Origin of the sequence: Bradyrhizobium genosp. L, from assembly GCF_015624485.1 — a bacterium.
Classification (GTDB): Bacteria; Pseudomonadota; Alphaproteobacteria; order Rhizobiales; family Xanthobacteraceae; genus Bradyrhizobium.
Genome location: NZ_CP061378.1, coordinates 2,385,975 through 2,501,317 on the forward strand (window position 1 = coordinate 2,385,975; position 115,343 = coordinate 2,501,317).

The following is a 115,343-nucleotide window of genomic DNA, read 5'->3' on the forward strand; positions in this document are numbered from 1 at the left end:
GTCGGTGAGCGCTTGCCCGCCGGGGCCCTTCGCCCGCAGCAGCTGCGAGATCAGATCGTCGCCCGGCTCTCGCTTGCGCTGCTCGAGATGGGCCATGAAGTAGCCGGTCATCTCGCGCACGCCGCTCATCAACTCGTTGTCGTCTTTGATGCCGAGCTCGAGGATCTGGTGGATCCATTTGATGAAGAGGTCGCCGTCCTTCTCGGGGATGCCGAGCATGTGCGCGATGGCGCGCACCGGAATGTTCTTGGTGTAGCGGGCCGCGGCGTCGCAGCCGCCGTCATCGATGAACTCGTCGATCAGCTCGTTGCAGATCGCGCGCACCCGCGGCTCGAGCCGCTTCATCGCGTCCGGCGTGAACGGCGGCAGCAAGACCTGCTTGGCTGGTTTGTGCTCCGGTGGATCGGAGGTGATCGGCGGCGCGCGCGCGGTGATGTCGGGGCGGACGTCGCGCACGATGACGCGGCGCGAGGAGAAATGCTCGGTGTCGTAGGCGATCTCCTTCACCGCCTGATAGGTGGTCGGCAGGTAGCAGCCGAGGAAGCGCTCGGTCCGCACCATGGGAGAGGTCGCGCGCAGCGTCTCCCAGATCGGAAACGGATCTTCGGTCCAGACCGGATCGGTGTGGTCGAAATCATTGACCCAGTCGGTGACCGGGGGATGCTCGGGCAGATAGCTTGCGGACGGGGAATCGGACATCGGCTCGTTTCCTTCTCGTTCGATCAGACGCGGCTCAATGGAGGCCGTAGCCGCCATCGTCGGCCGGGGTTATTCCTCGGTGACTTCGATCGCGATTTCCGGGCAATTGGTCTGCGCAAGCCAGGCCTTGTCCTCGAGCCCGGCGGGCACCGAGCCGTCGCCGGCTTCATGGGCGTTGCCGTATTCGTCGAGCTCGAACAGTTCAGGGGCGAGCGATTTGCAGCGGGCGTGACCCTGGCATTTGTCCTGGTCGACGCGGATTCTGAGCTTGGACATGCACGCGCTCTCCCTCGGGCTGTCGCGCGCAACAGGCGCGCAGGTTCCTCATTTGCTCTTCATGCAAGTTCTAGCTTGCTTTGCAGCCCGCCGCTTGGCGGCGACTGCGAAGTTATATCATATTACATTATCGCAGGGCCGGTACGTCAAGCGAAAATTCGGTGATGGGACACTCGGCAAGCGATCCGCGACGCGCAGCGACACATGATCGTGCCGGCGCCTGATCATCCACGCGCTGCACATGGCGGAGGCGCGCATGCCTCGCAGTTGAGCGAGGCCGCTCGTGCGATCACAAATCGCTGCGCGAAACCGCCGCACCCGGGAGCGTCAGCAACGGAATCGTGGAGCAGCAGAAATCGGGGCTTTTCGGCCTTTGGTCTACGCTTTGCACGTTACGCTGGAGGATCGAAACAGCTGAATGCCTCGCGATCTCGGGAGAGCACTTTCAGCGTCGCCGATATCACGAGGGGATAGCATATGATCAACCGCAGAGACTTGATGCTAGGGGGGCTTGCCGGTGCCGGAGCGTTCGGCTTCGGCCGGGTGAATCCCGATTTTCTGATGAGCTCGGCTTTTGCCGCCGACGGCAAGGCGCTGCGCTTTCTCGGCGCCGAAGCGCTGACCGGGAATTGGGATCCGACGACTCACACCAATCTCGGCCAGCTCATCGTCGAGGGTTTCGTCTTCGGCTATCTGACCCGGGCGCCGATGCGGCCGGAGAAGCCGGATGAGCTGATCTTCGAGCTCGCTGAATCGATGAAGCCGATCGACACCTACACGATGGAAGTGAAGCTGCGGAAGGGCATCAAGTTTCACGACGGCACGCCGTTCACGGCGGCCGACGTCAAGGCGACTTATGAATATGGCTGTCAGCCGGATCGGCCGGCGCAGTGGTATCCGGGCCTCGTGTCGGTCGATGTCGTCGACGACCACACCTGTCACATCAACACCAAGGCGCAAGGCTATCCGGCGACGCTGTACTACTATCTCTCCTCTTTCTTGCCGATCATGGCCGCCAAGGACGTCGCCAACAAGGCCCAGCTGTCGGCGCGGATGAACGGCACCGGTCCGTACAAATATGTCGAGCAGAAGGGTGACACCACCGTTCTCGCGGCCAATGCCGATTTCTACCTTGGCGCGCCGAAGATCCCCGGCGTCGAATATCACTTCGTCGGTGACACCACGACGCGGACGCTCTCACTCCTGAACGGCGAGGCCGATATCATCGAGCGGCTGGAGCAGGAGCAGGTCGAGACCATCGCCAAGGATGCGCGCTTCAACATCCACAAGGCGATCTCGGTGGAGAACAAATATCTCTTCTTCCGCTGCTCCAAGAAGCCGTTCGACGATCCGCGCGTCCGGCTGGCGGCCTGCCACTCCATCGACCGCAAGCAGGTGCTCGAGGTGCTCGGCGTCTCCGGCACCTACTCGAAAGCTCACATCTCGCCGGTGAAGTTCGGCTACACCGAGGTCGCCGATTATCCGGAGTTCGATCCGGACAAGGCGCAGAAGCTGCTCGCGGAAGCCGGCTATCCCAAGGGGCAGGGCCTGCCCGAGCTGACCTATTACACGTCGGTCGGCTTCTATCCCAAGACCAAGGAATACGCCGAACTGATCACCGGCATGCTTCAGGAGCAGGGCTTCAAGGTCAATCTCCAGACCCTCGAAGTCGCAGCCTGGGGTAACCTGCTCTATGACAAGCCGGGCGGCGGCGAGGGCAACATGATCGACTGCGGCTGGTGCACCGGCTCGCCCGAGCCGGATCTGGTGATACGCACCCACTTCCATTCGTCGTCGAAGCGGATCACCGGCATCGTCGACAAGGACATCGATGCGGTGCTCGACAAGGAGCGCAACGCGACGTCGATCGAGGAGCGCAAGAAGATCCTGCAGACCGAGACGCTGCCGACCATCGCCAGGAAGGCGCCGGCGCTGGCGCTGTTCACGTCGGTCTTCATCCATGCCTACAGCAAGAAACTGGATGGCCTCTACATCTATCCGAACGGCATGCAGGACATGAGCAAGGCCACTCTGGCATGATGATTGCTCCGGCAGGCCGGACGACCCGGCCTGCCGGACTCCTTGACCAAATGCAGGCCGGACGACCCGGCCTGCCGGACTCCCTGACCAAATGCAGGCCCGACAACCTGGCCTGCCGGAACTCCCTGACCCAATGCAAGGATAGCTCTTCTCGATGTTGATCCTGGAATTCCTGGTCAAGCGGATCGCACAGGGCATCCTGATCGTCTTCATCACGTCACTGATCATCTTCACGCTGTTGCGTGTGGTGCCCGGCGATCCGGTGCGCCTGATCGTCGGCGGCATGGCGCCAGCCGACGTGGTCGAGAAGGTGGCGACCAAGATGGGGCTGCGCGACCCCATCATCGTGCAGTACGGCCGCTACATGCGCGGGCTGGCGCAGGGGGATCTCGGGCAGTCCTATCTGCGGCCGCGCAGCGGCATGATCGCGACCGGGGGTCAATACATCGACCCGACCAAATCGGACATGGCGCCGGTGGTCGACCTCATTCTCGAACGCCTGCCGTTCACGCTGCAGCTCGGCGGCATGGCGCTGCTGTTCGCGTTGTTGATCTCGTTTCCCATTGGCCTTGCGGGCGGGCTGCATCAGCATCGCTGGCAGAATGCGGTGGCGTTCGGCGTGCAGTCGTTGTTCGTGTCGATCCCGAACTTCTGGCTCGCGATCGTGTTGATCCTGTTCCTGTCGGTCAAGCTGAAGCTGCTGCCGGCGCTCGGCTACCAGGGATTCTCCTACGTGATCCTGCCGGCGATCGTGCTCGCGGTCGAGATCGCGCCGTTCATCATCCGCACGCTGACGACATCGCTCGGCGAGGTGATGCAATCTTCCTTCATCGATGAGGCGCGGGTCCGCGGCCTGTCGCGCCGCCGCATCGTCTATTCACATGCGCTGCGCAACGCGGCGGTGCCGCTGGTCAATTTGCTCGGCATCCAGCTCTCGACGCTGATCGGCGGCGTGCTGGTGATCGAATACATCTTCGACTATCCCGGTCTCGGCAATCTGACCGTCGTCTCCGTCGTCGGGCGTGATTTTCCGGTCATCCAGGGCATCGCCATCACCACCAGCGCCGTCTTTGTATTCATCAACATCATCGTGGACCTGGTCGCCTATCTGATCGATCCGCGGGTGGAGATCTGACCATGACGGCCACCACCATCGTCGCTGCGGAGCCCGAAAGCCGGCCGGCGCGCATCCGGTCCGTCAACCGGCGGATCATGGCCGCGGCATGGCGGATGCCGAGCTTCAAGATCGGCCTCTGCATCTTCGTCCTGCTGCTGCTCGCCTCGGCGATCTATCCCGAGGTCTCGTCGATCAGCGCCACCAAGATGGTGGTGAAGGACAAGTTTCTGCCGCCGGCCTTCCTCGGCGACAAGTGGACCTGGGATCATCCGCTGGGCACCGACCAGCTCGGGCGCGACATGCTGATGCGCAGCCTGATCGGCCTGCGCTATTCGCTGCTGATCGGCGTCGTCACCGTGCTGCTCATCTTCATCATCGGCTGCGGGCTCGGCCTGTTCGCAGGCTTCAAGGGCAAGTGGTGGGATACCATCATCATGCGGATCACCGACGCCCAGCTCTCGATTCCGATGATCATCCTGGCGATCACGATTCTCGGCGTGTCGCGGCCGACGGTGCCGACGATCATCATCGTGTTGGCGCTCTCCGGCTGGCCGCTCTACGCGCGGGTGGCGCGAAGTGCCGCTGTCGCCGAGCGCGGCAAGGAATATGTCCGTGGCTTGCGCGTGCTGGGGGCAGGGGATTGGCGTATCCTGCTGCTGTTCGCAGCGCCGAACATCCTGCCGCCGATCGCCTTTGTCGCGGTGCTCGACGTCGCGCGCATGATGATCTTCGAGGCCATCCTCGGCTTTCTCGGGCTTGGCATCCAGCCGCCGACGCCGAGCTTCGGCAGCATCATCGCCGATTCCCGCAAATATTTGCTCAATGCATGGTGGATCGGGACCTTCCCCGGCATCTTCCTCGCCGTCGCGCTGACTTCGATCAACCTGATGGGGTCGGCATTGGAGAAGGCGCGCAACCGGATCTATGGAGGTCTCTGACATGGATGCCTCGCTCATTCTCGAGGTCGAAGATCTGACGGTCGGCGCCACGGCGCCGGGCGCAACCCCGATTCTGGACCGCATCAACTTCCGCCTCAGCACATCCGAGATCTTCGGCATCTACGGCGAGAGCGGCGCCGGCAAGACGGTGCTCAGCCGCGCGCTGGCGAACTGGCTGCCGGAGAGCCTGCAATATCATGCTGGACGGGTCGCCTTTGCCGGCAACGACATTCTCGGCGCCGGCGCGCGGGAGGTCCGTATCGGCCGCGACATCGCCTATATCGGCTCCAAGCCGCAGAGCTCGCTCGATCCGACCATGCCGGTCGGGACCCAGATCGCCGAGAAGCTGCACAGCGTCAGGCCGGAATGGAATGGGCGGGAGTGCCGGGAGCGGGTCATCCAGCTCCTCAGCGAGGTGCGGATCCCGTCGCCGAAGGAGCGCTACTGGGATTATCCCGCAAAATTCTCCGGCGGCATGATGCAGCGTGCGATGATCGTGGATGCGATCTGCGCCGAGCCCGCGGTCCTCATCGCCGACAACGTGACCCAGCCGCTGGATGTCACGATCGCGGCACAGATCGTGGCGCTGCTCCACGATCTCTGCACGCGTCACAAGATGGCGACGATCTATTTGTCGTCGTCGCTGTCGACGCTCGGCCAGTTCGGCGACCGGACGGCGGTGCTGCACCAGGGCCGGTTCATCGAACAGCAGCCGTTCGCCGAACTATTGGCATCCCCGCAGACCGACTATACGCGCAAGGCGATTGCGAGCGTGCCGCGGATGTGGACCACGACCGAGGGTCCGCTTGCCCGCCGCCAGGCCGAGGGCGAAGTGCCGCTGATGCAGGTGCAGAACGTCCATCGCACCTATCGCGCCCGCAAGCGCGGCACCTTCAACACCTACAGCAACGTGCAGGCCGTGCGAGGAGTGACGCTCGACATCATGCCGCGCGAGAATTTCGGGATCGTCGGCGAATCCGGCTGCGGCAAGTCGACCTTGACCCGGCTGCTGGCCTGGCTGGAGGCTCCCGACGATGGCGGTATCCTTCTCAACGGCACGTCGCTCGGAACGTTGTCGTCGCGGGAGTTGATCCGCAAGCGCAACGAGTTCCAGCTGCTGTTGCAGGATCCCTACAATGCCTTGCCGCCGCGCACCACGGTCGGCCGCATGATCGAGGAGAGTCTCCTGATCCGCGGCAAGATTCCGCGGACCGAGCTACGCCGCCGGGTCGTTGCCGCGATGGCCGAGGTCGGCCTTGCCGCCGAGCTTTATGATCAATTGCCGAACGCGCTTTCGACCGGCGAGCGGCAGCGCATCTCGATCGCGCGGGCGCTGATCCTCGACCCCAAACTCCTGATCCTCGACGAGACTTTGACGGCGCTGGATCAGCGCGAGCAGGGCCGGTTGATCGAGTTGTTCTCGAAGCTGCAGGCGAAGAACGACCTCACTTACGTCTTCATCTCCCACGATCTGGCGATGGTGCGTAAGGTGTGCACCCGGATTGCCGTGATGTATCTCGGCGAGATGGTCGAGATCGCCGATAACCGCGAGCTGTTCTTCGACCCGCAGCACCCCTACACCAAGGCCTTGCTGTCGGCAGCTCCGACGCTGGAGGACAAGCCGTTCGATCCGTCCGATTTCCTGCTGGAGGGCGAGCCGCCAAGTCCGATCGACATCCCTGCCGGATGCAGCTTTGCGTCGCGCTGTCCGAAGGCGTTCGGGCGCTGCTCGATCGAGACGCCGAAGCTGGTCGAGCATCTGCCCGGCCGCTTCGCCGCCTGTCATCTGCTCGACGGCGACCAGGCCAAGGCGGCAGCCTGACGGTCAGGGACGCGGCTTGAACGGCCAGTCCATCGTAACCTGGCGCAGATCCTCCAACGCCTTCGTCACCTGCAGGACGCCGAGATCGTCGAAGCGGTGACCGATGACCTGCACGCCGATCGGCAGATGGTGCGAACCGAACGCCATGCAGACCGTCGACGCAGGCTGGCAGGTCTGGTTGAACATGGCGGTGAACAGGGTGTGCGCGAGCGGCGTCTCCCGCGAGACGCCGGGTTCTTCGGCCGGGAAATTCACCACCGGCAGCGTCGGCGCAATGACATAGTCCCAGCCGACGAAAGCCGCCAGCAGCTCGGATTTCATCTTCGCGATCCGGCCCATCGCCCGATACAGGTCGGCACCCGAGTGCTTGGCTCCGTCGAGGCACCAGGCGCGGACGTAAGGATTGATGTCGTGTGCGGTGTCGTCGTGTCGGGGCAGCGAGGTGTATTCGAGATGGCCACGGACCTGCAAAAACAGGTCGATCGCCGCGTAGGCGTCATAGTCGAGCGGCGAGACGAACGGCTCGACAATGGCGCCCGCGCCCGCAAGCAGCCGTCCGGCTGCCGCGACTGCGTCGCGCACATCAGGTTCAGGCTTCATGCCAAAACCCATGTCGGTGAGGACACCGATTCTTAAGCCTTTCACGTCGCGCCCGAGCCGCTCATGATAGTGCGTGCCGTCGGCGGGCAGGCTCCAGGTGTCGCGCTCGTCCTGGCGCGTCAGTACCGTCAGCAGGCGTGCGATGTCGTCGACGCTTCGGCCCATCGGGCCGGCCATGCGCATGGTATCGGCCGGCAGATGCGGTACCCGTCCGTGGGTCGGCTTCAGGCTGGCCAGGCCGCAATGCGAGGCCGGGAGGCGGACCGAGCCTGCGATATCGGTTCCGACAGAGACATAGCCCGCACCGGCCGCGACCGATGCGCCCGCGCCGGCGGATGAGCCGCCGGTATTCCAGGCGAGCCCCCAGGGATTGCGCGTGACGCCGTGCAGCGAGCTGAGGCCCGAGGCCATCAGGCCGCAATCCGGCATCGTGGTCTTGGCGAAGATCACCGCGCCGGCTTCGCGCAGCGCGATCGCCGGCGGCGAATCGTAGGTCGACGGCGGCAGCGCGCGATTGGCGCCGATGCCGTGAAAATAGGGCCAGCCGATCATCGCGACGCTGTCCTTGACCGTCATCGGGACGCCGTCAAGCGGACCCAGCGCAGTGCCGGCCTTCCAGCGCCCTTCGGATCGTCGTGCGCTCGCGACGGCGGCGTCGGCGCGAAAGCTGAACAGCGCATTGATCGCGGGATTGACCTCCTCGGCATGATCAAGCACCGCCTGGAGGACCTCGACCGGCGACAGCGCGCGCGATGCGTATGCATCGGTCAACTCGGCAAGGCTCATCGCGATCAGTTCAGTGGTCGACATTCTCTGCCTCGATGGATGGTGTCTCGAACTCCATGTCGGGATAGCGAAAATGACCTTCAGTGGGGTAGAGCCGCCGCTTCAAGGGCATGATTTGGTGGAGCGCGAGGCATCCCTTTTGCATGTGTCTTGATCAAATTTGGTGGGCACCAATTACCTGCCACATGACAATCCCGAGAGATCACGCGTCACCATGGGTCAATCTGGAGCCGAACTCGCCACGATCCGGACATGCATCGCCGGACTTCCCGGATGGGAGGCCGCCGAAATCGTCATCGAGCCTGCGATCCCGATCCTGGCATCGCCGAGCTGGCGCGGTGTCGACGGCGCTCCCTGGCGCGCCACCAGGAAAGGCGGCGGCAGCATCTTCATCAAATGCATGGACCGCGATGCCGCGCTCTATATCGACGTGGCCTGTGCCTTCGAGGCAGCCCGGCGCGCGTCCGATCTCGGCATCGGCCCGAAGGTGCTGATTGCCGATCCGATCGCCGGCCTGCTGGTGATGGAAGACCTGAACCAGGGATGGCGGGTTGGAACGCTGGAGCGGATGCTGGAGCCCAAAATCGTCGACGCGGTGATGGCGGCGCGACGCCTGTTCCAATCCGGTCCGCCGCTGCCGCGTCGCAAGGGAGTGTTCGACGAGATCGAGCATTTCCATGCAGGTGCGGTGTCTGCAAGCGCCCAGTTGCCGTCGGACATCGAATGGCTGGTCAAGGAACTGCGCTTCGCCGCCGCGGCCTTCCGCGAGCTCGATATCGCGCCGGTGCCGATCCATGGCGACGGCAATGTCTCCAACATCCTGATCAGCGACGCCGGCGAGGTCCGCCTGATCGACTGGGATCGCGCGACCACGGCCGATCCGCTCGAAGACCTCGGCAGCTTCCTGGTCGAGGCCTTTGCGCAGGAGCCGGAGGCGCGCGACGCTTTCATCCGCAGCACCGGCAAATTCGAGGAGACGGCCTTCAACCGGGCGCGCATCTACGGCGTGGCGGATGATTTGCGCTGGGGATTGATCGGCGCGCTGCTCGCGGCCAAGTCGGCGCGCAACACGCTCGAGTTCTACAAATTCGCGAGCTGGCGCTTCGTGCGCTGCCGCATGGCGGTCCGGGAGCCGCGCTTTGGCGAAATGCTTCGGAGGATCGGATGACAGTCCGCAGAGCGGTCGGCGAAGCGACCACGATCCACGAACGCAATGCCGAAGGCGCGATCGGGCGCGTGCCGCAGTGGCGCGGCCGGGCGGCGGCCTACACACCGCTGGTGGGCGGCCTGATGAACCAGAACTGGCTGGTCGAGATCGACGGCGACGCGCGTCGCTACTTCGTCAAGGTGCCCGGCGAGGGCTCCGAGATGTTCATCGATCGTGTGACGGCGAATGAAGCGGCGCGCAATGCCCATGCCATCGGCGTTGCGCCCGAGGTCGTCTTCTTCGACCCGGCGGATGGGCTCGAGGTCAGCGAGTTTCTGGAGGGCTATCGCGCCTGCACCAACGCCGATTTCGGCGACGGCACCATCCAGTCCGACGTTCTCGACCTGTATCGCCGCCTGCATGCCGGGCCGAAGCTGGCTCAAACCAAGACGATCTTCGACATGATCGAAGAGCATGTCGGGCAGGGCAGGCAATTGGGCTCGCATTTCCCCGCAGACATGCCCTGGCTGTTGCACCGCTATGGTCAGGCCAAGGCGGCGTTCATAGCGTCGGGTCTCGACCTGGTGCCGTGCTTCAACGATCCGATGCCGGGCAATTTCCTGATTTCCGCGGAGGCGGGCGCTCCGAGGCCGATGAAGCTGATCGACTACGAGTTCGCCTCCAACAACGAGCGCAGCTATGAGCTTGGTGTGCTGTTTGCCGAGATGTTCTTCGACGAGCATTTGACGGAAGCTCTGATCGAGCAATATCTCGGCGAGGTGCGTCCGCAGATGATCGCGCGCGTCATCCTCAACCGCGCGCTCGCCGACATGAAATGGGCCTCATGGGCGGTGGTCAACCGCAAGCTCAAGGATTGGGACTTCGACTATCAGAAGTACGGCGTCTGGAAATACATGCGGGCCCGCGACGTGATGTTTGACCCGCGCTGGGACAGCTGGCTGCGGCTCGTCTAATCCTGTTGCTTGAGGACAGCGAGGGCCTGCCTGAGCAGGCTCTCATTGGCGGCAGCAACGACGCGCCCATCGGAGCTCGGCGTCAGCGGCTGCCCTTCCCAGTCGCGAATGATGCCACCGGCGCCTTCGATCACGGGAATCAGCGCCATGAAATCGAACGATTTGAGCGACGTCTCGACGACGAGATCGCAGTGGCCGGACGCCAGCAGGCCGTATTGGTAGCAGTCGCCACCAAATCGCCGGAACATCGCCTTCCGGCTGAGCGCGTCGTATCGAGCCCAGTCCTGTGGCGTAAAGAAGTCGGGAGAGGATGTGTAGATCTGGGCGTCTTCCAGCTTTGCGGTACGGCTTACGCGGACAGGCCTGCCGTTGAAGGTGGTGCCTCGCGGCGTGCCATACCACCGTTCGGCCAGCGCCGGCATGTCGATCATCCCTGCGACAACCGTCTCCTCCCTTTCGTCTGCAAGCGCGACAAGCGTTCCGAACAGCGGCATTCCCGAGATGAAGCTCTTCGTTCCGTCGATTGGATCGAGATACCAGGTGTAGCGGTCGCCGACGGTCGGCTCGGCTTCCTCGCCGAGGATCCCGTGTTTGGGGAAGCGTGCGCCGATCAATCGCCGCAATTCCACTTCGATCGCGCGATCGGCGATCGTGACCGGCGTCAAGTCCTCCTTGCGCTCGAAACCGCCACTGGAGCGGAAATGCGTCAGCGCGATCCGGCCGGCCGTGTCGGCGAGGCCATCAAAGAACCCGGCGAGCTCGCTCGCGGATGGGGTGTCCTGCATGTCGTCCAATGATCGCTCCAAGGGAAAGCGCTCCGACGCGCCCTGATGCGCGACACCTGGCCTTGGCGGAAAGGGGGGCTCTACGCCGTTTCGTGAAGCCGCTGCTGGTCGACTTCCCAATAGGAGGAGCCGAAGGCCGCGCGTGGGGAGGATGCCACCCGCGCAGCGCGCGGCGGCGCCGCGGCCGGTGGGTGACGAACGTCGCGCGGTGCCACCTTGAAATGGCGACTGAAGCAGCGCGAGAAATGCGACACGTTCTTGAAGCCGACTTCGTAGGCGACCTCGGAGACGGTGCGATGGCCTTTCGGATCGGCAACCAGGATTTCGTAGGCGCGTTGCAGCCGCTTGGTCTGGACGAACTGGCTGACCGTGGTCTCGTTGTCGTTGAACAGGCTGTAGAGGTAACTTAGCGAAATCCGGCTGCTTGCAGCGATCTTCTTCGGTGACAGCGATTGATCGCCGAGACGGCTCTCGATGAAATCGACGATACGGCGGCGCAGGTGATAGCGCGCATTGCGCACGTCGGTCGCGGCACCCCGGTCTTCCGACCCGATCGTCAGCGCAATGAAGCTGACGACCTCGGTGGCGAGCGCCTGGGGGTTCGGCGGCGGCGATTCGATGAACAGCTCGGCCACGCTCTGGATCATTCCGGCGAGCAGACGGGTCATTTTCTCGTTCGGCTTGAAACGCCGGCTGATGTGGTCCTCGATCGAGACCAGCCGCCCGCGCAATTCGGCGGCCGGGACCCGCAATATCAGCGAGCGGCCGGTCCTCTCCGAAGTCAACTCGTAGAAGGCGCGTTCGCTGAGCAGGACATATTCGCCCGGCCGGGCGATGCCGGTGCGGCCGTCCTGGCTGAACGCGACGCAGCCGGTCAGCGGAAATATCAGCATGTAGGATGCATCGTCCGTGCCCGCAGCGTGCTCCCCGTTGCGCGCAAAAACCCGGCCTGGTCCGATGACTTCAAGCTCCAGCCGTCCGATCCGGGTTCGCTGATCGGCTCCGGGACCCTCGTCCTCATGATGATCGAGGCCGGCGGGTTCCTTGCTGAAAGCGAGAGATGTCAGGCGCGCCATGGCTTTGCCTTCCTCAGGTTGCGGCAACGATCAGCTCCGTTCCGGCTTCACGGAGAGCAGTTGCCAGGGCCCCTTCCGGTTGTCGGTCGGTAACCAGACGGTCGATATCGGTCCACTGCGCGAACACCGTGAGCGCGCGCTGATCGAACTTGCTATGGTCGGCGACAAGGATCGCTTCCGCCGCGCGTTTCACCATGGCGCCGTAGATGGCGCCGGCCTCGTCGTCGGCATCGTTGGCGCCGCGGGCACTGAGGCCGGTCGCGCCCACGATGGCGCGATTGGCTTCATAGCTGTTGATGCTGGCGATCGTCTGGGTGCCGAACACATAGCCTTCGGTCGGGTGATAGCGGCCGGGGCAGCACAGCACCCGGATCGACGAATTCACCGCCAGCGCCGCCGCGATCGCGTAATCGTGGGTGATGACCGTGATATCGTGCGCACGGGCCGCAAGCCGCCGCGCGACATGGAAGGTGGTCGCACCGGCCGCAAGCATCAGGACCTCATTCGGCAGCACAAGGTCGGCGATCACGGCTGCGATCGCCTCGCGTTCGGCGATCATGATCGCCTTGCGGTCGGTGAGGGCGGGCTCCAGCGCGAACGGGCGGGACGCGCCGCCATAGGTGCGGTTGATGAGCTTCTGTTCCTGCAGCTCCATGAGATCGCGGCGGATGGTCTCGCCGGAGACGCCAAGCACCGCCGCAAGCTCGGAGGCGCGCAGCGTCGGGGCGGCCGTGAGTTGCGAGATGATGTGCTGGTGCCGTTCGAGCTTCGAGAGGCGGTCGCCATCTGCCTTGCGCGGCCGCCTGTCGGCCGCAAGGGCGTTGCTGGTCTGTAAGCGCTCGCTTGCCATTCGGCTATGTCTCACCGGCTCCTCGCGCATCGTTCCTCAAGAAGAGTTGTGAGTCCACACTAATTATGTGGCACATCCCCCATTTCTTGTGCGTGCGATTGCCTGCTGAAGCAGCGCCGATTTATTAAGCAACTGAAATCGCTGTAATATTATCGTGGAAGGCGTCGCATGCCTGACGCTCCGATGTCTCTTGCCTGCAATCTGCTTTTTGATTGTGGGGACTCGCACATCATTCCAAGCTGGCCACAGGAGCCGCAGCGGCACCATCGCTGCAGTGACTGCATTGGCTTGCCGGTGCGGGCCAGGAGAGACGAGCGGTGGGGAGCGAGAAAGACATTCTGGCGCTGAACGCCTTCGATCGGAGCTCGGTGTCGTCGGTGGACGCGGAGCTCGGCGAGGCGGTGCGGCGACGTCTGCGCTCCTTTGGCAGCGCCTCGGTGCTGTTCTATCGCGAGCCGATCCGAATGGAGCGGGCTGAAGGCGTCTACATGTTCGACGTCGAGGGCCGGCGCTATCTTGATCTTTATAACAACGTCCCGTCGGTCGGGCATTCGCATCCGCATGTCGTCGAGGCGATCCGTCGCCAGGCCTGCGCGCTCAATACCCATACGCGCTATCTCAATGACGTCGTCGATTCCTATGCGGAGCGGCTGCTGGCGACATTTCCGCCTGAGGTCGAGCATCTGGTATTGACCTGCACCGGCAGCGAGGCCAACGACCTCGCGCTGCGGATCGCCAAGACGGCGACCGGCCAAAGTGGCTTCGTTGTCACGGAAACGGCCTATCACGGCAACACCGCCGCCGTGACCGACGTGTCGCCCTCCGCGCGCCCTGGCCAGCCATTGCCGCCGCATGTCCGTGCGGTCGCCGCGCCGGACCGGCTGCGCAGTCCCGACCGCGATCCTGGCGAGCGCTTCGCCGACGATGTGGCCGCGGCGATCGCCGATCTGGAGCAAAGCGGCGCAGGCTTCGCCGCGCTGCTGGTCGACACGATCTTTTCGAGCGACGGCGTCTATGCCGATCCGGCCGGCTTCCTCGGGCCGACGGTCAAGCTGGTCCATGAACGCCACGGTTTGTTCATTGCCGACGAGGTGCAGCCCGGCTTCGGGCGAACCGGAGCCGCGATGTGGGGCTTCGCGCGCCACGGCGTCGTCCCCGATATCGTGACCATGGGCAAGCCGATGGGCAACGGCTTTCCGATGGGCGGCGTCGCCATGCGTGCGCCGCTGCTCGACATGTTCACGGAGGACGTGAAGTATTTCAACACGTTCGGCGGCAATCCGGTGGCTGCGGCCGCCGGCCATGCCGTGCTCGACGTGATCGAGGACGAGGGCTTGATCGAGAATGCGCGTGAGGTCGGTCGTTACCTGACGGACGGATTGCGCGAGCTTGGGCATCGTCACATGGAAATCGGTGAGGTTCGCGGTGCCGGCCTGTTCATCGGGCTCGAGCTCGTCCACGATCGCGACGGCAAGGAGCCCGCGCCGAAGTTTGCGAGCTACCTGATCAACCGGCTGCGTCAACGCGGTTTCCTGATCGGTGCCGCCGGGCCGTTTGGCAGCACGCTCAAGATTCGTCCGCCCTTGTGTTTCGGCAAGGAGCACGCGAACATGTTTCTCGCCGCCTGCGAGGAGGAGCTGCGCGATATTCTCGCGCCGTACTGACGCATGGCTCCATCCACGACGCTTGTGAACACCGAGATTTGCAATCCATGAACGCCAGAAGCGTAAGAACCGCTGCCGACGCCAAAGCGCTGGTCGAGCAGCGCGGTCTGTCCCACGTCAAGCTCGGCGTCGTCGATCTCGACGGCGTCATCCGGGGAAAATATCTCGCGCGTGACAAATTCTTCGGTGCGCTGGAGAACGGGTTCGCCTTTTGCGACATCATCTTCGGCTGGGATTCCAACGACCAGATGTACGACGCCAGCACATTCACCGGCTGGCACACGGCCTTTCCCGACGCGACCGCCCGGGTCGATCCAGCGACCTGCCGCGATCTGCCGATGGAAGACGACATGCTGTTCTTCCTCGGTGAGTTCGAGGGCGAGGCGGCCAAACTGTGTCCGCGCCGGCTGCTTGGCCGTGTCATCGAACGGTCACAAAGCATGGGGTTTTCGCCGTCGGTCGCGGCGGAATTCGAGTTCTTCGCGTTCGACGAAACCCCGCACAGCGTGCGCGAAAAGGGTTTTCGCGGCATGAAGAATCTCACGCCGGGCTGGTTCGGCTATTCCATGCTGCGCGCCTCGGTGGAGTCGGATTTCCATCGCTCGCTGCTGAAGCTTTGCGACGACATGGACATGCCGATCGAGGGCCTGCACACCGAGACCGGGCCCGGCGTCCTGGAAGCGGCGATCCAGTATTGCGATGCGCTCGGCGCCGCCGACCGCGCCGTGCTGTTCAAGACCTTCTCCAAGGTCTGGGCCGAGCGCCAGGGCAAGATGCTCACCTTCATGGCCAAATGGTCGAACGCCTATCCCGGACAATCTGGGCATCTGCATCTGTCGTTGCGCGACCGCGACGGCAAGCCGGTGTTTCACGAAGCCGGGCGTCCCGGCAACATGTCCGACATCATGCGATGGTTCGTCGGCGGCCAGCAGGCGCTGCTGCCGGAACTGCTCGCCATGGTCGCCTCAACCGTGAACAGCTATTCGCGCCTAGTGCCGGGCTTCTGGGCGCCGACCGATGCCACCTGGGGCATCGAAAACCGCACCTGCGCGCTCCGGGTGATTCCGGGCAAGCCGTCGAGCCAGCGCGTCGAGTACCGGGTCGCAGCCGCGGACATCAATCCGTATCTCGCGATCTCGGCCGCGCTCGGATCCGGCCTTTGGGGCATCGAGCACAAGATCGAGCCGAGCGCGCCGATCACGGGCAATGCCTATGAAGGCAAGCATCCGCCCGAGCGGGCATTTCCCCGCACGCTGTCCGAGGCTGCTGCGCGGTTGACCGCTTCGCAAGCGGCGCGCAGCCTGTTCGGGGACGTCTTCGTCGATCACTACGCCATGACCCGGGAGTGGGAAGAGCGCGAGTTCCGCAAGACGATCACCGACTGGGAGCTCGCGCGCTACTTCGAGATCATCTGAAACGGCTCTTTCTCCTCCCACCATGAGTGACGTCACGTGAACGACATCGTCTGTATTTCGCCGGTCGACGGCAGCGAGCTTGCCCGTCGGCCTATCGCCACCGCCACGGAGATCGCGGCCGCGCTTGCCGAGGCGCGGCACGCGCAACAGCAATGGTCGCGGGTTCCGCTCGCCGAGCGCAAGGCCAAGATGCTGGCCTTCCTCGACGTGATGCGCGCGCAGAACGATGCGGTCGTTCCGGAGCTTGCGATGCAGATGGGGCGGCCCGTGCGCTATGGCGGCGAGTTTCGCAGCCTGGAGGAGCGCGTCCGCGGGCTGGTCGAGCTCAGCGACGAGGCGCTGGCGCCGATCGTGCCGGCGCCGCGGACCGGCTTCCGGCGCATGATCAAGCGCGTGCCCGCCGGCATCGTGCTGGTGATCGCGCCGTGGAACTATCCCTATCTCACCGCGATCAACGCCGTCGTTCCGGCGCTGCTGGCCGGCAATGCCGTGATCCTGAAGCACGCGGCGCAGACCCTGCTCGTCGGTGAACGCTTCCAAGCGGCGATGGACCAGGTCGGCCTGCCGAAGGGCTTGTTCAGGACATTGACGCTCGATCATGCCGCAACCGAGGCGCTGCTCTCGTCGCGCTCGGTCGACCATGTCAACTTCACGGGCTCGGTCGCCGGCGGACGCGCCGTCGAACGCGCGGCAGCCGGCACGTTCATCACGCTCGGGCTGGAGCTCGGCGGCAAGGACCCCGCCTATGTGCGGCCGGACGCCGACTTCGACTACGCGGTCGAGCAGCTCGTGGATGGCGCCTTCTTCAATTCCGGCCAATGCTGCTGCGGCATCGAGCGCATCTACGTGCATGAGCAGATCTACGATCGTTTCGTCGACGCGTTTGCCGACTTCACCTCGCGCTACCAACTGGGCAATCCGCTGTCGCCGGACACCACGCTCGGCCCGATGGCCGCGACGCGCTTTGCCGACACGGTCCGCAGCCATGTCGCGGAAGCTGTGGCCAAGAGCGCGCGGCCGCTGATCGACCCAAAACGATTTCCCGCCGACAGAACCGGATCGGCGTATCTGATGCCGCAGGTCCTGGTTGACGTCGATCATTCCATGCGGGTGATGATGGAAGAAAGCTTTGGGCCCGTGGTCGGCCTGATGAAGGTCGCCTCCGATCAGGAGGCCGTCGCGTTGATGAACGACAGCCCCTATGGGCTCACCGCCTCGGTCTGGACCGAGGATGCCGCAGCTGCCGAACGTATCGGCGACGGCGTCGCGACCGGCACCGTATTCATGAACCGCTGCGACTATGTCGATCCTTCGCTTGCCTGGACCGGTGTCAAGGACACCGGGCGTGGCGCGAGCATGTCGCGCCTCGGATTCGAGGCGATGACCCGACCAAAATCCTTCCACCTTCGCATCGAGCATTGAGAGCACGACATGGACGTTCAGATCACCGGCAGCTGGAACTTTCCAACCCGCATCATCGCCGGTCCCGGCCGCATCGCCGAGCTCGCCGCCGCCTGCAAGACCTACGGCCTCACCAAGCCGTTGCTGGTGACAGACCACGGTCTGGCAAAGACCGATCTCATTGCCGGCATCGTCGAGCGGGTTCGCACGGCGGGAATTCCGGTCGGCGTCTTCTCCGACGTCAAGACCAATCCGACCGAGGCCAACCTGCTGGCAGGTGTGCAAGCGTTCAAGTCCGGCGGCCATGACGGCGTGATCGCGGTCGGCGGAGGCTCGGCGCTCGACGTCGGCAAATGCGTGGCGTTCATGGCGCCGCAATCGCGGCCGGTGTGGGATTTCGAGGATGTCGGCGACTGGTGGACGCGCGCCAACACCGACGGCATCGCACCGATCGTCGCGGTTCCGACCACGGCCGGCACGGGATCGGAGGTCGGCCGCGCCGGCGTGATCACGCGCGAGGATACCCATGAGAAGAAGATCATCTTCCATCCGCTGATGATGCCGAAAATCGCGATCGAGGATCCCGAGCTCGCGGTCGGCCTTCCGCCATTCCTGACGATGGCGACCGGGATGGACGCGCTGTCGCATTGTTTCGAGGCCTATTGCGTCAAGGCGTTTCATCCGCTCGCCGACGGCATTGCGCTCGAGGGGATCAAGATCGTCGACAGCTATCTGCCGCGGGCGGTCGAGAACGGCCGTGATCTCGAAGCGCGCGCCTACATGTTCGCGGCAGCCTCGATGGGCGCGACCGCTTTCCAGAAGGGATTGGGTGCGATCCATTCGGTATCCCACCCGGTCGGCGCGCGATACGACACCCATCACGGGCTGACCAACGGTGTCGTGTTTCCCTATGTGCTGGTCTGCAACAGGAGCGCGATCGCCGACAAGATTCCGCACATCGCGCGCGCGCTGAACCTGCCGAAGCACGACTTCGATGCCGTGCTGTCCTGGATACTCGCGTTGCGCAAGAAGCTCGGCGTGCCGCACACGCTGGCGGAGCTCGGCGTCAAGGAAACCGACGTCAAGACGATCGCGGCGGACGCCGTGAAGGATCCGACCGCGGGCGCCAATCCGCGGCAGCTGACCGAAGCGGAATTCGAGACGCTGACGCTTGCGGCCATTCGCGGCGATCTCGGAACCTGATGGTGTTGCAGCTACGGGAGCGGCCATGAGCGCGTTGTCCGAGTTGATCGCGCGCTTCGCGGCCATCGGCGCGACGGATGACGGGGGGGTCTGCCGCCTTGCCGCGACCTCGACCGACAAGGCCGCGCGGGATCTTTTCCAGCAGGAAATCCGCCAGCGCGGCCTCGATGTCCGGATCGACGCCGTTGGCAACATGTTTGGCGTCGCCAACCTCGCGTCCGCCTCGGATGAGATCGTGATTGCGGGCTCGCACCTGGATTCCCAACCCACGGGCGGTCGTTACGACGGCGTCTACGGCGTGCTGGCGGGGCTGCTTGCGGTCGAGGCGGTCAGGCAGCGCTGTCTCGCCGAACCCGGCGCCGCGCGCCGAAACCTGGCGGTCGCGAACTGGACCAACGAGGAAGGCGCCCGATTCCAGCCAAGCCTGACCGGCAGCTCGGTCTTCGCGGGCGCTCTGGGTCTCGATGAGGCTCTTGCCTGTCGGGACGGTGACGGAATCTCCCTGGGCGATGCTTTGGCCACGATCGGCTATCGCGGCACCACGCCGCTCGCGTATCGCCCGGTGCGCTATGTCGAGCTGCATGTGGAGCAGGGCGATCGCCTGGAACAGGCGGCGGCCGACATCGCGGCGGTCGCGGGAGCCTGGATGACGCGAAAGATATCGGTCGTGTTCGAGGGCGATTATTCGCACACCGGCCCGATGCCGATGGCGCTCCGCCGCGACGCGTTGCGCGCCGCAGCGCGCGCGATCGAGGCACTCTACGAGGAAGTGGCGCGTGAGGGCGCTGGCGCGCATGCGTCGGCCGCGCGCATCAGCGTCTATCCGAACTCGCCGAATGTGGTCGCGGGGCGAGCCCAGGTGTGGTTCGAGATCCGGCACGAGGATGAGGCCGTGGTGCTTGCGATCAGCGACCGTTTTCTCGAGCGGATCACGCGCGACGCCCGCGAGCTCGGAGTGGACGTCAAGATCGCGGCCGACGAGAGAAGGGTAGGGGTCTCGCTTGACCCGGCTGGCGTCGAGCTTGCGCGCGCCGTTGCCGGCGAGCTCGGCTTCAAGGCGATGACACTCAAGACCATCACGGGGCACGATGCCCTGGCGATCCAGAAGCGGATTCCGGCCTCGCTGATCTTTGTGCCCAGCGTAGGCGGGCTCAGCCACAACCCCCATGAATTCACATCGGAAAGAGACCTTGAGAACGGCTATGCCGTCCTCACCGAGATGCTCTGGCGCATGGTCATCGCGAAGGCCTGACGTCAGCCGGTGGCGCGGGGCAGGCTGCCCCTGGCGGTGATCTCGGCCGAGAGTTCCTCGATCGTCTTGCGCTGTTCCATGGCGGCGCGCCGGATCAGTGCGAAGGCGGCCGGCTCGGCCAGCGCATGCGAGTGCATGACCTGTAGGACGGCGGCGAGCACGATACGGCGCGACCGGAGACGGTGTTCGAGCTTGAGCACCTGTTGCTTGAGTTCACTGGTGCGCTCGCTGCGTTCGAACGCCATCACCAGCGCAGCATAGATGCCGGCCGAGCGCAGTGGCTTGACCAGGAACGATGCCGGATCGAGCTCGAGCACCAGCTTCAGGCGACTTGGCGTCTCCGTGCCGATCAAGGCGATGATCGGACCCCGCCCGGGGAAAGCGCGCTGGGCGGGCAACGCCAACGGCAGGAATTCATCATCGATCAGCGTCACGTCCGGGCAGCAATCGATGGCGGCACCGGGCTCCCAGGCGACGATGTCGATCCCGAGGCGCTCGAACTGACGGCGGACGATCGAGGCATCACGCTCATCCTTGATGGCAACCAGCGCCTTGCGTCCGCGCAGCGAGAATGACGACGGCTTGCTCATTTCACCACCCGCAAATGCGGCGCCTGCGGCAACGTTCCGTCCCGCGCGCTCTCCCGCGCGGAGCTGACGGCGACGTCGAGCTGCGTCAGATAGGGATCTGGCTTAACTGGAGAGTCGGCTTCCCAGAAGATGTCAAACTGTCCTTCCGCATTGGAAACGGCGAGCCGCGGCGTCAGGACGCAGTGGTTGTTGGTGGCATCGATCCACACAGGCCCTTGCGGGGAATCGTAGCGCAGGCCGTGCGCGGCACGCCGCACCTCGGCAATGTTCGACGTGCCGGCCCGCTGCATGGCATGCGCCAGCAGATAGACCGCGACATAAGTGGACTGGCCGTCGACGCAGGGGCTGCTTGCCTCGCCGTACCGCGCCTTCCAGCGCGCGACGAACGCCTGGTTCTCGGGCAGGCGAATGCTCTCGAAATAGGCCGACGACGTGATGCAGCCGGCCGATGCCGGTCCGACCACCTTGAGCTCGGGCTCGCACAGGCTGCAGCTCAGCATCGGGATATTGAGGCCGGCGGCCGTGGTCGCGGCGTGGAACGAGCGGATGAAGTCGTAACTCGAGCTGCCGACCAGCGTGTTGAACACCGCCGGCGGCTTGCGGCGGACGATCTCGTCGACGATGTGGTCGACCGAGCTTTCCCCGAGCTCCAGCAAGCGTTCGGCGAGGATGCTGCCGTGCGCCGCCGTCACCAGCTCGCGCATGACGCGATTGGTCTCCCAGGTCCAGACATAGTTCGAGCCGACGCAGAAGAAATGCCGCGTGATGTTATCGAGCGCGTAGCGCACCAGCGGCAGCACATTGTGGTTGGGCGATGCGCCGACATAAATGACATTGTCGGAGCATTCGAAGCCTTCGTAGCGCGCGGGATGCCAGAGCAGGCGATCGGTGCGCTCGACGATCGGCAGCACCTGCTTGCGCGACGCCGAAGTATAGCAGCCGACGATGTGTTCCACCCCGACGTTGCGAATGAGATCGTCGCAGGCGGCGTGATATTCGGCAACGACGCCGCGGGGGTCGCGGACATGGGGTGTAATCGAGAAATCGAAATCGCTGTGGTTGTTGATCTCGTCGACCGCCATCAACGCGCTCTTGAGCAGCTCGCGGCCCATGGCCTGATAAGGGCCGGACTGTGAGCAGACGATGCCAACGGGGATGGACGGCTTTGTCATCGAGGACTTTCGGAGGCGCGGCGCAGCGAGGAAACCATCATCGCAGATATCGATGCAAGAGGTCGTGCTGAATTGCTGCGCATGCACAACGAGAAATTTGTGCACCCTGCCTCGTTGACAATGCGCTGCACTCGTCTCTAGAATTTTGTTCTCGAGGGTTTCCTGTCGAACCTTGCGCGTGTCGATTTGGCCGATGACGTCCAGCTCGCCGCAACTAGCCTGCTCCGTTCGATTTCGAGCCCTATGCGATAGTTCATAGCTGCGGCATTCGAGCCATTCGTCACCTCGTTTCGGAGGGGCGGGTGGCTTTTTTCTTTTTGCCGCCAAACAAAGCTGGCGACACCGCCGTGTTGTCAGGCCGGAGGCGCGTGCGCGGCGATGGGCTGATCCCGCGCTCGCGTCACGTCAAGCGCGGGGACGAAACACGATGCCGACGACGGATATTCACTATCTCGGGCTGATCGAGATCGGACAGCAAATCAAGGCCAAGAAGCTGTCGCCGGTCGAGGTGACCAAGGCAATGCTCGCACGCGTCGAGCAGCTCGACGGCAAGCTCAAGAGCTACGCCAGCGTGATGGCGGAGGCCGCACTCGCTGACGCGGCGGCTGCGGAGAAGGAGATCGCATCCGGCAAGGCCAAGGGGCCGCTGCACGGCGTGCCGATCGCAATCAAGGATTTGTGCTGGGTCAAGGGTGCACCGGCCGCCCACGGCATGACCATCCATCGCGACTTCCGTCCGAGCGAGGACGCCACGGTCGTTGCGCGGTTGAAGGATGCCGGTGCTGTCATCCTCGGCAAGCTGCAGCAGACCGAAGGCGCCTACGCCGACCATCACCCGAAGATTGACCCGCCGAAAAATCCTTGGAACGCCGATCTGTGGTCCGGTGCGTCATCGAGCGGTTCCGGTGTCGCCACTGCGGCGGGCCTCTGCTTCGGTTCGCTTGGAACCGACACCGGCGGTTCGATCCGTTTTCCGTCTGCGGCCAATGGCATCACCGGGCTGAAGCCGACCTGGGGGCGGGTCAGCCGTTATGGTGCGTTCGAACTGGCGGCCACGCTGGACCACATCGGACCGATGGCGCGCAGCGCGGCCGACTGCGGCGCGATGCTCGCCGTGATCGCGGGCCAGGACCCGAAGGATACGACATCGGTGCCGCTGCCGGTCCCGGACTATCTCGCCGGCATGACCGGCAATCTGCGCGGCGTGACCATCGGTGTCGACCGGCGCTGGACCAGCGAAGGCACCGACGAGGCCGCCGGCAAGGTGCTCAGCGAGGGCCTGCGGGTCGCTGCCGATCTCGGTGCGAAGATCAAGGACATCACCTTCCCGGATCCGAAGGCCGTCATCGAGGACTGGTTCCCGCTGTGCGGCATCGAGGTGGCTGTTGCGCATGAGGAGACCTATCCCGCGCGCAAGGACGAATACGGTCCGGCGCTCGCCGGCCTGCTCGACCTCGGCCGCGCGCAATCCGGCATGGACTATCAGAAGATCGTGCTGCGGCGCGAGGCGTTCCGCGGCGCGGTGCGGCTGTTGTTCGAGCAGGTCGATCTCCTCGCGGTTCCGGCGCAAGCGTTTGCCGCACCGACGCTCGCCAAGATGGCGGCGCTCGGCGAAGATGCTTCGCTGATCGCAGGCCTGCTGCGCTTCACCTGTCCGTTCGACATGACCGGCAGCCCGACCGTGACGCTGCCCGGTGGCTTCGCGCCGAATGGCGGTCCTGTCGCCTTCCAGTTTGTCGGCCGTCACTTCGACGAAGCGAGCCTGGTCCGCGCCGGCGATGCCTTCCAGCGCGTCACCGACTGGCACAAGCGTCACCCCGCGATCTGAGTTTCAGGAGACCTTCGTATGTCCGAGGATTGGTTGAGCAGTTCCATCATGGCAAAGCGGGCGGTCGCCAAGGGCGCGACCGGTGCGACCCACAGTCTGACGATCGAGCAGCAGGGTGGCTTCCACTACGTCTACGGACCATACGCGAAGCCGACACTGTCGATCGACCCCGGCGACGTCATTGTCGTCGAAACCGAAGACGCGTTCGGCGGCGTGCTCACGAGCGAGAAAGACAGCCCCACGGCAAAACTGAACTTCCCGTTCCTGAACCCGCAATGCGGGCCGATTGCGGTGGCAGGGGCCAGGAAGGGCGATTGCCTCGCCGTTCATATCCGCGACGTCGAGACGCGCGGCGCGCAGCCGGCCGGCACGACCTGCATCATTCCGGAGTTCGGCGGCCTGGTCGGCACGGCATCGACGGCGTTGCTCAATCCGCCGCTGCCGGAGCGCGTCAAGAAGCTGCATGTCGATCGCAACGGCGTACGCTGGAGCGACAAGATCACGCTGCCCTACGAGCCGTTCATCGGCACGATCGGCGTGTCGCCCGAGATCGAGGCGATCTCCTCGCTGCAGCCCGATTACCACGGCGGCAACATGGATCTGCCCGACGTCGCGCCCGGCTCCGTCATCTATTTCCCGGTACACGCCGAAGGCGGGCTGCTCTATGTCGGCGACTGCCACGCCACCCAGGGCGACGGCGAGCTCTCCGGCGTGGCGATGGAGCAGCGCGCCACGGTAACGCTGCAGATCGATCTGATCAAGAATTGGAGCTTTGCCTGGCCGCGGCTCGAGACCCGCGACTTCATCATGACGATTGGCAGCGCGCGCCCGCTCGAAGACGCCGCCCGCATCGCCTATCGCGAACTGGTGCGCTGGATGAGCGCCGATTACGGCTTCGACGAGATCGACGCCTACATGCTGCTCAGCCAGGCCGGCCGCATGCGGCTCGGCAACATGGTCGACCCCAAATACACGATGGGGGCGTCGATCCTGAAGAACTACCTCAAGGCGTGAATATCGATCGGCTTCCATTCAGGACAGGGGACGTCAAATGTATTCGAGATGTAAGCTCGGAAGGGTCTTGCTCGGCGCTGTGCTCGCAGCGGCGGCATTGAGTGTTGCACATGCGGCCGAGCCGCCACTGAAGGTCGGACTGCTGGAGGATGTCTCCGGTGACCTTGCCTTCATGGGCATGCCGAAGCTGCACGGCTCGCAGCTCGCGGTCGAGGAGATCAACAAGAGCGGCGGCATCCTCGGTCGGCAGATCGAGCTGATCCATCTCGATCCGCAGGGCGATAACGCCCGCTATCAGGAGTTCGGCCGCAGGCTGCTCAACCGCGACAAGGTCGACGTCCTGATCGGCGGCATCACCTCAGCCTCGCGCGAGGCGCTGCGCCCGATCGTCGATCGCACCACCACGCCGTATATTTATACGAACCAGTATGAAGGCGGCGTCTGCGACGCCAGCATGATCAGCATGGGCGCGGTGCCGGAACAGCAGTTCTCGACACTGATCCCGTGGATGGTCGAGAAGTTCGGCAAGAAAGTCTACGTGATCGCCGCCGACTACAATTTCGGCCAGATCTCGGCCGAGTGGAACCGGAAGATCATGAAGGATCTCGGCGGCGAGGTCGTCGGCGAGGAGTTCATCCCGCTCGGCGTCTCGCAGTTCGCGCAGACCATCCAGAACATCCAGAAGGCGAAGCCGGATTGGCTGCTGACGATCAACGTCGGCGCGGCGCAGGACTCGTTCTTCGAGCAGGCCGCCGCGGCCAACCTCAACCTGCCGATGGGCTCCTCGATCAAGATCATGCTCGGCTTCGAGCACAAGCGCTTCAAGCCGCCGGCGCTCAACAACATGCACGCGACCGCGAACTGGTTCGAGGAGATCGACACCCCCGAAGCCAACGACTTCAAGAAGCGCTGGCACGCCAAATTCCCGGACGAGCTCTACATCAACGACATGGGCTACAACGCCTACAACGCGCTCTACATGTACAAGACGCTGGTCGAGAAGGCGAAGTCGACCAAGCTCGAAGATCTGCGCAAGGTGATCGCGACCGGCGATGCCTGCATCGACGCGCCCGAGGGCAAGGTCTGCATCGACCCGAAGAGCCAGCATACCTCGCACCGCATGCGCCTGATCTCGGTCGGACCCAAGCACGAGGTGACGGTGGAGAAGGACTACGGGACGATCCAACCCTATTGGCTCGGCCAGATCGGCTGCGACCTCACCAAGAAGAACGACAAGGATCAGTACACGCCGAGTCATCTTCCCAGCAAATCATGACGGATGCGGGCACGAATCTTGCTCTTGTTTAGCGTCGTGTTTAGCGTCGTGACTTCGAACCACACCGGCGCCGCAGCGATGCGGCGCCGCGATCACGGAGACGGGAATGTCGGCTGAGCTCTTCTCGCTGTTCTACCAGTTCGCCGACGTCTTCGCGTTCCTGATCCTCTCGGCGGCGGGCCTTGCCATCGTGTTCGGCATGATGGGCGTCATCAACATGGCGCATGGTGAGTTCATCATGTGCGGCGCCTATGTGACCGTGGGACTGGTGAACCTCGGCGTACCGCTCGCGATCGCCCAGATCATGGCCGCGCTGACGGCGGGCATCATCGGCGTCGTCGTCGAATTCCTGATCGTGCGTCGCTTCTACAAGCGTCCGCTCGACTCGCTGCTCGCCACCTGGGGCCTCAGCCTGATCGTGACCCAATCGATGCTCTTGATCGTCGGCTCCGCGGTGCGCGGCATCGGCACCCCCGAGGGAAGCTTTGCGATCGGCGAATATACCTTCTCGACCTACCGGCTGGTGCTGTTCGGCTCTGCCGTGGCGGTGCTCGCCGGCCTCTACATCATCTTCATGAAGACGCGCTTTGGCGTGATCGCGCGCGCAACCATGCAGAATGCGCAGATGGCGAAGGCGCTCGGCGCGCGAACCGGGCGGATCTATTCCATCAGCTTCGGCATCGGCACGGCGCTGGCGGGGCTCTGCGGCGCGCTCTATGCGCCCACCATGACGTTGATCCCGACCATGGGCGCGACTTTCGTGGTCGAAAGCTTTGTCACGGTCGTGATCGGCGGCGCCAATGTGCTGCTCGGAACCGCGCCTGCCGCGGTGGTCCTGGCTGTGATCAGGATGGCGCTGAATGCGAGTTATGGGCAGATCATCGGACAGATCGGGATGCTGTTTGCCGTCATCCTGATCATCCGGGTGCTGCCCGAGGGACTATCCAGCGTGCTGGTTCGTCGTGGGCGCTAGACGGGAATTCTCCGATGTTGAGGCTGCTTGAAGGTCCACAGACGCTCGGACGAGGCAAGGTCTTCTGGTCCTGCTTTCTTGCCGTGCTGGCGGGCGCGCTGATCTATCCGGCGTTTGCAGATTCCTACGATGTCGGAAACTTCGCCTACTTCCTGATCTGGATCTTCATGGCGCTCGGGCTTTGCCTGATGTGGGGCTATGGCGGCATGCTGTCGTTCGGCCAGACCTTCTTCTTCGGCGTCGCCGGCTATGGCTACGGCGTGCTCGCCATCAACATGGGCGGCGGAACGGCGACGATCGCAGCTCTCGTGCTCTCGGTGGCCGTCGCGATGGTGGCGGCCGGGATCCTTGGCTACTTCATGATCTGGGGCGGCATCAGCGGCATCTTCTTCGGCATCGTGACCTTGTCGGCGACCTTGGTGCTGGCCTTCTTCCTCGGGCAGACGGCGGGCCCGGAATGGCATATCGGTCCCGCCCGGCTGAACGGCTTCAACGGCATGAAGGGCATGGACCCGCTGACCGTCGGCGACTTCGATATCGAAGGGTCTGCGCTCTATTACGTCATGATCGCGCTGATCGTGATCGTCTACCTCGCGTTGCGGATGCTGGTGAACTCGAGCGTCGGCAACGTGATCGTGGCGACGCGCGAAAATCCGCAGCGCGCCGAGATGCTCGGCTACGATGTCCGCAAGTACCAGCTTCTGACCTTCGTGATCGGCAGCGGTCTCGCGGGCCTCAGCGGCGCACTCTACACATCGTGGGGGCAGTTCATCACCCCATCCAGCATCGGCCTGCCCGCCGCCGCCATGCCGATCGTGTGGGTCGCGTTCTCCGGACGCAGCGACCTGACGGCGACCCTGGTCGGATCGTTCCTGCTGCTGTTCGGCTTCCAGACCATCACGGTCTACAGCCAACAGGCGGCACTGGTGCTGATGGGCGCGCTGCTGCTCGCAACCGTGATGCTGGCGCCGCAGGGATTCGTGCTCGGCATCGGCAAGCTGGTCGTCGATGGGTGGAACAGGCGACGGCGACGTGAGGTGCCGGCGCTGGCCGACACTCACCGCCTGCAATCGGATGAGACCTGATCATGGCCTTGGTCGAAGTAAAGGGCGTATCCAAGCGCTTCGGCGGTTTGACCGCCGTGTCCGACGTCGACCTCTCCGTCAATGCCGGAGAGCTGCATTGCCTGATCGGTCCGAACGGCGCCGGCAAGAGCACGCTGTTCAAGCTGATCGTCGGGCTCTACCCGCCGACCAAGGGCACCATCTCGTTCGATTCCGCCGATATCACCAACGAGCGTCCGTATGCGCGGGTGCAGCGGGGCATGAGCATCAAGATGCAGGCGCCGAGCGTCTTCAAGGAGCTGCCGGTGCGGCAGAACATCCAGATCGCGCTCCAGGAACGTCTGTCAGGCGCCGAATGCGCCGCCGAGGAGGAGCGGCTGCTGACGCTGCTCGATCTGGCTGATGATCGCGGCAAGCTCGCCGGGGCGTTGTCGCACGGCCAGCAGCAATGGCTCGAGATCGGCATGGCGCTGGCGCTGCGGCCGCAGCTCCTCCTGCTGGACGAGCCGACCGCCGGGATGTCGCCGGAGGAAACCCACAAGACCGGCGAGCTGATCAAGTCGTTCAATGCCGAGGGCATGACGGTTCTCGTTGTCGAGCACGACATGGCGTTCGTGCGCCAGGTCGCGCAGCGCATCACCGTGCTGCATCTCGGCAAGATATTCGCGCGCGGCAGTCTCGACGCCATCCTGCAGGACGAGAAGGTCGCCGAAATCTATTTGGGTAAGACCCATGCCCACTGATCGCATTCTGGAAGTGTCCGGACTCTGGGCGGGCTACGGCGCGACCCCGATCCTGCAGGGCATCAGCATGCAGGTCGCGCGCGGCGAGATCGTCGGCGTGATCGGCCGCAACGGCGTCGGCAAATCGACGCTGATGCGATGCATCATCGGCCTGCTGCAGACCTGGCGCGGCACGATCACCTTCATGGAGCGCGACGTGACGCAGCTCGAGGCCGATGCACGGGCGCGTGCCGGCTTCGGCTACATCCCGCAGGGCCGCGACGTGTTTCCGCAGATGACCGTGGAGGAGAACCTGCAGGTCGGCGAGCTGATCGGCGGCCCCGATGGAAAGAAGTTGCGGGAGCTCGTCTATACCTACTTCCCGCGCCTGAAGGAGCGCCGGCGTCAGGCCGCCGGCACCATGTCGGGCGGCGAGCAGCAGCAGCTCGCGATCGGACGCGCGCTGATCGGCAATCCGAGCCTGATGATCCTGGATGAGCCATCCGAGGGCATCCAACCCTCGATCGTGCAGCACATCTGCGAAGCGCTGAAATCGTTCCGCGACGAGCTCGGCACCACCATCATCTTCGTCGAGCAGAATCTCGACACCATCCTTGCCGTCGCCCAGCGCTGCTACATCATGGAGAAGGGCAAGATCACGCGGTCGCTGGCCGGCGAGGAGGTCAACGAAGACAATGTCCGCGCCCAGCTGTTGCTTTGATCGGCTGCGCCGAGGAGAAGCGCGATTTACAATTGATAATAGTGGAGGGAGCGAACCATGGATCTGGGACTCAAGGGAGCAAAAGTTCTCGTCACCGGCAGCACCAAGGGGATCGGCAGGGCGATCGCCGACACCTTCGCGGCCGAAGGCGCTGATGTCGGCATCTGCGCCCGTAATCAGGCCGACGTCGACAGCGCGGTCGCGGCACTCAAGGCCACGGGCGTTGCGGCATTCGGCGGCGCGGTGGATGTCTCCAACGGCCCGGCGCTCAAGGCCTGGGTCGGCGACATGGCCGCGAAGCTCGGCGGCATCGACGTGGTGGTCGCCAATGTCAGCGCGCTGTCGATCGGGCAGGACGAGGAGAGCTGGGAGAAGGAATTCTCCACCGACATGATGGGCACGGTGCGGCTGGTCAATGCGGCGATGCCCTATCTGGAGAAGAGCAAGGCGGCCGCGATCGTCACCATCTCCAGCGTGTCGGGACGCGAAGTCGACTTCGCGAGCGGGCCTTACGGGACCTTCAAGGCCGCGATCATCCACTACACGCAAGGGCTGGCTTACCAGCTCGCCGGCCAGGGCATCCGCGCCAACTCGGTATCGCCGGGCAACACCTATTTCGAAGGCGGCGTCTGGAACATGATCAAGGACGGCAACCCCGAGCTCTACAAGACGGCGCTGGCGCTCAACCCGACCGGCCGCATGGGCACGCCGCAGGAGATGGCGAACGCCGCCGTGTTCCTCGCGAGCAAGGCGGCGAGCTTCATCACCGGGACGAACCTCGTCGTGGACGGCGCCTTGACCCGCGGCGTCCAGTTTTAGGCACGCGAAGCCATCGCAGATCGTAGACCGCTGCGTGCAGCAGCGGCGGTCTAGGCAGGGTATTTCCGATCAAGACAGGACGCCGTCAGATGTCAGCAGAACCGTTGCACTACAAACCGATCACCGAAATCTCCGAGCTCATTCACCGCGGCGAGCTGAAGTCATCTGAGGTCACCGAGGCGATGCTGGCGCGGATCGCGAAGCTCGACGGTGAGTTTCACGGCTACGCACTCGTGCTCGCCGAACGCGCGATGGCGCAGGCCAAGAGCCATGACGGCGAAATCGCGAAGGGCATCTCGCGCGGCCCGCTGCACGGCGTGCCGATCGGGCTGAAGGACCTCTGCTACACGACGTTTGCGCCGACCGCGGGCGGCACGACGATTCATGCCAAATTCGTGCCGTCGTTCAACGCGACGATCGTCGACCGGCTCGAGCGCGCTGGCGCAGTCGCGCTCGGCAAGCTCAAGATGACCGAAGGCGCCTATACCAGCCATCATCCGGCCGACCAGGCCCCGCTGAATCCGTGGAATACCAACTATTGGGTCGGCTCTTCGTCGAGCGGCTCGGGCGTGGCGACGTCGGCCGGGCTTTGTTACGGCTCGATCGGCAGCGACACCGGCGGCTCGATCAGGTTTCCGTCGGCGACCTGCGGCCTGACCGGGATCAAGCCGACCTGGGGCCGTGTCAGCCGATACGGCGTCTTCCCGCTGGCGGATTCGCTCGACCATGTCGGGCCGATGTGCCGCAGCGCCGCCGATGCCGCCGCGATGCTCGGCGTCATCGCCGGCGCCGACATCAACGACCCGACCACCTTGCAGGCTCCGGTGCCGAACTATCTGGCGGGGATCGGGGACGGCATCCGCGGCTTGAGGATCGGGGTCGATCGTAAATACACCCAGGACGGGATCGATCCGCAAATGGTGTCGGCCCTGGTGGAGGCTGAGCGGGTGCTTGCGGATCTCGGCGCCGAGATCCGCGAGATCAAATTCCCGTCGTATGAGAAGCTCGTCAGCATGTGGATTCCGATGTGCTCGATCGAGACGGCGGAGGCGCATCTAGCGACCTATCCGTCACGGAAGGCGGAATACGGTCCCGACCTTGCGCAATTGATCGAGCAGGGCAGGTCGATGAGCGGCGTCGAGATTGCCGCGATCCATCATGAGCGGCTGAAATTCAGCGGCAGCCTGGCTGTGATGTTCGCAGATATCGACCTGCTGCTGATCCCAACCATGCCGGTGCCGATCCCGACGCTCACCAGGATGAGCGAATATGGCGCCGACCCGACCGTGTTGCTGAACATCCTGCGCTTTACCGCGGTGTTCGACTTCTCGGGCAGCCCGACCATCACGCTGCCGATGGGCATGGCATCGGATCAGATGCCGCTCAGCATGCAGCTGGTCGGCCCGCATCTGTCCGAAGACGTCCTATCCCGCGCCGGTTATGCGTTCCAGTCGGTGACGGATTGGCACACGCGGCGGCCGCCCATCGCATGAAACGCGCGACCTGAATGGCGCCGCAAAGTCACCAGCGAAAGGCTGGCATCAGGAAGTCCGGGATAGCGTCGGCCTGTTCGCATAGCTGCAACAGCTGCGGCTCGGGCAAGTCTCGATGAATGCCGGTCCGCACCAGAAGGGTCGATAGTCCCATCTGCCTGGCGCCGGCCACATCGTGCTCCGGGCTGTCGCCAATCATGATGGCGCGGGCATCAGGATCCAATGCGGCGGTCGCGATCGCCTGCGCGAAGATCAGCAAATGCGGCTTGCCGACATACTCGACCGCTCCGCCGAGATCTTCGTAGAGACGTGCGATCGCGCCGGGGGCGGGCACGAGCTCACCGTCGCGCATCATCGTGATGTCGGGGTTGACGCAGATCGCCGGCACGCCCGCGCGGGCGGCGCTTGCCAGTTCGCGGTGGTAGGCTTGCAGCGGGATCCGGGGCGCGTCTGATCCGGCAAACACCAGAAAGGCGGCGTCCTGCGGATGGGCGACCAGTTCGAAGTCGTCGGACGAAAAGGCGTATCGTTCGTCGGCACGGCCGATCACGCAGGCCGCCGCACCGGTCATGAAGGGTGGCCCCAGCACGCCGCTCTTGACGCATTGCAGGGCCACCTCGCCGGAACTGACCACGGCATCGATACATGAGCCGGCAAAGCCCAGTGCGCGGAGCCGGTCCAGATTCGCAGCCGAACTCTTTCCCGAATTCGTCAGGACGACGACTTTCCGCCCGTAGGCCGCAATCCTGTTCAGCCCATCGATCGTGCCCAGACAGGCCGCGACGCCGTCATGCAGCACCCCGTATTGATCCACCAGGAAGAGATCGAATCGTTCAACGATCTCCCGCATTCCGGTGATGCGCTTGACGTCCGCAAGCGGCGTCAGCGCTGGCTTTGCCGTTGGGATGCCGACCGGCGCGCGGCCAAACATGTCATGTCTCCATCTATGCCATCGCTTCTCGCTTCTCGACCGGCGGATCTTGCACGCCGTAACTGCCGAACGCGGCTGCGGTCTCACCGATCTCGGCCTCGTTCAACAGCACCGGTCCGCCGATCGCCAGCGAGAGATAGTACTGCCGGGCGATCGTCTCGAGCTCGACCGCGAGCCACATCGCCTTGTCCAGCGAAGCTCCCGTGGCGATCATCCCGTGATTGGCGAGCAGGCAGGCGGTGCGCCCCTCGAGCGCGTTGAGTGCATGTTCGGACAGCTCCTTGGTGCCGAACCTGGCGTAGCCGGCGACGCGGACGTTCATGCCGCCGAAGGCCGCCATCATGTAGTGGCAGGCCGGGATTTCCTTTCGCGCAATCGCCAGCACGGTCGCATAGGTCGAATGGGTATGGACGATGCCGCCGACGTCGGGGCGCGCTTTCATGATGTCGAGATGAAAGCGCCACTCGGTGGAAGGCTTGAGCGGCCCTCTCCATGATCCATAGTCGCCGTCGATAGGCATTGCCGCGATCATGTCTGGCGTGAGCGTTTCGTAGGGCGTAGCGGATGGCGAAATCAGCATGGTGTTGCCATGGCGCGCCGAGATGTTTCCGGACGTGCCCTGGTTCAGCCCGCTGGCATTCATCCAGCGGCATTTCGCGATGATTGATTCGCGCAGCTGAAGTTCGGTATCGGTCATGATCTGCTCCTGGCGGTCGGCGCGCGGCGCGCTCAATATTTCTGTCGGGTCGGCGTGATGCAGATCTCCTGCACCAGCGCCTTTTGCGGAAGGTTGTAGGCGTCGAGGATGAGGTCGGCGACATGCTCGGCCCCGATGCCGCCGCCGATCGCGGCCTTGTTTGCCTTGTAGTTGGCGAGCGTCGCCGGATCTTTCACGCCATCCAGCACCTCGGTTTCGATGATGCCGGGCGAGATAACGATGACGCGCACGTCGTAGGCGGACAAATATTCGCGCAAGCTCTCGGAGACGCCGTGGACGAAGAATTTGGTACCGCAATAGACCGTGTGGTCGGGATATACCTTGCGTCCCGCGATCGAGCTCATCATCACCAGCGTGCCGTGACGGCGCTCCATCATGCCGGCCATCACGGCGTGCACGCTGTTCATGACGCCGTTGACGTTGATGGCGATCATCTCGTCCCAGTCGGCGGGGTCCTGCTTGCCGATGTCGCCGAGCCGGGCGATACCGGCATTGGCGAACATCAGGTCGACCGGGCCGAATTTCGCTTCGGCCTCGTGCACCGCGGCGGCCAGCGCGGCGCGATCGCGCACGTCGACCTGGCGGCAGATCGAATTGGGCAGCCGCATGGCCTCGAGCCGATCGATGCGGCGGGCCATCAGCAGCACGGGGTGGCCGGCCGCGGAAAAGGCGCGGGCGGTGGCTTCTCCGATGCCGGAGCTCGCTCCGGTCACGGCGACAAGCGGCTTGGCGGTCATGTCTCGGCCTCCCGTCAGAGTTCACCTTTTGCGAACGCGTCCAGCGTTCCGTCGTCTGCAGCAATGTCGAGGAATGAGAAGCGGTTGCGCATCTCGCGGCAATGCACGATCGCCTCGCGATAGAAATCGATGGGCACGCCGAGCTCGGCGGCAGTCGTGGCGCCGCCGGCAGCCGACAGCAGCCGCTTCATCTCGTCGACCGGAATCGTGAAGGCGGCAAGTTCACGCCGAAGTTCCGGCCAGCTGTCATCAAGCTTGCGGTTGAAGGCGACGGCGCCATCACGGTCGAAGGCCTTTTGCTGCAACTCGGCAAGGCATTGCAAGGCGACTTCCTCGCCGAAGCGGCGCTTCATGCCGGCGACGTCGATGTTGGTCGCGCGAATTGAGCTTGGCCGGTCGGCGGCGAGCATCTGCTGCTGCAGCCGCGCCATGCTCAACGATGCGATGCCGACCTGCTGGCCGTGCAGGCTGCCCGGATGGCGCGCGCCGGCGAAGCAATCGATGTAATGCGAGATCTGGTGCTCGCCCATCGAACCATGATGTGAAATTCCGGTGAAGGAAATGCCGAGGCCGCACAGCGTCAGCACGCGATAGAGATACCCCATCGCCTCGATGTCGCCCTTGGGCAGATTGCCGGCGCGTTTGTTGAGCTCGATCTCGTCGGCGGCCTGGATCGTGTAGGGCTCCTGGTAGTAGGCCGTGCCCAACAGCCGGTGCGACATCCACCAGTCGGTCTGTGCGACCGAGCGAGCCAGGCAATCGGCGAAGCCGGATGCGGCGAGAAAGGGCGGCGCTGCGGCCGATACTTTCAGGTCCACGAAAAAGCCGGCAGGCGTGTGCGAGGGCAGCGAGACCTTCAAGCCGCTGTCGAGCGTCAGCGAGGCCGTCGAAGACGTGTAGCCGTTCATCGAGGCGGCGGTGGCGAACACGCAATAGCGCCGGCCGTCCAAACCGGTGACGTATTTGCAGAGATCGTTGACCGTGCCGGAGCCGACCGCAACGACACCATCGAAACCGCGCAGCTTCTCGGTGAGGCTGCGAACCTCGGCCATGTCGGCATGCGGTCGTTCGAGCACGATGGTCTCGACGGGACCGAGTTCGCGCAAGGCGCTGGCGATACGCGCGCCCATCGCCTCATAGGTTGCCTGATCGCCGACCACCGCAAGCCGATGCCCGAGCTTCAAGGATGCGACCAGCTCGGCCTCGCGACCTTCGAGGCTGTCTTCGATCACGATGGAGTCGTAAGGCACTTTTACCGCTGCGCCGGTGAGCGGATTGATCCAGCGGCCGGCCACCAGATCGTCGATCAGCGCGGTCCAGTTGTGCTTCGGCATCTGCATATCCGCGCCGCAACATCGGCGACGCAGCCCTGATCGTGACATTTGACAAAAGCGAATGGCAATTAACCGGGCTGATTGACAATTGTCAACACTGTGTGCATTTTGTGATCCGACGCGGAGACTGGATCGCCGATGACCAGAACGTTGCAACGCCAGGTGACACCGCCGCGCATCAAGCGCAGGGCGCTGGCGATTCCGGCGGAATTCGACAGTGATCCTGTCGTATGGGCGGCGTGGCTGTATTACGAAGAGGGTATGACGCAGGAAGAGGTCGCCGATCAACTCGGCGTCTCGCGCGCGTCGGTGGTGAACTTCCTGCAGGAAGCCCGCGACCGCAACATCGTCACCATCGCGGTTTCGTCGCGGCATTTGCAGACTATCGGCCTTGCGCGCGAACTCGCCGACGCCTACGGGCTCACCAACTGCCTTGTGGTTCCCGACGACGGCGGCCGCCTGCCGGTGCACGAGCGGATCGGCAGGGCGGGCGCGCGGCTCCTGATCGAGCGGCTGCAGCCCGATGACGTGCTCGGTGTGTCGTGGGGGCGCACCGTGCAGGCGTTGTCGACGGCGCTGCCCGAGATGAAGCTTCCCGGGGTGACCGTCTGCCAGATCACCGGTTGTTCGATCGGGACCACGGAGTTTTCGCCAGAACTGTGCACGTCCAATATCGCCAATCGGCTTGGCGCGCGTTGCGTCAACCTGCATGCGCCCGGCATCGTCTCGACTGCCCAGATCAAGCGCCTGTTCATGCAGGAGCCGGCACTGGTCGAGACCTTCAAGATCATCCAGTCGAGCAACAAGGTGCTGTTCGGCGTCGGCAGTGTCGACGATGCCGGCACCGCGATGCGCAGCGGCTACATGTCGCCCGAGTACATCGGGCCGTATCTGGCGCGCGGCGCGGTCGGCGTGGTCAGCGGACGCTTCATCGATCGCGACGGCAAGCCGCTGCTCGGCGCTCTCGACAACCAGATGATCGGGCTGACCCTGGACGAAATCGCCAAGGTGCCGGAACGCATCTGCATTGCCGGCGGCGCCGACAAGACCGACGCCATCTATGCCGCGCTGAACAACAACTACGCGACGATTTTGGTGACGGACGTTGCAACGGCGAGAGCGCTGGTGCCGCGTGCGTCCCGCTCTCACCGAACCGGAGCATCACGCCGGCCCTGAAAACTGCAATGCGACCGGGCCGAAGAGCCCGGCGCCGAGAACAAGCGATGCGCGAGGAAACGTCTATGGTGCCGAACCATGCGCCAAGTCTGGCTGTCGACGTGCCGGTATCGGACACGCCGCGCCGCCGGGTCTGGCCGCGATTTCTGACGTCGGAACACCCGTTCCCATGGCTGGCGCCGATCACGGCGCTGCTGCTGGCGTTCGGCGTCTATCCTTTGCTGTATGCGTTGTGGCTATCGCTGTTCAAGCGCAATCCGATCACCCGCCTCAACGTGTTCAACCCCACCTGGAATTGGGGGAAGCTGTTCGCCGATGACCGGGTGTGGGGTGCGATCGGCCACACCTATTTGTACACGACCACGGCGCTCTTGATCGAACTCTGCCTCGGGCTCGCGATCGCATTGCTGCTCGACAGCGACCGCAAGGGCTACGGATTGTTGCGCGCACTGATGACGCTGCCGCTGGTGGTGCCGCCCGCGGTGACCGGCATGATGTTCCTGTTGATGCTGGACGGTTCGTTCGGCGTGCTGAGCCAGGGCCTGGTCTCGCTCGGCCTGTGGCCGCCGCAGCATCCGATTCTCGCGTCCAGCGGTTCGGCGCTGGCCGGCGTTCTGCTGGCCGACATCTGGCAGTGGACGCCGTTCATGGTGTTGATCATGCTCGCCGGCCTGCGCGCCTTGCCGAAGGAGCCGTTCGAGGCCGCCGCGATCGACGGCGCGACACCGTGGCAGGCTTTCTTCCGCCTGACCTTGCCGATGCTGTCCCGGATCATCGCGCTCGCGGTGCTGATCCGCGGCGTCGACCTGTTCCGCATCTACGACTACGTCAAGGTGATGACCGATAGTGGCCCGGGTACCGCGACCGAGACGCTGACCTCCTATGCCGGCACCATCTACTTCAAGAACGCCGATTTCCCCTACGCCTCCACCATCTCGCTGTTCACGCTGCTTCTGGTGATCGTCACCTCGACGATCTTCATCAAGCTGTTCAAGGTACGGTTCTGATGCAGGAAACCTTCTGGCAGAAGCGATTGCGCGACGTCGCTGCGGTGCTCGTGGTCGGCATCTTCATGTTCCCGCTGTTCTGGTGGGCGCTGACCTCGTTCAAGCCCACCTCGGCGATCTTCGACAAGGACGGGATCGTCTGGTTCAACTTCAAGCCGACGCTGGTGAACTATCAGGTGACCATGCTCGGGAAATCCCGGGCGGAGCTCGCGATCGAATCCGGCAATACGTTCGGGGTGGGCGGCGCCAGCTCCTATGACAGCCGCCAGACCATCATCGACTCCCTGATCGTCGCGGTCGGCGCAACGGCGCTGACCCTGCTGCTCGCGGTGCTGGCATCCTACGCGCTGTCACGGATGCGCTTTCACGGGCGGCAGGCCTATTTGAACTGGATATTGTCGCAGCGCTTCATGCCGCCGATCGCCATCATCGTGCCGGTCGTCTTCATGTTCCACTACATGTCGCTGCTCGACACCAGGCTCGGCCTCGTCATCGTCGACACGCTGATCAACCTGCCGATCGCCGTGCTGCTGATGAAATCGTTCTACGACGACGTGCCGGCCGACGTCGACGAGGCCGCCATGATCGACGGCGCGACGCGGTTGCAGATCTTCTGGCGCGTCGTGCTGCCGATGGTGAAAGGCGGCGTCGCGGCCACGGCGGTGCTTTGTTTCATCTTCTCGTGGACCGAATTCCTGCTGTCGCTGTTCCTGACCAATTCGATACGGACGCTGCCGGTCAAGATCACGACCTTCGTCACCTCGACGGGTTCGGAATGGGGCTTCATCGCGGCACTTGGCACCACGGCCGTGATCCCGAGCTTCATCTTCATCCTGCTCGTCCAGAAGCAGCTTGTCCGTGGCCTGACCCTGGGGTCCCTCAAGGAGTAGGCGCGCGGACCGGGACTACAAAGTCAAACAAAACGTTGGGAGGAGTGTCTATGAGCTTCAAGAAATTCGACCAGCAAACATTTATCGTCGACAGCGCGAACGCCTACACCAACAAGCAGATATCCAAGCGCGAATTCTTGCGCCGGATGGGCTTGGCGGGCGTCGGCTTCTCGGCCTTCGGCGCCGGCATGCTCGGCAATCCGCGGGGCCTGCGCACGGGCAACATGCTCGGCACTCCGGCCTATGCCGACGGCCTGCCGGACAACCAGGCCAAATGGCTGAAGGATGTCGGCAGCAAGTTCAAGGGCGCCAAGATCCGCTACTCGACCGAGTCGACGCCGCCGTCGGTGATCCTCAATCAGATCAAGAAGGAGTTTACCGATCCGACCGGCATCGAGGTCGAGGTCGAGATCGTGCCGCTGGAGCAGGTGCTCGCCAAGGCGACGCAGGATGTGCAGGGCCAGCTTGGCTCCTACGACCTGTATTATCTCGACCAATCCTGGCTCTCGATGTTCCAGCCCGACTGCATCGATCCGGTCGCCTACTACAAGGACAAGCCCGAGCTGGCGATGCCGGATTTCGATTGGGACGACTTCTCCAAGCCGCTGGTCAAGAACGTCGCCCAGGTCGAAGGCAAATGGATGGGCATTCCCTTCGACATCCCGATCTTCACCATGATGTACCGCAAGGACATTCTCGAGAAGCACAAGATCGCGGTGCCGACCACCTACGAGGATTTCCTCGCCGCCGCCAAGCAGATCACCGAGGCCGAGAAGAGCAATGGTGTCTTCGGCACCGGTTTGCAGGCCAAGTCGGGCCACTACTCGCTGGAATGCGACTGGAGCCAGGCGGTGTGGGGCCACGGCGGCTCGATCTTCAACAAGAACAAGAAGTTCTCGGGCAATGACGAGCAGGGCATCGCCGGCCTGAAATGGTACCAGGATTTGCTAAAGGTTTCGCCACCGAACTCGACGGCATCGACCTGGGACGGCCAGTTCGAGATGATGCATTCCGGTCAGATCGCGATGGCGCAGAGCTGGGATGAGTTCTTCCCGGGCCTCGATGCCGACGATTCCAAGGTCAAGGGTCTGTGGGAGCCTGCTCGTCCGTTGACGGCCAAGGTGCTGCGCTCGCCGTCGGATGCGGGCTTCAACGAGCAACCCAATCTCGGCCATCAGGGCGGCTCCTGCATCTCGCTGTCGAAATACTCCAAGAACAAGGAGGCCGCGTGGATCTTCATGCAGTGGGGCTGCTGCAAGGAGATCATGACACGCTGCACGCTGCTCGGCGGCTTCGCGCCGATGCGCAACTCTTCCTTCGCCGATCCGCGCGTCAAGGCCAAGGCCAAGGTCGGCCCCGGCACCACGCGGCATCTCGAAACGGTGAAGTGGGTGATCGACAACGCGATGGCAACCGAGCCGCACATGGCGCTGTGGGCGGGTCTCTCGACCAACGAGATCCCGACCGAGCTCGGCAAGCTGCTCACCGGCCAGGCCTATGACGGCGATCCCAAGAAGTGCATGGACGCGCTGGCGAAGGACATCGACGCCAAGGTGAAGGACGCCGGCCTGTTGTAAGGTTTGGCACGACAAGAGCTCACGAAGGCGGCCTTGCCGCCTTCGTTTCTCGTGGAATGAGATGGCATGTCCAGAGATCTGGTGATCGGCATCGACAGTTCGACCTCGGCGACCAAGGCGATCGCCTGGGATCGCAACGGCCACGCCGTCGCGGAAGGGCGCAAAGCGATCGACCTTGCCAACCCGCAGCCGGGATATTTCGAGCAGAACCCGGATGAGTGGTGGGATTCGACCGCGTTCGCGTTGCGCGGCATCACCGATCAGGTCGGCGCCGAGCGCATCGCGGCGGTGGCGATCTCCAACCAGCGCGAGACCTTCAGCGCGTTTACCGAGGATGGAAAAGCGATCCGGCCCGGCATGACATGGCTCGACGAGCGGGCACGGCCGCAGGTCGTCCGCTTCGGCAAGTCGTTCGGCGCCAACCGCGTTCACGCGATTTCCGGCAAGCCGCTCGACGTGCTGCCATGCCTGTACCGCATCATCTGGATGGCGGAGCAGGAGCCGGAGATCTTTGCGCGCGCGGCGCGGTTCGCCGAGGTTCACGGCTATCTGACGCATTGCCTCACCGGCCAATGGCGCACCTCGACGGCGTCGGCCGATCCGACCGGGCTGCTCGACATGACAAGCAACACCTGGTCGACGGAGATTCTCGACGCGGTCGGCATCACCACCGAACGGCTTCCGCAGCTCGCGCGGCCCGGCGCACGGATGGGCGAGGTCACGCATACGGCGGCCGCCTTCACCGGCCTGTCGGCCGGAACGCCGGTGATTGCCGGCGGCGGCGACGGCCAGTGCGCCAGCACCGGCGCGGGCGTCACCTCTCCCGGCAGCGCCTACATCAATCTCGGAACGGCGGTGGTCTCGGGGAGCTACGGGCTCAACTATGCCTATGACCGCGCCTTCCGTACCGAGAAGGCGGTGTGCGACGACGGCTACATCTACGAGCAAGTGGTCCGGACCGGCACGTTCCTGGTCGACTGGATGATGCGCGAGATGTTCGCCGCCGATCCGCTCACGCAGCGGAGCATCTTCAAAGCACTGGAAGCGGAGGCTGCGAGCTGTCCGATCGGGGCGGGCGGCGTCGTCGTGCTGCCGTACTGGCTCGGCTGCATGACGCCCTATTGGGATCCCTATGCGCGCGGCGTCATCGCGGGATTGTCCGGCTCGACCCGGCGCGGTGCGATCTATCGCGCGTTGCTCGAGGGCATCGCGCTCGAGGTTGCCGCGCAAGCCGAGAAGATCGAGGCGGCGACCGGCGGTGGTATCAGTCAATTCTCCGCCATCGGCGGCGGTTCGGACAGCGATCTCTGGCTGCAGATCTTGGCCGACGCATCGGGCCGTCCGGTGCTCCGCTCGACGGCACGCGAGGCATCCTCGCTGGGTGCTGCGATCGCCGCCGCCAAGGGCGCCGGTTGGTACGGCACGATCGCCGAGGCAACCGCGGCGATGACGAAGCCGTCGGCAAGAACATTCCAGCCCGAGCCGAAGAGCGTGGCGCGCTACGCCGAGTTGCGCGGCATCCACGCCGACCTCTGGCCCAAGCTGCTCGACTGGAACGCGCGCCTGGCGGCGTTCTCCGAGGGCGCGCCGTCATGAAGCCGATTGCAAGCTTTCCGGCCGAGACCGCGTGCCGCATCGTCTGTGTCCTGACCGACATCGACGACACGCTGACCACCGACGGCCAGCTGCCCGCAGCCTCCTACTCCGCGCTGGAACGGCTTCGCGGCGCGGGGCTCGCGGTCGTTCCGGTCACCGGGCGTCCGGCGGGCTGGTGCGACATGATCGCGCGCTTCTGGCCGGTCGACGGCGTGATCGGCGAGAATGGCGCATTCTATTTCCGGCACGATCCGGTCGCCCGCAAGATGGTGCGCAAGTTCATCGCGAGCGAGGCCGAGCGCGCCGTCAATCGGCAGAAATTGCTGGCGCTCGGCCAGCTGATCCTGGCCGAGGTGCCGGGTGCCGCGATCTCGGCCGATCAGCTCTATCGCGAGGCGGATCTGGCGATCGACTTCTGCGAGGACGTGGCGCCGCTGCCGCGCTCGGCCGTCGACAAGATCGTCTGCCTGTTCGAAAGTGCGGGCGGTATCGCCAAGGTGTCCTCGATCCACGTCAACGGCTGGTTCGGCCGCTACGACAAGCTGGTCATGACCCGGATCTTTCTGCACGAGAGGCTCGGCCTCGACCTCGATGAGGCGAGGGACCGCATCGTGTTCTGCGGCGACAGCCCGAACGATGCGCCGATGTTCGGCTTCTTTCCCTACGCTTGCGGTGTCGCGAACGTGCGGGATTTCGAAGGGGCGATGGCGGCCACGCCGGCCTTCATCGCCAGCAAGCGCGGCGCTGAAGGCTTCGTCGAGATTGCCGAGCGCATATTGGCGGCGAGGGCGGGCGCGTAGCGGGAAGGTCAAATCATGGCATCGGTCACCATCAACAATGTGCGCAAATCCTATGGCGGGTTCGAGGTGCTGCACGGCATCGACCTCTCGATCGCCAATGGCGAGTTCGTCGTGCTGCTCGGCCCGTCCGGCTGCGGCAAGTCGACCTTGCTGCGGATGGTCGCGGGGCTCGAGCCGATCACCTCGGGGCAGATTAGCATCGGCAATGCCGTGGTCAACGAGCTGCATCCGAAGGATCGCAACATCGCGATGGTGTTCCAGAACTACGCGCTCTACGCCCATCTGAGCGTGTTCGACAACATGGCGTTCTCGATGCAGCTCAAGAAGCGTCCGAAGGAGGAGATCAGGCGCAAGGTGGAATGGGCAGCCTCGATCCTCAATCTGACGCCCTACCTCGATCGCCAGCCGCGACAGCTCTCCGGCGGCCAGCGCCAGCGCGTCGCGATGGGCCGCGCCATCGTGCGCGATCCCTCGGTGTTCCTGTTCGACGAGCCGCTGTCGAATCTCGATGCCAAGCTGCGCGTGCAGATGCGGACCGAGATCAAGGAACTCCACCACAAGCTTGCGACCACCACCATCTATGTCACCCACGACCAGATCGAAGCCATGACGATGGCCGACACCATCGTGGTGCTGCGCGACGGCAACATCGAGCAGATCGGTGGACCGCTGGAAATCTACGACCGCCCTGCAAACCTGTTCGTCGCCGAGTTCATCGGATCGCCGTCGATGAATTTCCTCACCGGCGAGGTCGCCACGGAGGCCGGGCGCCCGGTCGTGCACGCCAATGGCGTCGCGCTGCCCTTGCCGGCGGATGCAAACGTGACCGTGGGACAGACCGTGAAATATGGTATCCGGCCGGAGCATCTGCGGCCCGGCGTCGGCAGCGAGGGAATTCCCGCAAAGGTCTCCGTCGTCGAGCCGACGGGTCCCGAGATCCACATCTATTGCGATCTCGGCGGGCAGGAGGTCTGCGCCATCACGCAGGATCGCCTCGAACTGTCGCCGGACGATCCGATCAGGCTGGTACCGGCACTCGACCGGGTTCGCCTGTTCGAGCCGGCGACGGGCAAGGTCATCAATGGTCCCGACGAAAAGCCGCGCACCCTGAAGCGGGCCTAGCGCGTTCTCGCGCGAAGTGACGACCATCCGCGGATCAGAAGACGGAGGAAGATATGGTGGATTACGTCATCGTCGGCGCCGGCTCGGCGGGGTGCGTGCTGGCGAACCGGCTGTCAGACGCACCTGAGAATGACGTCGTTCTGCTCGAGGCCGGTGGCAAGGACACCAATCCCTTCATCCACATGCCGGCGGGCTATCTCGCCTTGATGAAATCCGGCAGCGTCGACTGGCATTATCACACCGAGCCGCAGCCGCATCTGGACAACCGCGTGCTGTTCTGGCCGCGTGGCAAGGTGCTGGGCGGATCGAGCGCCATCAACGGCATGGTCTATATCCGCGGCCACGCCTCGGACTACGACATGTGGGCGCAGCTCGGCAATCGCGGCTGGTCGTTTGCCGACTGCCTGCCGTACTTCATCCGCTCCGAAGGTCGCGCGGCCGGTGCCGACGATTATCATGGCGCCGATGGCCCGCTGCTGACGACGCGGCTGGCGGAGATCACGCATCCGCTGACCAAGGCCTGGTTTGCCGCGGGCAAGCAGGCCGGATACCGCGCCAACGATGATTTCAACGGCGCCGAGCAGGAAGGCTTTGGCCCGGTGGACAGCACGATCGCAGACGCCAGGCGCGCCAGCGCGGCGCGCTGCTATCTGCATCCGGCGCTGACGCGGCCTAATCTCACGGTGATCACCAAGGCGCTCGCCTCACGTATCCTGGTCGAGGGCGGCCGCGCCGTCGGCGTCGAATATATCAGGAACGGGCAGGTTCACACCTTGCGGGCCGAGCGCGAGGTCATCCTGGCGGGTGGCGCGATCAATTCGCCGCAGCTGCTCCAGCTCTCGGGCATCGGCGACGGCGATCATCTGCGATCGCTCGGCATCAAGACCGTGCACGAGCTCAAGGGCGTCGGACAAAATCTGCAGGATCACCTTGCCTGCGGCGTCAAGCAACGCTGCACCCAGCCGATCTCGTTCCTCAAGCACACCAAGCTGTTGGGTTCGACGCGGGCGCTGATCCAGTATGTGCTGACGAAGACGGGGCCCGCGACGTCACACGGTCTCGAAGCCATGGCGTTCCTGAAATCGCAACCCGATCTTGTCGCGCCGGACCTTCAATACTTCTTCGTGCTCCTGATCTACGGCGATCACGGCCGGCAGATCGTCAATGAGCACGGCTTCATGGCCTATTTCAACATCGCGCGTCCCGAGAGCCGCGGCACCATCATGATCAAATCGGCCGATCCGCTGCAGCATCCCGCGATCCAGCCGAACTACCTCGAAGCGCCGGAAGACGTCCGCAACATGCGCGACGGCATCAGGATCGGCCGCGAGATCATCGCCCAGCAGGCGTTCGATCCCTATCGCGGAACAGAATACGCACCGGGCTCACGCGCGACATCGAATGCCGACATCGACCGCTATGTCCGCGAGACCTGCGAGACCATCTATCACCCGGTCGGCACCTGCAAGATGGGCTCGGACCCGCTCGCTGTCGTCGACGATCAACTCCGCGTCCACGGCGTCGACGGTTTGCGGGTGATCGACGCATCGATCATGCCGCGGCTGGTGTCGGGAAATACCAACGCGCCGACGATCATGATTGCGGAGAAGGGAGCCGACTTCATCCTCGGCCGGCAACCGCTCGCGGCAGCGACGAGACCTGCGCGGGCCGGCATGCAGGAGGCAAGCCTCTAGAGCATGATCGGGAAAAGTGTGAAGCGTTGCATTGAAGCGACGAAGCAAAGGGGCGTATTCCCAAAAACATCGAAAACAACCCCATGCAAAGGAGGGCCGGCGCCGGCACTCGGAAAATCGACTTGACACGTCGGGCAACTCAGGGGTATTTTTTCATTATTCCGAAATGCGTGTGTCGCTTGCGCTGATGCGGCGGAGTTCGGCTTGCGGCGCCGAGTTACGCAGCAGGCTTAGCGGCTCGCGGTCAGTTGCTGGCGGTAACGCTCCGCATCCCAATTGAGCAGGGCGTGCTCATTCTGCGCCGTCAGATAGTGAATTTCCGCATTCTGAGGCAAACGGCACGTCACCAGCGCAAGACAGCTCAGCATCGCCTCGGCGCCGGCGCTGGCATCCTTGCGGATGATGCTGCCCTTGCCGGGAATGAGAATTGCGACGGGTGACAACGGCCCATTCGCCTCCTCGAGACGCTTGCCATTTTCCAGGGTCGGCATCGCCGGCCCGAGGAAGACGACATGATCGGGATAGAGCGAGCCGCCGGTCGCGACAGCAAGGTTGTGGCGGTCGGTTGCAATGCCGTGGCAGCGTGGGTCGCTCGGCAGGCGATAGTCAGTGCCTGCGCAGATCGCGCGCAGCGCCGCATCGTCAGCAGGCGGCGTGTCGCGCGTCTCGAGCGCAAGCCGCGTTTCGACGTCTGCGACCAGCGCTTCGGCCGCTGCGCAATTGGCCGCGCCGACCACGAGGCCGTGGTTGCCGAGGATCAGGACGTCGACGTTGTCTTCGGCGATCGCCGCGCTCACCGCCTGCGCCAGCGGCAATCCCGGATGACAATAGTCGAGGTAGCGCCAGGCGAGCCCGTCGAGACGACGGGCGAGTTCGTCGGCTGCATCGGTCCGCACCGCCCAGGCGATGGTGTTGACCGAATGAACGTGCAGCACCACCGGGTGCGGCATCAGCGCATGCAGCGAGGTTTCGATCGAGCCGCGCAGCGTGGTCGTGGCCCCCGGCGCCAGCGGCACGCGCTCGTCGCCCTGCGCCAGCGCGATCCGCGCCGCGGACAACGAGACGGGGACGAAAATGTCCTTGTCCTTTGCGTCGGCAAGCCAGGTACCGGACGCCTTGACCCAGAGCACGTCGCCGTCCTTCACCGAGGAATTGCCGCCGGCGCCTTGCACCAGCAGGATGTTCTTGCCGACGCGCGCCGACATGTCGCGGAGGTCATCGAGGTGGGCAGGCTGTTGCATCATGGGGTTCTCACCAGGCCAGGCGATTCATGGTCCAATGCGGCGCTAAGGCGTCGTCCGGCGAATTCGGATCTTGATCGCGGTGCACGCCGGCGCGCAACAGCAGCGCGAGCATGCCGGCCGCGCGAGCGCCGGCCACGTCATGATCGAGGGAATCGCCGATCATCAGAACGCGCGCGGGGGAGGGATGGCCCAGCCGCTCCAGCGCGGCCGCGAAGATCGGCGCATGCGGTTTGCCGACATACGAAACGCGCCCGCCCAGCGTCGCATAGAAGCGCGCCAATGCGCCCGGCGCCGGGATCAATCCTTCGGCGCCGAACATGGTGAGATCGGGATTGGCGCACAGCATCGGCAGGCCGCGCGTCGCAGCACCGGTCAAGCGTGGTCGCCAGCGTTCGGGCGCGGCGGCGGCATCGTCCAGCCCGGCGAGCAGAATGAAGTCGGCATCGTCCACATCTGCCACGACGGCGAGATCGAGCCCGTCCACGATCGTGCGGTCGCCGCCGCGGGCGATTAGGAAGCATCGGCGGCCGAGTTCGGCGAATGGCGCCTGCATGCGTGCCTTGAGACCGCTCCAGGCGACTTCGCCCGAGGTCAGGATACCGTCATAAGCGTCCTGTGGCAGGCCGAGCGCGGCGAGCCGTTGCGCATTGCTGCGCGCGCGCTTGCCGGAATTCGAGAGCACCAGCACGCGCTTGCCGGCCTGGCGCAGCCGCGCGAGGCATTCGCGCGCCGCCGGAAAGATCGATTGTCCCTCATGCAGCGTCCCCCATTGATCGAGCAGCACGTGATCGAAGCGGTCGATGATCTGGTGAAGGCCCGCGATGTCGGTCGCGCCGTCCGTCATGACGGACCGCCTCGCGCGGCAAGCAGGGCCGCGCCATAGCTTGCCTCGGTTTGCTCGGCGATCATCACGGGGACACCGAGCGTGCGCTGTCTGATCCGGGTCCACGCATCGTTCTTCGCGCCGCCCCCGATGCTGATGACCCGGCGCAGCGCCGGCGCGCCGAGCGCGGCGAGCTCGCGATAGGCGAGCGCCTCGACCGAGGCGATGCCCTCCAGCAGCGCCTGGAAGAAGCGATGATCCTCCGGCGGCCGCGGCGTGACCCGTGGCGGCATCGCAGGATCGGCAATCGGAAATCGCTCGCCCGGCTTGGCGAGGGGGTAGTAGTCGAGACCGGTCGGCGCCTCCGGCTGGAGCCGTGGCGTCAGGTTTTCCATCTCGGCGGCGGTGAAATGCGCCAGCAGCGCGCCGCCGCCCGAGTTGGAGGCACCGCCCGCCAGCCAGCTGTCGCCGAGCCGGTGCGAATAAACGCCCTGGCTGGCGGCAAATATCGGTTTCGTCGCGAGCAGCTTGACCACCAGCGTGGTGCCGAGCGAGGTGACGGCGTCGCCCGGCGTATCGGCGCGGGTGGCGATGAAGGCGGCGACGCCGTCGGTGGTGCCCGCCGCAATCTGCGCTGACAAAGGCAGGCCGAGCGTGCTCGCAACTTTTGGATCGATGTCCGCAAACGGCGTTCCCGGCACCAGCACCTTCGGCAGCAATTTGCTGGGCACGTCGAGCCGATCGAGCCAGGTCGGCCATGTGCGTGTGACCGGATCATAGCCGAGCTTCAACGTGTTGTTCTCGTCGCTGATGCCGTGCTGCCCGGCCAGCCGGCCGGCGATCCAGTCCGCCTGATGAACGGCGAAGTGGGCATCACGGCCTTCGCCGCGGCTCAAGAGATGCAGGAGCTTCGCGAGTGCACTGCTTGCGCCATGCGCACCGCTCTCGGCAGGCGCCACCGCGGCGATGCGGGCCGCCTCGGTCACCGCGCGCGCGTCGTTGTACATGAGACCTGTGCTGCACGGCCGGCCGTCGGCATCGATCAGGAGCAGGGTGCCCGAGGTGCCGTCGACCGAAATGCGTTCGACGCTCGCGAGATCGATCTTGCCGCCGAGCTTGCCGATCGCCGCGACGGTCGCGTGCCACCACAGCTCGGGATCCTGATCGACCGCATTGCCGTCCTGACGCGGCGGCGCCAGCGCAACCGAGTCCATTCCATGGATATGTCCGCGCGCATCGACGGCGCAGGCGCGAACGCCGCCCGTTCCAACGTCAATGCCGAGAAACAAACCTGCCATTCGACTTCACCACGATCGACGCTTCGTAACACAGCGCGGCGCGCTCTTGCCGCAGAGCGTTATCGCACCGCAGCACGTTTAGGGGATTGACGTCCCGATCCCTGTCTGCAATTTTTTGCAGCCTCTGAAGAATTTTGCAAGCGGGACTTTTCACGGCGTGACCCCACCTCCCGACAGGCTGCCGATGGTCGACGGCGAAGCGTCGCTCGCGACGCGCGCGGCGTGGCTGTATTTCGCCGCCGGGCTGACCCAGTCCGAGGTGGCTGATAGGCTCAATATCCAGAGCACCAAGGCGCATCGGCTGATCGCGCGCGCGAGCCGCGAGGGCATGATCCGCGTCTTCGTCGAGGGGCCGGTCGCCGAATGCGTGGCGCTGGAAAACGCCCTGGCCGAGCGCTTCGGTCTCGGCTTCTGCCGCGTCGCGCCGGATCTCGGCGAGGGCGATTGGCCGCTGAAGGCGCTGGCGCTCGAGGGCGCGAGCTTCCTGCGCCAGATCCTCGAACGTGGGGAGCACAAGGTCATCGGCGTCGGTCATGGCCGTACGCTTGCGGCCGTGGTCGAGCATTTGCCGCAGACGGCGGCCCGCGAAATGCAGTTCGTCTCGCTGCTCGGCGGCCTGACCCGCAAATTCGCCGCCAACCCGTTCGATGTCATCCATCGGCTGGCGGAGCGGACAGGGGCAGAGGCGTATCTTCTGCCGGTGCCGGTGTTTGCCAATTCGGTCGCGGACCGCGCCGTGCTGATGCAGCAATACGGCATTGCCGACGTGTTTGCGCTCGCCCGCCGGGCATCTCTGCTGTTCGTCGGCATTGGCCAGATCCATGCCGACGGCTTCCTGGTCTCGAGCGGCATGATCAAGCCCGACGAGGTCGTGGAACTGAAACGCGCGGGCGCCTGCGCCGATTTGCTCGGACACTTCTTCGACGCCGACGGTCAGGTGCTGGATGTCGACCTGTCCGCGCGCGCCACCTCGATGTCGCCGGCGGATCTCAGGACCCATCGCATCGTCGCGATCGGCGGTGGCCTCGCCAAGGTGGCCGCGTTGCGCGCGGTGCTGCGCAGCGGTCTGCTGCACGGCCTCATCATCGACGAGGCGACCGCTCAGGCACTCGTGACCGACAAGCCGGAGACAACATCCGGCAAGACCAAGAACAAAGGTCGTAAGGGAAAGTAAAACGCGCAAAATGGGAGGTTACAATGCACGATCGAGAGAAGAATCTGTTCGACGCTTACGCCGCCAAACGCATCAGCCGGCGTGATCTGCTGGATGGCGCCGCCAAGCTCGGCATCGCCGGCGTCGCCGCCAACGCGGCATTCGCATCGTCGGTCTCGCGGGCAATGGCCGCGGACTTCAACTGGAAGGCATTCAGCGGCAAGTCGGTCAAGCTGCTGCTGAACAAGCATCCCTATGTCGATGCGATGATCGGCGACCTCGAGGCGTTCAAGACGCTCACCGGCATGAACGTCACCTATGATATCTTCCCGGAAGACGTCTATTTCGACAAGGTGACCGCGGCGCTGTCCTCGAAATCGGACCAGTACGACGCCTTCATGACCGGCGCCTACATGACCTGGACCTACGGCCCGGCCGGATGGATCGAGGATCTCAACACCTACATCAAGGACCCCGCCAAAACCAATCCGGCCTTCGCCTGGGACGACGTGCTGCCCGGCCTGCGCGCATCGACCGCGTGGGACGGCGTCGCCGGCTCCGAGCTCGGTTCGGGCAAGGCCAAGCAGTGGTGCATTCCGTGGGGTTATGAGCTCAACAACATCACCTATAACCGCAACATCTTCGACAAGGTCGGCGTCAAGCCACCGAAGAATCTCGACGAGTTGCTCGAAGTCTCGGCCAAGATCACCAAGGATGCCGGCGGCCCCTACGGCATCGGCGTGCGCGGCTCGCGCTCCTGGGCGACCATCCATCCCGGCTTCCTGTCGGCCTATTCGAACTTCGGCCAGAAGGATTTCGTGATGGAGGGCGGCAAGCTGAAGGCCGCCATGAACACCAAGGCGTCGAAGGATTTCCACGAGAAGTGGGTCAAGATGATCCAGGGCTCGGGCCCGAAGAACTGGTCGACCTACACCTGGTATCAGGTCGGCACCGACGTCGGCGCCGGCGCCTCCGGCATGATCTACGATGCCGATATCCTCGGCTACTTCATGAATGGCGGCGACAACAAGGAGAAGGGCCATCTCGGCTATGCGCCGTTCGCCGCCAACCCGGCCGCCAAGGCGCCGACCCCGAACGTCTGGATCTGGTCGCTTGCGATGTCGACCTTCTCCAAGCAGAAGGATGCGGCGTGGCTGTTCATGCAGTGGGCGGCCTCGACTGAGCATGGCCTGTTCGGCGCCCGCAAGATGGACTTCGTCAATCCGGTGCGCGCTTCGGTGTGGAAGGACAGCGAGTTCCGCGACCGCATCGCGAAGTCGTATCCCGGTTATCTCGAGCAGCACGACATCTCGTCGCCCGGGGCCAAGATCTACTTCACGGCGCAACCGCTGTTCTTCGACCTGACCACCGAATGGGCCGCCTCGTTGCAGAAGATGGTGGCCAAGGAAGTCACCGTCGACGAAGGCCTCGACAAGCTCGCCGACAGCATCAACCGCCAGCTCAAGCAGGCGGGCCTCGGCTAACCCCTTGCGTGGTGCCCTGATTCCTCCGCACCACGCCAACTCGCCGGTTCGGACCGCGCATCGTTCCGAACCGGCGATGTTGCAGCGAATATGTGACGCCCTATCATCATGAGCATGGTCCAGTTGTCCCAGACGAACGCGCTTCCACGCCGCACGCCGCGACCGCGCGGACGCATGCTGCCTTATTTGCTGAGCCTGCCGGCGCTCCTGGTCTGCGTCGCCATCCTGGTGCCGTTCGTAACCGCCGCGGTCTATTCGCTGCAGCGCTATCGGCTGAATCTGCCCTATCTGCGCGGCTTCATCTGGGCCGACAATTACATCGACTTCCTCTCCGACCCCGCGTTCTGGAACACGCTGAAGATATCGCTGCTCTATACCGCGCTGACCGTGGTGCTGGAGCTGCTGCTCGGCCTCGGCATAGCGCTGTTGTTGCGGCGTCCGACCCGTTTCCACAACGCCGTGTCGATCATGCTGCTGCTGCCGCTGATGACGGCGCCGGCGATCGCCGCTCTGATGTGGAAGCTGATGACCAATCCGGGCTTCGGCATCCTGTCCTATCTGGTCAGCCTGATCGGCATCCATGATTTCAAATGGGCCTCCGACCCCTCGACCGCGCTGTTCACGGTGGTCTTGGTCGACGTCTGGGTCTACACGCCATTCATCATGATCCTGCTGCTGGCCGGGCTGCGTTCGCTGCCGCGCCAGCCGTTCGAGGCTGCCGCGCTCGACGGTGTGCCGGCAAGCTTCGTGTTCTTCCGCATCACGCTGCCGATGCTGGCGCCCTACATCATCACGGCGTCGCTGTTCCGCCTGCTCGATTCGATCCAGCAGTTCGATATCATCTATGCGATGACCCAGGGTGGGCCCGGCGACCGGCTGATGGTGTTCCAGGTCCAGGCCTATCTCGAATTCTTCCAGTACACCAATGTCGGCCGTTCGGCCGCGCTGCTGATGATCCTGTGGCTGATCACCAACATCCTGTCGAACATCTTCATCAAGAACTGGCTGCGGCTGCGTGCGCGCGCCCATGGTCACGCGTAAGGGAAGGGAGGCTGCGATGGATCATTCCAGTCTGGCAGGCCGCATCTTCCGCGGCGTGGCGCTGGCGCTCGTGCTGGTGTTCTTCATGTTCCCGATCGTCTGGATTTTCCTGATGTCGTTCCAGAGCAACGAGCAGATCCTGCGGATTCCGCCACACATCCTGTTCGAGCCGACGCTGACCAACTACCAGGCGCTGATCTCCGGACAGCTGCGCACCACGGCCGGCAACCTCGAGATCTCCTTCATGCGCAATCTGATGAACAGTTTTGTTCTCTCGAGCGCTGCGGTGATCCTGGCGCTGCTGCTCGGCGTGCCGGCGGCCTACGCATTCGCCCGTTTCAAGTTCCGACTCGGTGAAACCATCGCCTTCACGCTGTTGTCGTTCCGCTTCGCGCCGCCGCTGCTCGTGCTGCTGCCGCTGTCGCTGTACTATCAGCAGCTCGGACTCAGCGACACCTACTTCGGCATCGTCTGGGTCTATCAGCTGATCGCGTTGCCGCTGATCCTGTGGATCGTGCGCGGCTATTTCGAGGACATCAGTCCCGACATCGAGCACGCCTATCGCCTGGCGGGACATAGCTGGCGCGAGACGTTTGCGCGCATCGCGGTGCCCTTGGCGGGGCCCGGCATCGCCGCTGCGGGATTGTTGTCCTTCATCTTCTGCTGGAACAATTTCGTCTTCGCGCTGATCCTGGCGTCGGCCGATAAGCAGCCGGTGACGGTCGGTGCGCTGGCCTTCGTCACGGCATCGGGCATCCAGTACGGCCAGATCGCCGCCGCGATCGTGCTGTCGGTCACGCCGACGCTGTTGCTGGCACTTTACGCGCAACGTTATCTGGTCGAGGGCCTGTCGCTCGGTGCGGTGAAGGGCTGAAGCATGGCGCGTCTCGAGATCAACCAACTCGGCAAGTCGTTCGGTCCGGTCCGCTGCGCGGATGCGCTGTCCTTTGCCGTCGACCCCGGCGAGATCGTGGCGGTGTTCGGGCCATCGGGCAGCGGCAAGACCATGCTGCTGCGGATGATCGCCGGCATGTACGAGCCCGACGAGGGCGACATCCTGGTCGGCGGCCGCTCGATCGTCGGCGCACCGCCGGAGCGTCGCGGGGTCGGCATGGCCTTTCAGAATTTTGCGCTGTTTCCGCACATGACCGCGCGGAATAATATCGCCAGCGGCTTCCGCGCCAAGGCTGGCGACGCTGACGTTGCGGCGCGCGTCACCTCGATCAGCAAGCTTCTGAAGATCGAGCACGTGCTGGGTCACATGCCCCGCGAATTGTCGAACGGGCAGAAGCAGCGCACCGCGCTGGCGCGCGCGCTGATCGGCAATCCCGAGGTGCTGCTGCTGGACGATCCGCTGCGCAACGTCGATGCAAAGCTGCGCTACGAGATGCGGCTGGAGCTGCCGAGCCTGTTGCGGCGCAGTTCGGCCGCGGTGCTCTACGTCACCCAGGACTATCGCGAGGCGATGGCGATCGCGGACCGGATCGCGGTCCTGGTCGGCGGCCGGCTGGTCCAGCTCGCGCGCCCAGAGGAGATCTATGCCAGGCCGGCATCGGTCGCCGTGGCACGGCTGTTCGGCGACCCCAGCATCAACCTCGCTGAGGTCGAACCGCAGGCCGGGCAGGGCGGTCTCGCCGCCGAAGTGGCCGGGACGCGGGTCCGGCTTGATGCGATCAATCCGTCGGCCGCGCATGGTCCATGCTGGCTCGGCGTGCGCCCCGACGATCTCCAGATCAGCCGCAACGCCGGCGACGACGCGATTCCGGCCCGCGTCGTGGCGATCACGCCGATGCACGAACGCGCCGTGCTGTTGCTGCGGTTTGCGGACGGCTCAGAATGGCTGGCGGCGCTGCCGCCGGATGCACCGGCGGCGAACGCCGATGACGACGTGTTCGTCCGGTTCGCGCCGCAGGCGGCGCTGCTGTTCGATCGCGCAACCGGGCTTCGCGTCGGCCAGCCCGATCGACGGCAGGCGGCATGAGGCAGGTGGAATGACCATGGGCATGCTCGAGATCACGAATGTCGACAAGGTCTACCAAAGCCGCGGCAAGCCGCCGGTGCACGCGGTGCGTGCGCTCGACATGGAGGTCGGACAGGGCGAGATCGTCGCGCTGCTCGGATCCTCGGGCTGCGGCAAGACCTCGACCTTGCGTATGATCGCGGGCTTCGAGAGCGTCACCTCCGGCGCGATCGTGTTGAGCCAGCGGCGCATCCATGAGCTGCCGCCGGCGCGACGCAAGGTGGCGATGGCCTTCGAGGGCTATTCGCTCTACCCGCCGCTCACGGTACGTGAAAACATCGCCTTTGCGCTCAAAGCGCAACAACTGTCGCACAGCGAGGTCACGCGCCGCGTCGATGCGATCGCGCGGCTGGTGGAGATCGAGGGCACGCTGGACAAATATCCACGCTCGATCTCGGGCGGCCAGCAGCAGCGGGTGTCGCTGGCCCGCGCGCTGGTGCGCGACGCCGATCTCTATCTGCTCGACGAACCGATGGGGCAGCTCGAGCCGCAACTGCGCGCGGTGCTGCGCGGCCGGATCAAGGGCCTGTTGGCCGAGCGCGGCATGACGGCGATCTTCGTCACCCATGACCAGACCGAGGCCAGCGCGCTGGCCGATCGCATCGCAGTGATGGAGGACGGCGTGCTGCAGCAGTTCGCCAGCGAAAAGGAGCTGAAGAACAAGCCTGCGAATTTGTTCGTCGCGAGCTTCATCGGCGAGCCGCCGATGAACCTGCTCGAGACGGAGGTCGCAGCCGCGGACGGCGGCTTCCGCCTGTCGGCGGGCCCTGACATCGCCTTCGATATCCCTGGCGCTACCCTCGATCAAGCCGCGCGGCAGACGATGCAGCAAAGTAAGCGCGTCCGTGTCGGCATCCGGCCGCAAAAGGTCGCGGTCGGGACCGGTAATGTGCAGGTGCGCGTGATGTCCAACCAATGGCTGGGCGACCAGGCGCATGTCGCCGGTGAATGCGCCGGCAATCTCCTGATCGCGGTGACGTCGAGCCGGGTCGCAGCAAGGCCGGGTGACATCATTCCGTTCGCGCTGGAGCCGCGGCATCTCCACATCTTCGCGGCCGACGGGACCTGCATTCGCCACGCGGAGACGGTCTGATCATGGCGATCCCGCAGAGCCGCGACGTGATCATCGGCATCGACGCCGGAACGTCCATGATCAAGACGGTGGCGTTCACGCGTGACGGAAGGCAGCTCGCGGAGTTCTCGCTGCCCAATAGCTACAGCACGGCGCCGGGCGGGCGGGTCGAGCAGGACATGGCGCGGACTTGGACCGATACCGTCGCCGCGCTGCGCGGGCTCGTCGCCGCGGTGCCGGATTTCACCGCGCGGGTCGCGGCGGTCGCCGTCACCGGACAGGGCGACGGCACCTGGTTGATCGACGACGATGGCCATCCGATCGCGCCGGCGCTGCTCTGGCTGGATTCCCGCGCCGGCAGCCTGGTCGAGGCGATCCGCTCCGGTGATCGCAACGCGGCGCTCTATCAGCGGACCGGATCGGGTCTCAACGCATGCCAGCAGGGCCCGCAACTGGCCTGGCTACAGGCCCACGCACCGCAGACCTTGTCGCGGGCCGCCACCGCCTTTCACTGCAAGGACTGGCTCTATTTCCTGCTCACCGGGCAGCGCGCGACCGATCCGTCCGAGGCGAGCTTCACCTGCGGCAATTTCCGCAAGCGCGGTTTCGACACCGAGACGGCGGAGCTGATCGGCATCTCCGATTGCACCGCCTTGTTTCCTGACGTCGTCGACGGCGTGACGACGACGCATCCGCTGAGCACTGCTGCGGCGCTGGAGACCGGGCTGCCGCAGGGCGTACCGGTCTCGCTCGGCTATGTCGACGTGATCTGCAACGCGCTGGGCGCGGGGCTCTACGATCCGGCGCCCGATGTCGGCTGTACCATTATCGGCTCGACCGGCATGCACATGCGGCTGGCGTCCAGCGCGGAAGCAGTCGTCCTGAATCCCGAGGCCACCGGCTACACCATGCCTTTCCCGGTGCCGGGCCATTATGCGCAGATGCAGTCAAACATGGCCGCGACGCTCAACATCGACTGGTTGATCGATCTCGCGCGCGATCTGCTGGCTGCCGAAGGCGTGACGCGCTCGCGTGCCGACCTGATCCTTAGGCTCGACGAGCGCGTGCTCGCGGCGCGGCCGGGCGAGCTCTTGTTTCATCCCTTCATCTCGGATGCAGGCGAGCGGGGTCCTTTCGTCTCGCATGAGGCTTGCGCGCAATTCCTCGGCTTGCGTTCCCGCCATGGCTATTGGGACCTGATGCGCGCGGTGATGGAGGGCCTCGCCTTCGCCGCGCGTGATTGCTATGCCGCGATGGGCGCGCTGCCTCGCGACCTGCGGATCACCGGCGGCGCCGCGCGAAGCCGCGCGCTCGGCTCGATCCTTGGCGCCGCGCTCGAATGCAATGTGCAGATCTGCAGCCGTGGCGAAGCAGGAGCAGCGGGCGCCGCGATGATCGCGGCGGTGGCAACCGGGATCTATCCGGACATGGCGGCGTGCGCGGAGCACTGGGTCACGCCGTGCCTCAACGCCCCGCAGGGCTTTGATGCGAACCTGGCCGCGCACTATTCAAGGATGTTCCCGGCCTATCTCGACGCCAGGCTCGCGGCGCGCCCGGTCTGGAAGCAGCTTGCGGCGCTGCGCACGGGAGGCGGCCATGTCTGAGACCATCGCCATCATCGGCGATCGCTTCATGCTGCCGTCGGTGTTTGCCGAACGGATCAATGCGGCCTGCGGCAATGCGGTCGAGATCCGGATGCTGGAGCAGCCATGGCCGGACGAGCCGATGGAGCACGGCTATGCCGGCTCCAAGCTCGACGGCTTGAAGGAGTTCATGGGCGATCCGAACGAGATCATCGCCTTCATCGGCGATGCGCCGATGCTGGTGACCCATCTGGCACCGATGTCGCGATCGATGCTGGAGCAGCTGCCGAACCTCAAATTCGTCGCGGTGTCGCGCGGTGGCCCGGTCAATATCGACATGCAGGCGGCGCGCGACCACAAGGTGCTCGTCGTCAATACACCGGGCCGCAATGCGAGCGCGGTGGCCGAGTTCACCATCGGCGCCATCCTCGCCGAGACGCGGCTGATCCGCAGCGGACACGAGGCCATGCGCCGTGGCGAATGGCGCGGCGACCTCTATCGGGCGGACCGCACCGGCCGCGAGCTCGGCGAAATGACCGTCGGCATCGTCGGCTATGGCGCGATCGGCAGCCGCGTGGTGAAGCTCCTGAAGGCGTTCGGCTGCAAGATCCTGGTCGCCGATCCCTATGTCCAGCTCACCGCGCAGGACCGCAATGACGGCGTCGAGCATGTCGCGTTGGCCGACCTGCTGGCGCGCGCCGACGTCATCACCCTGCATGCGCGGGTGACGGCCGAAACCACCGGCCTGATCGACCGTGCCGCGCTCGCGCGGATGAAGCCGGATGCGACCTTCATCAATACCGCGCGTGGCCCGCTGGTCGACTATGACGCGCTCTACGACGCGTTGTCCGCGGGACGGCTCGGCGGCGCGATGCTCGACACCTTCGCGGTCGAGCCGGTGCCGCCGGATTGGCCGTTGCTGCAACTGCCCAATGTCACTCTGACGCCGCACATTGCCGGCGCCTCCGTGCGCACCGTGACCTTTGCCGCCGAACAAGCGGCCGAGGAGGTTCGCCGGTATCTCGCCGGCGAGCCGCCGCTCAATCCGTGCTGACGACGAAAGGTGATTTCGACATGACCCGCGAGGAACGACAATTGCGCGAAGCAATCATCGCCAAATGCCGATGGATGAATGCGTCGGGCCTCAATCAGGGGACGTCGGGCAATATTTCCGCCCGCTACAAGGACAGGATGCTGATCACGCCGTCGGCCACGCCTTACGACGCGATGAAGCCGGAGATGATCGCATCGATGCCGCTCGAGGGCGAGTATGGCGCCTGGGAAGGACCGTTGCAGCCGTCGACCGAATGGCGCTTCCACCTCGACATCATGCGCGGCCGGCCCGACGTCGGCGGCGTCGTCCACACCCATTCGACCTATGCCACCGTGCTCGCGATCGCGCACAAATCCATACCGGCGTGCCACTACATGATGGCGGCGTTCGGCGGCCACGACATCCGTTGCGCCGGCTATGCGCGCTACGGCACGCCCGAACTGTCCGAGCATGCGCTCAAGGCGCTCGAGGGCCGCAACGGCTGCCTGCTCGCCAATCACGGCATGATCGCCGTCGGCGCCAATCTCGACAAGGCGATGTGGCTTGCGGTCGAGCTCGAGACCATCGCGCGGCAGTATTATCTTTCGCTCGCGCTCGGATCGCCGCAGATCCTCAGCGAGGCGCAGATCGCCGAGACGGCGCAGGGCTTCTCGACCTATGGTCTGCAGGCGCCGAAGCCCAAGTCCGCCAAGGCGCGTGCAGCAGGAAAGGCGGCGGCGCGTCGGCGGGTCGAGAAGAAGCGCAGCAAGACGCGATGACTGCGGCCGCACCGGGCCCGGGCAGGGACCACGGGCTCGTCGACATCGCCATCATCGGCGGCGGCATCAATGGCGCCGGCATTGCCCGCGATGCGGCCGGGCGCGGCCTCAAGGTGCTGCTGTGCGAGAAGGACGACTTCGCCGAGGGGACCTCGTCGCGCTCCGGCAAGCTCGTGCATGGCGGACTGCGCTACCTCGAGCACTACGAGTTTCGCCTGGTGCGCGAGGCCCTGATCGAGCGCGAGGTGCTGCTGGCGTCGGCGCCGCACATCATCTGGCCGATGCGCTTCGTGCTGCCGCACTCGCCCGAGCAACGGCCGGCTTGGCTGATACGGACCGGGCTGTTCCTCTACGATCATCTTGGCGGCCGCAAGCAGCTGCCGCCGAGCCGCGGGCTCGATCTGTCGCAGGCACCGGAAGGCGCGCCGTTGCGTGACGAGTTCCGTCGTGGCTTCGAATATTCGGACTGCTGGGTCGACGATGCGCGGCTCGTGATCCTCAATTTGATCGACGCCGCCGGCAACGGCGCTATCGTCCTGCCGCGGACCCGTGCGGTCAGCGCCCGCCGCGAGCAGGGCATCTGGCGCCTGGAGATGCAGGGCGAGGATGGTGACCATCAGGTCGTGCGTGCGCGCGCGCTGGTCAATGCCGCCGGCCCCTGGGTCCGCGATGTCATGCAGGGCGTCGCGGGCGTGAACGCGACCCACAATGTGCGGCTGGTCAAGGGCAGCCATGTCGTGGTGCCGAAATTCTGGAGCGGTCCGCAGGCCTATCTGCTCCAGAACGCGGACCGTCGCGTGATTTTCGTCAATCCGTATGAGGGCGACCTGGCGCTGATCGGCACCACGGATATCCCCTATGACGACCGCGCCGAGGATGTCGCGATCGACGGCGGCGAGATCGCCTACCTGCTCGACGTGCTGCAGCGTTATTTCCGCGCGGCGCCGCGCGAGGACGCGATCGTGCACGCGTTTTCCGGGGTGCGGCCACTCTACGACGATCAGTCGGACAATCCCTCCGCGGTGACCCGAGATTATGTCTTCGAGCTTGATGGCACCGCGGAACAGCCGCCTTTGCTGGCGGTGTTCGGCGGCAAGATCACGACCTACCGCCGGCTCGCCGAGCACGCGCTCGGCCGGTTGGAGCCCTGGTTTCCGAAGCTGTTCCCGGCGTGGACGGCGGGCAGGCATCTGCCCGGCGGCGACATCGGCGACACCTTCGATGGCTTCGCGACCGACCTCGCGCGCGCCTATCCCGATCTGCCCCGACAGCTGATCCAGCACTACGCGCGGCTCTATGGCACGCGGGCCCGCGGCTTGCTTGAATCGGCCCGCAGCGTGTCTGATCTCGGCCGTCACTTCGGCGGCAACTTCTATGAGCGCGAGGCCGTCTATCTCCGGGAGACGGAGTGGGCAGCGAGACCCGCCGATTATCTCGAGCGGCGGACCAAGCACGGCTTGCGGCTGACGCGCGCGGAACGCGACGCCTTTACGGCGTGGCTCTGAACGACGCCATTTCAAGTTTTTCCAGGTGAACCGTGCAAAGGAACGAGAGGCCGCCGCCATCTTTTGGTGGACGGGCTGGCCGGTTTCGCAGTTAATGGCCAGCGCGCCTTGCGCATTCGATCTGGAAGGGTGGTGTAAGTGTCTGATTTTGTTAATATTGTACTTGTAGTCTTGATCTGACACGCCAACCTTCATCAGCACGATGGGACAAATCGTTCGCAAGCCGTTCAAGACCTACCACCATGGCGATCTGCGCGATGCGCTGATCGAGGCCGCCTTGCGCGAGGTCGAGCTCGGCGGGCCGGAGGCGATCAGCATCAAGGCGCTGGCCAAGCAGCTCGGTGTCTCGCAGCCGGCGCCGTACCGGCATTTCGCCGACCGCGACGCGCTGCTGGAAGCCGTGACTGCGGAAGCCTTCCGCCAGTTCAACGTCATCATGCGGGAGGCGATCGAGCAGCCGGGCAAGGCATCGAAGCTGTCGCGCTTCGCACAGGCCGCGCTCGCCTTCGGGCTGCAGCGCCACGGCATCTATCGGCTGATGTTCGCATCGCGCACCATGGCCTGCGCGCCCAAGGGCAGTGAACTACACACCGCGGCGATGGAAACGCTGGCGCTGTTGATCGAGGCCTTTGAGGCCCCCGCCGTCGGGCTGTTGCGCGAGCGCCAGGCGCTGAAGATCTGGGCCAGCCTGCACGGCATCGTGATGCTGGCCGAGCAGGGGCTGCTGACCGGCGAGGTCGGCCAGATCAGCCGCGAAGAACTGCTGGACGAGATCGTCGAGCAGACCAAGCTCGCGCTATCCGTCGCGCTGAACGCGGCGGAGGAGAAGGCGTAGCCGTTCTACTTCGGCGAACGCGGATCGATGGGCGTCGTGCCGCGCAGGCCCAGAATATCCTCCAGCGCCTTCGCGCCGGCGAGCAGCTGCGCCTCGGCGCGCGGCTTTGCCACCATCTGCAGGCCGATCGGCAGACCTGACGCGGTGAAGCCGCAGGGCAGCGACAGCGCCGGACAGCAGGCCAGCGTGATCGCGTAGACGATGCCGAGCCATTCGACGTAGTTGTCGAACTTTTTGCCGTCGCATTCGGCGACGTAGCGGTTCTCGATCGGGAACGGCGGCACGATGGTCGCGGGCGCCAGCAGCAGGTCGTATTTGTCGAAGAATTCGAGCGTCCGCGCGGTCATCGCCACGCGCTGCGCCTCGGCGCGCTCCAGCTTCTCGACCGTGAGCTTCAGCCCTTCCTCGATATTCCAGATCACTTCCGGCTTGAGCAGGTCGCGCTTGGTGCGCAGCAGTTCGGCCTTGCTGATCGCGAAATCGAATGCGCGCAACACGTGGAAGCATTCGTGGGCCTCGCGCAGATCGGGATGGGCTTCCTCGACGATCGCACCTAGCTCGGCAAAGCGCTCCGCCGCCTTGCGGGTGACGGCCTTGACCTCGGGGTCGACAGGCGTGATGCCGAGATCGGGCGAATAGGCGATGCGCTTCGGTTTGTTGCCGGAGCGCGCAGCGGACAGGAACGATGTCGGCAGCACCGGCAGCGACAGCGGATCGGCGGCATGCTCGCCGCTCATCGCATCCAGCAGCAGCGCGAGATCCTCGACGTTGCGCGCCATCGGCCCCTGCACGCCGAGCGTACGGTTGACGCCGAATTTCGGCGTGTGCGCGACGCGGCCGATCGACGGCCGCAAGCCGACGATGCCGCAGAAGCTCGCCGGGTTGCGCAGGCTGCCGCCCATGTCGGAGCCGTGCGCGAGCCACGCCGTGCCGCTGGCCAGCGCCGCCGCGGCGCCGCCGGAGGAGCCGGCGGCCGAGCGCGAAGTGTCCCACGGATTGAGGGTTCGGCCGAACACCTCGTTGAACGTGTTGGCACCGGCGCCGAATTCCGGCGTATTCGACTTGGCGTAGATCACTGCGCCATTGCCTTCGAGATGCTCGACCAGGATGTCCGACTTCGCCGGGATATTGTCCTTGAAGATCGGCGAGCCTTGTGTCGTCAGCACGCCGGCGACGGCGGTGAGGTCCTTGATCGGCACCGGAAGGCCGGCGAGCAGGCCGCGTTCGACGGCGGGCTTCTGCATCAGGGTTTTGGCGTGCGCGCGGGCGCGGTCGAAGCAGAGCGTCGGCAGCGCGTTCACCTTGCCGTCCACCTCCGCAATGCGCGCTTCCAGGACATCGAGCAGGTCGAGCGGCGTGACGTCACCGGATTTCAGTTTGTCGACGACGGCGCAGGCCGTTTCCTTCACCAAACCCTGATCTGCCATGCGCCTGTCTCCGTTCGTTCTGCGACTTCAGTTCTTGTTGCTGTAGAGCATTTTGCCGGAAGTTGGAAACCACCAAGATCGCGAGCGGTCTGCTCGTTCCACGTCATCCTGAGGTGCGAGCGGAGCGAGCCTCGAAGGACGACGTGGCCCGCGACCCATCCATCGAGACGCCGCTTCGCGGCTCCTCAGCATGCCGTCAGAGCAAGTGGCGAATCCGAACTCCTAACCCCACCCCGACGTCAGCCCGCCATCCACCGTGTAGATCACGCCCGACGTATACCCCGCGCGGTCGGACGCCAGAAACGCCATCAGGTCGCCGATCTCGCGTGCATGCGCGGGGCGGCCGAGCGGCAAACCTTTCTGGAATTCCTTGTAGCGGTTCTCGTCGCCGAACTGGTTCTTGGCGCGGGTCTTCAGCAGGGTGACGTGGCGGTCGGTGCCGACCGGGCCGGGATTGATGCCGACGACGCGGATGTTGTCGGCAAGGCTCTTGCCGCCGAGTGCGCGGGTAAAGGCCATCAGCGCGGCGTTGCCGGCGCTGCCGCAGATGTAGTTGGCGTCGAACTTCTCGCCGGCCGCGCCGATGTCGTTAACGATGACGCCCCCGCCGCGCGCCTTCATCTGAGCGTAGATCTGCCGCGTCAAATTGATGTAGCCGAACACCTTCAGCTCCCAGGCGTGGCGCCAGATCGCCTCGTCGATCTTGTCGATTGAGCCGCCCGGGATATCGCCAGCGTTGTTGACGAGGATGTCGATGTCGGCGGCCTCCTTGGCGAGGCGCGCCAGATCGTCCGGCTTGCGCAGATCGACGACGCTAATCGCGGCATCGATCTGGTGCGCCGAGCGCAACCGTTCGGCGAGCGCCTTCAGCTGCTCGCCGTTGCGGGCGGCCAGCAGCAGATGGGCGCCTTCCTCGGCAAAGGCTTCGGCGGCGGCCGCGCCAATGCCCTTGGAGGCGCCGGTGATCAGGACACGCTTGCCGCGCAGATGCAGATCCATGGGATGTCTCGCTTGCTATGAGGAACGGATATCGGCGAATTTGGTGGGGCAGGGTCGCGCCGCGGTCAACACTGCACTGCAGCGTTGCACTCGCTTGAAGTTTGGTCCATTGCAGGGCGATCAGGATAGGCGGCTTGGCCAGCCGGGCAAATCACAAGGGTGTTCTCGATGAGCAGGAAGCAGTATCGGATCGCGGTCATTCCGGGCGACGGCATCGGCAAGGAAGTGATGCCCGAGGGTCTGCGCGTCATCGAGGCGGCGGCGAAGAAGCACGGCGTCGACGTCAAGTTCGATCATTTCGATTTCGCCTCCTACGACTATTACGAGAAGCACGGCGAGATGATGCCGGCGGACTGGAAGGACAAGATCGGCAAGCATGACGCGATCTATTTCGGCGCGGTCGGCTGGCCGGCAAAAATTCCTGACCACGTCTCGCTGTGGGGTTCGCTGATCAAATTCCGCCGCGAGTTCGACCAATACGTCAATCTGCGCCCGGTACGGCTGATGCCCGGCGTGCCGTCGCCGCTGGCGGGCCGCAAGCCCGGCGACATCGATTTCTGGGTGGTGCGCGAGAACACCGAAGGTGAATACTCGTCGGTCGGCGGCCGCATGTTCCCTGACACCGACCGCGAATTCGTCACACAGCAGACCGTGATGACCCGCATCGGCGTCGATCGCATCCTGAAGTTCGCCTTCGAGCTGGCGCAGTCGCGGCCGAAGAAGCATCTGACCTCGGCGACCAAGTCGAACGGCATCTCCATCACCATGCCCTATTGGGACGAGCGCGTGGAGGCGATGGCCAAGAACTTTCCGAAGGTGAAGTGGGACAAGTACCACATCGACATCCTCACCGCGAACTTCGTGCTGCACCCCGATTGGTTCGACGTCGTCGTCGGCTCCAACCTGTTCGGCGACATCCTGTCCGACCTCGGGCCGGCCTGCACAGGCACGATCGGCATCGCGCCGTCGGGCAACATCAATCCGGAAGGCAATTTCCCATCCGTGTTCGAACCGGTGCACGGCTCGGCGCCCGATATCGCAGGGCAGGGCATCGCCAATCCGATCGGCATGATCTGGTCGGGCGCGATGATGTTGGAGCATCTCGGCGAGAAGCAGGCCGCGGATGCCATTGTCGGCGCGATCGAGCGCACCCTCGGCGAACGCACGCTGCGCACGCGGGATCTTGGCGGCAATGCCGACACCACGGCCTGCGGCAAGGCGGTCGCGGAGATGGTGGATTAAGTCAGAGGGCGTAGGGTGGGTTAGCGAAGCGTAACCCACCGATTTTTGACCGCAGAAAGATGGTGGGTTACGCCTTCGGCTAACCCACCCTACGATTTCTATTCCTTCACGATCCTTCGGCAATGCTCCCACGCCGCGTGGATCAAATTCTCGCTTGCTTCCGGCGTGCGGAATGCCGAATGGGCCGACAGCGTCACGTTCGGGATCTTGGTCAGTGGATGATCCTTCGGCAGCGGCTCGGTGTTGAAGACGTCGAGGCCGGCATGACGGATGTGACCTGACTTGAGCGCGTCGATCATCGCCTCCTCGTCGACAATTGCGGCCCGCGCGGTGTTGACCAGGATCACGCCCGGTTTCATCTTCGCGATCTTCTCGCGCGTGACCAGCCCGCGGGTCTCGTCGTTCAAAAGCAGATGGATCGAGACCACGTCGCTCTTGCCCAGCACCGTGTCGAGATCGACGAACTCGACGCCGGGATAGGCTTTTGGCGACCGGTTCCAGGCGATCACCGTCATGCCGCTGCCGAGTGCGATGCGGGCGACTTCGGCGGCGATGCCGCCGAAGCCGACCAGGCCGAGCGTCTTGCCGGTCAGCTGCGTGCCGTCCTCGCGCAGCCAGTTGCCGGCGCGCATCTCGCGGTCCATCTGCGCGATCACGCGCGCCGACGACCACATCAGTGCGATCGCGGATTCCGCCACCGCGGTGTCGCCATAGCCCTTGATCAGGTGCACGGAGATGCCGAGCTCGGCGAGCTCTTCCGGGTTCATGTAGCTGCGCGCGCCGGTGCCGAGGAACACGACATGCTTCAGGCCAGAGCATTGTTTCGCGACCTCGGTCGGCAGTGCGGTGTGGTCGACGATCGCGATTTCGGCGCCGTCGAGGATCGCAGGGTATTGCTCAGGCGTGATGTCGGGATCGCGATTGATACGCACCTTGGGATCGCCCGGTCTCTCCAGCCGCTCGATGACGACGGCGAGCGATTCATTGGCGTCGACGAATACTCCGCGCACGGCAGGCCTCCGGTGTTGGGATGATTACGACGCGACGCCGGCGAGCGCGAGCACGGTGTGCAGCAGCACGTTGGCGCCGGCCGCGCAGTCGGCCTGCGTCGCATCTTCCAGCTCGTTGTGGCTGATGCCGTCCTTGCAGGGCACGAACACCATCGCCGCCGGCATCACCGTGTTGAGGTTGCAGGCGTCGTGGCCGGCGCCGGAAGTGATGCGGCGATGCGAGTAGCCGAGCTGGGTGGCGGCCTTCTCGACCGCGTCGACCAGCTTGGGATCGAAATGCGTCGGTGCCTTGCGCCAGACCAGATCGAGCTGCACCGCGACCTTGCGGCGCGCTGCGATCTCGGCGGTCGCCGCGCGCAGGTCGCTATCCAGCGCGTCCATGATCGAGGCGTCCGCGCTGCGGCAATCCACAGTGAAGGCGATCTCGCCGGGGATGACGTTGCGCGAGGGGTTGGCGATCACGGCTTCGCCGATGGTGCCGACCGCCTTGGGGCCGTGCTTTTTGGCGATGCTCTCCATCGCCAGCACGATCTCGGACAGCGTCGCCAGCGCGTCGCGGCGCAGCGGCATCGGGGTCGAGCCGGCATGGCTCTCGAAACCGGTGATCTTGCCGTCGTACCACAGCACACCCTGGCCGGAATCGACGACGCCGATGGTCTTGCCCTCGGCCTCCAGAATCGGCCCCTGCTCGATATGCAGCTCGACGAAGCCGGAGAATTTCTGCCGGCCGACCGGCGCATCGCCGCGATAGCCGATGCCGTCGAGCGCCTGCGCCACCGTGACGCCCTCGGCGTCCTTGCGCGACAAAATGTCGTCGGTGGTGAAGTCGCCGACATAGGCCGCAGACGCCATCATCGCCGGCGCGAACCGCGAGCCTTCCTCGTTGGTCCAGTTGCAGATGCAGATCGGCAGCTCGGTCTCGATACCGGCGCCGTTCAGCGTGCGGACCAATTCGAGCGCGGCGAGCGTGCCGAGGATGCCGTCATATTTGCCGCCGGTCGGCTGGGTGTCGAGATGCGAGCCGACCCCGATCGGCGCCTTCGACATATCCCTGCCTTTCCTCAACCCGAACATCGAGCCGAGCGCGTCGACATGCACCTCGAGGCCGGCTTCCTCGCAAGCCTTGCGGAACCAGTCGCGCACCTGCTTGTCCTCGGCGCTCAGCGTCAGCCGCCGCACGCCACCTTTCGGCGTCGCGCCGAACTGCGCGGTTTCGTGGATGGCGCCCCAGAGGCGGGCGGAATCGATCTGCAGGTTGGTGACGGCTCGGCTCATTGCGGCGCTTCCCTTTACGCGACCGTTTTTTCATGACGCGCCACTCTCGCGCCGTCAACTGCCACGCTTGCCTGCGCGATCTGCTCGGCGAGATCAGCGACGCGCTCGATCGCGACCGCGTCGGGGGAGGCGAGCCAGCTTGCGGTGAAGGTCAGCGGCGGCAGCTTGAGGTCGGTGTCGAGCTGTTGCAGCCGGCCGTCGGCGAGCTCGTTCTCGACGATCGCCGACGGGATCACTGCAATGCCGAGACCTTCATTGGCCATGTGGATCACAGTCGCAAGCGAGGTCGAGGCATGCAGCCGGATTGGCGGCAGATCGGGCGCGTTGAACAATGCTCGCACGGTTTCATAGGGCTGGGTCTTGCGTGGAAAGGTGATGATCGGAAACCGCGCCAGATCCTGACGTGCCACCGGCCCCTTGCCGAGGCCGAGCGCCGGGCTGGCGAGAAAGCCGATCGGATAGTCGCACAACACGCGGTTATGCACGCCGGAGGCCGAGACCGGGCCGAGCACGAAGGCGAGTTCGATCTCCTGCGCGAGCAGCCGCGGCGTGAGATTGGGCGTGATGTCGACCTCGATCTCCAGTGACAGGTTCGGGTAGAGCTCGTTGACGCTCTTCACCAGCCGCGGCAGCCAGGTGTGCACGATAGTCTCGGCGACGCCGAGCCTAAGCGCGCCGCGCATCGCCGAGCGGTCGCCGATCTCGGCCATCATCTCCGAACGAAGCCCGATCAGCTTCTCGGCATAGACCATCATCTGCCGCCCGCTCGGCGTCGGGGAGGCGACGCGGTGATCCCTGTTCAACAGCTTGACACCCATCTCGCGCTCGAGCTGGGCGATGCGCTGCGAGATCGCCGGCTGGGTGGTGTTGAGCCGCGCGGCGGCGCCACGGAAGCTGCCGAGCTTGACGACCCAGAGGAAGGTTTCGATCGAGCGGAAGTCCGTCATCGGAAGTATCTTTCGATCGATAAATCTGATTTATCGATTTTGATTAGAAAGGACGATTAGACATTATATCACGCTTGGTGTTGGCTTGTCCTTGTCGAGATTATGGGCAGGAGGGGCCTATGACTGTTTTTGCGGCAGCGCAGCGAACCCAAGGGGAAGCTCGAGGCGAACCGGTGCTTGAGAGCGCCGAAGCGCGACGCGCCTATCGCAGCGGGACGGTTTCCGCCCCGACCACCGCCGGCGTCGCCAACGGCTTCGTCCAGGGCAATCTCGCGATCCTTCCCGAAAAACTCGCCGGCGCCTTCCACCGCTTCTGCCAGCTCAATCCAAAGCCGTGCCCAATCATCGGCATGTCCGATGTCGGCGATCCCAGGATCCCGGCACTCGGCCTCGACCTCGATATCCGCACCGACGTGCCGCGCTACCGGGTCTGGCGCGACGGCGAGGTGGCGGATGAGCCGACCGACATCATGAAATACTGGCGCGACGATTTCGTCGCCTTCGTGCTTGGCTGCTCATACTCCTTTGAAGAAGCGCTGCTCGACGACGGGCTGCCGATCCGTCACATCGAACGCAACCTGCGTGTGCCAATGTACCGCACCAATATCGCGTGCAGCGCGTCCGGACCGTTTGCCGGGCCGATGGTGGTGTCGATGCGTCCGTTCAAGCCGGCGGAAGCGATCCGCGCCGTGCAGATCACCTCGCGCTTTCCCTCGGTGCATGGCGCGCCGGTGCATCTCGGCCATCCGCATTTGATCGGCATCAAGGACGTCGCCAAGCCCGATTACGGCGATGCCGTGCCGGTTGGCGACGACGAGATCCCGGTGTTCTGGGCCTGCGGGGTGACGCCGCAATCGGTGATTGCAAGCGCAAAGCTGCCGTTCGCGATCACGCATTCGCCCGGCCTGATGCTGGTGACCGACCTCAGGAACAGGCAGCTCGCTGTGCTCTGAATAGGCAATTCGTGCAATTCATTCGGGCTTTACTGCGCGCTACAAGCGTTTCATCGATAAAAACAGACTGACCAAGGGGAATTTCGCATGACGATCTCTCGCCGCAACGTGTTGCTCGGCGCTACCGGTGCCACCGCCGCCGCTGCGCTCGGCCCGATGGCCGCACGCGCGCAGACCAGTGAAGTCGCCATCGGCGTGATCTATCCGTTGTCCGGCTCCAGCGCCGCGATCGGCGTCGACGCGCAGCACGCGTTCAACACCGCAGCCGAGATCATCAACAAGGACTACAATTTCGCCTTGCCGCTCGCCAAGGGCGAAGGCCTGACCGGTCTCGGCGGTGCCAAGGTCAAGCTGGTGTTCGCCGATCACCAGGCCGATCCGCAGAAGGGCCGTGCCGAAACGGAGCGGCTGATCACCCAGGAGAAGGTCTGTGCCGTCGTCGGCACCTATCAGAGCGCAGTCGCCGTCACCGTCAGCCAGACCTGCGAGCGCTACCAGATCCCCTTCATCTCGGCCGACAATTCCTCGCCGAGCCTGCATCGCCGCGGACTGAAATACTACTTCCGCGCCTCGCCGCATGACGAGATGTTCTCCGCCGCGATGTTCGACTTCTTCGATGCGATGAAGAAGAAGGGTCAAAAGATCGAGACGCTGTCGCTGTTCCACGAAGACACCATCTTCGGCACCGATTCGGCGAATGCCCAGACCAAGCTCGCCGGCGAGCGCGGCTACAAGATCGTCGCCGACATCAAGTATCGCGCCAACTCGCCGTCGCTGACCGCCGAGGTGCAGCAGCTCAAGGCCGCCAATGCCGACGTGCTGATGCCGTCGAGCTACACCACCGACGCGATCCTCTTGGTCAAGACCATGGCGGAGCTCGGCTACAAGCCGAAGAACATCATGGCGCAGGATGCCGGCTTCTCGGAGAAGGCGGTGTATGACGCGGTCGGCGACAAGCTCGAAGGCGTGATCTCGCGCGGCAGCTTCTCGCTCGACCTCGCGCAGAAGCGGCCGATGGTCGGGCTGATCAACGAGATGTACCGCGCCAAGTCCGGCAAGGACTTCAACGACTACACCTCGCGCCAGTTCATGGGCCTAATCGTGATGGCCGATGCCATCAACCGCGCCAAGTCGACCGACGGCGACAAGATCCGCGAAGCGCTGGTCGCGACCGACATGCCCGGCGACGTCACCATCATGCCGTGGCGCCGCATCAAGTTCGACGAGATGGGCCAGAACAACTTCGCCGATCCGGTGCTGCTGCAATATGTCGCGAAGAACTTCGTCACCATCTTCCCGGAACAGGCCGCCGTCTCCGAGGCGATCTGGCCGATGAACAGCTGATCCGTCGGACGCAACAGGGGGCAGACGGCGGTGACAGCCGAGACCATTATCCAGAGTCTGGCGAGCGGCCTGCTGATGGGGCTGCTCTACGGGCTGATCGCCGCCGGCCTCGCATTGATCTTCGGATTGATGGACGTCGTGAATTTCGCCCATGGCGAGTTCCTGATGATCGCGATGTACGTGACGTTCTTCCTGTTCACGTTCTTCGCGATCGATCCCTTGCTCGCGGCGCCGCTGGTCGCCGCGGCATTGTTCGTGTTCGGCGCGGTGATCTATCTGTTAGTGGTCCGCTTCGCGATGCGCGCCAAGGCCAATGCCGGCATGGTGCAGATCTTCTCGACCTTCGGGCTTGCGATCGTGATGCGGGGCCTGGCGCAGTTCTTCTTCACGCCCGATTACCGCAGCATTCCGCAGTCCTTGCTCGGCGGCAAGACCGTGTCGATCGGCGGCATCTTTCTGCCGGAGCCGCAACTGATCGGCGCGATGCTGTCGATCGTGGCTTTCGTCGCGCTCTACTTCTTCATCAACCGCACCGATTTCGGCCGCGCGCTCGAGGCGACGCGCGAGGATGCCGGCGCGGTGGCGCTGGTCGGCATCGACAAGAACCGGGTGTTCGCGCTCGGCTGGGGCCTCGGTGCCGCGCTGGTCGGCCTCGCCGGCGCCATCATGGCGATCTTCTTCTACATCTATCCCGATGTCGGTGCGTCCTTTGCGCTGATTGCCTATGTCACCGTGGCGCTCGGCGGCTTCGGCAGCGTGTTCGGCGCCTTTGCCGGCGGCATCCTGGTCGGCCTGGTCGAAGCCTCGACCGCGCTTCTGCTGCCGCCGTCGCTGAAATCGGTCGGCATCTATGCCGTCTATCTCCTGGTCGTCTTCATCCGCCCGCGCGGCCTGTTCGGATCGATGTGATGGACACCCACTTCGCCCAACGCCGCAGGCGTGACCTGATCATGGCTGGCTGCCTCGCGGTCGTCGCCGCGCTGGTGCCGCTGTTCGTCAAGGACGTCTACGTCCAGAACATCATGGTGCTGACCCTGATGTATGCCGCGCTGTCGCAGAGCTGGAACATCCTGTCAGGCTATTGCGGGCAGATCTCGCTCGGGCATGCGCTGTATTTCGGCCTCGGCGCCTATGCCACCGCGTTGCTGTTCACCAAATTCGGTGTGCTGCCCTGGTTTGGCATGCTGGCCGGCGGGGCGATCTCCGCAGTCATCGCGATGGCGCTCGGCTATCCCTGCTTCCGGCTGCGCGGGCACTACTTCGTGATCGCGACCATCGTGATCGCCGAGATCGCGCTCTTGCTGTTCCAGAACTGGGATTGGGCCGGCGCAGCTCTCGGCATCGACATCCCCGTGCGCGGCGACAGCTGGCTGAAATTCCAGTTCGCCCGCTCGAAACTGCCTTACTTCTATTTCGCGCTGGCGCTCGCCTGCATCGCCTGGCTCGTCACCTGGTGGCTGGAAGACTCCAAATGGGGCTATTGGTGGCGTGCGGTGAAGGACAATCCGGATGCCGCCGAAAGCCTCGGCGTCGTCGTGTTCAATTCCAAGATGGGCGCCGCGGCGGTCTCCGCGTTCCTGGTCGCGGTCGGCGGCAGCTTCTACGCCCAGTTCGTCTCCTATATAGACCCCGAAAGCGTGATGGGTTTCCAGTTCTCCCTGCTGATGGCGCTCCCTGCGGTGTTAGGCGGCATCGGCACGCTGTGGGGGCCGGTTCTGGGTGCGGTAATCCTGATCCCGCTCACCGAGCTGACGCGCTCCTTCGTCGGCGGCTCCGGGCGCGGCGTCGATCTGATCGTCTATGGCGCGCTGATCGTGCTGATCTCGCTGGCGCTGCCGCGCGGGCTGGTCAGTGTGTTCTCTCTGCGCAAGGGGGCCACACGATGACGGCGCTGTTGGAGACCCGCGGCGTCTGGCAGCGCTTCGGCGGCCTCGTCGCCAACAGCGACGTCTCGATCTCGGTCGGGCGCGGCGAGATCGTCGGCCTGATCGGGCCGAACGGCGCCGGCAAGTCGACCCTGTTCAACCTGATCGCGGGCGTGCTGCCGCCGACCCAAGGCTCGATCATCTTCGACGGCGAGGACGTCACCAAACTGCCGGCGGCAGAACGCTGCCAGCGCGGCGTCGGGCGCACCTTCCAGGTCGTCAAGAGCTTTGAGACCATGACCGTGATCGACAACGTCATCGTCGGCGCGCTGATCCGCAACACGGCGATGCGCATCGCGCGCAAGAAGGCCTATGAGGTGCTGGAATTCTGCGGCCTGGCCGCGCGGGCAGACGTGCTTGCCAGCGATCTCGTGCCATCGGAGAAGCGGCGGCTCGAAGTGGCCCGCGCGCTCGCCACCGAACCGAAGCTGCTGTTGCTCGACGAAGTGCTCACCGGTCTGACCCCGGTCGAGGCGCAGACCGGTGTCGAGCTGGTGCGCAAGGTGCGCGCCACCGGGGTCACCGTGCTGATGGTCGAGCATGTCATGGAAATCGTGATGCCGCTGGTCGACCGCGCCATCGTGCTCAATCTCGGCAAGGTGCTGGTCGAGGGCAAGCCGACCGAAGTGGTTCGCAATCCAGAGGTCATTTCTGCCTATCTCGGGGATCGTCATGCTGTCGGTGCGTGAAGTCACCACCGCCTATCAGGGCCTGGTTGCGATCTCCTCGGTGTCGATCGACGTCACCAAGGGCGAGATCGTCTGCGTCGCCGGCGCCAACGGCGCGGGCAAGTCGACGCTCTTGAAATCGATCGCCGGCGCCGAGCGTCCGCGCGCAGGGACCGTCACCTTCGATGGCAAGCGCATCGACGGCCAGCCGCAGCACGTCATCACGTCAGGCGGCATCGCTTTCGTGCCGGAGAACCGCCGGCTGTTTCCGCGCCTTTCGGTGCGCGACAATCTCCGCCTCGGCAGCTACCTCTACCGCAGCCAGGCCGACCGCGATGCGCCGCTCGATCTCGTCTTTCAGCTGTTCCCGCGGCTCTCGGAGCGGCTCGACCAGCGCGCCGAAACTTTGTCCGGTGGCGAGCAGCAGATGCTGGCGATCGGCCGCGCGCTGATGACGCGGCCGCGGCTGTTGATGCTCGACGAGCCGTCGCAGGGCATCATGCCGAAGCTGGTGGATGAAATCTTCCAGGCCGTCAAACGCATCCGCGACGCCGGCATGACGGTCCTGATCGTCGAGCAGCGCATGGCCGAGTGCCTGGAGATCGCCGACCGCGCCTACATCCTGCAAACCGGCCGCGTACTGATGCAGGGCACGGCGGCCGAGATCAGCGGCAATCCCGACGTGCGCAAGGCGTATCTCGGGCTTTGATCCGGTTATCGCCACGTACACGGGCGTCATCCTGAGGTGCCCGCCTCTTCGGCGGGCCTCGAAGGATGGCCACTGGCGGGCTGGTAGCCCATCCTTCGAGGCTCGCTCCGCTCGCACCTCAGGATGACGCCGGTGTTTGTGGCAGCTGAAGCACGGTAGGGCGGATTAGCCGAAGGCGTAATCCGCCGTGGTGCTGGTTGCACAAAGCGGCGGATTGCGCTCCGCTAATCCGCCCTACGAATTTAATGCCCATGCTCCGGCAGCGTCAGCCCGAACACCTTTGTCAAATCCTTGACCTGATCCGGTGACAGATACCGCGGGTTCAGCCCGCGCAGCAGCAGATAGAGCTTTGCCGTCTCTTCCAGCTCTTCCGTCGCGAACACCGCGGCTTCCAGCGTATCTCCCGACACCACCGGGCCGTGATTGGCGAGCAGCACGGACGAATATTGCCCCGCCAGCCCCCTGATCGCATCCGCCACATCAGGATCGCCGGGACGATAATACGGCACCAATGCGGTCTGGCCGCATTTCATCACGTAATAGGCCGTCAGCGGCGGCAGTGCGGCGCGCGGGTCGATTTCGGACAGCATCGAGAGCGCGACCGAATGGGTGGAGTGCAGGTGCACCACCGCACGCGCGGCAGACCGCGTCTGGTACAGCGCGGTGTGCAGCGGCACTTCCTTGGTCGGAGCGTCGCCGGAGACCAAGCGGCCGTTCGCGTCGAGCCGCGACATTTTCGCCGGATCGAGGAAGCCGAGCGAAGCATTGGTCGGCGTCACCAGCCAGCCGCCGTCGTCGAGCCGGACGCTGACATTGCCGGATGATCCCGGCGTCAGCCCGCGCTCGAACAGCGAGCGGCCGAAGCGGCAGATGTCCTCACGAAGCTTTGTTTCGCTCATGGCGCGCAAGCCTCCCGTCTTTTCGCCTTGTCTCATGCTTTGGCAGCGTGGCCAAGCCGTGATAGGCAAAGCAGCAAAGCTAGAGAACACCGAGGGATCGCCGCATGTCCAGTTCCGTAAAACCGCGCATCGCCGTCATTGGCCTCGGCTCGATGGGATACGGCATGGCGACCTCGCTGAACCGCGCCGGCTTCGCGGTCACCGGCTGCGACGTGTCGGCGGACGCAGTCGCGCGTTTCGTGAAGGACGGCGGCAAGGGCGCCGGAGCGCCGGCCCAGGCGGCGAAGGATGCCGACATCGTCGTCAGCGTCGTCGTCAACGCGGCGCAAACCGAGACCATCCTGTTTGGCAAGGACGGCGTCGCCGAGACGCTTGCCAAAGACGCGGTATTCATCTCCTCCGCGACGATGGACCCCGACATCGCACGGCGCCTCGCAAAGCAGCTCGAGGCGACTGGTCGGCATTACCTCGATGCCCCGATCTCCGGCGGCGCGCAGCGCGCCGCGCAGGGCGAGCTCACCATCCTCGCCTCCGGCAGCGCGGCGGCGTTCGCCAAGGCGCGGCCGGCGCTGGATGCGATGGCGGCAAAGCTCTACGAGCTCGGCGATGCCGCAGGGCAGGGCGCCGCGTTCAAGATGATCAACCAGCTGCTCGCCGGCGTGCACATCGCAGCCGCCTCGGAGGCGATCGCCTTTGCCGCGAAACAGGGCCTCGATATCCGCAAGGTCTATGAGGTGATCACCGCCTCCGCCGGCAATTCCTGGATGTTCGAGAACCGCATGCCGCACGTGCTCGACGGCGACTACGCGCCGCGCAGCGCGGTCGAGATCTTCGTGAAAGACCTCGGCATCATCCAGGACATGGCGCGCAATGCGCGTTTCCCGGTGCCGGTCTCGGCCGCCGCGTTGCAGATGTTCCTGATGACATCGGCCGCCGGCATGGGCCGCGACGACGACGCCTCGGTGGCGCGGATGTATGCGCAGGTCACCGGCACCAAACTCCCCGGCGAGAAATAAGAGGACTTTTGCAATGCCCCGTTTTGCCGCCAACCTCACCATGATGTTCAACGAGGTCCCGTTCCTCGACCGCTTCGAGGCGGCGGCGAAGGCCGGCTTCACCGCGGTCGAATTCCTGTTTCCCTATGAGCATCCGGCGGAAGAGGTCGGCAAACGACTGAAGGCGGCCGGCCTGACGCAGGCGCTGTTCAACCTGCCGCCAGGCGACTGGAGCGCCGGCGAGAAGGGCTTTGCCGCGCTGCCGGATCGCTTCAGCGACCTGCAAGTGAGCCTGAAGACCGCGCTGCCCTATGCGCATGCGACCGGCGTCAAGCGGCTGCATTTGATGGCGGGTATCGCCGATCGCAGCGACGCCAAGGCGGTCGCGGCGTTCCGCAAGTCGGTCGCCTATGCCGCGGAGTTCTTCGCCCCGCACGGCGTCGACGTCGTGATCGAGCCGATCAATCCGCGCAACGTGCCCGGCTACTTCCTCAACGACTTCATCTTCGCGCGCGACCTGATCAACGAGCTGAAGATTGCGAATCTGAAGCTGCAGTTCGACATCTACCACTGCCAGATCATCCATGGCGACGTCACCATGCGGCTGCGCGAGATGATGCCGTTCATCGGCCACATCCAGATCGCCTCGATCCCCTCGCGCAACGAGCCCGACGGCGAAGAGCTGAACTATCCGTTCCTGTTCGATGAGCTGGACCGGCTCGGCTATGGCGGCTTCGTCGGCTGCGAATACAATCCGCGCGGCAAGACCACCGACGGTCTCGCCTGGTTCAGGCCCTACGCCGGAGCAAAGCCATGACTCTCGCCAGGGAACTGTCTCTTGGCTGCATCGCCGACGACTATACCGGCGCCTCCGACCTCGCCAACACGCTGACCCGCGCGGGCCTGCGCACCGTGCAGACCATCGGCGTGCCGGCCTCCGATCTCACGCTGCCCGAGGTCGACGCGGTCGTCGTCTCGCTGAAGAGCCGCTCGATCGAGGCCGGGCTTGCCGTGACGCGCTCGCGCGCCGCGGAGACCTGGCTGCGCGGACGCGGCGCGGCGCATGTCCTGTTCAAGATCTGCTCGACTTTCGATTCCACGGATGCCGGCAACATCGGCCCGGTCATGGACGCGCTGCGCGCCGATTCCGGCGACAGCGTCGTGCTGGTGACGCCGGCCTTTCCGGAGACCGGCCGCACCGTCTACCAGGGCAATCTGTTCGTCGGCGCGGTGCCGTTGAACGAGAGCCCGCTGAAGGACCACCCGCTCAACCCGATGCGCGATTCCAACCTGGTGCGTGTGCTCGCGCGGCAGAGCAGGACCAAGGTCGGGCTGGTCGATCTGGCGACACTCGCCCGCGGCGCCGACGCGGTCCGGGCCAAGCTCGCCGATCTCGCCGCCAAGGGCATTGGTGCCGCGATCATCGATGCCGTGTTCGACCGCGACCTCGAAACCATCGGGCAGGTGGCACTGGACCATCGGCTGTCGGTCGGCGCCTCCGGCATCGGGCTTGGCCTGGCGCGAGGTCTGATCGCTTCAGGCAGGGTGAAGCCAGCCGCGGCGAATGCAACGCCGGAGATGGCGGTCGGCGGCCCCGCCGCCTGCCTCGCCGGCAGCTGTTCGCAGGCGACGTTGCAGCAGATCGCCGGCGCCGAAAAACGGATGCCGGTGCTGCATCTCGATCCCGAGCGGATCGTCACGACCAAGGATGAGGCGCAGCGTGCGCTCTCCTGGGCAAAGGGACGGCTCGGCGAGGGCCCGATCCTGATCGCCAGCAGCGCGACACCCGAGCATGTCGCAGCTCTGCAATCCCGGCATGGCCGCGATGCAGTCGGACATGCCATCGAGCAGGCGATGGCCGACCTCGCCGAGGGACTGGTCGGCGCGGGCGTGCGCAGACTGGTGATTGCCGGTGGTGAAACTTCAGGCGCCGTGGTCGATCGCTTGCGGATTCCCGGCTTCCTGGTCGGCGCTGAAATCGCTGCGGGGGTTCCGGTTTTGCGCGCGGTCGGCGCGGCAAGCGGCGAGATGCTGCTTGCCCTGAAATCAGGCAATTTCGGCGGACCGGAATTCTTCTCGGATGCGCTTGCCCTGATGCGCTGACACACGCCGTCGCGGCTTATGTCACGGCGGTAACGGCGTCTCCGTAGTTCAACGGGGAACCAAATTAACCGTAACGAAGGTGGGACGCTGGCTTTGATGCCTGCGGCGTCCCGCCGCGCCAGCAGCCGATTTTCCGCACCTTTCGGGTCTCGCGAGCCCGACATCAATAGGCATCACGATGTTCGCCAAATTCTCGATCCGCGCCAAGATCATCGCCGTGGTTGCGTTCCTGCTCGTCGCGATGATGGCGATGGGTCTGCTCGCGGTGCAGAGCATGCGGGCGATCAACGCCAACACCGTCGACATCACGACGAGCTGGCTGCCCAGCGTCCGCGTGCTCGGCGATCTTCGCGCCGGCGTCATCACCTACCGCAACGTGATCCGCGAGCACATGCTCGCCGAGACGCTCGAGGAGAAGCTGGCGCAGGAGAAGACCCTTGCGACGGTGATCGACGCCAACACCAAATTCCGCGCGACCTATGAGGCGATGATCACCTCTCCGGAAGAGCGGGCGCTCTACAAGCAGTGGACCGACACCTGGGACCGCTACCGGAAGGGCACCGAAGAGGTGATGGCGTTGTCGCGCAAGGAAGCCGGCAAGTTTCCGCACGACGCTCACGAGCTGAATACCAAGACCGTGAACAAGATCGGCCTCGAGGCCGATGAGATCATGCGCAAGGATATCGATCTCAACAACACCGGCGCGGACAAGGCCGCGAAGGACGCAGCCGACAATTTCTCCTCGGCATTCATGCTGCTCTGCCTGATGATCGGCGCGGCCGTCGTCATTGGCGTCGGCGTCAGCTTCATGATGATCCGCGACGTCTCGGCCGGCATCGCCTCGATCATCGCGCCGATGCAGGCGCTGGGCCGCGGCGACCTCACCGCCACCGTGCCGCACCAGGGCGAGAAGACCGAGATCGGCGCAATGGCCGACACGCTTCAGGTGTTCAAGGAAGCCCTGATCGCCAAGAAGGCCGCTGACGAGGCTGCCGCCGTGGACGCCGAAGCCAAGATCGAGCGCGGCCGCCGGGTTGATGGCATCACCCGCAATTTCGAGCAGATGATCGGCGAGATCGTACAGACCGTGTCGTCGGCCTCGACCCAGCTCGAAGCCTCCGCCGGCACGCTGTCCTCGACCGCCAAGCGCTCGCAGGAATTGACCACCACGGTCGCCGCAGCCTCCGAGGAGGCCTCCGCCAATGTGCAGTCGGTGGCGTCGGCGACCGAGGAACTGTCGTCCTCGGTGACCGAAATCAGCCGCCAGGTGCAGGAATCGGCGCGGATGGCCGGAGACGCCGTCGGCCAGGCGCGCACCACCAACGATCGCGTCAGCGAGCTGTCGAAGGCCGCATCCCGCATCGGCGACGTCGTCGAGCTGATCAACACCATTGCCGGCCAGACCAACCTGCTGGCGCTGAACGCCACCATCGAAGCCGCGCGCGCCGGCGAGGCCGGCCGCGGCTTTGCGGTGGTCGCCTCCGAGGTGAAGGCGCTCGCCGAGCAGACCGCGAAGGCGACCGGCGAGATCGGCCAGCAGATTGCAGGCATCCAGGCCGCAACGCAGGAATCGGTCGGCGCGATCAAGGAGATCTCCTCGACCATCGAACGCCTGTCGGAGATTTCGTCGACCATCGCGGCCGCAGTCGAGGAGCAGGGCGCGGCGACCCAGGAAATCTCGCGCAACGTGCAGCAGGCCGCCCATGGCACCCAGCAGGTTTCGGCCAACATCAGCGACGTGCAGCACGGCGCGACCGAAACCGGCTCGGCCTCGAGCCAGGTGCTGTCTGCGGCGCAGTCGCTCTCCGGCGACAGCAACCGCCTCAAGCTCGAGGTCGGCAAATTCCTCGACGCCGTGCGCGCGGCCTGACATAGATTGCAAGATGACACGTTGGAGAATGCCCGGCCGTTGCAGGCCGGGCATTTTTCTTGGTGTGTTGCCGGTGTCGCATGCTCCGTCATTCAACGGAAGGCGCGGTTAACCAACCGTAGTTCCACGCGCGATAATTTGCCACGGCGCGACGAGGCCCATCGCAGAAGAGGTGGTCGCAACAAAACACTCCCGCATCCCGAGCGCGCGGCGAGCCGGCCGCGAATATCAGCTATGTGCAGCGCTGCGCCGTCGAGACCGGATCGGCCTCATCGCAGGTGCTCGGCGCGGCGCAGTCACTTTCGGGTGACAGCAACCGCCTCAAGCTCGAGGTCGGCCGGTTCCTGAGCAACGTGCGGGCGGCCTGACGCGCGGGAAAAGCAGCCATCCGGCGGTTCGCGCTGCTGGCTCCAGCCGCGCGCGTTTTGCGAGCTATGCCAAGGAAGTGAAGGGCTCCGTGCCTGCGTGGGTTGGCCTTTCACCCTCTATCGGGTAGATCGGCCGTTGGAAACGCCGATTCCATTGCCTTGGGCGGGCTTATTTCGGGAATGCCACTTTTATGATCGCACTGGTCCGTATCGCGCTGAGCCGGCCATATACTTTCGTCGTGCTCGCGCTGCTGCTCCTGATCATCGGACCGCTGGCGGCGCTGCGCACGCCGACCGACATCTTTCCGGATATCCGCATCCCCGTGATCGGCGTGGTCTGGCAGTACACCGGCCTGCCGCCGGACCAGATGAGCGGGCGTATCACCACACCGTTCCAGCGCGCGCTGACCACGACCGTCAACGACATCGAGCACATCGTCGCCAATTCCTATAATGGCGTCGGCATCATCAAGATCTTCTTCCAGCCCAACGTCGATATCCGCACCGCCAACGCCCAGGTCACCGCGATCTCGCAGACTCTGCTGAAGCAGATGCCGCCGGGTGCGACACCGCCGCTGATCCTGAACTACAGCGCCTCGACCGTGCCGATCATCCAGGTCGCGCTGTCGGGCGACGGCCTGACCGAGCAGAATCTCGCCGATATCGGCATCAACCAGCTGCGGACGCCGCTGGTCACCGTGCCCGGCGCCGCGATCCCGTACCCGTTCGGCGGCAAGCAGCGCCAGGTTCAGATCGACCTCAACTCGACGTCACTGCAGGCGCGCGGCCTGTCCGGCCAGGACGTCGCCAATGCACTCGCCGCCCAGAACCTGATCACGCCGGTCGGCACCCAGAAGATCGGCGGCTTCGAATACACCGTCAATCTCAACAACTCGCCGCTCAAGCTCGAGGAGCTCGGCGACCTCCCGATCAAGCAGGTCAACGGCGCCATGGTCTATGTGCGCGACGTCGCCACGGTGCGCGACGGCAACCCGCCGCAGACCAACATCGTGCACGTCGACGGCAACCGTTCGGTGCTGATGATGGTGCTGAAGGCGGGCGCGACCTCGACGCTCGATATCATCTCCGGCATCAAGCAGAAGGTGATCGACGTCAAGGACCAGATGCCGGATGCGCTGAAGATCGGCTTCATCGGCGACCAGTCGGTGTTCGTCCGCGGCGCGATCACCGGCGTCGCCTTCGAAGGCGTGATCGCGGCGCTGCTCACCAGCGTGATGATCTTGCTATTCCTCGGCAGCTGGCGTTCGACCGTCATCATCGCGGTGTCGATCCCGCTGTCGGTGCTGGGCGCCATCATCATGCTGTCGGCGATCGGCGAGACGCTGAACATCATGACGCTCGGTGGGCTGGCGCTCGCCGTCGGCATCCTGGTCGACGATGCCACGGTGACGATCGAGAACATCAACTACCACCTCGAGCAGGGCAAGCCGGTCGAGCAGTCGATCCTCGACGGTGCCAACCAGATCGTGACGCCGGCCTTCGTCTCGCTGCTCTGCATCTGCATCGTGTTCGTGCCGATGTTCTTCCTGACCGGCGTGGCGCGCTTCCTGTTCGTGCCGATGGCGGAAGCGGTGATGTTCGCGATGATCTGGTCGTTCATCCTGTCGCGCACGCTGGTGCCGACCATGGCGAACTATCTGCTGCACGCCCACGTCCACCACGAGGGCGGACCGCCGAAATCGCGCAACCCCTTGGTCTGGTTCCAGCGCGGCTTCGAGGCGCGGTTCGAGCGCATCCGCAGCGGCTATCGCGGCCTGCTCGAGATGGCGCTCGGCCACCGCAAGGTGTTCGTGAGCCTGTTCCTGATGGTCGTCGCCGCCTCGTTCGTGCTGGTGCCGTACCTCGGGCGCAACTTCTTCCCCTCCGTCGATGCCGGCAACATCCTGATGCACGTCCGCACCCAGGTCGGCACCCGCGTCGAGGAGAGCGCCAACCAGCTCGCCGATATCCAAAAGGCGATCCGCAAGCTGGTCCCCGGCGAGATCGAGACCATGACCGACAACATCGGCATGCCGATCTCCGGCATCAACATGACCTACAACAACACCGGCGTGATCGGCCCGCAGGACGGCGACATCCAGATCCGCCTCAAGGAAGGCCACAAGCCGACCGCGCAGCATGTGCGCACGCTGCGCGAGCAGCTGCCGCGGCTGTTCCCGGGTACCAGTTTCGCCTTCCTGCCCGCCGACATCGTCAGCCAGATCCTCAATTTCGGCGCGCCGGCGCCGATCGACCTGCAGATCCGCGGCGCCAATCTCGAAGCCAACTTCGCTTACGCCAACAAGCTGCTGGCGAAGATCAAGCGCATTCCCGGCATCGCCGATGCGCGCATCCAGCAGTCGCCGAACAACCCGACCTTCAACATCGATGTCGACCGCACCCGCGCGCAATATGTCGGCCTGACCGAGCGCGACGTCACCAATGCGCTGGTGGTCAACCTCGCCGGCTCCTCGCAGGTCGCGCCGACCTACTACCTCAATCCCGACAACGGCGTGTCGTATTCGATCGTGATGCAGACGCCGCAATACCAGATCGACTCCTTGAGCGCGTTGCAGACCCTGCCGATCACCGCGACCGGCAACACCCAGGCGCCGATCCTCGGCGGCATCGCCGACATCAAGCGCGCGACCTCGAGCGCGGTGGTCTCGCAATACGACATCCAGTCGCTGGTGCAGATCTACGCGACGACTCAAGGCCGCGATCTCGGCGGGGTGGCGACCGACGTGCGCCAGCTGATCGCCGATACCGCCAAGGAGGTGCCGAAGGGCTCGTCCGTGGTGCTGCTCGGCCAGGTGCAGACCATGAACGCGGCCTTCACCGGCCTGTTGTTCGGCCTGCTCGGCGCGATCGTGCTGATCTATTTCCTGATCGTGGTGAACTTCCAGTCCTGGTCGGACCCGTTCGTGATCATCACGGCGCTGCCGGCGGCGCTTGCCGGCATCGTCTGGATGCTGTTCACGACCCAGACCACGCTGTCGGTTCCTGCGCTGACCGGCGCCATCATGTGCATGGGCGTCGCGACCGCCAACAGCGTGCTCGTGATCAGCTTTGCCCGCGAGCGCTACGAGGAGCTCGGCGACCCCGTCGCGGCTGCTCTGGAAGCCGGTTTCGTCCGGTTCCGCCCAGTGCTGATGACCGCGCTTGCCATGATCATCGGCATGGCGCCGATGGCGCTGGGGCTGGGCGAGGGCGGCGAGCAGAACGCCCCGCTCGGCCGTGCCGTGATCGGCGGCCTGATCTTTGCAACCTTCGCGACGCTGATGTTTGTTCCCGTGGTATTCAGTATGGTACACAAGAAACAAGGCGCCAAAGTCGCCGCCGCCGCCTCATCGGAGATGCCGCATGCCGCCCACTGAACAACGCCCCCCGGTTTCGCACCGGAAATTGGGCATCTTCGGCGTGGTGGCGCTGATTGGCGCAGGGCTGATCGTCGGCACCGGAATTCGCGCCCGTGAGGAGCAGGACACGCGGCTGAAGGAATGGACCGACGACCAGGCCGTTCCAAGCGTCGCGGTCTCGCTGCCCAACGCCAAGGCGCTGAGTCCCACGCTCGACCTGCCGGGCCGGCTCGAGGCCTATACCCGCGCGCCGATCTTCGCCCGGGTGTCCGGCTACCTGAAGAGCTGGAACGCCGACATCGGCGCCCGGGTCAAGGCCGGCCAGGTGATCGCCGAGATCGAGGCGCCCGACCTCGACCAGCAATTGCTGCAGGCGCGCGCCGATCTCGCCAGCGCCCAGGCCAGCGCCAAGCTGTCGGAAGCCACGCTGGCCCGGCGCAAGACGCTGGTGGCCTCGAACTTCGTCTCCGCCCAGGAGATCGACGAGCGCACCGCCGACCTCTCCAACAAGAACGGCGCTGTGAAGGCCGATCAGGCCAATGTCGAGCGGCTGGAAGCGCTCGCCGGCTACAAGAAGATCACGGTGCCGTTCGACGGCGTGGTCACCTCGCGCGACACCGACGTCGGCGCGCTGATCAATGCCGGCGGCACGACGGGCCCCGCGATGTTCACGATCTCGGACGTCCGCAAGCTGCGCGTCTATGTCAACGTGCCGCAGAACTACGTTCCTGCGATCAAGATCGGCGCCAAGGCCGCGCTCACGATGCCGGAATATCCGAACCGCACCTTCCAAGCCACGGTGGAGGCCTCCTCGCAGGCGGTCGACGTCGCTTCCGGCACGACGCGGATGCAGCTCGGGCTCGACAATTCCTCCGGTGAATTGATGCCGGGCGGCTACGCCAGCGTGAAGCTCAATCTGCAGCGCGATTCCATGCCGCTCAGCATTCCTGCCAGCGCGCTGATCTTCAACAGCAACGGCCTGCGGGTTGCCACCGTGACGCCCGAGGACAAGGTGCTGTTCAAGACGGTCACGATCGGCCGCGACCTCGGCAAGGAGATCGAGCTTGCCTCCGGCCTCGCCCCCGACGACCGCATCATCACCGCCCCGCCGGACGGTCTCGCCGACGGCGACCAAGTCCGCGTCACAGGCGCCGGCGCCAAAGGCAAGCCGACCGCCTCCGAAAAGCAGGACGTGAAGGGGTAGGAGCAGAAGCTCCTTACTTCGCCATGCCCGGGCTTGACCCGGGCATCCACGTTCTTCAACCAGTCCGATGCGTAGGGTGGGCAAACGCGCGTTAGCTAGCGCCGTGCCCACCATTTCATGCACTGCTCGTGATGGTGGGCACGCTTCGCTTGCCCACCCTACGATTCTTTACCCCACCCGCCATTCCAGCATGCCGTCGACGGCGGTGACGATGTCGCCGGTCGTCCCGACCGGCGTCCGCTCCATGTTCTGCAAATGCTCGAGCGTCCCCGTGTCGCTCGCCGGCACGCGGCCGAGCGTGCGGCGGCCGTCCTCGGTGCGCAGCATGGTGACGCCGTGCTCGACTTCGCCATTGCCGCGATAGATCACGGTGAAAGCCTCGACCTTGCCCTTGCCGCGCGCGTCCGTCGTGAACTCGGGCACTGTGCCGCGATGGCGATCGGCCTCCGCCTGCACTGAGGTCGCCTGCTTCAACTCTGCCTGCGGTGCCACGCGCGACAGCACCAGGCCGTGATGCTTGGTGACGAACCCGCCCTGGCCATAGAGCAGGCCGAGCGTGCCGCCGCTTCTCAATTTGCGCACCATCGCGCAGGCCGCATGTGTCATGTAGGTGTTGAGCGGCGCGCCGAAGAAGGTGAGGCCGCCGGTGACGGTCGGCTGCACGTCGGCGCCCAGGCCCAGCGTCCGCCGTGCCATCTTCGGCACGCAGGGGAAGCAGCTGTAGAGCTCGATCGCGTCGAATTTCCTGCCGTCGCCCTCGACGAGGTCCATGACCGCCTTCAGCACCGCGGTCTGCGCGTGGCTCTCGACGAACTGGTCGCGGATCAAATAGTCGCGCGGCTCTTCCGCCGACGCGCCGCCGAGCGGATAGATCAGTCTGTCTTCCGGCACGCCGGCGGCGCGCGCCTTGGCCAGGCTGGTGAGGATCAGTGCGCCGCCCATGTTCACGGTCGGGTTCGCCACCATCAGTTTGGTGTAGGGCCAGGCGATCATCCGATTGTCCGGCGTCGCCGTCGTGATCTCCTCGCCGGTGAAAGACTTCTTCAGCCACGAGTTCGGATTGCCGGCCGCAACCCGCGCATAGGTCGCCCACAAGTCGCCTGACTCCTTGAGCGCTTCGCGCGGCGCCTGGCCCCATGCCGCCGACGTCGCGGATTCATACAGCGGATAGACCGTGATCGGCCTGAACACGCCGAGCGTCACCGCCATCGGCTTCTGGTATGCGGCGCCGCGTTTCGGCTCCTCGACGTCATGCGTGAACGGCGTCCACGGCAGCTCGACGCCGGCGCGCTGCGCCTTGGTCGCGGTCGACTGGGCCTCGGCGCCGCACACCGCGGCGACGCTGCATTCGCCGCGCGCGATGCGTTGCGCCGCCTCGTGCAGATAGCGGATCGGGCTCTCGCCGCCGACCGGGCCGTAGTAGAGGTGTGCTGGCGCAATGCCGAGCCGCTGCGCCAGTTGCTTCTCGGGATCGCGGTAGCGCCAGCTCAGGAAGTTGACGACGTCGAGCGACTGCACCTCGGAGAGCAGCCTTGCGCCGCTATCGGCCTCGGCGCGCTGCAGCGCTTGCTCGAGCAGCGTGAGCGGTTCGAGTCCTGCCGCGATGTCTTTCGGACGATCGACGATTTCGCCGACGCCGACGATGACGGGAATGCGGTCTTCGGGGATGCTGTTCGACATTCTTGTTCTTATGCCCTGAGATTAGACTCGATGTTCGTTCTATGCGTCATTGCGAGCGAAGCGAAGCAATCCATTCCACCGCGTACGCGGAGCGGTGGATTGCTTCGTCGCTGCGCTCCTCGCAATGACGGGGAGGGACTGTTACTCCGCCACCAGCGCATTCATGTGCTCGACGGCTTCGGCAAAATCCTCCTTGAACTCCTGCACCACGGCGCCGGCCGATTTCACGCTGTCGATCAGGCCGACGCCCTGGCCGACGAAATAGCTGACGAGGTCGCGCGCCTTGACGTTGCCGGCGGCTGCCGAGCGGTCGATGGCGTTGAAGGCGTCGCGGCTGATGATGCTCTGCAGCGGCATCGGCAGCGCGCCGGGGCTGTCGGGCGCGCGCTCCCATGCATCGGTCCAGACCGAGCGGAGCTGTCGCGCCGGCTTTCCGGTGCGGCCCTTCGAGCGCACCGCGTCGCGCGAGGAGGCCGCGATCATCTTCTCGCGGAAGATCTCCGAAGTCTCAGACTCGACCGTGGCAAGCCACACCGATCCGGTCCAGGCCCCGGCCGCGCCCATTGCCATGCAGGCCGCCATCTGCCTGCCCGTCATGATGCCGCCGGCCGCCAGCACCGGCACATCGCGGATCGGTTTGATCGCCTTGATCACCTCGGGCACCAGCACCATGGTCGAGACCTCGCCGCAATGGCCGCCGGCCTCGGTGCCCTGCACCACGAGGATATCGACGCCAGCCGCGACCTGGCGCAGCGCGTGCTCCTTGGCGCCGACGAGAGCTGCAACCGGCACGCCATGGGCGCGGCCGCGCTCGATCATCGTCTTCGGCGGGACGCCGAGCGCATTCGCAATCAGCTTGATCGGATGACGGAAGGAGACGTCGAGCAGCTGCAGCGCAGTCTCGCCGTCGAACGGCTGCGGCGCGTTGTCGGCGACGTTGCTGGTCGCGAGCTCGATGTCGTGCTTCTTGAGCAGATTGCGGGTGAAGTCGCGGTGCTCCGGCGAGATGCGCGCCTCCAGGCTCTTCCAGGTGACGTTCTTCTCGCCCGCGGTCGAGATGTTTTCCGGGATCAGCACGTCGATGCCATAGGGCTTGCCGTCGACATGGGCGTCGATCCACTTCAGCTCCTGCTCGAGCGTATCAGGGGAATGCGCGGTGGCGCCGAGCACGCCGAAGCCGCCGGCGCGGCTGACCGCCGCCACCACGTCGCGGCAATGGCTGAAGGCGAGCAGGGGGAATTCGATCCCCAGCATGTCGCAGATCGGTGATTTCATCGATGGTCTCTCCCGACGGCCGCTTCTCGTGCTTCTCGGCGTGCCGCAACGCTAGCATGCGCCGCCGCCAAGCCAAGCGGGTTTCGGCCGGGCCGATCTTGCGTGCAGGCGCTGTGCCAGGGACGCATTCCGCTCCATAGAAAAAGCAGGCTTCGCAGGGTGGGCAAAGCGCAGCGTGCCCACCATGTAGTGCACGTATCTTATCGGACCGAGCAAGATCGCAACCAGGAGCCAACTGTGACCGACACCCCCGCCTACGAGCCGCCAAAAGTCTGGACCTGGAACAAGGACAGCGGCGGACGCTTCGCCAGCATCAACCGGCCGATCGCCGGCCCCACCCATGACAAGGAATTGCCGGTCGGCCGCCATCCGCTGCAACTCTATTCGCTGGCGACGCCGAATGGCGTCAAGGTCACCGTGATGCTGGAGGAGCTTTTGGCAGCGGGCCACACCGGCGCCGAATACGACGCCTGGCTGATCAAGATCGACGGCAATCAGTTCGGCAGCGGCTTCGTCGGCGTCAATCCGAACTCGAAAATCCCGGCGCTGATGGACCGCAGCACGGCGGAGCCGATTCGGGTGTTCGAATCCGGCTCGATCCTGGTTTATCTCGCGGAAAAGTTCGGCGCGTTCCTGCCGACCGACGTCAAGACCCGTGCGGAAACCTTCTCCTGGCTGTTCTGGCAGATGGGCGCCGCGCCCTATCTCGGCGGCGGCTTCGGGCACTTCTACGCCTATGCGCCGACCAAGATCGAATACGCCATCGACCGCTTCGCGATGGAGGTGAAGCGTCAACTCGACGTGCTCGACCGCCGGCTCGCCGACAACGAATATCTCGCCGGCAACGTCTACACCATCGCCGACATGGCGGTGTGGCCGTGGTACGGCAGCCTCGCCAAGGGCCTGCTCTACGGCGCCTCCGGCGAATTCCTCTCGGTGCAAGATTACAAGAACGTGCAGCGCTGGACCGACGCGATCGCCGCGCGGCCCGCGGTGAAGCGCGGCCGCATGGTCAACCGCACCTGGGGCGAGCCGTCGAGCCAGCTCCACGAGCGGCACGACGCCGGCGATTTCGACACGCAGACACAGGACAAGATCGGCGAGGGCGCGGCGACGTCGTAAAGTTCGTTGCGAGGCCGTCTCGCTTCACCTCGCCCCGCCTGCGGGGAGAGGTCGAAATTCGGGCGCAGCCTGCATTTCGGGTGAGGGGAGTCTCCGCGAATACGTCTGCTCGCGTCTACGTGGTGAGAGCCCCTCTCCTCGCAAGAGCGGGGCGAGGGAGCTGAGAGATCACGCCAGCAGATCGTCATACTCCGGGTTCTTCTTCATGAAGCCCTGGATGAACTCGCATGTGACGACGAGCTTGCGGCCCTGCGTGCGCACCGCATCGAGCGTGGCGCGTGCGATCTTCGAGCCGATGCCGCGGCCGCCGAGCTCCGGCGGCACTTCGGTGTGGACCAGCGTGATCGTATCAGGCGTCTTGCGATAGACGACGAAGGCGGTCGCGCCGTCGACCTGAAGCTCGAACCGGGTTTGCGCCTCGTTGTCGCGGAAAGTGTCGCTCATTCTGCCGTCCTCGATTATGTCTTGGCGCCTTCCGCCGGCGGAAACACCACGCGGTCGTCGGTGCGGCAGTAGCGGTCGGCGAACATGCGGCCGATCGGGTGATAGCGCTCCATGTGCACGCGCATCGCATCGTGATCCCACAATTCGTCTCTGACGTGGAAGTGGATGCCTTCGCCCATGATGAGCTGGCGGTCGCCGTTGACGTCGATCAGCTTCCAGGTCTTGCATTCCATCGCCCATGGCGCGTCGGTAAGCCTGGGCACCGCGATCTTGCGCGAGGGCGCAAGCTTCAATCCGAGGTAATCCGGCTCGCCGATCTCCGGCGGAAAGTCGCCGCTGGTCTCATGCATTGCGCGCGCCAGCGGCTCGTCCGTCAGATGGACCACGAACTCGCCGGTACGCCGGATGTTGACCAGCGTGTCCTTCTCCTTGCCGCCGGGTCGGCGATTGACCGCGAACATGCAGAGCGGCGGATCCTCGCAGAACACGTTGAAGAACGAGAACGGTGCCGCATTGACCACGCCATTGTCGTCCACGCTCGTCACCCAGGCGATCGGCCGCGGCAGCACGAACGAGGTCAGCACCTTGTAGCGTTCGCGCTGGGTGAGATCTTCGGGGGCGTATTCCATGAGACGATCCCGGATGTCGTAGGGTGGGCAAAGCGCAGCGTGCCCACCACTTCTTGCATTGCTCTCGATGGTGGGCACGGCGCAAGCGCGCCTTTGCCCACCCTACGAAGCTCGCCCATCCCGACCTTCTCCTCGTACGCGGGGAGAAGGGGAAGACGGGTCTTACGGCATGCTCAGCTCGTGCCTTCCGACCACCATCCAGTGCACCTCGTCCGGACCGTCGGCGAAGCGGAGGTGGCGGACGTCCTGGTACATTTCAGCGAGCGGGGTCCATTGCGAGATGCCGGTGGCGCCGTGCATCTGGATCGCCTGGTCGATCACCTTGCAGGCGCGCTCGGGGATCATCGCCTTCACCATCGAGACCCAGACCCGGGCTTCCTTGTTGCCGAGCACGTCCATCGCCTTGGCCGCCTTCAGCACCATCAGCCGCATCGATTCGATCTCGCAGCGGGCCTGCGCGATGATCTGCATGTTGCCGCCGAGATGGGCGATCTTCTTGCCGAAGGCTTCGCGGGTGAGGCCACGCTGCACCATCATGTCGAGCGCCTTCTCGGCCTTACCGATGGTGCGCATGCAGTGATGGATGCGGCCCGGTCCGAGGCGGACCTGCGAGATCTCGAAGCCGCGGCCTTCGCCGAGCAGCATGTTCTCCTTCGGCACCTTCACATTGTTGAAGCGCAGATGCATGTGGCCGCGCGGCGCGTGGTCGTGGCCGAACACGTGCATGGGACCCAGGATCTCGACGCCGGGCGTGTCCTTTGGCACCAGGATCTGCGACTGCTGCTTGCTGGGTGCTGCATCCGGATTGGTCTTCACCATCACGATCATGATCTTGCAGCGGGGATCGCCGAGGCCGGAGATGTAATATTTCTCGCCGTTGATGACCCACTCGTCGCCGACCAGCTTCGCCGTGGTCGAGATGTTCTTGGCGTCGGAGGAGGCGACGTTTGGCTCGGTCATCGCATAGGCCGAGCGGATCTCGCCGTTGAGCAGCGGCTTCAGCCACTTCTCCTTCTGCTCCTTGGTGCCGACGCGCTCCAGCACCTCCATGTTGCCGGTGTCGGGCGCCGAGCAGTTCATGGTCTCGGATGCAAGCGGGCTCTTGCCGAGCTCGGCGGCGATATAGGCGTAGTCGAGGTTGTTGAGGCCGTCGCCGGTTTCGGCGTCGGGCAGGAAGAAATTCCAGAGGCCGACTTCCTTGGCCCTGTCCTTGGCCTTCTGCAGCACCGCGAGCTGTTGATCGGTGAAGCTCCAGCGGTCGGTCTTCTTCTCGCCGGCGCGATAGAACTCGACCGACATCGGCTCGACCGTGTCGCGGATGAACTGCTTGACGTGATCGTAGAGCGGCCGGACCTGCTCCGACATGCGCAGATCGTTCAACTCGTCGCCCGGGTTGAGCGTGTAGTTGGTGGTGCGCGGCACATAGGCGTGTTTCATTGACGTTTCTCCCATCGGCAAAGCCAGCGTTGGCGCGGACAATAGACGTGGGCGGTGCCAAGTGCGAGCACCGTTTTGCGACGATCGCTACCGCATCGCGGAATATCGCGACGGCGTTTCAAACGTTGTTTGAACGCCGTCGCTCGCGCGGGGCAGGCGTCACGCCATGCGGTGCATCGCGCAGATCTTGTTGCCGTCGAGGTCGCGCAGATAGGCCAGATAAAGCCTTCCGGCAGCGCCCTCGCGCACACCCGGCGGCTCTTCGCACGACTTGCCACCACCGGCGACGCCGGCCGCATGCCAGGCCTCGACCTGCTCGGGCGAATTGCAGGCAAAGCCGATCGTGCCGCCATTGGCGTGACACGCGGGCTCACCGTTGATCGGCTTGGAGACCCCGAAGATGCCCGTCTTCGTAATGTAGAAAATGCGGTGACCGTCGACCCTGGCCGGCCGGACGTCGAGCGTGGCCAGCAGGCTATCGTAGAACGCCTTGGCCTTGTCGAGATCGTTGGTGCCGATCATCACGTGTGAAAACATCGGAAATATCTCCCTCTCTTCTTATTGATCGATCAAACGGTAGCAGCAGTCTTGCCGCGACGAAAGCAAAACTCTTCCCCTCGTCATTCCGGGGCGCGCGTCTTGGCGCGAGCTCCGAACGACAAGCAAAGCTCGGACAGTACAGAATGCGGACCTATGATTTACGAGCGGCGCAACATACTCAGTGTCGTCCCGGCGAAGGCCGGGACCCATAGCCACCGAAGGTGATTGTTACGCGACGCTGGGGCCACAGCCCGCTTCAACGGCTCGACCCTGTGGTGATGGGTCCCGGCCTTCGCCGGGACGACGGTGATGGAGCGGGCCCTAAAACGCCGTATACCCGCCGTCGATCACAAAACAATCCGCCGTATGATACGACGATGCCTTGCTCATCAGATACACCGCAATGCCGCCGAAATCGCTCGGCTCACCGAAGCGGCGCACCGGAATCCGCGGCATCACGTTGGCGACGAATTTGTCGTTCGCCATGATGCCGGCGGTCATGTCGCTCTTGATCCAGCCGGGCAGGATCGCATTCGCGGTGACGCCGTGGCGGGCGAGCTCGACCGCGAGCGCGCGGCACAGTGCGTTCAGCGCCGCCTTGGTGCCGGCATAATGCTCGTTGCGCGCGGTGCCGAACAGCGAGGCGAGGCTCGAGGTCGCGACCAGCCGGCCGAATTTGTCGCCGGCCTCGGCGCGCTCGGTCATGTGGCGCGCCGCCGCCTGGAACACGTGGAACACGCCGTCGAGATTGGTCGCGAACATTTTGCGCCATTCCTCCTCGGTGCGGTCGATGAAGGCGCGCCGTCCGCCGCCGCCGATGCCGGCATTGGCGAAGCAGCCGTCGACGCGGCCGAATGTGTCCAGCGTCGCCTTCATCGCCGTCTTGACCGAGCCGGGATCGCTGACGTCGCAGAATTGCACATCGACCTTGCCGGGGCCGGCCGCCATCGAGGCCGCGGCGTTGGCGTTCTTCTCTCCGTTGCGGCCCCAGATCGAGACGTTGCAGCCGGCGGCATTGAGCGCCTGCGCGATGCCGAGGCCGATGCCGCCATTGCCACCGGTGATGACGGCGACGCGGCCTGAGAGATCGAAGATGCCACTCATTGGGGTTTCCATTTGCTGTGGCGCGCGTTAATCGTGCGCCTCAAGAACGGGTCTGGACCAACCATGGACAAGCCCGGCGCAAAAATCAAATATGGGTCGACGTATCAGATGCGACCTACTGCGGTACCAACCGCCGAAAGAGAGGAAACCATGCAGTTCAAGCACGTCACGCTCGACTTCGACGGATCGGTCGCGATCCTCAAGCTCGACCATCAGGAGGTCATGAACGCGGTCTCGATGGACATGCTGGGCGGTCTCGCCGAGGCGCTCGATGCGATCGAGGACAAGCGCGACGAGGTGCGTTGCCTTGTGCTCACCGGCGCCGGCCGCGCGTTCTGCACCGGCGCCAATCTGCAGGGCCGCAACGCGCAAGCCAAGCCCGGCCGCAGCAATGCCGGCGCCGCGCTCGAGACCGGTTTCCATCCGTTCCTGCGTCGTTTGCGTAAGCTGCACTGTCCGATCGTGACGGCGGTAAATGGTCCCGCGGCCGGCGCCGGCATGAGCTTCGCCTTGATGGGCGACATGATCCTGTGCGCGCGCTCGTCCTATTTCCTGCAGGCGTTCCGTCGCATCGGCCTGGTGCCGGATTGCGGCTCGACCTGGCTGTTGCCGCGGCTGATCGGCAAGGCGCGCTCGGTCGAGCTGTCGCTGCTCGGCGAAAAGCTGCCGGCCGAGAAGGCGCTGGAATGGGGCCTGGTCAACCGCGTCTACGACGATGGCGTGCTGATGGAGGAGGCGATGAAGCTCGCGCACGACCTCGCCAGCGGCCCGACGGTGGCGCTGTCGCTGATCCGCACACTGTACTGGGACAGCCCGGAAAATTCCTTCGAGGAGCAGCTCAACCTGGAATTCGAATCGCAGCGCACGGCGGGCAGCACCGAAGACTTCAAGGAAGGCGTCGGCGCGTTCCTCGAGAAGCGACCGGCAAAGTTCAAAGGCAAATGATCGAGACCGACCTGACGCGCTGCGTCGCGTCGTTTCATCCCGGCGCCACGGGCGTGACTGGCGCGGCAAAGCTCTCCGGCGGCGCCAGCCAGGAGACCTGGACGTTCGACATCGTGCACCCCAGCGGCACTATCGGCGCGATTCTGCGCCGCGCGCCGCCGGGCTATGGTGCTGCACCGGGCCGCGCCGCCGGCCTCGACGCCGAGGCCACGCTGATGCAGCTCGCGCACGATGCGGGGTTGCCGTCGCCGAAGGTGATGCACGTCTTGAAACCCGAGGACGGTCTCGGCCGCGGCTTCATCATGGCACGCATCGAAGGCGAGACCATCGCGCGCAAGATTTTGCGCGACGAGGAATTCGCCGGTGCGCGGCCGATCCTGGCCCGCCAGCTCGGCCGCGTCATCGCCGGCATTCACAGCCTGCCGAAGAGCAAACTGCCGGAGCTGCGCAGCATGAGCGCGACCAGGGAGATCGAGGATCTCGCGCGCGAATATCACAGCTTCGACTGGCCGCGGCCGGTGTTCGAGCTGGCGCTGCGCTGGCTGCGTGATCACGATCCCGGCCCGTCATCCGAGGTGACCTTGGTGCATGGCGATTTCCGCCACGGCAATCTGATCATCGGCCCCGACGGCGTGCGCGCGGTGCTCGACTGGGAGCTCGCGCATACCGGCGACCCGATGGAGGACCTGGGCTGGATCTGCGTCAACTCCTGGCGGTTCGGCGAGATCGACAAGCCGGTCGGCGGCTTCGGCACCCGCGAGGAGCTGTTCGCGGGCTATGCGGAAGCCGGCCGCAAGGCCGATCCGGACCGCGTGATGTTCTGGGAGGTGATGGGCACGTTGCGCTGGGGCGTGATGTGCTGCGGCATGATGCAGCGTTTTCGTTCCGGCCCGGATCATTCGATGGAACGCGCGATGATCGGCCGCCGCGCATCGGAAACCGAGATCGATTTGCTGCGACTATTGGCGCCGAGAGGGCACTGAGATGCAGGACGAACCGACTCCTACCGAACTGATCAAGGCCGTCGCCGATTTCCTGCGCAACGAAATCGCGCCTGCGATCAAGGGCCATAACAGCTTCAAGCTGCGCGTCGGGATCAATGCGCTCGACCTGGTGACGCGCCAGCTTGCGTTGGCCGGAGAGAGCGACGCCGCCGAGGCGGAGCGGCTGAAGCAATTGCTCGGCGCTGAAGGCACGCTGGCGGAGCTGAACCGTGCGCTGTCGGAAAAGATTGCCGGTGGCGACGTGGACCTGAAAACGCCAGGGCTGGCCGAGCATCTCTGGCAGACCACCATAGACAAGCTCGCCGTCGATCAACCCAACTACGCGTCCTACAAGAGGGAGCTGTAGGAGCCGTAGGATGGGTAGAGCGAAGCGAAACCCATCGCGACGCGCGGACGGTGTTGATGGGTTTCGCTGCGCTCTACCATCCTACAGGCTGTCGTCCCGGCGAAGGCCGGGACCCATAACCACAAATGTCAGCTGTCGAGCACCGCTGGAACGACGATCCCGATCACAACTTCGGCCGCGGAGTATAGGTCCCGGCCTTCGCCGGGACGACGCGTGGAGGGAGCGATTTGCTCGGCTCCTGTCCGTCAATGCCGTGCAACAGAGGCCGCTACCGCCCCAGCCACTTCGGCGGCCGTTTCTCCGAGAATGCCTTCGGGCCCTCGATGTAATCCTGCGAGGCCGCCATCGCTTTCACCGCGGGGAAATCGCGCTGCTCGGTCAACGCCTGTTCCAGCGACATGTCGAGGCCCTTCTGGATCGTCTGCTTGGAGGCGCGGATCGACATCGGCGAGTTCTTGGCGATGGTCTCGGCCCAGCGCTCGGCGGCCGCGAGCGCTTCGCCCTGCGGCACCACCTCGTTGACGAAGCCGAGCTCAAAACCCTCCTTGGCGCTGACATGGCGCGCGGTGAGGATCATGCCCATGGCGCGCTTCAGCCCGATCTGCCGCGGCAGCCGCTGCAGGCCGCCGGCGAGCGCCGCAAGGCCGACGCGCGGCTCGGGCAGGGCGAAGGTCGCATTCTCGGAGGCGATGATCAGGTCACAGGCCAGCGCGATCTCGAACCCGCCGCCCATCGCGACGCCGTTGACGGCGGCGATGATCGGCTTGTCGCAGTCGAAGCGGGTGGTCAGCCCGGCGAAGCCGCCCTTGTCCCAGCCGCGTTTTCCCCCCGCCGCCTGCCATTTCAGGTCGTTGCCGGCGCAGAACGCCTTGTCGCCGGCGCCGGTGACGATCGCGACCCATTGCTCAGGGTCGGCGGAGAACTCGTCGAACACCTTGTTGAGCTCGAAATGCGCGTCGATATGCAGCGCGTTGTAGACCTCGGGTCGCGACAGCGTCACGATGGTGATGGGACCCTTGCGCGTCACCTTGGAGAATTTCAGATCCATGTTGGCTCCCGTCGATTTTCTGTGGCGAAGAATATGCGGCGCATCCTAGCGCCTGCGCGTCGTTCCGTGCCATCCAATTCCGCAAGGCGCAGGCGCGTGCAGGTGCGCTCCCTCAGCTTGACTTGGCCGCGCGCATCTCACCTTAATCGATCCGAGCGCCGAAGCGCGATAGCGCCTAAACACAAAACCAGAATCAACGATATCTCCGGGAGAGATCGCCTTGGATTTCAATCTGCCGGCTGACCTGACAGCCTATCTCGCCGAGCTCGACCGCTTCATCGAAAGCGAAATCAAGCCACTGGAAGAGGCCGACGACAACATCCGCTTCTTCGATCATCGCCGCGAATGGGCGCGCACCGATTTCGACAATGGCGGCCTGCCGCGGCATGAATGGGAAGCGCTGCTGCGCAAGGCGAAGAACCTGGCCGACGCCGCCGGCCATATGCGCTTCGCGATCCCGAAGCGCTATGGCGGCAAGGACGGCTCCAATCTCTGGATGGCCGTGATCCGCGAGCATTTCGCCTCGAAAGGGCTCGGCCTGCACAACGATCTGCAGAACGAGCATTCGATCGTCGGCAACCTGCCGATCGTGACCATGCTCGACCGCTACGGTACCGACGAGCAGAAGGCGATGATCGACGGCTCGATCACCGGCAAGTACCGCATCACGTTCGGCCTCACCGAGCCCGAGCACGGCTCCGACGCCACGCATATGGAGACGAGGGCAGCCCCGGCGACGCGCGACAACATCAAGGGCTGGATCATCAACGGCGAGAAGATGTGGACGACGGGCATGCATGTCGCCACGCATTGCGCGCTGTTCGCGCGCACCAGCGGCAATGACGGCGACGCGCGCGGCATCACCTGCTTCCTGGTGCCGGCGAAATCGGAAGGCGTGAAGGTCGAGCAGTATATGTGGACCTTCAACATGCCGACCGATCATCCGCGCGTCTCTTTCACCGAGGTGTTCGTCCCTGAAGACGCGCTGTTCGGCGAGGTCGGCCGCGGCCTGTCGCTGGCGCAATGCTTCGTGCACGAGAACCGCATCCGCCAGGCGGCGAGCTCGCTCGGCGCTGCCGTCTACTGCATCAACGAGAGCGTGAAATATGCCCGGGAGCGAAAACCATTCGGCAAGGCGCTGGCCGAGAACCAGGCGATCCAGTGGCCGCTGGTCGAGCTGGCGACCCAGGCCGAGATGCTGCGGCTTCTGATCCGCAAGACCGCCTGGGAAATGGATCAGCTGACGCAAGCGCAGGTCGAGCACACGCTGTCGGATCGGGTCTCGATGTGCAATTTCTGGGCAAACCGTCTTTGTTGCGAAGCCGCCGACCGCGCGATGCAGGTGCATGGCGGCATGGGTTATTCCCGCCACAAGCCGTTCGAGCACATCTACCGCCATCACCGCCGCTATCGCATCACCGAGGGCAGCGAGGAGATCCAGAAGCGCAAGGTGGCCGGTTTCCTGTTCGGCTACATGGGGGCAGGGAAGCACTGAGGGTTCCGAGAGGAAATGACGCGCTCCGCTCTCTCCGCCGTCGTCCCGGCGAAGGCCGGGATCCATAACCACAGTTGCTTATTGGTTGAACGAGATACGGCCCCAGCGTCGTGCCACAACGGACGGCGGTGGTTATGGGTCCCGGCCTTCGCCGGGACGACATGAGGAGTTTAATTCACCTGCCGGTCCTTGCCCGCCCAGTACGGTTCACGCAGGCTCCGCCGCAAAATCTTCCCCGACGGGTTGCGCGGCAGCGCGGGGATGAAGTCGACTGTCTTCGGCGTCTTGTAGCCGGCGATCCGCTCGCGCGTGAAGTTGATGATGTCGGTCGCATCAGCGGTCTTGCCCGGCTTCATCACCACCACTGCCTTCACCGCCTCGCCCCATTTGTCGTCGGGGATGCCGATGACCGCGGCTTCCGCCACGTCGGGGTGATCGCACAGCGCGCTCTCGACTTCGGCCGGATAGATGTTCTCACCGCCGGAGATGATCATGTCCTTGATGCGGTCGTGGATGTAGAGATAGCCGTCGCTGTCCATGTAGCCGGCATCGCCGGTGCGCAGCCAGCCGTTGCCGTCGATGGTACGCGCGGTCGCCTCGGGCAGGTTCCAATAGCCGGCCATGTTGGAGCCGGAGCGGGTGGCGATCTCGCCGACTTCGCCCGGCGGCAGCGGCTTGCCTTCGAAATCGAGGATCGCAAGCTCGACGCCGGGCAGTGCCTTGCCGGCCGAGCGCATGCGGTCGAGGCCCTCGACGTGGTCTTCCGGCGGCAGTGCGACGATGGTGCCGGTGGTCTCGGTCATGCCGTACATCTGCACGAAGCCGCATTTGAAGACCTCGATGCACTCCTTCAGCAGCGCAGCCGGGATCGGCGAGGCGCCATACAGCATGTATTTCAGGCGGGAGAAGTCGACCTGCCGCGCACGCGGCTGCCGCACCACGAACTGCATCGCGGCCGGCACCATGAAGAGTTTCGTGATCCCGGACTGTTCGAAGAAGTCCAGCACCTTGGTCGGATCGAACTCGCGCGCGATCACGCCACGGGCGCCGTGATAGAGCCCCATCACGCCCCAGCCGGAGCCGCCGATGTGGAAGATCGGCATCGCGACCAGCGAAACGTCGTCGGTGGTCCAGCGATTCCACTCCGGCTTCTCGGCCTCGTTGCCGGTCTGCACCAGATTGAGGAAGTTGGCGTGCGACAGCATCGCGCCCTTCGGCTTGCCCGTGGTGCCGGAAGTGTAAAGCTGGATCGCGATGTCTTTCGGCTCGATCGGCACCTTCGGATCGTCGCCGCTCTGGGCGTCGCGCCAGGCGAGATAGTCGGGCCATTCCGGTGCGCCGCCTTCGGTGGTGATAATGGTGCGAACGCTCGGGATCTTGCCTCGGATGTTGCGCACCTGCGTGATGAATTCCGGGCCTGCGAACAGCACCGGCGCCTTGCAGTCGTCGACGATGAACGCGATCTCGGGTCCGGCAAGCCGCCAGTTCACCGGCGCCATCACCACGCCGGCCTTCATCGCGCCCATCAACAGCTCGAAATAGAAATCGCTGTTCTTGCCGAGATAGGCGATGCGCTCGCCTTTCTTGACGCCCATGGCGATCAGCGCGTTGGCAACGCGGTTGGTCTTGATGTCGAACTCGGCGAAGCTGGTGTGGCGGCCCTCGAATTCATAGACCATGGCATCGCCGAGGCTCTGCGCGCGGTCGCGCACCATGTCGGCGAGGTTGGTCAGTTGCTTTGCAGCGGACATGTTTCTCCCGGAGCGTCTTGTTCTGGTTGCGCGGAGTGTGGCGGCATCCGGGGGCAAAGACAATACGGGGCTGAGGACCGCGATGTTTCAACACGGTCGTCCCGGCGAAGGCCGGGACCCATAACCACAAATGTTCATTTGGTACGGCGCTGCGGCCGCAGCGTGCACAAACAACAAACAGCTGTGGTTATGGGTCCCGGCCTTCGCCGGGACGACGGCGAAAAGTTTGGTGCGCGCCGCTCACCCCCTTGCCGCGCGATCCTTCTCGTTCTGCGCCTTGATCGACTCCCGCGCCGTGGTCCAGTCGTCGTCACTCCAATCGCGCAGCTGATAGAAGTTGCCGCCCATCGCCAGCGCCTGGGCGCCGTCCATGGCGATGGTCTCGCCGTTGATCCAGTCGCAGCCGCCGGAGATCAGGAACACCGCGAGGTTCTGCAACTCCTCCATGGTGCCGACCCGACCCATCGGGTTCATCGCCTTGGTGCGCGCGCCGGCCTCGTCGCCCGGCTTGATGCGCTTGCTCATGCCCTCGGTCGGGATTTCGCCCGGCGCGATGGTGTTGAGGCGGATGCCGTGCCGGCCCCATTCGACCGCAAGCGACATCGTCATGGCGTGGATCGCCGACTTGCTCATCGCCGACGGCACCACGTAAGGCGAGCCGTTGCGCACCCAGGTCACGGTGATCGACACCACGTTGCCGCGATGGCCGCCGGCGATCCAGCGCCGGCCGACCGCGTGCGTCACGTAGAAGGTGCCGTGCATCACGATGTTGGCGACGGCGTCGAAGCCGCGCGGCGACAGTTCTTCCGAGCGCGAGATGAAATTGCCGGCGGCGTTGTTGATCAGATCGGTGAGGGGACCGCTGGTGGTCCAGATCGCCTCGATCATCTCGTCGACCGCCATGGCATTACGGATGTCGACGCCGTGACTGACGACTTGGCCGCCATGCTCGGCCATCAGTTCGGTCGCGGTCTCGTCGCAGACGCTTTTGCGACGGCCGCAGATGTGGACCTCGGCGCCGAGTTGCAGGAAGCGCGCAGCCATCGATTTGCCGAGGCCGGTGCCGCCACCGGTCACCAGAATGCGCCGCCCCACGAGAAGCTGATCAGAGAACATGGTTTCCTCCCACAGGGGGTTGTCAGTTAATTGGTCGATTGACTAAAACCGGACCACGGCCTTCTGTAAAGCGCCAACCAGAACAGCGGAGGAGATTTCAATGGAAGATCGGGTCTCGATATCGGTTTCGGGCGGTATCGCCGATGTCCGCCTGGTGCGGGCGGACAAGATGAACGCGCTCGATGTCGCCATGTTCGAGGCGCTGGTCAGTGCCACCGAGCGGCTCTCCAAGGAAAAGGGCGTTCGGGTGGTCGTGCTCTCGGGCGAGGGCCGCGCCTTCTGCGCCGGTCTCGACATGGGACGCTTCGCCGCGATGAAGGAGAAGGGCGGTAACGGGGTGCCCGGCGGCGAGAACCGCGACCTCACCGTCCGTACCCATGGCAAGGCCAATTTCGCGCAGCAGGCGGTGTGGGGCTGGCGCCAGCTTCCGGTGCCCGTGATCGCCGCGATCCACGGTGTCGCATTCGGCGGCGGCTTCCAGCTCGCGCTCGGTGCCGACATGCGCTTTCTGTCGCCCGATGCGCGGATGTCGATCATGGAGATCAAATGGGGCCTGGTGCCTGATATGGCGGGCACGCCGATCCTGGCCAGCCTGGTGCGCGACGACGTTTTGCGCGAGCTCACCTACACCGGCCGCATCTTCTCGGCGCAGGAGGCGCAAGCTTACGGCCTCGCTACCCGCATCTGCGACGACCCGCGCGCCGCGGCGTTCGAGGTCGCGCGCGAGATCGCCGGCAAAAGCCCGGATGCGATCCGCGCCGCGAAGCGGATGCTGAACAATCTCTCGGTCGATCCGGGGCCTGCGCTGCTTGCGGAGTCGGTCGAGCAGCAGAAGCTGATCGGCAGCCCGAACCAGACCGAGTCCGTGCGTGCCAATCTCGACAAGCGCCCGCCGAGGTTTGCGGATGCGGGGTGACGGGCACCGTCATTCCGGGGCGATGCGTAAGCATCGAACTATGGCGCGCAGTTGCGCGCCTGAGAATCTCGAGATTCCGGGTCTGGTCCTAACGGACCATCCCGGAATGACGATTTGAAAAACCGACGGAAGATCGGACATCGAAATGGAAACGCCAACACCCTTCCTCGGCATCATCAGCGGCGAGCGCCGCCGCCAACATGCCGAGGTTGCCGAGCGCGCTGAGCGTATCGCGAGCGGCCTCGCCCTGCTCGGCGTCAAGCCCGGCGACAGCGTCTGTGTGCTGATGCGCAACGACATCGCCTTCATCGAGGCCGCCTATGCCGCGATGCGGCTCGGCGCCTATGGCGTGCCGATCAACTGGCACTTCAAGCCGGAGGAGATCAACTACGTCCTGACCGACTCCGGCACGCGCGTCCTGATCGGCCACGCTGACATGCTGCATCCGCTGCGCGGCGCGATTCCGCCTGGCGTCGTCGTGCTCAGCGTACCGACGCCGCCCGAGATCCTCGCGAACTACAAGATCGACCGCGATCATCTGGTGACGCCCGATTTCGCGATCGATTTCGAAAGCTGGCTCGCCCAGTTCCCGCGCTATGACGGCCCGGCGGTGCCGCAGCCGCAGAACATGATCTACACCTCGGGCACGACCGGCCATCCCAAGGGCGTGCGCCGCTTCGCGCCGACGCCGGCGCAGACCGCCAATGCGGAAGCGATGCGCGCGATGATCTACGGCCTGAAGCCTGGAGCACGCGCGATCCTGCCGGGGCCGCTCTACCATTCGGCGCCGAATTCGTTCGGGCTGCGCTCGGGAAAGCTCGGCGGCGCGCTGGTGCTGATGCCGCGCTTCGATGCGGAGGAATTTCTGCAGCTGATCGCGCGCGAGCGGATCGACACGATCTTCATGGTGCCGACCATGTTCATCCGTCTCATGAAGCTGCCGGCGGAGATACGCCGCAAATACGACATGTCGTCGCTGCGCCATATCATCCACGCCGCCGCGCCCTGTCCGCCGGATGTCAAACGCGCGATGATCGAGTGGTGGGGGCCGGTGATCTATGAATTTTACGGCTCGACGGAGTCGGGCGCCGTCACCTTCGCCAATTCGGAGGACGCGCTGAAGAAGCCGGGCACGGTCGGAAAAATCTCGCCCGGTGCCGAGTTGCGCTTCATCGGCGACGACGGCCGCGAGGTGGCTCAAGGCCAGATCGGCGAGATCTATTCGCGGATCGCAGGCAATCCGGACTTCACCTATCACAACAAGCCGGAGAAGCGGTCCGAGATCGACCGCCAGGGATTCATCACGTCCGGCGATGTCGGTTATATCGACGCGGACGGCTACGTCTTCATCTGCGACCGCAAGCGCGACATGGTGATCTCGGGCGGCGTCAACATCTATCCGGCCGAGATCGAGACCGTGCTGCACGCGGTGCCGGGCGTGCACGATTGCGCGGTGTTCGGCATTCCCGACGCCGAGTTCGGCGAGGCGCTGATGGCGGTGGTCGAGCCGCAGCCCGGCGTGACGCTCGACCTGGCCGCGATCCGCGCCCAGCTCAAGACCGCGCTCGCCGACTACAAGGTGCCCAAGCACATCGAGATCCAGAGCAGCCTGCCACGCGAGGATTCCGGAAAAATCTTCAAGCGCCGGCTGCGCGATCCCTATTGGGAGCGGGCGGGGCGGAGGATCTAGGACCGCGCGTGTGCACCGCCCTCAAGTTCATCTTGCACTGCGGCAAAAAAAGCGCACACTCGGGGCATTGCCGGGCAGCTTCTGGAGTAGCCGCCAATGCCTCCCCAGACCATGCCTTCCGAGACCGACATCCACGCCAGCCGTGCCGCGGAGATGCAGGCGCAGGAAGAGGATGCGCGGCTCCGGAACGACATCCGCCTGCTCGGCCGCGTGCTTGGCGACACCGTGCGGGACCAGGAGGGCGCCGATGCGTTCGACCTGGTCGAGCGCATCCGCCAGACCTCGGTCCGGTTCCACCGCGACGAGGACCGGCTGGCGCGACGGGAGCTGGAGGGCATCCTCGACGGCATGTCGATCGCCGAGACTGTCAGGATCGTCCGTGCCTTCAGCTATTTCTCCCATCTCGCCAACATCGCCGAGGACCAGAACAACATCCGCCAGATGCGCAGCCGCACACCTGGCGGTGCGCCGCGGCCGAGCACGCTGGAGCAGACGCTGGTCCACGCCAGGCAGGCCGGCATCAGCCCGTCCGATCTGCGCAGTTTCTTCGGCAGTGCGCTGGTCAGCCCGGTGCTGACGGCCCATCCGACCGAGGTCCGCCGCAAGAGCACCATGGATCGCGAGATGGAGATCGCCGATCTGCTCGACCGTCGCGAGCGGCTGCAAATGACGCCGGAAGAGAGCGAGGCCAGCGAGGAGCAGCTGCGCCGCGCCGTCGTGACGCTGTGGCAGACCAATCTGCTACGCCGGACCAAGCTCACCGTGCTCGACGAGGTCGCCAACGGGCTGTCGTTCTACGACTACACCTTCCTGCGGGAGGTGCCGCGGCTGCACTGCGCGCTGGAGGATCGCCTGAACAGGGAGGGCGGCGAGGCCGGCGATCTCGCCTCGTTCCTCAGGATGGGCAGCTGGATCGGCGGCGACCGCGACGGCAATCCCTTCGTCACCGCCGAGGTGATGCGCGGCACGCTGCGGCTGCAGTCGAGCCGGGTGCTGAGCTTCTATCTCGAGGAGCTGCATGCGCTCGGCGCCGAGCTGTCGCTCGCGGCCCATCTCGCCGACGTCTCCGACGAGCTGCGGACGCTGGCCGAGCGCTCGCCCGATACATCGCCGCATCGGAGCGGCGAACCCTATCGACTCGCGGTGTCGGGCATCTATGCGCGGCTGGCGGCGACCGCGGCGCGGCTGGAGGTCGAAACCACGCGGCCGCCGGTCGGCAAGGCCGAGCCGTATCCAAACGTCAAGGAATTCCAGGCCGATCTCGACGTGCTCAATCGTTCGCTGATCGCGAACAATTCCGGCGTGATCGCGCGCGGCCGCCTGCGGCTGCTGCGACGTGCGGTGGATTGCTTCGGCTTCCATTTGGCGCGGCTCGATATCCGGCAGAATTCGGCGGTGCATGAGCGCACCATCGCCGAGCTGCTGGACACCGCCAATCCCGGCACGTCCTATCTGGCGCTCGGCGAAGATGCCCGCGTCGCCTTGCTGCTCGCCGAGCTGCGCAGCGCGCGGCCGCTGGCCTCGCCCTTCGTCAAATATTCCGAGGAGACGGTGGGCGAGCTTGCGCTGTTTCGTGCCGCGGCTGAAGCCCACGCCAGGTTCGGCCCCGAGGTGATCTCCCAATGCATCATCTCGATGTGCAAGGGCATGTCCGACATGCTCGAGGTCGCAGTGCTGCTGAAGGAGGTCGGGCTGGTCAATCCGTCCGGCCGCAGCGCCGTCAACATCGTGCCGCTGTTCGAGACCATCGAGGATCTGCAGGCGTCGTCCGGCATCATGGACCGCATGCTGGCGCTGCACGACTACCGCAAGCTGGTCGACAGCCTCGGCAGCGTGCACGAGGTGATGCTCGGCTATTCCGACAGCAACAAGGACGGCGGCTTCGTCACCTCGGGCTGGGAACTGTACAAGGCCGAGATCGGCCTGGTCGACGTGTTCGAGCGCCACGGCGTGCGGATGCGCCTGTTCCACGGCCGCGGCGGCTCGGTCGGCCGCGGCGGCGGGCCGAGCTATGACGCGATCATCGCGCAGCCCGGTGGTGCCGTGAACGGCCAGATCCGCATCACCGAGCAGGGCGAGATCATCTCCTCCAAATATTCCAACGCCGAGGTCGGCCGCAGCAATCTGGAGATCCTCGCGGCGGCGACATTGGAGACCAGCCTGCTGCAACCGCGGCAGAGCGCGCCGCGCCCTGAATATCTCAAGGCGATGGAAGAGATTTCCGCGCTGGCCTTCAAGGCCTATCGCGGCCTGGTCTACGAGACCGAGGGCTTTGCCGATTATTTCTGGGGCTCGACCGTGATCAACGAGATCGCGACCTTGAACATCGGCAGCCGTCCGGCGTCGCGCAAGAAGACCCGCGAGATCGAGGACCTCCGCGCCATCCCCTGGGTGTTCTCGTGGGCGCAGTGCCGCTTGATGCTGCCGGGCTGGTATGGCTTTGGCGCGGCGGTCGAGACCTGGATCGCCGAGCATCCGGAGCAGGGCATGCCGTTCCTGCAGGAACTCTACAAGGAGTGGCCGTTCTTCCGCACGCTGCTGTCGAACATGGACATGGTGCTGGCAAAGAGCTCGATCGCGATCGCCTCGCGCTATGCCGAACTGGTGCCCGATGTCGAATTGCGCGAGAAGATCTTCGGCCGCATTCGCCGCGAATGGCACCTTGCGATCGAGACGCTGCTCGACATCATGGGCCACGAGCGGCTGTTGCAGGGCAACCCGCTCTTGGAACGCGGCATCCGCAACCGCTTTCCCTATCTGGATCCGCTCAACCATGTGCAGGTGGAGCTGTTGAAGGAGCATCGCGCGCAGAACCCGGACGAGCAGGTGCTGCGCGGCATCCAGATCACGATCAACGGGATTTCGGCGGGACTGAGGAATAGCGGGTAGCCTCCCTCCCCCTGGAAGGGCAGGGCTATCGCATATGCGCTCGATCTTTCCACAAACTCGTCGTGCCCGGGCTTGTCCCGGGCACCCACGTCTTGGTTTCGGCGTGAGAAAGACGTGGATGGCCGGGACAAGCCCGGCCATGACGAATGTGGGATGGCAGTCCGAGCATTTCGTCGCCATATGCGATTCCCCTGCCTTTCAGGGGGAGGTGAGAAGAAGCATCAGCAATTATGCGCGCCCTTGGTCTCCACATAGACCGCATACAGTGACTGGCTCGCCGTCATGAACAGACGGTTGCGCTTCTTGCCGCCGAAGGTGAGGTTGGCGCAGGTCTCCGGCAGCAGGATCTGGCCGATGCGCGCGCCGTCGGGCGCGAACACCTGGACGCCGTCATAGCCGGGTCCGACCCAGCCGGCGCCGACCCAGATGTTGCCGTCGATGTCGACGCGCATGCCGTCCGGGAAACCGGACTTGCCGTCCAAGGTCATGTCGATCAGCGTGCGCGGGTTGGACAGCTTGTCGCCGTTGAGGTCGTACTGCCAGACGATGTTCTTGGCGTTCGGATAATGCGTGATGCCGGTGTCGCAGACATAGACCTTCTTGTAGTCGTGGCTGAAGGCGATGCCGTTCGGCTTGAACGGCTCGTCGCAGACCTTGGTGATCTGGCCGGTCGAGGCGTCGATGCGGTAGACCGCTTCCTTCTGGTAGGGCTGGTTCGAGCCGGTGTTGGCGCGCTGCCCTTCGTAGATCGAGACCGCGCCGTAGCCGGGATCGGTGAACCAGATCGACTTGTCGTTGGGATGCACGACCATGTCGTTCGGCCCGTTGAGCTGCTTGCCATTGACCTGCTCCGCCAGCGACGTCACGGTTCCGTCGTGCTCGTAGCGCACCAGCCGGGTGCGCTCGGCGGTGATCTGGCGGCCCTCGAAATCGAAGGTCGAGCCGTTGGCTTCGTTCGACGGCTTGTGGAACTGCTCGGAGATATGGCCGTCATCGTCGAGATAGCGCAACTGCCGATTGGCCGGGATGTCGCTCCAGACCAGATACTGGCCCTGCGCGTTCCAGGCCGGGCCCTCCGCCCACAGGCAACCGGTATAGAGCCGCTTGATCGCGGTGTTGCCGACCTTGGCCTTGAAGCGCTTGTCGTCGATCACGAGGATATCGCTATCGGGATAGCGCTGCGGTTCCGCATTGGGACCGTAGTCGCGCGCGGCCGCATCTGACGCCGCCATCGCGGTTGCAGCAAGCGCGGTTGCACCGCGCAAGATCGTGCGACGGTCGAACGCCTTCGCGCCGTCATTGGTCTGATCGGGTGTGTTGCTTGGGTTTGTCATGATGTCCTCCCAGGTATTCTTGTTATGGGGAGGCGGTTCATGCGCCCGCAATCTGGCATAAAGCGGGCGGGATATTATGAAACAACCAATGAGTGTGCCGTCCCGGCGCTTCGCCGGGACAGCCTTTTCATAAAACTGTCAGAGTGGAATCCGTCAGATCGGATCCCAGGTGAAGACGTCGGCGGAACGGTCGAGCTTGGCGAACGATCCCTTCAGCGCCGGCATGCCGTGCTCGGCAATGGTCTCGGGCGTCCAGCCTTCGCCGCGGTGCACCGAGCGGACCGGACGATGCTGGCCGAACAGGAAGATCTCGTTCATGCGCACGCCGAAGATTTGTCCGGTGACGTCCTTTGCGGCATCCGAAAGCAGATAGGCGCAGACCGGCGCGATCTTCTCCGGGCCCATCTGCTTGATCTTCTCGACGCGCGCCTTCTCGGCGTCGGTCTCGGTCGGGATGGTGCCGATCATGCGGGTCCAGGCGAATGGCGACACGCAGTTCGAGCGCACGTTGAAGCGGCCCATGTCGAGCGCGATCGACTTCGACAGGCCGACGATGCCGAGCTTGGCGGCGGCGTAGTTGGCCTGGCCGTAATTGCCGACCAGGCCCGAGGTCGAGGTGAAATGCACGAAGGCGCCGGACTCCTGCTCGCGGTACAGCCGCGCCGCGGCGTGCGAGACGTAGAACGAGCCCATCAGATGCACCTTGATGACGGCTTCGAAGGCTTCCACGCTCATCTTGTGGAAGATCATGTCGCGCAGGATGCCGGCATTGTTGACGACGCCGTCGAGCCGGCCGAAATGATCGGTCGCGGTCTTCACGATCTTGCTGGCGGGGATCGCTTCCGCAACGGATTCAAAGTTGGCGACCGCGGTGCCGCCGCGCTTCTTGATCTCCTCGACCACCTCCTCGGCGGGCGCTGCGCTGTTGCCCGCGCCATCGGCGGCGCCGCCGGGATCGTTGACCACGACCTTGGCGCCTTCTGCCGCGCACAGCAGCGCGATCTCGCGCCCGATGCCGCGGCCTGCGCCGGTGACGATGATGACCTTGTCCTGCAGTGATTTTGCCATGTGGGTTCTCCTTGTTTGACACCGTCATTCCGGGATGGTGCGAAGCACCAGACCCGGAATCTCGAGGTTCTCAGGTGCGCAATTGCGCACCATAGTTCTCGCTGCGCGAGCCCCGGAACGACGGGTTGTTACTTCTCATTCGTAAAAATGATCGTGCCACTCGCCGCGAACATGCCGCCGACGCCGTGGCACACCGAGATTTTCGCGTTCGACACCTGCGCCGGCGCGATGCCGCGCATCTGCCGCACGCTCTCCTGCAGCGCGTACATGCCGTACATGCCGGAATGCATGTAGCTCAAGCCGCCGCCATTGGTGTTGAGCGGCAGCTTGCCGCCGGGGCGCGTGTGGCCGTCGGCGATGAACTTGCCGGCTTCCTCATGGGGCATGAAGCCGAGGTCGCCGAGGCCGTAGAGCGGCAGATGCGCGAAGGCGTCGTAGATCATGAGGTGATCGACATCCTTGTGCGCGATGCCGGCCTCCTTGAAGGCGAGGGGGCCGGCGACCTTGAAGGCGCGCGATGAATCGAACGTCTTCATCTGGCTGACCATCGGCGTTTCGACGCTCTCGCCGGTGCCGAGGATATAGACCGGCTTCCTGGGAAAATCCTTGGCGCGGTCGGCGGAGGTCAGGATCAGCGCGCCGCCGCCGTCGGTGACGAGGCAGCATTGCAGCAGGCGGAACGGATAGGCGATCATCCGGGAGTTGAGGACGTCGGCGACCGTGATCGGGTCTTTCATGGTGGCGCGCGGATTTTTCGCCGCCCATTCGCGCTGCACCACCGCGACCATCGCGAGCTGTTCGTGGGTGATGCCGTGGGTCTTCATGAAGCGCAGCACGGGGATCGGGAACATGCTCGGCGGCCCGTAGACGCCGTAGGGCGCCTCGAACTGGCCGTTGAGGCTGTCCGGTGCGGTGAAGCGCGGCGCCTTGCCGATCATCGACTTGCCGCTCTCGGCATGGGTGATCAGCACGGTCTTGCACAGCCCGGCTTCGATCGCGGCCGCCGCGTGGCGGACATGCAACATGAAGGAGCAGCCGCCGACCGACGTGCCGTCGACCCAGGTCGGCGTGATGCCGAGATAATGCGCGACCTGCTGCGGCGTCTCGACCGCCGTGGCAAAACCGTCGATGTCGGAGAGTTTCAACCCGGCATCGGCAATCGCGTTCAGCGCCGCGTCCGCATGCAGCTGGAGCTGCGACATGTTGGGGATGACGCCGAGCTCGGTGGTCTCTGCCGCGCCGACGACGGCAACCTGGTTCCTGCGCATCGTGTCACCCCTTGGCCGGACGGAACACGGGAAGGGTGATCTTGTCGTCGAGCGCCTGGAAGGCGACCTCGAGCTTCATGTCGAGCTCGAGCGCTTCCGGCGTCTGCGGACAATCGATGATGTTGCTCATCATGCGCGGTCCCTCGTCGAGCTCGACCACCGCGATCGCGTAAGGCGGCGTGAAGCCGGGCGCGGCGGGCCGGTGGTTGATGACGTAGCTGTAGAGCGTGCCCTTGCCGCTCGCCTTGAACACCGAGACCTTGCGCGAGGCGCAGGACGGGCAGAACGGCCGCGGCGGGAAGTAGACATTGGCGCAGGCGTCGCAGCGCTGCAGGCGCAGCTCGCCGGCCTTGGCGCCGTCCCAGAAATGCTGGGTTTCCGGCGTCGGTTTTGGTTTCGCGCGCGCAGGCTCGGCCATGTCTGATGATCCTCCCGTAGTCGTTGTGATCTTGATGCGCCATAGGACCAAGGCCCGTCAACGGTCTATCCATGCGCCGCGCATGCCGCGTATTCCGGCGCGCGCAAAATCACGCGGCAAACCGGTCAGCGATCCGCGGTATTATTGCGCGCGAGCACGCTCGAGTGGCTGCGCGCGAGGTAATCGGAGAAAGCCTTGCTGAGTGGAGGCAGGGTGCGATTGCGCTTCTTGATCAGCGAAATCGGGCGGATGAAGTTCGGATCGTTGATGCGCCTGCTGATCAGGCCGGATTCAGCGGTGATTTCCAGGGCCGAGGAAGGAAGCAGCGTAATACCAATCCCCGCACGCACCATGCCGACCGCCGTCATCATGTGCGTCACTTCCGAAATCGGCGTCGGCCTCAGCTTTGCCTTGCCGAAGGCTGTATCCGTCACCGCGCGCACGCTGGTTTTGGTGTCCATCATCACGATGGGAAACTGCGCCAGGCGCTCGGCGGTAATCCGCGAAAATTTGCCGATCGGGTGGCCTTCGAGATAGACGACATGCATCTCGTCGCTGGTCCTGAACAGCACTTCGATATCAGGAAAATCAACGTCGCCGCCGGTCAGGCCGAGATCGACGTCGTTGGATCGGATCAGGTCCAGCAGCGGGTTCGCGATGATGTCCTTGACGGCAAAGGAAGCGCCCGGGTTCTGCTTCCGAAAGCGGCGGATCACGTCGGGCAGCAGGCCCGAGGCAAAGGATGGCAGCGCGGCGATCCTGACCACGCCGAGCCGGGCGGTCGACACGTTCTTGAGTTCCGCAAGGACGGAATCGAGGTCCTCGATGGTCCGCTCGAACGCCGGGAGCAGGTCGCGGCCGATCCGCGTCAGATCGACATGGCGCGGGTTACGGTCGAACAACCGAAGCTGCAACGCCTCCTCAAGCCGCCTGATCTGAACGGTCAGCGTCGGCTGCGAGATATGCAGAAACTCGGCGGCCCGGGTGAAGCTGCCGAGCTTCGCCACCGCAATGAAGGAGCGGATCTGCCGGAGATTGATATCCATAGAAAAAGGCTATGGCTGATATTGGATTATTTCAACTCTCGTATAGTTGCTTTGACGCGCAAAGCGCGCCAAAAGGGGCCGCTAATAAACGAGGAAACGCAATGTTCAAAAAAGCCATTGTCGCGCTGGCCGCCTGCGCCGCGCTGGCGGGGCCCGCCTTTGCTGCGGATGCACCGTCGGAGATCAAGATCGGCACGCTCTATGCGTCCTCGGGGCGCTACGCCTCGATCTCGATGCCGGTCTACAGCTCGCTGAAATTGTGGGTCGAGCAGAAGAATGCCGAGGGTGGCGTGTTCGTCAAGGCGTTCGACAAGAAGATCCCGATCAAGCTCGTCTCCTATGACGACCAGAGCAACACCGCGACCGCCGCGACGCTCTACAACCAGCTCATCACCCAGGACAAGGTCGACCTCCTGGTCGCCGATTCCGGCTCGGTGCTGACCGCGCCTGCGGTTGCGATCGCGCGCGACCACAAGATGTTCCTGTTCGACCAGACCGGCACCGGCGCGAGTTTCTTCTCCAAGGACAATCCCTATATCGCGCTGATGGCCGACCCGGTGTCGACGATCTGGCCGAAGCCGCTGGCGGATTTCATCAGCCATGACGGTCCGGGCCTCGGCATCAAGAAGGTCGCGATCCTCTACGCGACCAACGAGTTCACGGGCACGCAGGCCAACGCCTTCCGCAAGTTCGTTAAGGAGTCAGGCGCGCCGATCGAGTTCGTCTACGACCAGGGCGTACCGACCGAGACCACGAACTACAACGTCATCATCAACAACATCAACAACACCAACCCGGACGCGGTGATCCATTTCGGCTACGCGCCGAACGACATCGCCTTCCAGCGCAACGTCCAGGACGCCGGTGTCAAGTTCAAGATGCAGTTCGCGATCTATGCCGGTATCGAGACCGAGCTCTTGGAGAAGAACGTCGGCGCCAAGGGGCTCGATCACGTCTGGACCTATGTGCCGCCCTCCGAGCTGGATTATTCCGTCAATTTCGGGATGAACATGAAGGATTTCCGCGCCGCCTGGGAGAAGAAGTACAACGACGGCAAGATGGAATTCGGCTTCAACGCGGTGGCGGGCTACACCACCGCGCTGGTGCTCGAGAAGACGCTGTCGGTCGCAACCAGCCTCGACCAGATGGAGCTGCGCCGCGCCGTGTTCTCGCTCAGCGGCCAGCTCAAGACGCTCGACGGCACCTTCGCGCTCGATGAGACGGGCGGGCAGATCGGCGAATTGACGCCGCTCGGCCAGCTTTCGGTCGACGAGCACGATCACATCAAGTTCACCTCGATCTATCCGCATGAGACTGCGACCGGCAAGCCGGTCTATCCGGCGCCGTGATGCTGTCAGGGGCTGTTAACGGGACCTTCCGGCGGCGGGCGATCGCATGACCTATGCGCTCGTCGCCGGCGTGCTGTTCGGGCTGTATTTCAGCCTGGTCGGCATCGGTCTCAATCTCGTGTTCGGCGTCATGCGCATCGTCAACCTTGCGCATGGCGACATCCTGATGCTCGGCGCCTTCATCGCGGTCGGCGTGGTCGGGATCGCCGGCATCGATCCGCTGTTTGCGATCCCGCTGGCCTTCGTGATCTTCGTGCTCGCAGGCCTGCTGCTTTACTGGGTGCTGGTGCCGCGCTTGCAGGGCTCGGCCAATCCAGAAATGCTGTCGATCATCCTGTTCTTCGGCCTGTCGCAGGTGATCGAGGCCATCACCACGATCTTCGCCGGCACCAGCGAGCGCTCGATCCAGAGCCGGCTGCTCGGCACCGTGTTTACGACCATCAAGGTCAAATGGTTCGGCGGCAAGGCCGGTGGCGCTGGGCCCATCCATATCCTCGGCCAGAATTTTCCGGCGCCCTGGGTGATCGCGGCCGTCACCAGCCTGATCGCGATCGCGCTGGTCTATCTCTATCTCTACCACACGCGGCTTGGCACCCTGACGCGCGCGGTGATGTCGCGGCGCGACGAGGCCTTCGCCACCGGCATCGACGTCGATCGGGTCTCCGCCGCTGCCTTCGGCATCGGGCTCGGGCTTGCCGCCATCGCCGGTGTGTTCGCGCCCTTCATGTTCGGCTCGGTGACGCCGGCGTTCGGGGCCGATGCGACGGTGACGTCGTTTGCGATCGTGGTGCTGGGCTCGCTCGGCAATCCGCTCGGCACCGCGCTCGGCGGCGTCGTCTATGGCGTCTGCTACATGCTGGTGCAGACCTATCTCAGCTCCTGGGCCGACCTCTTGCCTTATGTGCTCTTGATCTTGATCCTGTTGTTGCGGCCGAGCGGCTTGCTCGGAAGGCGGGTGCGCGTTGCTTAATTCGTCGAGGCACCTGTTGTTCATCCTGGCGCCGCTGGTCGTGGTGTTCGCGCTGCTGCCCGGCGTCTACCAGAACCATCTGCTGCTGTTCAATTTCGTGATCTTCCTGATCCTCGCGCAGGGCGTGAACATCATCTATGGCTTCACCGGCTATCTGCCGTTCGGCTATGTCGGCTTCTTCGGCGCCGGCGCCTACGGTTTTGCCATCATGGTGATGCACTTTCAGACGCCTGCCGTGCTCGCGGTGCTGGTCGGTGGCGTGGTCGCGGTGCTGCTCGGCCTGCTGCTGACGCCGCTGCTGCGGCTGTCGGGCGCGTATTTTGCGATCGCCAACCTGGCGGCCTCGCTGGCGGTGCTGCATTTCGTCGCCAATCCGGCGCTGGAGGGCATCACCAAGGGGCCGTACGGCGTCTCGCTCACCGGCACGTTCAACCCGACCCATGCCTACTATGCCGCCGTCGTGGTGATGGCGCTGACGGTCGGCGGCGTCATCTATCTGAAGAATTCGCCATTCGGCCTCGCACTGCAGGCGGTGCGCGAGGATGCGGTGTCGGCCTCGATGGCCGGCGTCAACATCATCAAGATGCGGGTGATCGCCTGGCTCGCCTCGGCGCTGGTCGCCGGCCTCGCCGGCGGCATCTACGCCTGGTACGTCTCGGTGTTTTATCCCGACAACGTGTTCTCCGGTGAGTTCTCGATCTTCGCGATCGTGTTTGCGCTGTTCGGCGGCGTTGCCACGGTCACCGGACCGATCGTCGGCGTGATCATCCTGTACGGCGTCTACAATCTGATCGGCTTCACCACGCCGCAATATTTCCAGCTGATCTACGGCCTTCTGATCATGGGCTTAGTGCTGTTCCTGCCCGCCGGGCTGGTGTCGCTGGCAACGCGCAGGGGGTGGAATGTCCCCTGAGCAGACGCCCATTCTCAAGGTCGCGAAGCTGGTCAAACGCTTCGGCGGCTTTCATGCGCTCGACGGCTTGAGCTTTCACGTCTCCCCTGGCGAGATCCTTGGGCTCGTCGGCCCAAACGGATCCGGCAAGACCACGGCGATCAACGTGATCTCCGGGCTCTATGCGCCCGACGGCGGCGAGGTCGTGTTCGACGGCGCGTCCGCCGGCGGCGTCGCTTCGCACAAGCTCGTTCACCGCGGCATCAATCGCACCTTCCAGGTGCCAAAGCCGTTCCTGTCGTTGACGGTGCGCCAGAACATCCAGGTGGCGCTGGCCTATGGTCAGGCCGCCACCGCGCCGCCATCGGTTGCGGAGCTGCTCGAGGAATACCGGCTGAAAGAAGTCGCCGACCGTCCCGCCGCCGATCTCAACAGCGCGCAGCAGAAGATGCTCGACCTGACCCGTGCGCTCGCGACGCGGCCGCGGCTGCTGCTGCTCGACGAGCTTGCGGCCGGTCTCAACCCGGCCGAGCTCGACTGGATTGCGGGCCGCATCAAGGCGCTGGCCGCCACCGGCATGGCTGTCATCGTGGTCGAGCATCTGATGGGCTTCATCGAGCAGATCACCGACCGCGTCATCGTGCTCAACGCCGGCAAGGAAATCTTCGAAGGCACGCTGGCGACCGCCGTCCGCGAGCCGCAGGTGATCGAGGTGTTTCTAGGAGGCGAGCATGCCCACTGATGCATCCTCGCTGCTGGACGCCAAAGGCGTCGACGCCGGCTACGGCACCATGCAGGTGCTGTGGAGCGTCGATCTCGACGTCCGCCTCGGCGAGACCGTGCTGCTGCTCGGCGCCAACGGCGCCGGCAAGACCACCTTCCTGAAATCGCTGGTCGGCCTGATCGAGGCGCGCAGCGGCCAGATCCGGCTCGGCGGCGACGACATCACCAGGATGCGCTCGTCGGACCGCATGAAGCGCGGCATGACCTACATGTCGGAGCTCGCCGTGTTTCCGGATCTCACGATCGAGGAGAACATCCGGGTCGGCGCGCAGGCGCTGGGCCATGCCAATCCCGGCGCGCGGGTCGACGAATTGTACG

101 protein-coding genes (2 of these 101 cut by a window edge) are annotated in these 115,343 nt (G+C 64.7%); 65 read left to right on the plus strand and 36 right to left on the minus strand.

The features are described 5' to 3' along the window. Together IC762_RS11025 and IC762_RS11030 are read right to left on the minus strand one after the other, a co-directional pair. Positions 1–699, minus strand: the 5' portion of a protein-coding gene (locus IC762_RS11025) for a cytochrome P450 (RefSeq protein WP_195788822.1). 528 nt of this gene lie to the left of the window's left edge; only the first 699 of its 1,227 coding nucleotides appear in the window; it begins with the start codon at positions 697–699; its stop codon lies off the left edge, out of view. Positions 700–768: 69 nt separating this feature from the next. Further along, entirely contained in the window at positions 769–975 is a 207-nt protein-coding gene (locus tag IC762_RS11030) for a ferredoxin (protein ID WP_195788823.1), read from the minus strand. A 477-nt stretch (positions 976–1,452) separates the two neighbouring features. Between IC762_RS11030 and IC762_RS11035 the strand changes: the two genes are divergently transcribed. From IC762_RS11035 to IC762_RS11050, 4 genes are all read left to right on the plus strand, one after another. Further along, positions 1,453–3,015 (plus strand): ABC transporter substrate-binding protein, encoded by a 1,563-nt coding sequence (locus IC762_RS11035; protein ID WP_195788824.1) that lies wholly within the window; start codon positions 1,453–1,455, stop codon positions 3,013–3,015. A 154-nt stretch (positions 3,016–3,169) separates the two neighbouring features. Continuing rightward, the gene (locus tag IC762_RS11040) at positions 3,170–4,150 is read left to right on the plus strand and encodes an ABC transporter permease (RefSeq protein ID WP_195788825.1); all 981 of its coding nucleotides are present in this window, start codon (positions 3,170–3,172) and stop codon (positions 4,148–4,150) included. Between the two features lie 2 nt (positions 4,151–4,152). Further along, positions 4,153–5,070, plus strand: a complete 918-nt coding sequence (locus IC762_RS11045; RefSeq protein ID WP_195788826.1) for an ABC transporter permease — start codon at positions 4,153–4,155, stop codon at positions 5,068–5,070. 1 nt (position 5,071) lies between these two features. Further along, positions 5,072–6,892, plus strand: coding sequence for an ABC transporter ATP-binding protein (locus IC762_RS11050; RefSeq protein ID WP_195788827.1), 1,821 nt, complete (start codon positions 5,072–5,074; stop codon positions 6,890–6,892). Positions 6,893–6,895: 3 nt separating this feature from the next. Here the strand turns inward: IC762_RS11050 and IC762_RS11055 are convergent, their stop codons facing one another. After that, on the minus strand, positions 6,896–8,302 hold the full coding sequence (locus IC762_RS11055) for an amidase (protein ID WP_195788828.1): 1,407 nt from the start codon (positions 8,300–8,302) through the stop codon (positions 6,896–6,898). Positions 8,303–8,492: 190 nt separating this feature from the next. On the opposite strand from IC762_RS11055, the gene IC762_RS11060 reads away from it, so the two are divergent. Both IC762_RS11060 and IC762_RS11065 read left to right on the plus strand, forming a co-directional pair. Further along, positions 8,493–9,446, plus strand: a complete 954-nt coding sequence (locus tag IC762_RS11060) for a phosphotransferase (protein WP_195788829.1) — start codon at positions 8,493–8,495, stop codon at positions 9,444–9,446. Further along, the gene (locus IC762_RS11065) at positions 9,443–10,399 is read left to right on the plus strand and encodes a choline kinase family protein (protein ID WP_195788830.1); all 957 of its coding nucleotides are present in this window, start codon (positions 9,443–9,445) and stop codon (positions 10,397–10,399) included. The genes IC762_RS11060 and IC762_RS11065 overlap by 4 nt, the downstream gene beginning before the upstream one ends. Here the strand turns inward: IC762_RS11065 and IC762_RS11070 are convergent. The 3 genes from IC762_RS11070 to IC762_RS11080 form a co-directional block, all read right to left on the minus strand. Continuing rightward, positions 10,396–11,184 carry an inositol monophosphatase family protein gene (locus tag IC762_RS11070; protein ID WP_195790087.1) on the minus strand — a complete coding sequence of 263 codons (789 nt, stop codon included), beginning with the start codon at positions 11,182–11,184 and terminating at the stop codon, positions 10,396–10,398. The two genes, IC762_RS11065 and IC762_RS11070, sit on opposite strands and share 4 nt — an antisense overlap. A gap of 80 nt (positions 11,185–11,264) precedes the next feature. After that, positions 11,265–12,260 carry a helix-turn-helix domain-containing protein gene (locus IC762_RS11075; protein ID WP_195788831.1) on the minus strand — a complete coding sequence of 332 codons (996 nt, stop codon included), beginning with the start codon at positions 12,258–12,260 and terminating at the stop codon, positions 11,265–11,267. Between the two features lie 13 nt (positions 12,261–12,273). Beyond that, the gene (locus tag IC762_RS11080) at positions 12,274–13,110 is read right to left on the minus strand and encodes a DeoR/GlpR family DNA-binding transcription regulator (protein ID WP_195788832.1); all 837 of its coding nucleotides are present in this window, start codon (positions 13,108–13,110) and stop codon (positions 12,274–12,276) included. Between the two features lie 317 nt (positions 13,111–13,427). Here IC762_RS11080 and IC762_RS11085 point away from each other — a divergent pair, with 317 nt between their 5' ends. From IC762_RS11085 to IC762_RS11105, 5 genes are read left to right on the plus strand one after another with little or no spacing between them, the layout of a single operon-like run. Next, positions 13,428–14,774 carry an aspartate aminotransferase family protein gene (locus IC762_RS11085; RefSeq protein ID WP_195788833.1) on the plus strand — a complete coding sequence of 449 codons (1,347 nt, stop codon included), beginning with the start codon at positions 13,428–13,430 and terminating at the stop codon, positions 14,772–14,774. Positions 14,775–14,821: 47 nt separating this feature from the next. Beyond that, on the plus strand, positions 14,822–16,189 hold the full coding sequence (locus IC762_RS11090) for a glutamine synthetase family protein (RefSeq protein ID WP_195788834.1): 1,368 nt from the start codon (positions 14,822–14,824) through the stop codon (positions 16,187–16,189). Positions 16,190–16,225: 36 nt separating this feature from the next. Then, complete coding sequence (locus tag IC762_RS11095) at positions 16,226–17,611, plus strand: aldehyde dehydrogenase family protein (RefSeq protein WP_195788835.1); 1,386 nt, start codon at positions 16,226–16,228, stop codon at positions 17,609–17,611. A gap of 9 nt (positions 17,612–17,620) precedes the next feature. Then, a complete protein-coding gene (locus tag IC762_RS11100; RefSeq protein ID WP_195788836.1) occupies positions 17,621–18,793 on the plus strand; it encodes an iron-containing alcohol dehydrogenase in 1,173 nt (390 codons plus the stop codon). 25 nt (positions 18,794–18,818) lie between these two features. Beyond that, the gene (locus IC762_RS11105) at positions 18,819–20,045 is read left to right on the plus strand and encodes a Zn-dependent hydrolase (protein ID WP_195788837.1); all 1,227 of its coding nucleotides are present in this window, start codon (positions 18,819–18,821) and stop codon (positions 20,043–20,045) included. A gap of 2 nt (positions 20,046–20,047) precedes the next feature. On the opposite strand, the gene IC762_RS11110 is transcribed toward IC762_RS11105, so the two are convergent. Both IC762_RS11110 and IC762_RS11115 read right to left on the minus strand, forming a co-directional pair. Then, on the minus strand, positions 20,048–20,635 hold the full coding sequence (locus IC762_RS11110; RefSeq protein ID WP_195788838.1) for an ANTAR domain-containing response regulator: 588 nt from the start codon (positions 20,633–20,635) through the stop codon (positions 20,048–20,050). After that, positions 20,632–21,807 (minus strand): transporter substrate-binding domain-containing protein, encoded by a 1,176-nt coding sequence (locus IC762_RS11115; protein WP_195788839.1) that lies wholly within the window; start codon positions 21,805–21,807, stop codon positions 20,632–20,634. The genes IC762_RS11110 and IC762_RS11115 overlap by 4 nt, the downstream gene beginning before the upstream one ends. A gap of 427 nt (positions 21,808–22,234) precedes the next feature. Here IC762_RS11115 and IC762_RS11120 point away from each other — a divergent pair, with 427 nt between their 5' ends. From IC762_RS11120 to IC762_RS11160, 9 genes are all read left to right on the plus strand, one after another. Further along, positions 22,235–23,635 (plus strand): amidase, encoded by a 1,401-nt coding sequence (locus tag IC762_RS11120; protein WP_195788840.1) that lies wholly within the window; start codon positions 22,235–22,237, stop codon positions 23,633–23,635. 18 nt (positions 23,636–23,653) lie between these two features. Then, entirely contained in the window at positions 23,654–24,649 is a 996-nt protein-coding gene (locus IC762_RS11125) for an acetamidase/formamidase family protein (RefSeq protein WP_195788841.1), read from the plus strand. Between the two features lie 37 nt (positions 24,650–24,686). Beyond that, positions 24,687–25,925, plus strand: a complete 1,239-nt coding sequence (locus IC762_RS11130) for an urea ABC transporter substrate-binding protein (RefSeq protein ID WP_195788842.1) — start codon at positions 24,687–24,689, stop codon at positions 25,923–25,925. A gap of 106 nt (positions 25,926–26,031) precedes the next feature. Beyond that, entirely contained in the window at positions 26,032–26,898 is an 867-nt protein-coding gene (locus IC762_RS11135; RefSeq protein ID WP_195788843.1) for an ABC transporter permease subunit, read from the plus strand. 14 nt (positions 26,899–26,912) lie between these two features. Then, positions 26,913–27,983 carry a branched-chain amino acid ABC transporter permease gene (locus IC762_RS11140; protein ID WP_195788844.1) on the plus strand — a complete coding sequence of 357 codons (1,071 nt, stop codon included), beginning with the start codon at positions 26,913–26,915 and terminating at the stop codon, positions 27,981–27,983. 2 nt (positions 27,984–27,985) lie between these two features. Next, complete coding sequence (locus IC762_RS11145) at positions 27,986–28,705, plus strand: ABC transporter ATP-binding protein (RefSeq protein ID WP_195788845.1); 720 nt, start codon at positions 27,986–27,988, stop codon at positions 28,703–28,705. Next, a complete protein-coding gene (locus IC762_RS11150; protein WP_195788846.1) occupies positions 28,695–29,405 on the plus strand; it encodes an ABC transporter ATP-binding protein in 711 nt (236 codons plus the stop codon). The genes IC762_RS11145 and IC762_RS11150 overlap by 11 nt, the downstream gene beginning before the upstream one ends. A 57-nt stretch (positions 29,406–29,462) precedes the next feature. Next, positions 29,463–30,224 carry an SDR family NAD(P)-dependent oxidoreductase gene (locus IC762_RS11155; RefSeq protein ID WP_195788847.1) on the plus strand — a complete coding sequence of 254 codons (762 nt, stop codon included), beginning with the start codon at positions 29,463–29,465 and terminating at the stop codon, positions 30,222–30,224. An 89-nt stretch (positions 30,225–30,313) separates the two neighbouring features. Then, positions 30,314–31,717 (plus strand): amidase, encoded by a 1,404-nt coding sequence (locus IC762_RS11160; protein ID WP_195788848.1) that lies wholly within the window; start codon positions 30,314–30,316, stop codon positions 31,715–31,717. A gap of 28 nt (positions 31,718–31,745) precedes the next feature. Here the strand turns inward: IC762_RS11160 and IC762_RS11165 are convergent, their stop codons facing one another. The 4 genes from IC762_RS11165 to IC762_RS11180 are packed head-to-tail and all read right to left on the minus strand — an operon-like array spanning position 31,746 to position 35,485. Beyond that, positions 31,746–32,648 (minus strand): TIGR01459 family HAD-type hydrolase, encoded by a 903-nt coding sequence (locus IC762_RS11165; RefSeq protein WP_195788849.1) that lies wholly within the window; start codon positions 32,646–32,648, stop codon positions 31,746–31,748. A 13-nt stretch (positions 32,649–32,661) separates the two neighbouring features. Continuing rightward, on the minus strand, positions 32,662–33,345 hold the full coding sequence (locus IC762_RS11170) for a class II aldolase/adducin family protein (protein WP_195788850.1): 684 nt from the start codon (positions 33,343–33,345) through the stop codon (positions 32,662–32,664). A gap of 32 nt (positions 33,346–33,377) precedes the next feature. Further along, the gene (locus IC762_RS11175) at positions 33,378–34,103 is read right to left on the minus strand and encodes an SDR family oxidoreductase (RefSeq protein ID WP_195788851.1); all 726 of its coding nucleotides are present in this window, start codon (positions 34,101–34,103) and stop codon (positions 33,378–33,380) included. Positions 34,104–34,117: 14 nt separating this feature from the next. Continuing rightward, positions 34,118–35,485, minus strand: a complete 1,368-nt coding sequence (locus IC762_RS11180) for an iron-containing alcohol dehydrogenase (RefSeq protein WP_195788852.1) — start codon at positions 35,483–35,485, stop codon at positions 34,118–34,120. A 90-nt stretch (positions 35,486–35,575) separates the two neighbouring features. Here IC762_RS11180 and IC762_RS11185 point away from each other — a divergent pair, with 90 nt between their 5' ends. The 8 genes from IC762_RS11185 (at position 35,576) to IC762_RS11220 (ending at position 45,299) form a co-directional block, all read left to right on the plus strand. Next, positions 35,576–36,613 carry a sugar-binding transcriptional regulator gene (locus IC762_RS11185; protein ID WP_195788853.1) on the plus strand — a complete coding sequence of 346 codons (1,038 nt, stop codon included), beginning with the start codon at positions 35,576–35,578 and terminating at the stop codon, positions 36,611–36,613. Between the two features lie 65 nt (positions 36,614–36,678). Then, positions 36,679–37,620: a carbohydrate ABC transporter permease gene (locus IC762_RS11190; protein WP_195788854.1), complete on the plus strand. Its 942-nt coding sequence runs from the start codon at positions 36,679–36,681 to the stop codon at positions 37,618–37,620. Next, positions 37,620–38,510: a carbohydrate ABC transporter permease gene (locus IC762_RS11195; RefSeq protein WP_195788855.1), complete on the plus strand. Its 891-nt coding sequence runs from the start codon at positions 37,620–37,622 to the stop codon at positions 38,508–38,510. The genes IC762_RS11190 and IC762_RS11195 overlap by 1 nt, the downstream gene beginning before the upstream one ends. Positions 38,511–38,560: 50 nt before the next feature. Further along, entirely contained in the window at positions 38,561–40,087 is a 1,527-nt protein-coding gene (locus IC762_RS11200) for an ABC transporter substrate-binding protein (RefSeq protein ID WP_195788856.1), read from the plus strand. A 66-nt stretch (positions 40,088–40,153) separates the two neighbouring features. Then, positions 40,154–41,683: an FGGY-family carbohydrate kinase gene (locus tag IC762_RS11205; RefSeq protein ID WP_195788857.1), complete on the plus strand. Its 1,530-nt coding sequence runs from the start codon at positions 40,154–40,156 to the stop codon at positions 41,681–41,683. Continuing rightward, positions 41,680–42,483 (plus strand): HAD-IIB family hydrolase, encoded by an 804-nt coding sequence (locus tag IC762_RS11210; protein ID WP_195788858.1) that lies wholly within the window; start codon positions 41,680–41,682, stop codon positions 42,481–42,483. Before IC762_RS11205 ends, IC762_RS11210 begins: the two co-directional genes overlap by 4 nt. 15 nt (positions 42,484–42,498) lie before the next feature. After that, a complete protein-coding gene (locus IC762_RS11215; protein WP_195788859.1) occupies positions 42,499–43,605 on the plus strand; it encodes an ABC transporter ATP-binding protein in 1,107 nt (368 codons plus the stop codon). Positions 43,606–43,658: 53 nt separating this feature from the next. Further along, positions 43,659–45,299: a choline dehydrogenase gene (locus IC762_RS11220; RefSeq protein ID WP_195788860.1), complete on the plus strand. Its 1,641-nt coding sequence runs from the start codon at positions 43,659–43,661 to the stop codon at positions 45,297–45,299. A 230-nt stretch (positions 45,300–45,529) separates the two neighbouring features. Here IC762_RS11220 and IC762_RS11225 read toward each other — a convergent pair whose 3' ends face one another. Genes IC762_RS11225 through IC762_RS11235 form a run of 3 tightly spaced genes read right to left on the minus strand, consistent with a single transcriptional unit; the run spans position 45,530 to position 48,664 of the window. Then, entirely contained in the window at positions 45,530–46,540 is a 1,011-nt protein-coding gene (locus IC762_RS11225) for a class II aldolase/adducin family protein (RefSeq protein ID WP_195790088.1), read from the minus strand. A 10-nt stretch (positions 46,541–46,550) separates the two neighbouring features. Further along, entirely contained in the window at positions 46,551–47,387 is an 837-nt protein-coding gene (locus tag IC762_RS11230) for a TIGR01459 family HAD-type hydrolase (protein WP_195788861.1), read from the minus strand. Then, the gene (locus IC762_RS11235; RefSeq protein WP_195788862.1) at positions 47,384–48,664 is read right to left on the minus strand and encodes an FGGY-family carbohydrate kinase; all 1,281 of its coding nucleotides are present in this window, start codon (positions 48,662–48,664) and stop codon (positions 47,384–47,386) included. The genes IC762_RS11230 and IC762_RS11235 overlap by 4 nt, the downstream gene beginning before the upstream one ends. A gap of 184 nt (positions 48,665–48,848) precedes the next feature. Here IC762_RS11235 and IC762_RS11240 point away from each other — a divergent pair, with 184 nt between their 5' ends. The 11 genes from IC762_RS11240 (at position 48,849) to IC762_RS11290 (ending at position 61,169) form a co-directional block, all read left to right on the plus strand. Further along, entirely contained in the window at positions 48,849–49,838 is a 990-nt protein-coding gene (locus IC762_RS11240) for a sugar-binding transcriptional regulator (protein ID WP_195790089.1), read from the plus strand. Between the two features lie 23 nt (positions 49,839–49,861). Then, on the plus strand, positions 49,862–51,301 hold the full coding sequence (locus IC762_RS11245) for an extracellular solute-binding protein (protein WP_195788863.1): 1,440 nt from the start codon (positions 49,862–49,864) through the stop codon (positions 51,299–51,301). 114 nt (positions 51,302–51,415) lie between these two features. Then, a complete protein-coding gene (locus IC762_RS11250; protein WP_195788864.1) occupies positions 51,416–52,342 on the plus strand; it encodes a carbohydrate ABC transporter permease in 927 nt (308 codons plus the stop codon). 16 nt (positions 52,343–52,358) lie between these two features. Next, positions 52,359–53,216, plus strand: a complete 858-nt coding sequence (locus IC762_RS11255) for a carbohydrate ABC transporter permease (protein ID WP_195788865.1) — start codon at positions 52,359–52,361, stop codon at positions 53,214–53,216. Positions 53,217–53,219: 3 nt separating this feature from the next. Continuing rightward, positions 53,220–54,323 carry an ABC transporter ATP-binding protein gene (locus IC762_RS11260; RefSeq protein WP_195788866.1) on the plus strand — a complete coding sequence of 368 codons (1,104 nt, stop codon included), beginning with the start codon at positions 53,220–53,222 and terminating at the stop codon, positions 54,321–54,323. A 16-nt stretch (positions 54,324–54,339) separates the two neighbouring features. Then, on the plus strand, positions 54,340–55,455 hold the full coding sequence (locus IC762_RS11265; RefSeq protein ID WP_246801641.1) for an ABC transporter ATP-binding protein: 1,116 nt from the start codon (positions 54,340–54,342) through the stop codon (positions 55,453–55,455). Between the two features lie 2 nt (positions 55,456–55,457). After that, complete coding sequence (locus tag IC762_RS11270) at positions 55,458–57,038, plus strand: FGGY-family carbohydrate kinase (RefSeq protein WP_195788867.1); 1,581 nt, start codon at positions 55,458–55,460, stop codon at positions 57,036–57,038. Continuing rightward, positions 57,031–58,071: a 2-hydroxyacid dehydrogenase gene (locus IC762_RS11275; RefSeq protein ID WP_195788868.1), complete on the plus strand. Its 1,041-nt coding sequence runs from the start codon at positions 57,031–57,033 to the stop codon at positions 58,069–58,071. The genes IC762_RS11270 and IC762_RS11275 overlap by 8 nt, the downstream gene beginning before the upstream one ends. A 20-nt stretch (positions 58,072–58,091) precedes the next feature. Then, positions 58,092–58,829 (plus strand): class II aldolase/adducin family protein, encoded by a 738-nt coding sequence (locus tag IC762_RS11280; protein ID WP_195788869.1) that lies wholly within the window; start codon positions 58,092–58,094, stop codon positions 58,827–58,829. Beyond that, on the plus strand, positions 58,826–60,334 hold the full coding sequence (locus IC762_RS11285; RefSeq protein ID WP_195788870.1) for a glycerol-3-phosphate dehydrogenase: 1,509 nt from the start codon (positions 58,826–58,828) through the stop codon (positions 60,332–60,334). Before IC762_RS11280 ends, IC762_RS11285 begins: the two co-directional genes overlap by 4 nt. A gap of 202 nt (positions 60,335–60,536) precedes the next feature. Then, positions 60,537–61,169, plus strand: a complete 633-nt coding sequence (locus IC762_RS11290) for a TetR/AcrR family transcriptional regulator (protein WP_195788871.1) — start codon at positions 60,537–60,539, stop codon at positions 61,167–61,169. A gap of 5 nt (positions 61,170–61,174) precedes the next feature. On the opposite strand, the gene IC762_RS11295 is transcribed toward IC762_RS11290, so the two are convergent. Together IC762_RS11295 and IC762_RS11300 are read right to left on the minus strand one after the other, a co-directional pair. Continuing rightward, positions 61,175–62,596, minus strand: coding sequence for an amidase (locus tag IC762_RS11295; protein ID WP_195788872.1), 1,422 nt, complete (start codon positions 62,594–62,596; stop codon positions 61,175–61,177). A 222-nt stretch (positions 62,597–62,818) separates the two neighbouring features. Further along, positions 62,819–63,595, minus strand: coding sequence for an SDR family oxidoreductase (locus IC762_RS11300; protein WP_195788873.1), 777 nt, complete (start codon positions 63,593–63,595; stop codon positions 62,819–62,821). A gap of 168 nt (positions 63,596–63,763) precedes the next feature. On the opposite strand from IC762_RS11300, the gene IC762_RS11305 reads away from it, so the two are divergent. Next, positions 63,764–64,837, plus strand: coding sequence for a tartrate dehydrogenase (locus tag IC762_RS11305; RefSeq protein WP_195788874.1), 1,074 nt, complete (start codon positions 63,764–63,766; stop codon positions 64,835–64,837). 98 nt (positions 64,838–64,935) lie between these two features. Here IC762_RS11305 and IC762_RS11310 read toward each other — a convergent pair whose 3' ends face one another. Genes IC762_RS11310 through IC762_RS11320 form a run of 3 tightly spaced genes read right to left on the minus strand, consistent with a single transcriptional unit; the run spans position 64,936 to position 68,069 of the window. Next, entirely contained in the window at positions 64,936–65,847 is a 912-nt protein-coding gene (locus IC762_RS11310; protein WP_195788875.1) for an NAD(P)-dependent oxidoreductase, read from the minus strand. 24 nt (positions 65,848–65,871) lie between these two features. Beyond that, a complete protein-coding gene (locus IC762_RS11315) occupies positions 65,872–67,122 on the minus strand; it encodes a Zn-dependent hydrolase (RefSeq protein ID WP_195788876.1) in 1,251 nt (416 codons plus the stop codon). Between the two features lie 14 nt (positions 67,123–67,136). Continuing rightward, on the minus strand, positions 67,137–68,069 hold the full coding sequence (locus tag IC762_RS11320; protein WP_195788877.1) for a LysR family transcriptional regulator: 933 nt from the start codon (positions 68,067–68,069) through the stop codon (positions 67,137–67,139). Between the two features lie 119 nt (positions 68,070–68,188). Here IC762_RS11320 and IC762_RS11325 point away from each other — a divergent pair, with 119 nt between their 5' ends. The 6 genes from IC762_RS11325 (at position 68,189) to IC762_RS11350 (ending at position 73,668) form a co-directional block, all read left to right on the plus strand. Then, complete coding sequence (locus IC762_RS11325; protein WP_195788878.1) at positions 68,189–69,022, plus strand: putative hydro-lyase; 834 nt, start codon at positions 68,189–68,191, stop codon at positions 69,020–69,022. 87 nt (positions 69,023–69,109) lie between these two features. Continuing rightward, positions 69,110–70,366 (plus strand): ABC transporter substrate-binding protein, encoded by a 1,257-nt coding sequence (locus IC762_RS11330; protein ID WP_195788879.1) that lies wholly within the window; start codon positions 69,110–69,112, stop codon positions 70,364–70,366. Between the two features lie 75 nt (positions 70,367–70,441). Further along, the gene (locus IC762_RS11335; protein WP_246801643.1) at positions 70,442–71,275 is read left to right on the plus strand and encodes a branched-chain amino acid ABC transporter permease; all 834 of its coding nucleotides are present in this window, start codon (positions 70,442–70,444) and stop codon (positions 71,273–71,275) included. Then, entirely contained in the window at positions 71,275–72,252 is a 978-nt protein-coding gene (locus IC762_RS11340; protein ID WP_195788881.1) for a branched-chain amino acid ABC transporter permease, read from the plus strand. The genes IC762_RS11335 and IC762_RS11340 overlap by 1 nt, the downstream gene beginning before the upstream one ends. After that, positions 72,249–72,980, plus strand: a complete 732-nt coding sequence (locus IC762_RS11345; RefSeq protein WP_195788882.1) for an ABC transporter ATP-binding protein — start codon at positions 72,249–72,251, stop codon at positions 72,978–72,980. The genes IC762_RS11340 and IC762_RS11345 overlap by 4 nt, the downstream gene beginning before the upstream one ends. Further along, positions 72,964–73,668: an ABC transporter ATP-binding protein gene (locus IC762_RS11350; protein WP_195788883.1), complete on the plus strand. Its 705-nt coding sequence runs from the start codon at positions 72,964–72,966 to the stop codon at positions 73,666–73,668. The genes IC762_RS11345 and IC762_RS11350 overlap by 17 nt, the downstream gene beginning before the upstream one ends. 242 nt (positions 73,669–73,910) lie before the next feature. Here the strand turns inward: IC762_RS11350 and IC762_RS11355 are convergent, their stop codons facing one another. Then, entirely contained in the window at positions 73,911–74,567 is a 657-nt protein-coding gene (locus IC762_RS11355; protein WP_246801516.1) for an aldolase, read from the minus strand. A gap of 104 nt (positions 74,568–74,671) precedes the next feature. On the opposite strand from IC762_RS11355, the gene ltnD reads away from it, so the two are divergent. The 6 genes from ltnD (at position 74,672) to IC762_RS11385 (ending at position 84,466) form a co-directional block, all read left to right on the plus strand. Next, on the plus strand, positions 74,672–75,583 hold the full coding sequence (gene ltnD, locus IC762_RS11360) for an L-threonate dehydrogenase (protein WP_195788885.1): 912 nt from the start codon (positions 74,672–74,674) through the stop codon (positions 75,581–75,583). 13 nt (positions 75,584–75,596) lie between these two features. Continuing rightward, on the plus strand, positions 75,597–76,379 hold the full coding sequence (gene otnI / locus IC762_RS11365; RefSeq protein ID WP_195788886.1) for a 2-oxo-tetronate isomerase: 783 nt from the start codon (positions 75,597–75,599) through the stop codon (positions 76,377–76,379). Then, entirely contained in the window at positions 76,376–77,665 is a 1,290-nt protein-coding gene (otnK, locus tag IC762_RS11370; protein ID WP_195788887.1) for a 3-oxo-tetronate kinase, read from the plus strand. The genes otnI and otnK overlap by 4 nt, the downstream gene beginning before the upstream one ends. Before the next feature lie 178 nt (positions 77,666–77,843). Continuing rightward, positions 77,844–79,535, plus strand: coding sequence for a methyl-accepting chemotaxis protein (locus IC762_RS11375; protein ID WP_195788888.1), 1,692 nt, complete (start codon positions 77,844–77,846; stop codon positions 79,533–79,535). Positions 79,536–80,094: 559 nt separating this feature from the next. Beyond that, a complete protein-coding gene (locus IC762_RS11380) occupies positions 80,095–83,280 on the plus strand; it encodes an efflux RND transporter permease subunit (protein ID WP_195788889.1) in 3,186 nt (1,061 codons plus the stop codon). Continuing rightward, positions 83,267–84,466: an efflux RND transporter periplasmic adaptor subunit gene (locus tag IC762_RS11385; RefSeq protein ID WP_195788890.1), complete on the plus strand. Its 1,200-nt coding sequence runs from the start codon at positions 83,267–83,269 to the stop codon at positions 84,464–84,466. Before IC762_RS11380 ends, IC762_RS11385 begins: the two co-directional genes overlap by 14 nt. A gap of 168 nt (positions 84,467–84,634) precedes the next feature. Here the strand turns inward: IC762_RS11385 and IC762_RS11390 are convergent, their stop codons facing one another. Further along, entirely contained in the window at positions 84,635–86,146 is a 1,512-nt protein-coding gene (locus tag IC762_RS11390; protein WP_195788891.1) for an acetyl-CoA acetyltransferase, read from the minus strand. Between the two features lie 141 nt (positions 86,147–86,287). Beyond that, positions 86,288–87,421 carry a nitronate monooxygenase gene (locus IC762_RS11395; RefSeq protein ID WP_195788892.1) on the minus strand — a complete coding sequence of 378 codons (1,134 nt, stop codon included), beginning with the start codon at positions 87,419–87,421 and terminating at the stop codon, positions 86,288–86,290. Between the two features lie 237 nt (positions 87,422–87,658). On the opposite strand from IC762_RS11395, the gene yghU reads away from it, so the two are divergent. Further along, complete coding sequence (gene yghU, locus IC762_RS11400) at positions 87,659–88,543, plus strand: glutathione-dependent disulfide-bond oxidoreductase (RefSeq protein WP_195788893.1); 885 nt, start codon at positions 87,659–87,661, stop codon at positions 88,541–88,543. A gap of 168 nt (positions 88,544–88,711) precedes the next feature. Here the strand turns inward: yghU and IC762_RS11405 are convergent, their stop codons facing one another. From IC762_RS11405 to IC762_RS11425, 5 genes are all read right to left on the minus strand, one after another. Continuing rightward, the gene (locus IC762_RS11405) at positions 88,712–88,987 is read right to left on the minus strand and encodes a GNAT family N-acetyltransferase (protein ID WP_195788894.1); all 276 of its coding nucleotides are present in this window, start codon (positions 88,985–88,987) and stop codon (positions 88,712–88,714) included. Between the two features lie 14 nt (positions 88,988–89,001). Next, a complete protein-coding gene (locus IC762_RS11410) occupies positions 89,002–89,616 on the minus strand; it encodes a flavin reductase family protein (protein ID WP_195788895.1) in 615 nt (204 codons plus the stop codon). 162 nt (positions 89,617–89,778) lie between these two features. Further along, the gene (locus tag IC762_RS11415) at positions 89,779–91,053 is read right to left on the minus strand and encodes an acyl-CoA dehydrogenase family protein (RefSeq protein WP_195788896.1); all 1,275 of its coding nucleotides are present in this window, start codon (positions 91,051–91,053) and stop codon (positions 89,779–89,781) included. Positions 91,054–91,212: 159 nt separating this feature from the next. Continuing rightward, positions 91,213–91,590 (minus strand): VOC family protein, encoded by a 378-nt coding sequence (locus IC762_RS11420; RefSeq protein ID WP_195788897.1) that lies wholly within the window; start codon positions 91,588–91,590, stop codon positions 91,213–91,215. Between the two features lie 324 nt (positions 91,591–91,914). Then, positions 91,915–92,697, minus strand: a complete 783-nt coding sequence (locus tag IC762_RS11425) for an SDR family NAD(P)-dependent oxidoreductase (RefSeq protein WP_195788898.1) — start codon at positions 92,695–92,697, stop codon at positions 91,915–91,917. A gap of 150 nt (positions 92,698–92,847) precedes the next feature. Here IC762_RS11425 and IC762_RS11430 point away from each other — a divergent pair, with 150 nt between their 5' ends. Genes IC762_RS11430 through IC762_RS11440 form a run of 3 tightly spaced genes read left to right on the plus strand, consistent with a single transcriptional unit; the run spans position 92,848 to position 94,992 of the window. After that, positions 92,848–93,642: an enoyl-CoA hydratase/isomerase gene (locus IC762_RS11430; RefSeq protein WP_195788899.1), complete on the plus strand. Its 795-nt coding sequence runs from the start codon at positions 92,848–92,850 to the stop codon at positions 93,640–93,642. Continuing rightward, positions 93,639–94,625: a phosphotransferase family protein gene (locus IC762_RS11435; protein WP_195788900.1), complete on the plus strand. Its 987-nt coding sequence runs from the start codon at positions 93,639–93,641 to the stop codon at positions 94,623–94,625. Before IC762_RS11430 ends, IC762_RS11435 begins: the two co-directional genes overlap by 4 nt. A gap of 1 nt (position 94,626) precedes the next feature. After that, positions 94,627–94,992 (plus strand): DUF6285 domain-containing protein, encoded by a 366-nt coding sequence (locus IC762_RS11440; RefSeq protein WP_195788901.1) that lies wholly within the window; start codon positions 94,627–94,629, stop codon positions 94,990–94,992. 268 nt (positions 94,993–95,260) lie between these two features. On the opposite strand, the gene IC762_RS11445 is transcribed toward IC762_RS11440, so the two are convergent. After that, positions 95,261–96,040, minus strand: coding sequence for an enoyl-CoA hydratase-related protein (locus tag IC762_RS11445; protein WP_195788902.1), 780 nt, complete (start codon positions 96,038–96,040; stop codon positions 95,261–95,263). Positions 96,041–96,260: 220 nt separating this feature from the next. Between IC762_RS11445 and IC762_RS11450 the strand changes: the two genes are divergently transcribed. Continuing rightward, a complete protein-coding gene (locus IC762_RS11450) occupies positions 96,261–97,535 on the plus strand; it encodes an acyl-CoA dehydrogenase family protein (protein ID WP_195788903.1) in 1,275 nt (424 codons plus the stop codon). Between the two features lie 170 nt (positions 97,536–97,705). On the opposite strand, the gene IC762_RS11455 is transcribed toward IC762_RS11450, so the two are convergent. Beyond that, on the minus strand, positions 97,706–99,286 hold the full coding sequence (locus IC762_RS11455) for a fatty acid--CoA ligase (protein WP_195788904.1): 1,581 nt from the start codon (positions 99,284–99,286) through the stop codon (positions 97,706–97,708). A gap of 240 nt (positions 99,287–99,526) precedes the next feature. Then, the gene (locus IC762_RS11460; RefSeq protein WP_195788905.1) at positions 99,527–100,402 is read right to left on the minus strand and encodes an SDR family oxidoreductase; all 876 of its coding nucleotides are present in this window, start codon (positions 100,400–100,402) and stop codon (positions 99,527–99,529) included. Between the two features lie 100 nt (positions 100,403–100,502). Between IC762_RS11460 and IC762_RS11465 the strand changes: the two genes are divergently transcribed. The 3 genes from IC762_RS11465 to ppc all read left to right on the plus strand — a co-directional run bounded on the left by IC762_RS11465 (position 100,503) and on the right by ppc (position 105,897). Beyond that, positions 100,503–101,318 carry a crotonase/enoyl-CoA hydratase family protein gene (locus tag IC762_RS11465; protein WP_195788906.1) on the plus strand — a complete coding sequence of 272 codons (816 nt, stop codon included), beginning with the start codon at positions 100,503–100,505 and terminating at the stop codon, positions 101,316–101,318. A gap of 145 nt (positions 101,319–101,463) precedes the next feature. Continuing rightward, a complete protein-coding gene (locus tag IC762_RS11470) occupies positions 101,464–103,008 on the plus strand; it encodes an acyl-CoA synthetase (protein ID WP_195788907.1) in 1,545 nt (514 codons plus the stop codon). A 96-nt stretch (positions 103,009–103,104) separates the two neighbouring features. Continuing rightward, positions 103,105–105,897 carry a phosphoenolpyruvate carboxylase gene (ppc, locus tag IC762_RS11475; protein ID WP_195788908.1) on the plus strand — a complete coding sequence of 931 codons (2,793 nt, stop codon included), beginning with the start codon at positions 103,105–103,107 and terminating at the stop codon, positions 105,895–105,897. 221 nt (positions 105,898–106,118) lie between these two features. Here the strand turns inward: ppc and IC762_RS11480 are convergent, their stop codons facing one another. The 5 genes from IC762_RS11480 to IC762_RS11500 form a co-directional block, all read right to left on the minus strand. After that, positions 106,119–107,231, minus strand: a complete 1,113-nt coding sequence (locus IC762_RS11480) for an SMP-30/gluconolactonase/LRE family protein (RefSeq protein WP_195788909.1) — start codon at positions 107,229–107,231, stop codon at positions 106,119–106,121. Positions 107,232–107,384: 153 nt separating this feature from the next. Then, complete coding sequence (locus tag IC762_RS11485; protein WP_195788910.1) at positions 107,385–108,299, minus strand: SDR family oxidoreductase; 915 nt, start codon at positions 108,297–108,299, stop codon at positions 107,385–107,387. Between the two features lie 128 nt (positions 108,300–108,427). After that, positions 108,428–109,567, minus strand: a complete 1,140-nt coding sequence (locus IC762_RS11490; protein WP_195788911.1) for a thiolase C-terminal domain-containing protein — start codon at positions 109,565–109,567, stop codon at positions 108,428–108,430. A 4-nt stretch (positions 109,568–109,571) separates the two neighbouring features. Beyond that, complete coding sequence (locus IC762_RS11495) at positions 109,572–109,985, minus strand: Zn-ribbon domain-containing OB-fold protein (RefSeq protein ID WP_195788912.1); 414 nt, start codon at positions 109,983–109,985, stop codon at positions 109,572–109,574. A gap of 125 nt (positions 109,986–110,110) precedes the next feature. Next, on the minus strand, positions 110,111–111,031 hold the full coding sequence (locus IC762_RS11500; protein ID WP_195788913.1) for a LysR family transcriptional regulator: 921 nt from the start codon (positions 111,029–111,031) through the stop codon (positions 110,111–110,113). Positions 111,032–111,132: 101 nt separating this feature from the next. Here IC762_RS11500 and IC762_RS11505 point away from each other — a divergent pair, with 101 nt between their 5' ends. The 5 genes in view from IC762_RS11505 to IC762_RS11525 are tightly spaced (at most 46 nt apart) and all read left to right on the plus strand, a layout consistent with a single transcriptional unit that may run on beyond the window. Next, positions 111,133–112,380: an ABC transporter substrate-binding protein gene (locus IC762_RS11505; protein WP_195788914.1), complete on the plus strand. Its 1,248-nt coding sequence runs from the start codon at positions 111,133–111,135 to the stop codon at positions 112,378–112,380. Positions 112,381–112,426: 46 nt separating this feature from the next. Continuing rightward, a complete protein-coding gene (locus IC762_RS11510) occupies positions 112,427–113,350 on the plus strand; it encodes a branched-chain amino acid ABC transporter permease (RefSeq protein WP_195788915.1) in 924 nt (307 codons plus the stop codon). A 16-nt stretch (positions 113,351–113,366) separates the two neighbouring features. Further along, positions 113,367–114,263, plus strand: a complete 897-nt coding sequence (locus tag IC762_RS11515) for a branched-chain amino acid ABC transporter permease (RefSeq protein ID WP_246801518.1) — start codon at positions 113,367–113,369, stop codon at positions 114,261–114,263. Further along, the gene (locus tag IC762_RS11520; protein ID WP_195788917.1) at positions 114,253–114,984 is read left to right on the plus strand and encodes an ABC transporter ATP-binding protein; all 732 of its coding nucleotides are present in this window, start codon (positions 114,253–114,255) and stop codon (positions 114,982–114,984) included. Before IC762_RS11515 ends, IC762_RS11520 begins: the two co-directional genes overlap by 11 nt. Next, a protein-coding gene (locus IC762_RS11525; protein ID WP_195788918.1) for an ABC transporter ATP-binding protein crosses the window boundary here: on the plus strand, positions 114,974–115,343 show its 5' portion. It continues 350 nt past the right edge of the window; only the first 370 of its 720 coding nucleotides appear in the window; the start codon lies at positions 114,974–114,976; its stop codon lies beyond the right edge, outside the window. The genes IC762_RS11520 and IC762_RS11525 overlap by 11 nt, the downstream gene beginning before the upstream one ends.

Coding starts and splice junctions, on each gene's coding strand:
- IC762_RS11030 (WP_195788823.1), bottom strand. CDS start 975: ATGTCCAAGCTCAGAATCCGCGTCGACCAGGACAAATGCCAGGGTCAC.
- IC762_RS11035 (WP_195788824.1), top strand. CDS start 1,453: ATGATCAACCGCAGAGACTTGATGCTAGGGGGGCTTGCCGGTGCCGGA.
- IC762_RS11040 (WP_195788825.1), top strand. CDS start 3,170: ATGTTGATCCTGGAATTCCTGGTCAAGCGGATCGCACAGGGCATCCTG.
- IC762_RS11045 (WP_195788826.1), top strand. CDS start 4,153: ATGACGGCCACCACCATCGTCGCTGCGGAGCCCGAAAGCCGGCCGGCG.
- IC762_RS11050 (WP_195788827.1), top strand. CDS start 5,072: ATGGATGCCTCGCTCATTCTCGAGGTCGAAGATCTGACGGTCGGCGCC.
- IC762_RS11055 (WP_195788828.1), bottom strand. CDS start 8,302: ATGTCGACCACTGAACTGATCGCGATGAGCCTTGCCGAGTTGACCGAT.
- IC762_RS11060 (WP_195788829.1), top strand. CDS start 8,493: ATGGGTCAATCTGGAGCCGAACTCGCCACGATCCGGACATGCATCGCC.
- IC762_RS11065 (WP_195788830.1), top strand. CDS start 9,443: ATGACAGTCCGCAGAGCGGTCGGCGAAGCGACCACGATCCACGAACGC.
- IC762_RS11070 (WP_195790087.1), bottom strand. CDS start 11,184: ATGCAGGACACCCCATCCGCGAGCGAGCTCGCCGGGTTCTTTGATGGC.
- IC762_RS11075 (WP_195788831.1), bottom strand. CDS start 12,260: ATGGCGCGCCTGACATCTCTCGCTTTCAGCAAGGAACCCGCCGGCCTC.
- IC762_RS11080 (WP_195788832.1), bottom strand. CDS start 13,110: ATGGCAAGCGAGCGCTTACAGACCAGCAACGCCCTTGCGGCCGACAGG.
- IC762_RS11090 (WP_195788834.1), top strand. CDS start 14,822: ATGAACGCCAGAAGCGTAAGAACCGCTGCCGACGCCAAAGCGCTGGTC.
- IC762_RS11100 (WP_195788836.1), top strand. CDS start 17,621: ATGGACGTTCAGATCACCGGCAGCTGGAACTTTCCAACCCGCATCATC.
- IC762_RS11105 (WP_195788837.1), top strand. CDS start 18,819: ATGAGCGCGTTGTCCGAGTTGATCGCGCGCTTCGCGGCCATCGGCGCG.
- IC762_RS11110 (WP_195788838.1), bottom strand. CDS start 20,635: ATGAGCAAGCCGTCGTCATTCTCGCTGCGCGGACGCAAGGCGCTGGTT.
- IC762_RS11115 (WP_195788839.1), bottom strand. CDS start 21,807: ATGACAAAGCCGTCCATCCCCGTTGGCATCGTCTGCTCACAGTCCGGC.
- IC762_RS11120 (WP_195788840.1), top strand. CDS start 22,235: ATGCCGACGACGGATATTCACTATCTCGGGCTGATCGAGATCGGACAG.
- IC762_RS11125 (WP_195788841.1), top strand. CDS start 23,654: ATGTCCGAGGATTGGTTGAGCAGTTCCATCATGGCAAAGCGGGCGGTC.
- IC762_RS11130 (WP_195788842.1), top strand. CDS start 24,687: ATGTATTCGAGATGTAAGCTCGGAAGGGTCTTGCTCGGCGCTGTGCTC.
- IC762_RS11135 (WP_195788843.1), top strand. CDS start 26,032: ATGTCGGCTGAGCTCTTCTCGCTGTTCTACCAGTTCGCCGACGTCTTC.
- IC762_RS11140 (WP_195788844.1), top strand. CDS start 26,913: ATGTTGAGGCTGCTTGAAGGTCCACAGACGCTCGGACGAGGCAAGGTC.
- IC762_RS11145 (WP_195788845.1), top strand. CDS start 27,986: ATGGCCTTGGTCGAAGTAAAGGGCGTATCCAAGCGCTTCGGCGGTTTG.
- IC762_RS11150 (WP_195788846.1), top strand. CDS start 28,695: ATGCCCACTGATCGCATTCTGGAAGTGTCCGGACTCTGGGCGGGCTAC.
- IC762_RS11155 (WP_195788847.1), top strand. CDS start 29,463: ATGGATCTGGGACTCAAGGGAGCAAAAGTTCTCGTCACCGGCAGCACC.
- IC762_RS11160 (WP_195788848.1), top strand. CDS start 30,314: ATGTCAGCAGAACCGTTGCACTACAAACCGATCACCGAAATCTCCGAG.
- IC762_RS11165 (WP_195788849.1), bottom strand. CDS start 32,648: ATGTTTGGCCGCGCGCCGGTCGGCATCCCAACGGCAAAGCCAGCGCTG.
- IC762_RS11170 (WP_195788850.1), bottom strand. CDS start 33,345: ATGACCGATACCGAACTTCAGCTGCGCGAATCAATCATCGCGAAATGC.
- IC762_RS11175 (WP_195788851.1), bottom strand. CDS start 34,103: ATGACCGCCAAGCCGCTTGTCGCCGTGACCGGAGCGAGCTCCGGCATC.
- IC762_RS11180 (WP_195788852.1), bottom strand. CDS start 35,485: ATGTCACGATCAGGGCTGCGTCGCCGATGTTGCGGCGCGGATATGCAG.
- IC762_RS11185 (WP_195788853.1), top strand. CDS start 35,576: ATGACCAGAACGTTGCAACGCCAGGTGACACCGCCGCGCATCAAGCGC.
- IC762_RS11190 (WP_195788854.1), top strand. CDS start 36,679: ATGGTGCCGAACCATGCGCCAAGTCTGGCTGTCGACGTGCCGGTATCG.
- IC762_RS11195 (WP_195788855.1), top strand. CDS start 37,620: ATGCAGGAAACCTTCTGGCAGAAGCGATTGCGCGACGTCGCTGCGGTG.
- IC762_RS11200 (WP_195788856.1), top strand. CDS start 38,561: ATGAGCTTCAAGAAATTCGACCAGCAAACATTTATCGTCGACAGCGCG.
- IC762_RS11205 (WP_195788857.1), top strand. CDS start 40,154: ATGTCCAGAGATCTGGTGATCGGCATCGACAGTTCGACCTCGGCGACC.
- IC762_RS11210 (WP_195788858.1), top strand. CDS start 41,680: ATGAAGCCGATTGCAAGCTTTCCGGCCGAGACCGCGTGCCGCATCGTC.
- IC762_RS11215 (WP_195788859.1), top strand. CDS start 42,499: ATGGCATCGGTCACCATCAACAATGTGCGCAAATCCTATGGCGGGTTC.
- IC762_RS11220 (WP_195788860.1), top strand. CDS start 43,659: ATGGTGGATTACGTCATCGTCGGCGCCGGCTCGGCGGGGTGCGTGCTG.
- IC762_RS11225 (WP_195790088.1), bottom strand. CDS start 46,540: ATGCAACAGCCTGCCCACCTCGATGACCTCCGCGACATGTCGGCGCGC.
- IC762_RS11230 (WP_195788861.1), bottom strand. CDS start 47,387: ATGACGGACGGCGCGACCGACATCGCGGGCCTTCACCAGATCATCGAC.
- IC762_RS11235 (WP_195788862.1), bottom strand. CDS start 48,664: ATGGCAGGTTTGTTTCTCGGCATTGACGTTGGAACGGGCGGCGTTCGC.
- IC762_RS11240 (WP_195790089.1), top strand. CDS start 48,849: ATGGTCGACGGCGAAGCGTCGCTCGCGACGCGCGCGGCGTGGCTGTAT.
- IC762_RS11245 (WP_195788863.1), top strand. CDS start 49,862: ATGCACGATCGAGAGAAGAATCTGTTCGACGCTTACGCCGCCAAACGC.
- IC762_RS11250 (WP_195788864.1), top strand. CDS start 51,416: ATGGTCCAGTTGTCCCAGACGAACGCGCTTCCACGCCGCACGCCGCGA.
- IC762_RS11255 (WP_195788865.1), top strand. CDS start 52,359: ATGGATCATTCCAGTCTGGCAGGCCGCATCTTCCGCGGCGTGGCGCTG.
- IC762_RS11260 (WP_195788866.1), top strand. CDS start 53,220: ATGGCGCGTCTCGAGATCAACCAACTCGGCAAGTCGTTCGGTCCGGTC.
- IC762_RS11265 (WP_246801641.1), top strand. CDS start 54,340: ATGGGCATGCTCGAGATCACGAATGTCGACAAGGTCTACCAAAGCCGC.
- IC762_RS11270 (WP_195788867.1), top strand. CDS start 55,458: ATGGCGATCCCGCAGAGCCGCGACGTGATCATCGGCATCGACGCCGGA.
- IC762_RS11275 (WP_195788868.1), top strand. CDS start 57,031: ATGTCTGAGACCATCGCCATCATCGGCGATCGCTTCATGCTGCCGTCG.
- IC762_RS11280 (WP_195788869.1), top strand. CDS start 58,092: ATGACCCGCGAGGAACGACAATTGCGCGAAGCAATCATCGCCAAATGC.
- IC762_RS11285 (WP_195788870.1), top strand. CDS start 58,826: ATGACTGCGGCCGCACCGGGCCCGGGCAGGGACCACGGGCTCGTCGAC.
- IC762_RS11290 (WP_195788871.1), top strand. CDS start 60,537: ATGGGACAAATCGTTCGCAAGCCGTTCAAGACCTACCACCATGGCGAT.
- IC762_RS11295 (WP_195788872.1), bottom strand. CDS start 62,596: ATGGCAGATCAGGGTTTGGTGAAGGAAACGGCCTGCGCCGTCGTCGAC.
- IC762_RS11300 (WP_195788873.1), bottom strand. CDS start 63,595: ATGGATCTGCATCTGCGCGGCAAGCGTGTCCTGATCACCGGCGCCTCC.
- IC762_RS11305 (WP_195788874.1), top strand. CDS start 63,764: ATGAGCAGGAAGCAGTATCGGATCGCGGTCATTCCGGGCGACGGCATC.
- IC762_RS11315 (WP_195788876.1), bottom strand. CDS start 67,122: ATGAGCCGAGCCGTCACCAACCTGCAGATCGATTCCGCCCGCCTCTGG.
- IC762_RS11320 (WP_195788877.1), bottom strand. CDS start 68,069: ATGACGGACTTCCGCTCGATCGAAACCTTCCTCTGGGTCGTCAAGCTC.
- IC762_RS11325 (WP_195788878.1), top strand. CDS start 68,189: ATGACTGTTTTTGCGGCAGCGCAGCGAACCCAAGGGGAAGCTCGAGGC.
- IC762_RS11330 (WP_195788879.1), top strand. CDS start 69,110: ATGACGATCTCTCGCCGCAACGTGTTGCTCGGCGCTACCGGTGCCACC.
- IC762_RS11335 (WP_246801643.1), top strand. CDS start 70,442: ATGGGGCTGCTCTACGGGCTGATCGCCGCCGGCCTCGCATTGATCTTC.
- IC762_RS11340 (WP_195788881.1), top strand. CDS start 71,275: ATGGACACCCACTTCGCCCAACGCCGCAGGCGTGACCTGATCATGGCT.
- IC762_RS11345 (WP_195788882.1), top strand. CDS start 72,249: ATGACGGCGCTGTTGGAGACCCGCGGCGTCTGGCAGCGCTTCGGCGGC.
- IC762_RS11350 (WP_195788883.1), top strand. CDS start 72,964: ATGCTGTCGGTGCGTGAAGTCACCACCGCCTATCAGGGCCTGGTTGCG.
- IC762_RS11355 (WP_246801516.1), bottom strand. CDS start 74,567: ATGAGCGAAACAAAGCTTCGTGAGGACATCTGCCGCTTCGGCCGCTCG.
- ltnD (WP_195788885.1), top strand. CDS start 74,672: ATGTCCAGTTCCGTAAAACCGCGCATCGCCGTCATTGGCCTCGGCTCG.
- otnI (WP_195788886.1), top strand. CDS start 75,597: ATGCCCCGTTTTGCCGCCAACCTCACCATGATGTTCAACGAGGTCCCG.
- otnK (WP_195788887.1), top strand. CDS start 76,376: ATGACTCTCGCCAGGGAACTGTCTCTTGGCTGCATCGCCGACGACTAT.
- IC762_RS11375 (WP_195788888.1), top strand. CDS start 77,844: ATGTTCGCCAAATTCTCGATCCGCGCCAAGATCATCGCCGTGGTTGCG.
- IC762_RS11380 (WP_195788889.1), top strand. CDS start 80,095: ATGATCGCACTGGTCCGTATCGCGCTGAGCCGGCCATATACTTTCGTC.
- IC762_RS11385 (WP_195788890.1), top strand. CDS start 83,267: ATGCCGCCCACTGAACAACGCCCCCCGGTTTCGCACCGGAAATTGGGC.
- IC762_RS11390 (WP_195788891.1), bottom strand. CDS start 86,146: ATGTCGAACAGCATCCCCGAAGACCGCATTCCCGTCATCGTCGGCGTC.
- IC762_RS11395 (WP_195788892.1), bottom strand. CDS start 87,421: ATGAAATCACCGATCTGCGACATGCTGGGGATCGAATTCCCCCTGCTC.
- IC762_RS11405 (WP_195788894.1), bottom strand. CDS start 88,987: ATGAGCGACACTTTCCGCGACAACGAGGCGCAAACCCGGTTCGAGCTT.
- IC762_RS11410 (WP_195788895.1), bottom strand. CDS start 89,616: ATGGAATACGCCCCCGAAGATCTCACCCAGCGCGAACGCTACAAGGTG.
- IC762_RS11415 (WP_195788896.1), bottom strand. CDS start 91,053: ATGAAACACGCCTATGTGCCGCGCACCACCAACTACACGCTCAACCCG.
- IC762_RS11420 (WP_195788897.1), bottom strand. CDS start 91,590: ATGTTTTCACACGTGATGATCGGCACCAACGATCTCGACAAGGCCAAG.
- IC762_RS11425 (WP_195788898.1), bottom strand. CDS start 92,697: ATGAGTGGCATCTTCGATCTCTCAGGCCGCGTCGCCGTCATCACCGGT.
- IC762_RS11430 (WP_195788899.1), top strand. CDS start 92,848: ATGCAGTTCAAGCACGTCACGCTCGACTTCGACGGATCGGTCGCGATC.
- IC762_RS11435 (WP_195788900.1), top strand. CDS start 93,639: ATGATCGAGACCGACCTGACGCGCTGCGTCGCGTCGTTTCATCCCGGC.
- IC762_RS11440 (WP_195788901.1), top strand. CDS start 94,627: ATGCAGGACGAACCGACTCCTACCGAACTGATCAAGGCCGTCGCCGAT.
- IC762_RS11445 (WP_195788902.1), bottom strand. CDS start 96,040: ATGGATCTGAAATTCTCCAAGGTGACGCGCAAGGGTCCCATCACCATC.
- IC762_RS11455 (WP_195788904.1), bottom strand. CDS start 99,286: ATGTCCGCTGCAAAGCAACTGACCAACCTCGCCGACATGGTGCGCGAC.
- IC762_RS11460 (WP_195788905.1), bottom strand. CDS start 100,402: ATGTTCTCTGATCAGCTTCTCGTGGGGCGGCGCATTCTGGTGACCGGT.
- IC762_RS11465 (WP_195788906.1), top strand. CDS start 100,503: ATGGAAGATCGGGTCTCGATATCGGTTTCGGGCGGTATCGCCGATGTC.
- IC762_RS11470 (WP_195788907.1), top strand. CDS start 101,464: ATGGAAACGCCAACACCCTTCCTCGGCATCATCAGCGGCGAGCGCCGC.
- ppc (WP_195788908.1), top strand. CDS start 103,105: ATGCCTCCCCAGACCATGCCTTCCGAGACCGACATCCACGCCAGCCGT.
- IC762_RS11480 (WP_195788909.1), bottom strand. CDS start 107,231: ATGACAAACCCAAGCAACACACCCGATCAGACCAATGACGGCGCGAAG.
- IC762_RS11485 (WP_195788910.1), bottom strand. CDS start 108,299: ATGGCAAAATCACTGCAGGACAAGGTCATCATCGTCACCGGCGCAGGC.
- IC762_RS11490 (WP_195788911.1), bottom strand. CDS start 109,567: ATGCGCAGGAACCAGGTTGCCGTCGTCGGCGCGGCAGAGACCACCGAG.
- IC762_RS11495 (WP_195788912.1), bottom strand. CDS start 109,985: ATGGCCGAGCCTGCGCGCGCGAAACCAAAACCGACGCCGGAAACCCAG.
- IC762_RS11500 (WP_195788913.1), bottom strand. CDS start 111,031: ATGGATATCAATCTCCGGCAGATCCGCTCCTTCATTGCGGTGGCGAAG.
- IC762_RS11505 (WP_195788914.1), top strand. CDS start 111,133: ATGTTCAAAAAAGCCATTGTCGCGCTGGCCGCCTGCGCCGCGCTGGCG.
- IC762_RS11510 (WP_195788915.1), top strand. CDS start 112,427: ATGACCTATGCGCTCGTCGCCGGCGTGCTGTTCGGGCTGTATTTCAGC.
- IC762_RS11520 (WP_195788917.1), top strand. CDS start 114,253: ATGTCCCCTGAGCAGACGCCCATTCTCAAGGTCGCGAAGCTGGTCAAA.